This window comes from Rufibacter psychrotolerans, from assembly GCF_016924645.1.
GTDB lineage: Bacteria > Bacteroidota > Bacteroidia > Cytophagales > Hymenobacteraceae > Nibribacter > Nibribacter psychrotolerans.
In genome coordinates this window covers 229703-312272 of record NZ_JAFFJV010000004.1, presented here as the reverse complement: position 1 = coordinate 312272, position 82570 = coordinate 229703, and the positions used below count along the sequence as shown (strand labels likewise).

Genomic DNA, 82570 nt, shown 5'->3' with positions numbered 1-82570 from the left:
TTTAAACCCTTCGGGCTGTTTTTCCTGTTTTTTCAAAAAAAACCTTAAAAAACCGGCCGATCTGCTTTTCAGCTTTTCTATTCTTTATGCCGACATCGCTGCTTCGGTCACCGGTTCCGGCGCCAGGTCACGAAGGTCAACTGGAATTACGCGCGATACACCGGCCTCCAGCATGGTGATGCCGTAGATCACGTCAGTAGAAACCATGGTGCGTTTGTTGTGCGTCACCACAATGAACTGTGAGTCGCCGGAGAATTTCTTCACGATGTTGTTGAACTTGTCAATGTTGGCATCATCCAGCGGCGCATCCACCTCGTCAAAAATACAGAACGGCGCGGGCTTGAGCAGGTAAATGGCGAACAGCAACGAAATAGCCGTCAACGTCTTCTCACCCCCGGACAGCTGGTTGATGGTCAACGGGCGCTTGCCTTTAGGGCGGGCCATGATCTCAATCTTAGACTCCAGCGGGTTGCTTGGGTCCGCAATGTACAGGTCGCAGGTATCTTCCTCGGTAAAGAGCGAGCGGAACACGCGCATGAAGTTCTCCTTGATCTGCTCAAAGGCGCTCAGGTATTTCTCCTTGGCCACCGTGTCAATCTCCGCGATGGTGTCCAGCAATTGGTTCTTGGCATCCAGCAAGTCATTCTTCTGGGTGAGGATGAACTGGTTGCGGGTGTCAATTTCCTGGTAAGCTTCGGCAGCCATGGGGTTCACAGGACCTATGTTATCCAGCTTCTGCTTCACGGCCTGCACCTGTTGGCTCAGTTCCTCGTTGCTGATGTCCAAGGATTCGGTAGGAGCCTCGGCCAGATCATCAGGGTTCATGTTGAACTCCGCCGAAAGTCGCTCAATCACAGATACTAACTTGATGCGGGTATCGGTGATGGCCTGGTTCATGGACTGGAACACCTCATCGGTGTTCTGCTTTTTGCGCTGCAGTTCCCTGATGCTTTTCTCTTTCTCGTCAATCTCGCCGCGCAGAGAGAAGTAGGCTTTCTCCATCTCGTCCAGTTCGCGGGCCAATTCTTTGCGGGCCACCATGCCTTCTTCCACCAGTTGGCTTTGGTCATCCACAAACTGGTCCAGGGCCACTGTTTCGTCTTCGGCGCGGCTCAGTTCATCCTGCAGTTGCACCAGACGCTCCTGGTGGTTGAGCACGGCTTTCTGTTTATAGGCCAGTTCCTGCTGAATGCTCTGTAAACGGTTCTTGAGCTGGTGGAACTTGATGTTCTCCTGGTTGAAGATGCCGCTGATCTCAGAGATGATTTCGTTCTGTTTTTCCAAAACCTGCGCCAAACTGTGCAACTCTTGCTCATAGCTTTTCAGGGCCATGTTCTTGCTCTCGGCATCCGGCATCAGGTCGGCCAGTTTGTCGCCCAGCTCCTGGATCTTCTCGAAGAGCTCGTCTTTCTTGCTGGCCTGGTTCTGCTGGTTCAACAGGAACTGCTCGTAGCGCACTTTGTGGCTCACCAGCTCCTGCTGCAGGTTGTTGATCTCGCGCTCCTGCAAACGGATCTGCTCCTGCTTGGTGGTTTCTTTCTGGTTCTGCAGCTTCTGCTGCTGCGTACTGATCTTGATTTTAAGGCGCTCCTGGTCTTCCTCAATGGTTTCCAGTTCTTCGGCCAGTTTCTCCAAATTCTGCTTGCGGCCCAACCGGTTGCCGTCAAACAAGCCCACCGATCCGCCGGATAAACTCAGCGGCTTCTTGATCACCGAGCCATCCGTCTGGATGTAGGTACGGCCATCGCTCAGGAATAACTCCGTATCAGTGCTCCTGGTGAGGTAGACCTCGTTGAGCATGTAGCAGAGCAGCGGGTGGTATTTCTCCTCGGCCTGCACCACTTCCAGCGCCGCCTTGTATTTGGGCGTGCTCACGGTAGCCGGAATCTCCATGTCTTCCACCTCCGAGAGGATGATGAAGTTTGCCCGGCCTTTGTTTTGTTCTTTCAGGAGCTCAATGGCTTCCACAGCCTCGGTGGCCGAGTCTACCACGAAGAAGTTCATGTACGGCTCCAGGTACGTCTCAATGAGGCTCTTGTACTCGGGGTCCGGCGAGATGATGTCTGACAGGAGAGGAGCCGGGCTTTGCCAGTTCTCAGAGGTATACAAAAACTTGATGGCCTCTGGGAAACCTTCCAGGTTGTCTACCAGCGATTTCATGAGGTGGTACTGGTTCTTTTTGGCGTCGGCCTCGCGGTTCAGGTCGATGAGCTGCTGGCGATAGTCCTGCAGGGTAGCCTCGGTTTGGGCAATCTCTACCTGCAGTTGCGCTTCGGCTTCCTGCAAATCGGCTAGTTTCTCCTGGGCTTCTTCCAGAAAACTCTTGGTTTCTGCCAGGGTTTCCTCGTGCTGCTGCAGGATCTCGCTTTCGTGTCCTTCCATTTCCTGCAGGCGCTCCAGTTCCAGGCGGTGGGCCTGCATCTGCACCTGCGTGATTTCGATGCTCTTGTTCACCGTGAAGGCCTCGTTCTGGATCTGGCGCTGCGCCACGGTCTTTTCCTGGAGCTGTCTCTGCAGATCGGCTTTCTGCTGGTTCACGTGCTCCAGCTCCTTTTTGGTAAGGCCCAGTTGCTCCTCAGAAATCAGCAAATCTTCCTGAATCTGCTCCAGGTCGTTCTGCAGCTGACCTAAGCTGCTCTCGGTTTGGGTGATGCTGGCGGTATCCAGGTTGATTTGCATGTGCAGGGTCTTCACCCGGTCCTGCAGGTACAGGTTGCGCTCACTTTTCAGCTTGATATCGTTTTCCAGTTGGCGCAGCTGAGCGGTATGCTCGTGCACTTCTTTCTGCTTGTTCTGCAGCTCCAGCTGGGTTCGGTCCAGAAGGACTTTCTGCTCCTGCAAAGCCTCCTCCAACTGGGTAAGTTCTTCAGAGTAGGAGCCTTTGCGTTCGGTTTCTTTCTGCAGTTCGTTCTCCAGACGCTCCAGCGCTTCCTGGTGCTGACCAATGTTGCGGCGGGCGTACTCCAGGCTCAGCTTTTTGTATTCGTTCTTCAGATTGATGTAGCGCTCGGCGGTCTTGGCCTGGCGCTCCAGACTCTTCAGGTTTTTCCCGATCTCGAACAACACGTCTTCCACACGCTCCAGGTCAGCATCGGTTTCCTCCAGTTTCTTAAGGGTCTGCTTTTTGCGCACCTTGAACTTAGAGATCCCGGCCGCTTCCTCAAACAGGTTGCGGCGGGAGTTGTCTTTGTCGGTAAGGATGTCGTCCACCATTTTCAACTCAATGATGGCGTAGGAATCAGACCCGATTCCGGTGTCCAGGAACAGGTCGTTGATGTCTTTGAGGCGGCAGGTGACGTTGTTGAGCAGGTACTCACTCTCGCCGGACCGGTAGTAGCGGCGGGTGATGGTCACCTGCGAGTACTCGGTGGGCAAGACGCCTTTGTTGTTGTTGAAGGTGAGGGATACCTCGGCCATCTGCTGCGGCTTCCGGTTCTTGGTACCGTTGAAAATTACGCTCTCCATCTTGTCAGAGCGCAGGTTTCTGGTTTTCTGCTCGCCCAGCACCCATCGGATGGCATCCACGATGTTGGACTTGCCGCAGCCGTTCGGCCCCACGATTCCGGTAATCCCGCTGTCAAAGTTAATGGTGACTTTGTCCCCGAAACTCTTGAAGCCCTTGATCTCTAATCTTGCTAATTCCATACACTTCCGGCCAGTACTCCTGACCCCAAACCCAAAAATACTAAAAAGAGTTTGACTAGGGGAAAGAAAGAGGCAGTTGTTTTAACCGGGTTTGTAGTAGATTTTTGGATGAAGCAGAAAGCAGAGGATACCGTTCCTTGCTCTTAGAGGATGCATTTCCCGCTGGTCTTTCGCTGGCGCGAGCTTGCAGCTCGTGTCCGCACGTTAGCAGATCATACAACATGCCCTAAAAAGCATTGTGTTAGGCTGTGTCTGAAAAATGCTCCCGGAGCTTTTTCATCCGATTTCCCTCGGCTGATCTCTGCCGCCATTGCCTATTGTAGGTCGGCTTTTTGGGGCTACTTTCCCAAAAGCAGCCCCAAAACGGTACTGCCCCGCCATTTTTCAGACACAGCCTAGGATAATATCAAAGGGTGCATCTTCAATTGTGTGGACACGAGCTGCAAGCTCGCGCCAGCAGTTGTTTTGTTTGAATTGGCCCGCATTGGGCTTATGAAAGGTTGTTGAGTGGAGCAGAGATTTCGAAAACTGTCTTTATAGATGAATTTACTCGCCTATGGCGCGGATTAACTTCCTAGCCAACAAATAAAAAAGGCACGGAAGTAAATCCGCGCCTTGCAAAATGATAATTCTGTGAAAGTAGATATCAAAAGTTCGTCAATGCATAGGCGATCAGGTTGGCGCCCATCCGGAGCGCGGCTTGGTGCTTTTCAATGGGGTCGTTGTGCACCGATTGATCTTCCCAGCCGTTGCCTAAATCGCACTCATAGGAGTAGAAGCACACCAACCGGCCTTGATAGATGATCCCAAAGCCTTGGGGTGGTTTGTTGTCGTGCTCGTGGATTTTGGGTAAGCCGCGGGGGAAATCGAATTTCTGGTGGTACACGGGGTGGTTAAACGGCAGTTCTATGAAATCCAGCTCCGGGAAGACTTTCTTCATCTCGCGGCGGGCGAACTTGTCCAAGCCGTAATTATCGTCTATGTGCAGGAAACCACCGCCGGTGAGGTATTTGCGCAGGTTCTGAACCTCGGCCTCGGTGAAGACCACGTTGCCGTGACCCGTCATGTGCACGAAGGGGTAGTCAAAGATCTCGGGACTGCCGGGCTCCACGCTTTCTTCCTGCGGGGCGATGTTGGCTTTGAGCTCGCGGTTGCAGAATTCAATGAGATTAGGCAAGGAGGTTTTATTGGCGTACCAATCACCGCCGCCGCCGTATTTCAGGCGGGCAATCCGGAAGCTGGGGCGCTGGGCGTATAAAGCGCTGGAGGCTAATAAGAAAAGAAGACTCCAGAGAAGAAACCGTTTTTGCATTGTTTTCGGGAAAAGAGGCTTAAAACCTTAAACGTCAAGTAGTACGTGAATGGTATGGCAGGCGGCTAAAGCAGCAGTCTCGGTCCTTAACCGGCTTTGACCCAACGTGACAGGTTTGTAGCCTGCTTCCAGCGCCTGTTCCACTTCCTCCGGACTGAAATCGCCTTCCGGGCCAATCAATATGGTGTACGTGTCCTGGCCGGAAATGCTTTTCGCTAAGGAGTGGCGTTCCTGGCCTTCCACCAAATGCGCGATGAATTTTTGCCCATCTACGGCTTGCTTGAGAAAATCTGTGTAGCGGGTGAGTTGGTTCAGAAGGGGCATGTACGCCTTCATAGACTGCTTCATGGCGCTGACGGCAATCTTCTCAATGCGGTCCAGGTTCAGGGCTTTTCGTTCGGAGCGGGCGCATTGCAGGAACGTGATCTCATCAATGCCCATCTCCACGGCCTTCTCCACGAACCACTCCATGCGGTCCATATTTTTGGTGGGCGCCACTGCCACATGGATTCGGTAGTCGCGCTTTCCGTAGTCTGCCTGATGGTGTAAGATGCTGAGTTTCGTCTTCTTAGGGTTCGCCTCCGCAATCTCTGCTTGATACAAACCACCCCGACCATCTACCAACGTGACCGTGTCTCCCTGACCTAAGCGCAGCACCCGAGCGCAGTGCTTTGACTCTTCCTCAGAGAGGGTGTAGGTTTTATCAGTGGATTGCAAATCTGGCGTAAAGAAGAGGTGCATGGAAATCTGTTTTAGAGCTGTTTTTCCAAAAATACACCAAATTCCCGCAGGGGAGCAACCTTCATAAAAAAAGCCTTCCATACAATGAAAGGCTTTAATAGGATGAAGGAAATAATTGAGTGCTACGCTTCGACCGCTACTTCAGGAGCACCGGCCAGTATCTCTTCGTTCGCGTAAGACGCGTACTTTTCAAAATTCTTAATAAAGGCTTTGGCCAGATCATGCGCTTTGTGGTCGTAAGCCTCTTTGTCGGACCAGGTGTTGCGTGGGTTCAGGATGTTAGCCGGCACGTTAGGGCAGGATTCCGGCACTTCCATGCCAAACACCGGGTGCTTGCTGAACGTGACCTCCTGCAACTCACCGGTAAGCGCCGCAGTGATCATGGCCCGGGTGTAGGCCAGTTTCATGCGAGAGCCCACACCGTACACGCCGCCTGTCCAGCCGGTGTTCACCAGCCACACATTTACGTTGTGCTCGGTCATTTTCTTGCCCAGCATCTCGGCGTAAGTGGTGGGGTGCAAGGGCAGGAAAGCCGCCCCAAAACAGGCCGAAAACGTGGTTTGCGGCTCGGTAACGCCTACCTCAGTACCGGCTACTTTGGCAGTATACCCCGAGATGAAGTGGTACATGGCCTGGCACTTGTTCAGGCGCGAGATAGGAGGCAACACCCCAAAGGCATCAGCGGTCAGGAAGAAGATGTTCTTGGGAATACCGGCTCTGGACGGTTCCACCGCATTGTCAATGTGGTTTATGGGATAGGCCGTACGGGTATTCTCCGTCACTGATTTATTGGTGTAATCTACTTCACGGGTGCCCGGTTTAAAGCGTGTATTTTCAACAATGGCCCCAAACCGGATGGCATCCCAGATCTGCGGTTCTTTTTCGCGGGTGAGGTCAATCACCTTAGCATAGCAGCCTCCTTCAAAGTTAAAGACGCTGTCCTCGGTCCAGCCGTGCTCGTCGTCACCAATCAGGCCGCGGTTCGGGTCGGCGGAAAGGGTGGTTTTGCCCGTGCCAGATAACCCGAAAAAGATAGCGGTGTCGCCGTCCTGGCCTACGTTAGCCGAACAGTGCATGGAGAGCGTGTTGCGGGTATGCGGCAACAGGTAGTTTAATACTGAGAAAATGCCTTTCTTCATCTCGCCGGCGTATCCGGTGCCACCTATCAGGATCATCTTGCGGGAGAAGTTGATGATGGCAAAGTTAGGCTGGCGGGTGCCGTCCACGGCCGGATCAGCCACAAACTCAGGGGCGTTGATGATGGTAAACTCCGGGGTGTGGTGCTCAAGTTCTTCCTCGCTCAGTCGCAGGAACATGTTATGGCAAAACAGGTTATGCCAGGCTAAGGTGTTCACAACGCGCAGGTTCAGGCGGTAGTCTGGGTGGGCTCCCGCGTAAGCATCGCGTACGTAGAGTTTGCGGCCCTTCAGGTGCGCCAGCATCTTCTGGTACAACGCCTCGAACTTGGCAGGATCATAGGCGATGTTGATATCGCCCCACCATACAGATTCTTCCGTTTCGGTATCCCGCACCACATAGCGGTCTTTGGGAGAGCGACCCGTGAAGGCGCCGGTATCGCACATGAGGGCTCCGGTATCCGTCAGGTAGCCTTCCCCGTTCCTGAGGGCCTCTTCCACCAGCTCTGCCGGAGAGAGGTTCCAGAGAACCTCTTTCGCTTCTGCAATTCCAATTCCTGTTAAATCCATGGTGACAGATCTTTTGCCAATTTCTTTCATAAAGGAAGATTTATTTTTTAAAATTTCAAAATAGAAATGGAGAGAAGAATTTTGATTCCCAAATTTATAAAAAAACTAACGTATGTTATCCTATGCGGGCAAAGTTTCTTTTTGGCCCCCAAACCGGCACTGTGTTTGCCGGTCTGCCGGTATTATGATATATTTACCAATTGTAGTAACATCAGACGTTATACAAACAACAACTTAAACCCTTTTTTATGTCTCAAAGAGTTCATCCGCTTAATGACCAAGTCAGTAAGCATAACATTCCGTACGGAGACAACGAAACCGATCTGAAAGGAGGGCACCCCCCGGGGCTGTTTGTGCTCTTCTTTACCGAGATGTGGGAGCGTTTCAGCTACTATGGAATGCGGGCGCTGTTTGTGCTCTTCTTAACTTCCACCATTGCGAACGGGGGCTGGGCCTGGGAACGGGACGAAGCCCTGAGATTATATGGTATCTACACCGGTTTGGTGTACCTGACCCCCATTGTGGGAGGCTACATTGCCGATAAATTTTTGGGCTACCGTACGTCCATCATTTTAGGGGCGCTCCTCATGACCCTGGGGCACGCGAGCATGGCGCTGGAAACGGTGGTGTTCTTTTACATTGGCCTTGGTTTGATAATTCTGGGCAACGGCTTGTTCAAACCCAATATCTCTTCCATGGTGGGCCAGCTGTACGCTAAGAACCAAGACAAGAAAGATGCGGCGTACACCATCTTCTACATGGGCATTAACTCCGGCGCGTTCTTGGGTATCCTGCTGTGCGGGTACATTGGGGAGAAAGTAGGCTGGAGCTGGGGCTTCGGGCTGGCGGGTATCTTCATGCTGTTTGGCATGCTGCAGTTTGCCTTCTCCAAGAACCTGTTCGGCAAGATAGGGCTGTCGCCCAAGCAGGAAACGGCTGCTGATGCGGCGGTAACGGCTGCGGCCAAAGCGCAGGAAGAGCCTTCGCACGTGGTAAGGGACCGGATCATTGTGATCTCAGTACTGGCTTTCTTCACCATCTTCTTCTGGATGGCCTTTGAGCAGGCCGGCGGCTCCATGACCATCTTTGCGGTAGACTACACCAACCGCCTGCTGGAGGGCGGCACGGCCACGGTCTTCAAGTGGGTGAATGCCATCCTGGTGGTAGTGCCCATGATTATCCTGACGGTGGTGCTTGGCAACCTGTTCCGGCAGACGTTCAAGCATATACCTTTCTCCAACCTGTTCCTGGGCACCAGCTTTGTCATTATCTGGGGCATTATCATCTGGATGCTGCAGCGTGAATTCGCGGCCGATGCCACCGAGGTGCCTGCTTCCTGGTTCCAGATCCTGAACTCATTCTTCATCATCTCCTGCGCGCCCATCTTCTCCAAGATCTGGGAGAGCCGGTTTAACCCATCGGGTCCGGTGAAGTTCGCCCTAGGCTTGTTCCTGCTGGGCATTGGCTTTGGTATTCTGGCCTACGGCGGGCTTTCTATTCCGCAGGGCGCCAAGACGGCCTCGGTGAGCATGGTGTGGTTAATCCTGGCGTACTTCTTCCATACCCTGGGTGAGCTTTGCGTGTCGCCGGTAGGGCTTTCTTACGTGAGCAAGCTTTCGCCGGCCCGCCTGGTAGGCTTGATGTTCGGGATCTGGTTCATTGCGAACTTCGTAGCCAATTACCTGGCTGGTTTGACCGGTTCCTTTATTGACAAAATCACCGAGCAGTACTCCATGTCGGCCTTCTTCCTGATCTTTACCGCGCTGCCTATCCTGGCCGGTTTGGTCATGCTGGCCCTGAACGGAACGCTTAAAAAGAAAATGCACGGCGTACACTAATTCGGGTACGGCCTAATCCAAAAGCCTCTGTCGCGCTGGTGCGGCAGAGGCTTTTTTTTGGGCGGGGATGGTCAGAAAAGATTTGGTAAATTTGTAAAGACAGAGAAGGAGCGCCGCGCACCGCCCGCCCCCAGTAGGAGAATGAAGAACAAAAACCAGCCCCTCGCCCCCCGTAAACGCCCCACCAGAACGGCTTCCCGCAAGAAGTCCGCCACTGCCTCTGCGGGTACCTGGTGGAAGCCGCTCACGCTGGGCATCGCGGGCTTTCTGGTGCTGTGCCTTATTATTGAGTATTTCAAGGAAGGCGGTCGCCTGGCTTTTCTTCGGCACAAGGTGGAAGAGGCCACCCAAACCAATACGGCCGTGACCTTTTCGCCGGAGGGCTATGAGGTGACCGGGCTGGACATTTCGCACCACCAGCGCGAGATAGACTGGAAAGCCGTCAAGGCGCAGAAGATCAAGTTCACATTCATCAAGGCTACTGAGGGCATTACCCACCAGGACCGCTACTTTGCCCGGCATTGGCGCCAGGCCAAAAAACACGACGTGCTCAGGGGAGCCTACCATTTCTTCCTGCCCGCGCGCGACGCCGAGAAACAAGCCCGCAATTTCCTGAACCGGGTAAAACTGGAAGCGGGAGACCTGCCGCCCGTGCTGGACGTGGAGGTGACCAACCACCAGTCTGACGAGGAAATTAGGGCCGGCGTGCAACTGTGGCTGGACATGGTAGAGGAGGAGTACGGACTCAAGCCCATCATCTACACCAACTACGCGTTCTATGAAAAGCACCTGGCCGGGTATTTTGATGCCTACCCGCTGTGGGTGGCGCACTACAGCCCCGAGAAAAGCCACCGCCTGGCCAACCGTGACTGGGTCTTCTGGCAGCACACCGAAACCGGCCGCCTGGAAGGGGTAAAGGGCAACCTGGACCTGAACGTGTTCAACGGCACTATGGAAGATTTGTACAACATGTGCTATGAACCTGAGACGCTGTAAGCCTGCAGAGCTTTATAAAATTATAGTATGAATCTTATAGGAGTAAACCTGTAAGAGGTTTGTAACTATTTGAAGTCGTGGAAAGGGTAAATACCTTTGGGAATAGTTTACCAAAGGCCTATGAAGCACTTTTTACGCAACCTAACGTTCTTTACCGCCCTCTCTTTTGTTGTACTATCCTGTAATCCTGTGGAGGAGGGGGTACAGCCCATCATCCCTGCCTCAGCGGAGGAGGAAGTCACCTTTGTCATCAGAACAGGTGACCATGAAACCACCAATCCTTTCAAGGGTTTGGTCACTAGTCGCCTTGCGTTTCAGGTCACGTTTGACTCCACCGCCATTTACCAGACCAAGGACCCCCAGAACCAGGCCGACATCAACAAGCTCTTCGGCATGGCCGACTGCGGTTCTTTCCACCACCAGAATAGTGCCCGCTTTGGCTGGCGCTGGTACAACAATAGGTTAGAATTGCTGGCCTATTCTTATGTGGCGGGCAAGAACACCTCTACCTTTATCACGGCGGTTGACCTGAAAAAGCCTACCGTCTGTGAACTTAGGTTAGAGGACAACAAGTACGTTTTTAAGGTGGGTGACAAGAAAGTGGAGCAAACCAGGGGCTGCACCGGAGAGGGGAAGGGCTACCAACTGTACCCGTACTTCGGGGGAGATGAAACCGCGCCGCACCAGATTAACATCAAACTGAAACCACTAAAGTAGCGCTGCTTTTTAGCTGTTTTCCTGAAAACAGGCCCAAAACAGAAAAGCGGTAAAAGAAAAAGCCCCGGTTGAAGAACCGGGGCTTTTTGTATATTCAGCGTGGGCTGAGGGCCGATTACATCATGCCACCCATGCCGCCCATTCCGCCTGGCATTCCGCCACCGGCGGCAGCACCAGCTTCCTCTGGCTCATCGGCGATCACGCACTCCGTAGTCAGCAACAGAGAGGCCACAGAAGCAGCGTTCTCCAGGGCAAGGCGGGTTACTTTGGTGGGGTCAATGATACCAGCCGCGAACATGTTCTCGAACTTGTCGTCGCGGGCGTTGTACCCATAGTCGGCTTTACCGGCACGTACTTCGTTCACAATCACAGAACCTTCGCCACCGGCGTTGGCCACGATGGTTCTCAACGGAGCCTCCAGGGCAGTGCGGATGATCTGCACACCTGTTTTCTCGTCTTCGTTGCGAGTTTCTACGCTCTCCAAGGCATCCAGGGCACGGATCAGGGCCACGCCACCACCGGCCACGATACCTTCTTCCACGGCCGCTCTTGTAGCGTGCAGGGCATCGTCTACGCGGTCTTTCTTCTCTTTCATCTCTACTTCAGTTGAAGCACCGATGTAAAGGATAGCCACGCCGCCAGACAGTTTCGCCAGACGCTCCTGCAGTTTCTCGCGGTCGTAGTCTGAAGTGGTTTTCTCAATCTGCGCTTTGATCTCGTTTACTCGGGCCACGATACCGTCTTTGGTACCTTTTCCGTTCACGATGGTAGTGTTGTCTTTGTCAATGATCACGCGCTCGGCCTGACCTAAGTACTCCAGGGTAGCGTTGTCCAGTTTGTAACCACGCTCCTCAGAGATCACGGTACCACCGGTCAGGATGGCGATGTCTTCCAACATGGCTTTACGGCGGTCACCGAAACCAGGGGCTTTCACCGCCGCGATTTTCAGGGAACCACGCAGTTTGTTTACTACCAGGGTAGCCAGGGCTTCGCCGTCTACATCTTCAGAGATGATCACCAGCGGCTTGCCAGTTTGTACCACTTGCTCCAATACCGGAAGCAATTCTTTCATGGTAGAAACTTTCTTGTCGTAGATCAGGATGTACGGGTTGTCAAACTCCGCTTCCATCTTCTCTGGGTTTGTCACGAAGTAAGGAGACAGGTACCCGCGGTCAAACTGCATACCTTCCACGGTTTTCACCTCGGTCTCAGTACCTTTGGCCTCTTCCACGGTGATCACACCGTCTTTGCCCACTTTGTCCATCGCATCGGCAATCATTTGTCCGATCTCGGTGTCGTTGTTGGCAGAGATGGTACCCACCTGGGCAATCTCAGAAGAGTTCTCAATTTTCTTAGACTGGGCCTTCAGGTTCTCCACCACTTTAGCCACGGCCTTGTCAATACCGCGCTTCAGGTCCATTGGGTTGGCACCAGCGGCTACGTTCTTAGAACCGGCCGTATAGATGGCCTGGGCCAATACAGTGGCAGTAGTAGTACCGTCACCGGCCATGTCAGCGGTTTTGGAAGCAACTTCTTTCACCAGCTGCGCGCCCATGTTCTCCACGGCGTCTTTCAGTTCAATTTCTTTGGCAACGGTCACGCCATCTTTGGTGATGCTAGGGGCACCAAATTTCTTGTCGATGATCACGTTGCGGCCTTTAGGGCCTAAGGTTACTTTCACGGCATTCGCCAGCGTGTCCACCCCTTTTTTAATCTTATTGCGGGCGTCAATGTCGAAAGTGATGTTTTTTGATGCCATAGTTTCTATTGTAGATTATGGTTGATGATAGGAATGATGATTAAAGAACGGCCAGGATGTCAGACTCGCGCATGATCAGGTAGTCAGCGCCATCCAGGGAGATCTCAGTGCCGGCGTATTTGCCGTACAATACTTGATCGCCAACTTTCAACTGTGACTTTACTAAAACACCTTGATCGGAGATTTTGCCTTCTCCTACGGCAACTACCTCGCCGCGTTGTGGTTTTTCTTTGGCAGTATCCGGGATGATGATACCAGACTTGGTTTTTTCTTCAGCCGCAGCAGGTAACACAATTACTCTGTCTGCCAATGGTTTTAGATCTAAGGCCATAGGTTTGTTATAAGATTAGATTAAGTTAACGATTTAGCCCGGCAGCAAGCCTGCGCGGGACGGTAAGCCTATTAGCGATTCCTGTGCCAAAGCCTGAATACTGCCAAACTTGCCACATTTTGTCAGGTTTGGGGCTGTCAGGTTTTCGCCGGTACTGACAAGCCCTTATGCAGCGACTTTAATTTTGTCAGCTTCCAGGAAGTTGTTCCGGCGTTTCAGGTTCATTTTCACAGAAACGGCCCCAAAACAGAGGGTAAAAAAGAAGAGTCCGAACCGGTAAGGCTCGGACTCTGAATAAAGGGTGTCTCAGTATCGGTTTTAATTACTGCTGGGCAGAGTCGCCGGCTGCGGGAGCCGGAGTTGCCGCCGGGGCCGGAGCAGCTGCGCCAGGCGCTGCGTTTTGCTGAGGGGCCGCTGGGGCAGGAGCGGGGGCCGCCTGGCCTGCGCGCTGCTCGTTGATGGTGCGGTTGTCAGCGCCGGTTCCGTCAGACACAATGGTATGGGAAGCCAGGGTTAGTACAATGATCCCGATCGCGAAGCCCCAGGTCAGTTTCTCAAGAAGGTCACCGGTGCGCTTCACGCCCATTAACTGGCTGGTGCCGCCGCCGCCAAACTGGCTGGACAATCCGCCGCCTTTGGAGTTCTGGGACAATACCACCAAAACCAACAGCACGCAGAGGAAAAGAATAACGCTGATCAGAGCAATGTACATAATTGGACTATTCGTTTCTTAATTTTTCAATTTGTTCAGCAAAGTAACTCTTTTTTTCGGGAAACTTCACTATAAGTTGTTCATAAATTTTGATGGCCTTTTTGCCTTTTCCCTGCTTAACGTAGATATGGGCAAGGTTTTCAGACACAATGCTTTTCTTGATCTTGGAGCTCTTCGCCGACAAATCCTCCTGCGGTTCGGTGGTCAGTTGGGCCATGGCCAGCGATTTGCGCTTGGGTGCCGAGGTCAGGAACTGGTTGATGATGTCCAGCTGCAGGTCTAGTTTGGCCGCCGGGGTGGGCTCAGGCGCGGGAGCGGGGGTGCTCTTCTCCTTCACGTGCTCCAGGATCAGCTCTGGCTGGAAATAGAACGGCGTGGCCGAGGTAAGCTCGTCTTTCAATTGAATGCTTTCGCCCAGACGGCTGGAGCCCATCCAATAGGCCAGGTTGTTCTGGTAGAAGATAGACAGGTACGGGTCCTGCGACTCTGGGGAGGCTGTACCGGCCTGGTCAGGCTCCGGCAGTTGCAGCATGGGGAACTCGTACCCCGAGGTGTCGTAGAGTGAGTCCAGTTCAGAGATCTCCAGGTACGCGCTGGGGGCAGCCGCAGAAGTGGCTTCTACCGCCACATCCTGGCTTGATTCTTCCTCTAAAGCTTCAGCACCGGTGCTGGCATCTGCGGTGATTTCTTCCTGAGGCTGCTCCTGGCTGGGAACGGGAGCCACAAAAGAGGTCAGGCTACTGATCTGGATCAGCTCCAGGAGTTCATCCAGGTTGTCTTCTTCCTCAGAAAGCTCCACAGTAAAGTCCAGTTCTTCGTCCATCTCCTCCAGGGTTGAAAGAGGCGCTTCCACTTCCGGTGCTACCTTGGAAATTTCCGCTTCAGGAGTTTCAGGGAGAGGGGTGTCTTCTACCTCAACTGTCTGGAAGGCTGCATCGTGCGCTGATTCTTCGGCAGAAAGCGTGTCCTCTGGGGTAGCAATTTCACCTTCTGAGATTGGCTCTTGCCCAAGTTCAACTGCGGAAAGGGAAGGGTCTTCCTCCTGCTGAACGGCTGGTTCTATGGTGCTAAAGGCACTGGCCTCAGGCTCAGCAAAGGCATCTGCTTCTTCCTGCTCCTGAGCAATCGTAACTTCCTCTTCTGTGTAAAGCGCTTCCGGCTCTGGGATAGTTTCTTCTACAACCGGAGAAGAAACTTCGTATTGAGCCTGATTTTCAGAAATTGGCTCTAAAACAGGAGCGGTAGCTTCAACCGGGGCAGCTTCCTTCTCTATAGTTTCAGCCGGCTCATTGTAGTAAGGAGAGGCATATACCAGTTGTTTCAGCAGTTGGCGGTTAGAAACGTGGGCGGCGGCTCTTCTGAGCTTTTGCGTGGAAAGCATGCTGCCGCGGTCATGGGCCGCTTTGGCTAACAGAACATGGGCGGTCTGGCAGTACGGAAAAGACACCACCAATTTCTCCAGGTCATCAACCTCCTGGTCCTGGATGGGGGCAACTTGCCGAACAATATTTAAAAACGCCGCTTTGTTCATGGAACTCCTTCTCTCTCTTTGCCGGGGGTGGCAAAAGCAATGTACTAGTGACTTAGGTTTTAGAAGATAAAGGCACTGAAATGTCTTTTTTCAGTGCCTGATCTGGTCTGCAAAGATACTTACCAATTCGCAACCGTTTTGGTAAAAACGCTATAAATAATGCGTTCGGTGATTTGCCTGATCTGCGCCTGGCTTATCTGGTTGATATCCAGGGTAGGTGGAAAATCGGCGAAGCCGGAGAAGCTTTGGTCAAAGTTGTTGGTGGGGTTCTTGGTGTCTGTATAGTTGATCTGCACCACAATGGTGAGGCGGTTGGCCCCGGCCTGGTCCAGCCCCACGTTACTGCCAGTGGGTACATCGCTACGTTGAATAGCCGCCGGACTAAACGTGTAGCTCATGATCTGTCCCTCAATCTGCAGATCGCCACCCTGGGGAAGAATACGTAAAGTGGTATTTCGCTGAAAGTAATCCTTGAAATCTTCGGTTACAAACTGCTGTAAGTTAGCGGGGCCCTGGCCCGAGGCATTGTTGAAGTTGGTGATGGAGATGGTTTTGATCTCTGGGGAAATGTTGGTTCCGGTGAAAGAGTAGCACCCGCCCAGCAGGATTGTGAGGCTGAGCAGGAGCAAGCTGGTAAAAAGATTATAAGTCTTCAAGGTCGTATTGTTTTAATTTGCGGTAAAGGGTACGTTCTGAGATGCCCAGGTCTTTGGCGGCGTATTTGCGCTTGTTCCCGTGCTTCTTCAACGCTTTCAGGATCATTTCCTTTTCCTTCTGCTCCAAAGAAAGACTCTCTTCTTCGGTTTCGTGCGAGATGTCCTCTACCTTTTCCTCCTCTTCGTAGTCCTCGGTGTCGTCCATGGACAGCACGTAGCCGTCGCGGCGGTCTGGGGCCCGGTACACCGGCTGCTGCTCATAGGGGCGCATCTCCTCAAACAAATGCCGGTTGGCCTTGAGAAGTTCCGCATCGCCCTGCTGGTGCGACAAAAGATCAAACACCACCTGTTTCAGGTCATTCATGTCTTTGCGCATGTCAAAGAGCACTTTGTAGAGCAGGTCCCGCTCAGAGATGCCGGCATTGTCTGAAGAGGAATGGGTGCTGAACAAGGCAGGCAACTGGTTTTGCTGCTCCTGGGGCAGGTATTTGCGCAGGGTAGCGGCGTTGATCTCACGCTCATACTCCAGCACCGAGATCTGCTCCACAATGTTCTTGAGCTGCCGGATGTTGCCCGGAAAGCGGTAGCGGAGCAGTTCCTGGACGGCCTCGGGCTGCAGGGTGATGGGCTTCACGTGGTACCGCTCGGCAAAATCAGAGGCGAACTTGCGGAAGAGCAGGTGCGTGTCCTCGCCGCGTTCGCGCAGGGGCGGTACCGTAATGGGCACGGTGTTGAGGCGATAGTAGAGGTCCTCGCGGAACTGCCCGCGCTCCACGGCCTGCATCAGGTTCACGTTGGTGGCCGCCACTACGCGCACATCGGTCTTCTGTACTTTGGAGGAGCCCACTTTGATGAACTCGCCGTTCTCCAGCACGCGCAGCAGGCGGGCCTGGGTGCCCAGGGGCATCTCGCCAATCTCGTCCAGGAAAATGGTACCGCCGTTGGTCACCTCAAAATAGCCTTTGCGGGCCTCGGCCGCGCCGGTGAAGGCCCCTTTCTCATGCCCGAACAGCTCTGAGTCAATGGTGCCCTCTGGGATGGCGCCGCAGTTGATGGCGATGAACTGACCGTGCTTGCGCGGACTCAGGTGGTGGATGATCTTGGAGAACGATTCCTTGCCGCTACCGCTTTCGCCTGTAATGAGCACGGTCATGTCCGTGGGGGCCACCTGTACCGCCACCTGGATGGCGTAGTTCAGCAAAGGCGAGTTCCCGATGATGCCAAACCGCTGCTTCACCGACTGTATTTCTATATCGCGCATGCGTTAATGTGCTAATGGTTGAATGTGCTGATGTGCTAATTCATTTTTTGAGAAATAGCACATTAAAAAATTAAAAATTAGCACATTATAAAACGGGTTCCCCGAACAAGGTGCCTACGGAGCAGTCGGTGATGCGCACGTCTACATAGTCACCTTTCTGGAAGTGCATTTTGGGGAAGATGACCACTTTGTTCTGGTCATTGCGGCCGCTGAGCATCTCGTCTGAGCGCTTGGAGAAACTTTCTACCAGCACGCGTTGCACCTGGCCCACGGCCAGTTGGTTGCGCACGTGCGAGTAATGGCGTTGCTTGTCAATGATTTCCTGCAGGCGGCGCTTCTTGGTCTCCAGCGGAACATCGTCCTTCAGCTTGCGGGCGGCCAGGGTGCCCGGGCGCTCTGAGTAGAAGAACATGTAGGCGTAGTCATACTGCACGTAGTCAATCAAGGACAAGGTGTCCTGGTGCTCTTCCTCGGTCTCAGAGCAGAAGCCGGCGATTATGTCCGTGGAGATGCCGCAGTCATGGCCCAGGATTCTTCTGATGGCGTCTACGCGCTCCATGTACCAGGCCCGGTCATAGGTGCGGTTCATGAGCTCCAGCACGCGGGAGTTGCCGCTCTGGGCCGGCAGGTGGATGTATTTGCAGATGTTGTCGTACTTCTTCATGGTGTACAACACCTCATCGGTGATGTCTTTGGGGTGGGAGGTAGAGAACCGCACCCGCAGGTCTGGGCTCACCAGGGCCACCCGCTCCAGCAACTGGGCGAAGTTCACGCGCTCGGTGCCGCCTTCTGAAGCCCACTTGTACGAGTCAACGTTCTGGCCCAGCAGGGTTACTTCTTTGTAGCCCTGGTTCACCAGTTCCTGCGCTTCGCGCACAATAGAGTGGGCGTCACGGGAGCGCTCGCGGCCCCGGGTGAACGGCACCACGCAGAAAGAGCACATGTTGTCACACCCTCGCATAATGGAAACAAAGGCGCTCACGCCGTTGCTGTTCAGGCGGATGGGGTTGATGTCGGCGTAGGTTTCCTCGCGGGAGAGCAGCACGTTCACGGCTTTCTGGCCTTCGTCTACGTTGCTGATGAGGGAGGGAAGGTCGCGGTACGCGTCTGGGCCCACCACCAGGTCCACCATTTTCTCTTCTTCCAGCAGGTTCTTCTTCAGGCGCTCGGCCATACAGCCCAGCACGCCCACCACCAAACCGGGTCTCTTCTTCTTGAGGTGCTGCAACTGGGTGAGCCGGTGGCGTACCGTCTGCTCGGCTTTCTCCCGGATGGAGCAGGTGTTCAGCAAGACCAGGTCAGCGTTGGTGACTTCTGAGGTGGTGTCAAAGCCGGCATCAAAGAGGATGGAGGAAACAATCTCACTGTCAGAGAAATTCATCTGACAGCCGTAGCTCTCAATGTAGAGTTTGCGCTGACGACCGGTGTTGGTGTCTTCGGTCACTTTGGTATCACACGCGGCGGCTTGCTCCGGTGTGCGGTTGTCTATGAAATCTAAGTCCAGGATGGGTGCGTGCATAAGCGGCAATTTAAAACACAAAGATAGGAATCTTAGAGCTTCTATGACAGAATGTCAGCTGATTTTTTAAGCCGGTGTTAGATAGAAGGTGTCGTGCGGATGGAGTAGCGAGGTGAATCACGGGCAAGGTGAAGCGCTGCACCTGTTAGTGCGGGCGCAATCTCCCAATTGATGTACTGCTCCTGTTACAGCTTCAGGTGGTATGGTCGGCAGGGTCTGCTTCTATCATAGACAGGCTCCTTTTGGGCAGCAAGGGTGTTTTGGGGCGGTTTTCCCTAAAACAGCGCTAAAACTCAGATACAGATTATCTATCAGCTGGTCCCTGAAGTACCTTATTGATGGCGGCTGCTTTTAATAGACACTCCTGGTATTCCTGCTCAGGATCTGAGTCATAGGTGATGGCGCTGCCCACCTCAAAGGAGAGGTAGCCTGTCTGGGTGTAGTACTGAATGCTGCGAATGACCACATTGAAGTCAAAGTCACCGTTGGGCAGGAAGTACCCGAAGGAGCCGGAGTATAGCCCCCGTTTGGTTTTCTCGTACTGCTCAATCAGTTCAAGGGCCCTCAGTTTGGGGGCACCCGTCATGCTGCCCATGGGGAACGCCGCTTTGATAGCCTCCACTGAACTTACGTTTGACGGAAGCTGGCCAGTTACCGTGGAGATCATCTGCCAGACGTACCGGAAGCCATACAAGCCAAACAGCTCCTCTACCTGCACGGTACCGGTGGCGGCCACGCGGTTGAGGTCGTTGCGGACCAGGTCCACAATCATCATGTTTTCAGCCTGTTCTTTCTCGCTGGAGGCCAGCAGCTGGCGCTGCCGTTCGTCCTCGGCCGGGGTGCCGCCACGCCTGATGGTGCCTTTGATGGGTTGCGTAATGAGCAGGGATTTCTCTTTTTTGAGAAACCGCTCGGGGCTGGCACACAGTAAGTAGCGGTCCTGTACCTTAAGAAACCCTGCAAATGGAGTAGGGGAGGTCTGCGTCAGTTCCCAGAAGAGCGGCAAAGGATTTACCGTCACATTCTCGGCGTAGAATTCCTGGCAGTAGTTCACCTCATACACATCGCCCTCCAGAATATGGTGCCGCAGGTGCTCCACCGCCTGCACGTATTCGGCCTTAGAAACGCGGGCCTGCGTTTTCACGGGATTTTCAGGAAAATGGCCTGAAAACGGGGTGTTCAGGATCTCCTCGGCCACGGGGACCAGGTCTGCTGAAAGGGAGTGGAGGACCACCGCCTCTTCGCCCCACTCCAACCAGACCTCGGGCTCAAAGAAGTACAGTTCCGGAAAACCGATAAAGTCAGGATGCCTGCTCTGGAGGTTCTCCAGGCTGTTTTTCAGGTCATAGGTGAAATAGCCCAGCAACGGGGTTTGTGGGTTAGCTTGCAGCCTTTGCTCCAGGTCCTGCCAGGTTAAAAGTGCACGACCGCTGCTTTCTTTTTGGACCCCCAGCAGGTTCCGGAAAGCGCCATGCCGGTAGGCGATGTGGTTAGAATCATAGTAGGCCACTACCTCATGCCACTGGGTGGCCCAGGCCAGGGCCTGTTGTTTCCATTGGTGGGCAGGGACAGAAAGGGAGGCGTAGGGCAGCGTGAGCTGGGGCATAAGGGTACTAAGCAAACCGGTAAAAAGCCACTGCGGTGGGTAAAGTCGCCCGGCTACCTGTTGTTTTACGGTTGTTTTCTTAAAAATAGGGCCAAATCAGGGGCAGTCTCTAAGGCTTGCCTGCTTGTACCCGGGCCAAAAGGACACAAAAAAAGGATGGTCCTCACCATCCTTTTTTCATTATCTAGAAGCTAATGCGGCTTAGGCAATTGTTTTCTGCTCCACATCGGCCAGGATACGACCGCAGTGCTCGCACACGGTGATTTTCTTCTTGGCCGCGATGTCTGACTGGCGCTGGGGCGGAACGGTGTTGAAGCATCCGCCGCAGGCGTCGCGCTTCACGGTCACCACGGCCAGGCCGTTACGTACGTTCTTGCGGATGCGGTTGTAGGCGAACAGCAGGCGCTCTTCAATGTGCTTCTGCGCTTCTTCCTTCTCCTCGTTCAGCTTGCGCTCGTCTTCCTCGCTCTCGCTCACCATTACCTGCAGTTCGGCATTCTTAGTGTTGAGGTCTTTCTGGCGCTCTTCCAGACGGTTTCTGGTTTCCTGGATTTCCTGATTCTTTTGCTCTATCTGGAAGTTGGCCTCCCGGATTTTCTTCTCGTTGATCTGGATTTCCAGCTTCTGCAGTTCAATCTCTTTGGTGATGGCGTCAAACTCGCGGTTGTTGCGCACATTCTCCTGCTGCTCTTCGTATTTCTTGATCAGCTTCTCAGCGTCTTTGATGCCTTGTTTGCGGTTGGCAATCTGCTGCTGCAGCTCGGCAATCTCCTCATCAAATTTGCTTACGCGTACTTGGTAGCCGGCAATCTCATCTTCCAGGTCACGAACCTCTTCGGGAAGATCGCCTCTAATTTGTAGAATTTTGTCCAATTGAGAATCTAAGCTCTGAAGTCTTAGAAGTGCATCTAACTTACTTGCTACAGTACTTTCCATGTATTATTTAGCTGTGTCTAACGGGATTTGTATGGGTAGAGGACAAATCAACCGCAAAATTAGCAAAAGATTTGGTAAGTATATCATAAAAAAGCTCCTTAGTATAAACTTCACTTTCATAGTGACCCACGTCTACCAGGGCCATGTGCTCCGTGGACTCAAAGAACTCATGGTACTTGAGGTCGGCGGTGAGGAACACGTCGGCCCCGGCGGCTTTGGCCTGCCTGATCAGGAAGCTGCCCGCCCCGCCGCACACGGCCACCCGTTTAATGGGCTTCTGGGGCCAGGCGGTATGCCGAAACGTGCTGATCTGCAGGCTGTCTTTCACGTGTTGCACAAAGGCCTCGGTTTCTAACGGTTCTTCCAGTTCGCCCACCATGCCGGCGCCCACTTCCTGGTTCTCGTTCTGCAGACTCACCAGGTAATGGGCCACTTCCTCATACGGGTGGGTCTGCTGCAGGGCCCGCATGATCTGGTTTTGTTTGAACGCCGGAAAGATCACCTCCAGCTTGTTTTCAATGGTTTCCTCGGTTTGGCAGGGCTCCCCAATGTGCGGGCTGGCTTGCGTCGAAGGGGTGAAGCGGCCGGTCCCGGTCACCCGGAAACTGCAGTCTGAGTATTCGCCAATCTGGCCGGCCCCGGCCTGGTGCAGGGCGGTGAGCACTTTCTCAGTGTCTTCCAGCGGTACGTAGGTTTCCAGTTTGGTCAGGAGCTGGGTTTTGGGCGCCAGAATGCGGGTATTGGCGAGGCCCAGTTTCTGGCTGAGTTTGGCGTTGACGCCGTTGTGCACGTGGTCCAGGTTGGTGTGGCAGGCAAAGATGGCAATCTGGTGCTGCAGGGCTTTCAGGATCACCCGCTCCACCGGGGTTTTTCCCGTGAGGCTTTTCAGGGGCTTGAAGATCACCGGGTGGTGGGCCACGATGAGGTTGCAGCCTCGGTCTATGGCCTCCTGCACCACGTCCAAGGTGCAGTCCAGCGTCACCAACACCTTGGTAACTATCGCGTTTGGGTCGCCTACCTGAAGCAAAGCATTATCATACGATTCCTGATAGGCAGGCGGGGCGTATTGCTCCAGCACCTGCACCACTTCTTTTATCTTGGTCATTTTATTGGATTAAAGCCATGGAAGGCAAAGAAAGGTAATTTTCATGTACTTTTGCAGGTAATGCCCGCTATGCTGCCTGTCGTTCGGTTCCTGTTGTTCCCGTTTGCGCTCCTGTACGGGGGCATTGTGCGTTTGCGCAATTACTTATACGACTGCGAGGTTTTCAGCGTCTACCGGGCTCCCGTGCCGGTGATCTGCGTGGGCAACCTGAGCGTGGGCGGCACCGGCAAAACTCCGCAGGTAGAGTACCTGGCCCGCCTGCTGCAACCCAGAAGAATTGCCATCCTGAGCCGGGGCTACAAGCGCGCCACCAAGGGGTTTGTGCTAGCCGATGAACGCCCCTCGGCCACCTCGCTGGGCGACGAGCCGTTCCAATACACGCAGAGCCTGCCGGGGGTGGTGGTGGCCGTTTGCGAAAAACGGGCCGAGGGAATCCAGCGGCTGCTCCGGCTTTTCCCGGACCTGGAGGTCATCTTACTGGACGATGCCTTTCAGCACCGGGCGGTCAAAGCCTCGGCTTACCTGCTGCTCACCGACTATTCCCGACCTTTCACCAAAGACTACCTGTTGCCCCTGGGCCGCCTGCGGGAACCCAAGACCGGAGCCCGCCGGGCCCAGGCCGTGGTGGTGACCAAATGCCCAAATATTTCCAAGGAAGAACAACAGAGCATCCGGGCGGAGATAAGGCGGTATGCCGGCCCCACTACCCCGGTGTTTTTCTCGCAGGTGGTGTATGCCCCGCCTGTACCAATTGGGCGCGGTAACACGTTAGGGAAAAAGCTGATTTTGGTAACCGGCATTGCCAACGCCACGCCCCTGGTGCGGCACCTGCAACACGCCGGGCATGAGCTGCTGTGCCATTTTGAGTGGGAAGACCATGCCGCCGTCACGCCAGAAAAGATCAACGAAGTGGTGGCGCAGTACCAGGCGTACCAGGATAGGGCCATCAGCATTGTTATGACGCAGAAAGACGCGGTGAAATGGCAGGATTCTGCCCTGGAGCCGCTCTGGAACCAGTTGCCGGTCTTTTTCCTGCCCATCACCAATGCCTTTGCCCCGCAGGAACCCAGCTTTGATGCCATCCTTAAGGGCTGGGTACTTCCGCCCGGTTCAGATTTTATTCATTAATTTTGATCGTGAATTACAAGAAACTCCTTGCCGCGGCTTTCCTGATCTGGGTGGGAACTCTCTCCCAGGCCCACGCGCAAATCCTGAACGACTCCACCAAGGCCATCTATGGCTCGGCCACCACCATGGTGATCCGGGAGGCAGACATTTTCAAGGGCAACCTGACGCCCACGCGCATTGACACCTCGCTCACCAACCTGCCTACTTACCGCCATTGGTACTATGACACCACCCTGCAGCAAGACCTGGGCAACGTGGGCACGGCCTCTCAGCCGCTGTTCTGGCGCATGCCTACCGTGCTGGGAAACAGACTAGGCCGCAACGCCTTCGACCCCTACGCCGTTAACCCGGCTACCCTGGAGTACTATGACACAAAATCGCCTTTCACGTTCCTTAATTACGTGCAAGGGGCGCTGGGCGAGCAAATCTTCCGGGCCAAGCATACCCGCAACGTGTCGCCCAACTGGAACGTGGGCATTGGCTACGAACGAGTGGGCGCTGAGCGGCAGATTGGGAGCATCAGTTCCCGGCTAGACGGGCTGGTAAGCCACTACGGCATCCAGGCCTTCACCCACTATTTCAGCAAGAACGAGCGCTACCGCCTGATGGCGAACTACAACCAGACCAGCCATGAGCAGATAGAACTGGGCGGCGTTCGGCCCGAAGCAGGGGACACCTATGATAGCCTCTTTGACTATAAAAGGGAATCTATCTGGCTGCAAAAAGCGGCGTCTGAAGAAAAACGCAACAACCTGCATGCCACGCAGTGGTACAAACTGCTAGGACCGGGGCTGCAGCTTTACCATACCCTGGATGCCGGCACCCAGAACAATGCGTTCTCAGATCAGCAACTGCCTTATGAGACCGTTGGCACCGGCAACACCGCCCGCCAGGTGTTGAAGTTCTACCCCCAGGCGCGGCTAGACGCCTCCCGCACCTATGACGACTCTTACTTCAAGCAGGTGGAAAACACTTTCGGGGTAATGGGCAGCACCAAGTATTTTGTGTACCGGGCCTACGCCAAGCGCCGCGACGGCTCCTACGAAGTGACCGCCGAGGGAGTAGATATTCAGCAGCGGGCTGGCCAGGAAGACACCCTGGTTTATTATGTAGACCGCCAGAAAAGAACCATCGCTGATAATTTCCTGGGCGGTGAGGCGCAGTTCAGGCTCAAGAACGACATTTACGTCACCACCGATGGCGAGTTCCAGATTGGCGGCGGTGATTACCGCCTCAACGCCCAGGCCCGCTTCAAGTACCTCACGCTGCGGCAAACCAGAATTTCTTACTCGCCCACCTTGCTGCAGCGTTTGTTCATTAGTAACCACTATGAGTGGCTCAATGATTTTGAGAACACCCAGGCCAACCAGACCGCTGCCGGCATTGAGGTAGGATTCAAGAACCATTACCTGAACGGGCAGGTCCAGTTTACCAACCTGCGCAACCACGTCTACTACCAGGATTCGGTCGCCAACAACCGGGCAGTTTGGGGCACCCCAGCCCAGGAAACTGGGACTACTAACCTGCTGCAGGCGAACCTCAGGTACCGGTTCAACGTCAAGTCCTTCGTGTTGGACAATACCGTGTACTACAACCAAGTTACCGGCGAAGACGTGATCCGGATGCCGGAGTGGTACGTGAACTCCCGGGCCTACGTGCAGGGGCCACTCTTCAAGAGAGCCATCTTTGTGCAGGCCGGGGTAGAGATGACCTGGCACTCTGAGTACTACGCCGATGGTTACATGCCGGTCACCCAGCAGTTCCACCTGCAGAACCGCTTCCTGGTGCGCCGCTATCCTACCTTAGACGTTTTCCTGAACACCGACATCAAAACCGTGAACCTGTTCCTGAAACTGAGCAACGTGAATACCGTGACCAGGAGCTGGGAACCAGGGTACTTTACCACTCCTTACTACGTCGCCAACCCGTTCAGCTTTGTCTTCGGGCTGGAGTGGAACTTCTATGATTAAGTTTTTTAAGATTTGGAGATGTGAGGATTTGAAGATTTGCAGATGTGAGGATTTGAAGATTTGCAGATGTGGGGATTTGATATGACAGGGGCCATTAGCTGAAAGAACCGCTTGGTTTTTGAGCAGTTTTCAGGAAAATGACCCTTAAACAGCTCCCATACTGCTCAGTGCCTGAACTTGGCTAACATCTCAAAATCTCCACATCTACAAATCCCCACATCTCCAAATTTCCTCGTCTTCAAATCCCCAAATATACCCATCTTCAAATCTTAAACCCGTGGCCAAGTCAATTCTTAAACTACAGCTGCCCACTGATCCGCGGTGGGTGAACATTGCGGAGATGAACATCCGCGACATTCTGGTGGACCATGCCTTCTGTGAGCAGAAAGCGGCTACCTCGGGCATTTCGCTCATCGTCAAGTACCCCGACAAAACCAAGCTGGTGGAGGAAATGACCGCCCTGGTGGCTGAGGAATGGAGCCACTTTGAACGGGTGCTGGACGAACTAAAAAAGCGCGGCTTTGAACTGGGCCGCAATCGCCCCGATGAATACGTTGTGCAACTCAGCAAACACATCCGGAAAGGCGACAAACGGGAGCGCCAGCTCATGGACCACCTGCTGGTGAACGCCCTCATTGAAGCCCGTAGCTGCGAACGTTTTAAGCTGCTCTGGAAGAACCTCAAAGACGAAGACCTGCAAAAGTTCTACTATGAACTCATGGTGTCAGAGGCCGGGCATTACGTGAGCTTCGTGAAGCTGGCCAAAGAATACATGCCCAAGGAAGTGGTAGACGCCCGTCTGCAGGAACTCCTGCAAATTGAAGCCGAGATCATTGCCAACTTAGAATACCGCCCAGACCGGATTCACTAACCTTCGATTTGGAGATTGGGAGATTTGGAGATTTGAAGATTTGAGGATGTGATGATTAGATAATGTGGAAATGAAATGATGCGTCAGAAGGAGCTTAACTGAGTAAGATTAGGCAAGCAGTTAGGTTTGGGCAGGCCGTAAGGTCAACTTATGGACTTTCTTCTCCCATTTTTCTTTTGTCATCCTGAAAGGATCTTGTGAGCGAACAGTAGAAGCGTTGCTTCAAAGCTACTCCCTAAGGCCACTCGCACAGAACAAGGGCCTGCTGGTAAAAAGTAGAGGGGTTTCGGGGCTGTTTTTGTGAAAACAGCCCCGAAACCCCTCTACTTTTCAAACCTCCAAATCCTCAATTCTTCACATCACCCCATCTCCAAATCTTCAACTCTTCACATCTACAAATCTTCAAATCTTCAAATCTTCAAATCTCTATATCTCCCCATCTTCAAATCAATAAATCAAGTCTTCTGCTTTTTCTTCTTGGCGGCCGGGAACAGGATGTTGTTTAAAATAAGCCGGTAACCCGGCGAGTTGGGGTACAAGGATAAATCAGTGGGTTCTTCTTCCACGAAGTGCTGGTAGTCCTCGGGGTCGTGGCCGCCAAAGAAGGTCCAGGTGCCCTTGCCGAAGGTGCCGTGAATGTAGCGGGCCTCGTCAATAGACTTGGTTTCGCCCATGACCACCACCTCAGATTTAATCAGTCTTTTCTTGAAACCCGTGGTGAGGCCCATGAAGCCTTTGATGGTTTTCTCGTGGTTCTGGGTGAGCATGGTAGGGATGGGGTCCCACTTGGCCGAGTAGGTGAACAGCTGGAAATAGTCGTTGTTCTCGCGCAGCCCGCGTTCCAGCTGCGAGTTGTCAATGTTGGAGAACTCGGGGTGGAACGGGTCGCGGATCAACGTAAAGTCCTTGAAGGCGAAGGTGTTGTCATAGTTGAGCTTCTGCTGCGCCTGAGGGTCTGAGGGGTCGCCGTCAAACATCGACTCGGTGATGTCCAGTCCCACGGCAGCCAGGGCAATGTCATAGGTGTCGGTGGCCGAGCACATGGCGAACATAAAGCCGCCGCCAGCGCAGAAATCCCGAATGCGCTGGGTCACGGCGCTCTTCAGCTGGGTCACCTTGCTGAACCCGAACCGCTTGGCAATGGCCTCTGATTCGCGCTTCTGGTCCAGGTACCAGGGCGCGTTGCGGAAGGCGGCGTAGAACTTGCCGTACTGGCCGGTGAAATCCTCGTGGTGCAGGTGCAGCCAATCGTACTTGGGCAGCTTGTCTTCCAGGATGTCGGGGTCATACACCACATCGTAGGGAATCTCGGCGTAGGTGAGCACCAGGGTCACGGCATCGTCCCAGGGTTGTTTGGACTTGGGCGAGTACACGGCAATCTTGGGGGCCTTCTCCAGCTTCATCACGTCCATGTTGGACTCGGGGGCGGCAATCTCGGCCAGGACCTGGCTGTACTGCGCATCAGAAATGGTCTGGTAGCTGATGCCCCGCACCACCAGTTCGTTCTCCAGTTCCTGGGCGTACTTCATGCCAAAGGCGCCGCCCTTGTAGTTCAGGAGCCAGTCTACCTCGGTTTGCCGCTGCAGGGCCCAGTACGCCAGCCCGTAGGCCTTGAGGTGGTTCTTCTGGCTCTGGTCCATGGGCAGGAGCAGATAAGAAGCCCAGCTGGCCGGGCCCCACAGCAGCAGGGCCAGCAGCAGGATACAAAAACGGGGTAAAGTCTTCATCTGGAACGGTTTAGAACGAATGTAAGAAAAACGGGCAATAAACGGGAAAACCTGTACTTTTATACGGTAAGAAAACGCTCTTTTGTACGACAGATAAGCTGTTCTGGTACTGGTTCACGCGAAAACATGAATTTCATAGAAAACACCAAGGAGGGGTTCAGGTCCATTAAGGGCAACCTGCTCCGCACCGTGCTTACCGCCCTCATCATCTCCATCGGGATTATGTCGTTGGTAGGTATTCTAACGGCCATTGAGGGAATCAAGTATTCGGTTTCCAACACCTTTTCTACGCTGGGGGCCAATTCCTTTGACATTGAGAAGAAACAGGACCAGGGTCGCCAGAGCGGGGGGCGGCAGGGCAAAGTGTACCCCGACATTACTGAGTTCCAGGCCAAGCAGTACAAGGAGCTCATGCAAGACAAGGCCCGCGTGAGTTTGTCTACGTACGTGAGCGGCGCCACCTCCGTGAAGGCCGGTAACATCAAAACCAACCCCAACGTGAGTGTGATTGGCGGCGACGAGAACTACCTGGTCAACGAGAACTATGACATTGAGATTGGCCGGCCGTTCTCTTCAATGGAGTACGAGAGCGGGGCCCCGGTGGCTATCATTGGCGAGGAGATCGCCGAAAAACTGTTCCCCAAGCAAAGCCCCGAGGGCAAGCACCTGGTCATGCTGGGCCGTCGGTTTAAGGTGGTGGGCAAGATCAAGAACGAGGGCGGCGGCCTGGGCGGCGGCGGCAGCAACCGCCAGATCATTATTCCGCTGGAAACGGCCACCCAGATTCCCACGCCAACTCCTCTGACGTTCAGCATCAAATCAGCCATTCTGAACGAGACCAGCCTGGCCTACGCCATGGAGGAAGCCACCGGCATCATGCGCAAGGTGCGGCAAGACCGCCTGGGGCAGGAAGACTCCTTTGAGATTACCCGCAGCGACTCGGTGGAGCAAACCCTAAACAAGATCACCGGCTACCTGAAAACGGGCGGTTTCCTGGTGGGCTTCATCACGCTGCTGGGCGCCTCTATTGGTCTCATGAACATTATGATGGTGAGCGTGACCGAGCGTACCCGCGAAATCGGCATCCGCAAGGCCCTGGGCGCGACCATCCACCAGATTAGGCAGCAGTTCCTGATTGAGGCCATTGTGATCTGCGTGCTGGGCGGCATTGCCGGCATTATCCTGGGCGTTCTCATGGGCAACGGCATCGCCATGCTGATTGGGCAGGGCGAGTTCTTCGTGCCCTGGCTCTGGATGCTGGTGGGCATGGTGATCTGTATTTCCGTGGGATTAGCCTCCGGCTTTTACCCCGCCTACAAGGCCTCCAAGCTTGACCCCATAGAATCATTGCGGTATGAATAAAGGAGGGGATGATGCGAGTACCAAAAAAAGGCTGCCTATCACCGGGCAGCCTTTTTCGTGCGTTTTCAGAAAAACAGTCCATTTTCCTGAAAAGTAGCTCGGGGTTAGGGTTCTTTAGTTTCCTGATTAGTAGAGTAGCCTTGGCTTGCGAGGGCATCTGCCTGTGCCTACGTGCCGAACGTAACCGCGTAAGGGTGAGCGAGCTCCTCAGGTGCCATGCCTTAGGGCTTTCACCCAGCGCATAAAAAAAGCCTGACGTGGGTCAGGCTTTTGGGTGATTTGACATGTATCAAGAAAGTTTATTTCTTGGTGTTTTTGCTGGTCTTGTATTCTTCGTTGAGGGCTTTTACCGCATCATTGGTAATGTCAAGGCTGGCGTCTCCGTAGAGGATGGCACTGTTGCCGCGGGTGTAGGTCAAGACCATTTTATAGCCTTTTTCCTGGCTGATTTTCTTGAGCTGGGCTTCTACTTTCTCGTAGATTTTGCGCATCTCATCGCTCTCATCTTTGGCCAGTTGGTTGCCAGATGATTGCTGCTGGGCGGCTAGTTGCTGCTCTTTCTGCGCTAACCGCTGCTCGGTGGCGGCGCGTTGCTCCTGGCCCATGCCGGCGGCAGCCTGTCTGTACTGCTCTACCTCGCGCTGGAAGCTGTTGGCTTTTGTGCGCAGGTCGGTTTCCATTCGTTTGCCTTTGGCTTCCAGCCTGGCTTTCACATCTTTAAAGTACTGGTAGTTGTTCAGTAAGGTGTCTGAGTTCACGAACACAATCTCGGGAGCCTGGGCAGCAGCCGGGGCGTCCTCGTCATCGGCCGCAGTAGCGGCTGCCGGAGTGGTTTCGGTCTTGGCCGCCGTTTTTTGGTTGGAAGCCTGGTCGTTTGTACAGGCGGCAAAAGAAGCTGATAGAACAGCCAGGAAAAGAAGCTTTTTAGATACGCTCACAATCAATAATTAAGGAGTTGGAATGATGGGGAACAGGGGCCGCGAACCAAGATTCACGGCCCCTGTTCCAATGTAAGGCACCAATTTAAGAAAATAAATTGTAAGCGTAAGAGGAGGCCCCGGGGAAGATTAATTTCCGCCGGCCCGGTTCACCTCGTCCAGGCTGGCGTTGCGGCGCTTCATCTCAAATTTTTCGCCTTTGTTGAAGCGGTACCGCACGTTTATCCTTACGCTGCGCTGGTAGTGGTACATGTCAATGGCGTTGGTGTTGCCGTCCACGTTAGACATGCCGCGCATTTTGCGGGTCCGCAGCAGGTCGGTGCCGGTGAGGGTTACATCTAATTGGTCATTCAGGAAAGAGCGCTTAAGGCCCAGGTCTACCCAGTAGCTGGGTTTGGTCTGGTACACGTTGAACACGCCTGCGCCCTGATACCCGCCGGTTACCTCCAGTTTAAAGTTCTTGGGCAGGATCACGTTGTGGTTGGTCTGGGCCATGAACATCACCTGGTCGTTCTGGATCACCTTGCCTTTTACCGGGGTTCTGTAGTTCTGGTACGCCACGGTCACGTTGTTGTTGAAGTTCCACTTAGAAGTCACGTTCACCGGGGCCACCAGGGTGGCGTTCATGCTCTCGCTTTCCACGTTCTGCTGCTGGAACACAATCTCGTTGGTCTCCGTGTTGGGGGTGGGCACCTCAGACATGGTGTCTTTGCTCTTTGAGTAGCCAATGATGAGGTTGTAGGTCTTCCGGAAGGTTTGGGTAAACTGGAACGAGTTGGTGTATTGCGGCCGCAGGTACGGGTTGCCCTGGGCGTAAGTGTTGGCATCAATCAGGAAGATAAAGGGGTTCAGGTTCTCATAACGGGGGCGATTGATGCGGCGGCTGTAGTTGTAGCTCACGGTGTAGTTCTCAGAGATGCGCTGCTGCAGGAACACGCTGGGGAAGAAATCAAGGTAATGGCGGTTGGTGGTGGTGTGGGTGTACACCGAGCGGCCTTTGGAGTCGGTGTACTCGGCGCGCGCCCCCGCCTGCAGGGTCCACTTGCTGCCCAGGGCCGTGCTGAAGTTCACGTAACCGGCGTAGATAGCCTCGTCAAAGATAAAGTGGTCGGTGCGTTGGGGGTCAAGGATTCTCTGACTTCCTTCCACTTCGTAGAAGTCTATCTGGTTGTCTGAGCGCACGTGGCTGCCTTTGGCCCCCAGTTCCAGCTTGCCCTTGAGCGAAGGCAGTGGCCGCGAGTAGTCTACCTTGGCAGAGTAGATCTGGTAGCTGGTGGGATTGTCGTTTTCCAGCAGGCTGTCGTTGGTGAGCAGGCCGCTCTTGTAGGTGAGGCTGCGGAAACTTCCGTCGCCGGTGTCCTTGATCCGGACCACGTCCACATCGGCACTGATGGTAGAACCTATAGTGTCTAACTTGCCCAGGTAGTGAAGGTTAAGCGAGGCATTGGTGAACCGGCCGTTGTCCAGGTTGGTGCTGTTGTTCAACTGGTGGGGGGCTTTGCTGCCGGTGGTGTTGGTGATCACGCTGTTCTGGTTCTGCGAATGCGAGAGGTTAAGGGTGCCGCCTACGCTGTGCTTGGCAGAGAAATCATAGTCGGTACCCAGGCGCAGGGAGGGGGAGAACTGGCGCCCGTCTTCCTTGCCGGCCAGGTGCAGCGTGGACACGGTGCCCTCATGCTGGAAGCGGCGCTCCATGGTAAACTCGCGGCCTCTGGGGCGGCTGGCCAGGTCCAGGTTGGCGAAAGAGCTCCACTTGCCCTGTTTCAGGTTAAGGTTACCGCCGCCGTTCACGCCATGCTCGCGGTTAAACTGGTAGCCGGCGTACACGCTGCCGTTCAGGCCGGCCAAAGTGTTTTTCTTCAGGTTCAGGTTGATGATGCCCGAGGTGCCTTCGGCGTCAAACTTGGCCGAGGGGTTGGCGATGATCTCCAGATTCTTCAGGTTTTCGGCAGGCATGCCCTGCAACATGGTTTGTAGTTGTTTGCCATTCAGGTAGGTTAATTTTCCGTCAATCATCACGCGCACGCCCTCTTTCCCGTTCAGCTGAATGTTTCCGTCCTGGTCTACCCACACGCCCGGCGACTTGGTGAGCACCTCGTAGGCGGTGGCCCCGGCGGCCATGGCGGTGCCTTCCACGCTCACCACCATCTTGTCGGCCTGCAGGTCCACGGTGGGTCTGAGGCCCTGCACGGTCACTTCCTTGAGCACCTTGGCATCCTGTTTCAGGGTTATTTTCCCGAAATCGCGCGAAAAACCGGTGCCGGTCACCTCAAAGGCCGCCAGGTCCTGGGTTGCGAAGCCCATGGCGCTGATGCGCAGCAGGTATTTGCCGGGAGCCGGGGTTTTCAGCTTGAAGGTACCGTCCAATTCCACGGCGGTGCCGGTGAGCAGCGCGGCGTCTGCTGCCTTCAGGAGCGCCACGGTGCCGTAGCTCAGCGGTTCACCTTTCTCATCTACCACCAGCCCGCTCAGCGTGGCAGGGGTCTGACCAAAGGCCGCCTGGGTAAGGAACGCCAGCGCCGCCATTAACAGGAGGATGTTATAAAACTTTTTCATGACGAGTAGAATTATAGGGTTTGGATTTCTTGATAGTACTATGTAATGCAAGGTACACTGACAAAAAAAAAGCTTTAGCCAGGGAGGGAGCCAGAAGCCGGAAGAGCCTTGTTGAACTTAGAGCTTTTGTGGGCAGCCGTGAGCGCCACGTAGGCGAACACCCCTCCGGTGAAAGAGGCCAGCAGGAGGAGCACTTGCAAAAGCAGCTGGAGGTAGGTAGTAGTTTCCATAGCAGTAAACGAAGGTGTGATTATCTCTTTCGTTGAGCCAAATGTAGTATAAGGTACTATGTAAAGCAAGGTACTGTTACAAAATATTTCAGAAAATTTTTCAAAAGGCCTTTTCTGCCGTAAAAAGGCAGAATTGGTACAAGCGGGAAGGTAGGAAGCGTCCTTAGTAACGAGTGAAGAAATACCCTTAAAAGTTACATCAGCAGCAAACCGGGTAGGGTGAAAGCGACCGCTGGGCACAGGAAAGACCGTTCCGTTAGCCGGGCAGGTCCAGCGGTTCTGTTTTTCTGGAGGCGTACTGCTGCCCACTTGTTACCTTTGGCTGCGTAAAGCAGTTTCGGGGCCTTTTTCCGGAAATGGGCCCCAAAACGGAAGCGCCTACCGGCCAGGTAAAATCCATTGTACCTTATAACACTACAACGCTTTGGAGATAGAAAAGAAAGGAGTGGGGCTGGTGCCCGTTAAAGAGAAAATCAGCACGTTCAGGAAGCGCTTGGGCCTGGACAATTTCCTGCTTTTCCTGCTGGTCATGATTTTGCTGGCTTACCTCTGGCCGCACCTAGGCGAAGAAAACGGCCCTTTGCCGCTGGAGGAAGTAACCACCTACGGGGTAGCGCTTATTTTCTTTTTTTATGGTCTGCGCCTGAGCCCAGCCAAACTCAAAGCCGGCCTGAGCGACTGGCGCCTGCACCTGGTGGTGCAGCTGAGTACTTTTCTCCTATTCCCATTGTTGGTGTGGGCGGCGCACCTGACAGCGGGCCGGGAGGACAACCAACTGCTGTGGCTGGGGGCTTTCTACGTGGCGGCCCTGCCTTCCACGGTTTCCTCGTCGGTGGTGATGGTGTCCATTGCGGGCGGCAACATTCCTTCGGCCATCTTCAATGCCAGCATCTCCAGCCTGGTAGGGGTGTTTCTTACGCCGCTCTGGATGGGGCTGTTCACCAGCACCAGTTCGGCCGCGGAGATGGACCTGACCAGCGTTATCTTAAAACTGATGTTGCAGGTCATGCTGCCGGTGGCCTTGGGGGTAGCCCTGCACAAGCGATTCGGGGACTTTGCCGAAGCCCAGAAAAGCCGCCTCCGCCTGTTTGACCAAACCATCATCCTGCTCATTGTGTACTCTTCCTTCTGCGATTCTTTTGCCCGGGACATGTTCGCGGGGTTCAGCGCCACCGATTTGCTCCTGCTGGGGGCGGCCATGGTGGGCTTGTTCCTGCTGGTGACGGTACTAATTTACTGGTTGAGCAAAGGGCTGGGCTTCTCGCGGGAAAACCAGATCACGGCTATTTTCTGCGGTTCCAAGAAGTCGCTGGTGCACGGCACGGTCATGTCTAAGGTGCTCTTTCCGGGGGCCAACGCCGTGGGGATTGTGCTGCTGCCCCTCATGCTGTACCACGCCCTGCAGTTGATTGTTGCCAGCATCATCGCGCAGCGCATGGCCCCGCCGCAGACTCCGCCTTCCGTTGTCAAGGCCTAACTCTGTATTTTTAGGCCGGTTTCTAAAAATCAGGGCCAAAATCGGCGATGGGCTGCTGTTGCCTTAATTTGAAACCTGGCGAAAAGTGAAAAAAGGACCGCAGCAGCCCCATTGCAAAAAAGCCTGCTGCGGTCACCTGGGGTTAATCTGTTTCGTCCAGCTCAAAGAGGTCTTCTACCTTCTTACTGAGTACCTGGGCTACCTTTAGCGCCAGCACCGTGGAGGGAATGTACTTGTTGCTTTCCATGGCGTTGATGGTCTGCCGGCTCACCCCAATCTTTTTGGCCAGATCTTCCTGGGTCATTTTGAGGGCCGTCCGTTCCAGGCGCACGTTATTCTTCATAGGCCGGGGCTTTGGTGGCGCGGTACAGCACCAGGTGGAACCTGCCCAGAAACAGCACCAGCAGGGTAAACAGGTGAAACACCAGGGCGTTGTAGAACCCCAACCCGTAAAAGAAGAACACGCAGAAGAGGAGCAGCCCGGCGTTGACGTACAGGGCCCACAGCAAAGACTCCAACCGAAGTTTCCCGATGTATTCGTCTTCTTCCTTTACCTCTGAGCAGGCCACCAGCAGGGTACCCACAATCAGGAAACAGGAGACTACCTCATCGGCAATGTTGTTCTCAATGAACCGCAGCGAACCGCCGTCGCCCAGGACCTTGGGGTTGTAGAGGGCGAACACTTTCACGTCCAGCCAGGGCAATTCCAGCAGGCCCGCGAAGAGGAGCAAACCTAGCACCAATGAGGGCAGGAACAGGACCCATCCTAGTTTCTTAAACCGGTGCGGGAAAAGATACCGTGTTTTCATAATGTAAAGTTTACTTGACAAATGTAAAGTTTGTTTTACAAAAGTCAAGTAAACTTTACATTATTTTTCTGGAGGCATGAACCGGCCTGAAAAACAGAAGCCTGAACTGTCTACCAGCTCAGGCTTCTGTTAAGGTGCGGGGCAGGTGGGGCTTAATGCGCCAGCAACTCAGCGAAAGTTTCCTCGGCTTCCATCAGGCCGGTGGCGGTAAGGCCGGTGAGGCGCACGTGTTTCTCCTCGTTCACCAGCACAGGATCATATTTGGCCACCACGCGCACGTAGTTCTCGGTAAAGCCTTCCATCTGGCCATCGGTGATGTCGGCTTCAAACAAGACTTTGCCCTCGTAGCCAATCTGACTTTCGTAGAATGCGCGTTTCTTTTTCTCCGAGAGGATACGCAGCATATCGGCGCGGCGGTTGCGGTCTTTCTGCGGTACTACGCCCGGCAGGTCAATAGCCAGGGTGTTAGCTCTTTCAGAGTAGGGGAACACGTGCAGGTAGCTGATGTCCAACTCGTTCAGGAAATTGTAGGTCTCCAGGAAATCTTCTTCGGTCTCGCCGGGGAAGCCCACAATCACGTCCACGCCAATGCATGCGTGCGGCATAGCGGCTTTGATCCAGGCCACGCGCTGGGCGTACAGCTCGCGTAAGTACCGGCGACGCATCAGCTTCAGGATCTTGTTGCTGCCCGACTGCAGCGGCACGTGGAAGTGCGGCATAAAACGCTGAGAACCCGCTACAAAATTGATAATCTCCTCACTTAACAGATTAGGTTCAATGGACGAGATGCGGAAGCGACTCACGTTCTCCACTTTGTCCAGTTCCTGGATGAGCTGGTAGAAGTTCTCTTTGCGTACGCCTTCCTGCAACCCGAAATCGCCGGTGTTCACGCCGGTCAGGACAATCTCCTTTACGCCGGATTCCCCGATGCTGCGGGCCTCAGCGACTACTTTCTCAATGGTGTTGCTGCGGCTCTTGCCCCGGGCCTGCGGAATGGTGCAGAAGGTGCAGGAATAATCGCAGCCGTCCTGTACTTTGAGAAAAGTGCGGGTACGGTCGCCAAACGAGTAGGCGTTCACGAAGGTATTGGCCTCCGAAACCGGGCTGGCGTGCACCTGGGGCGCTTCTTTCTTCTCAAAGCCGTCCAGAATGTCTACCAGCTGGAATTTCTCGGCGGCACCCAGCACCGCGTCCACCCCAGGGATTTCTGAGATCTCCTTCGGTTTCAACTGCGCGTAGCAGCCTACAATGGTAATGAACGCGTTGGGCGAGTGTTTCAGGGCTTCTTTCACCACTTTGCGGCATTTCTTGTCCGCATTGTCGGTGACCGAGCAGGTATTGATGACGTAGATATCGGGCGTGTCAGTGAACTCCACTTTCTGGTACCCGCGCTCCTGGAAGATCCGGGAGAGGGTAGAGGTCTCAGAAAAGTTGAGCTTACAGCCTAACGTATAAAATGCTACCTTTTTCATAATCAGGGGGCAAAGGTACGGAGAATAGGGAAATAGTTGATAGTTGTTGGTTGTTAGTTGTCAGTTGGAGAGTGTTTTGGGGCTGTTTTTAAGGAATAAAGCTCAAAACACAGAAGCCGGTGAGTGGCAAGAAGTGGGTTCCGCCTCCCGTCCATCAGTCTGCCTCCTTCTATCAACCACAAAGTCCTCCGTAAGGTGCCCCAACCCATCTTTCCCGCTTACCAGATTTTCCAGTAGGAGCTTGTTTCTGACTTTATTTTAAGAAATCCCCTAACAACCAACAACCAACAACCAACAACCAACAACTGACAACTGACAACTAGCAACTAACCACGCTACTTCTTCAGGAAATCTCCGAAACTGATTTGCATGTAGGCTTTTCCCTGGTCCAGCTGCTTGTCGGGGACGCCGGGCTCCCGCAGGATGGGGCGCTGGGCCACGTTGTCAAACGTCACCGCACCCTGGGGCGTGACCATCCCGAACCCATCGTTGAAGACATAGAAGGCGAACGGCGTGGCCTTGGCATCCAAGAGGTTTTTGCTCCAGGCAAACTGGTGGGTGGGCTGGCCCAGTTGCTGCAGAAGGGTGGGCACAATGTCGGTCTGGGAGCCGATGTTGGTGACCACGGTATCTTGCACGGCCAGGGCCCCGCCGGTGAGCAGCAGCGGTATCCGGAACTTGGAGGGCGCGTCGTTCTGGTCGCGGCCGGGAAAGTGGTGCCCGTGGTCGGCTACCAGCACCACCAGGGTGTTCTGCCACCAGGGCATTTTCTTAGCTTCGGAAATAAACCTGCCCAGGGCCCAGTCGGTGTAGTGGAAGGAGTTCTTGAACCGGGTTTCCTCGTCGGTGCCGGGGAATTTAGGTTGGGTGGGAATGTCGTAGGGCTCATGGCTGCTGAGGGTGTACACGGTGGTGAAGAAAGGCTGCGCGGGGTTGCGGTGCTCGGCCAAGACCTTGTCAAACAGAATATGGTCGTGCACGCCCCACTTAGAGTTGTAGTGCTCCCGCCCGAAGTCAGATTTCTCCACCAACTGGTCGTACTGTCCGTTGAGCAGGTACGATTTTATGTTGGCAAAAGCCAGCTCGCCACCGTAGTAGTAGCTGGTGCGGTAGCCCAGCCGTTTCAGCTCAGCGGCCAGTTGGGGCAGACGCTCGGTCTTCTTCGGCGTTTTAATAATGGAGGTGGTGGTCTGTACCGGGTAGCCGCTGAGCAAGGCCACCATGCCTTTCTCGCTGCGGTCGCCGGCAGCATAGATATTGTTGAACAGGACGCCTTCTTTGGCTAAGGCATTGAAGGTAGGCGTCACCTCCGGCGGACCACCCAACGCCCCGATGAACTTTGCCGTGTAGCTTTCTAGGATGATAAACAGGATGTTAGGCCGCTCTACCTTGAGCAAAGTAGGAACAGCATCGCTCTTGGGTTGGTAAAGTTCCTGCACCAGTGCCTGGGCTTGTTTCTCGTCCAGGTACTGGTAGGGGTTCTCCATGTTGTGGTTCTTCTTGAGCACCGAGTGCATCACGTTCCAGGGCACGTTCACCCCGGCGTGGTTGGCGAACATGTTCTGCGAGAAGTACACGTCGCTCTGGTTGAGGGGAATCTGTTGCCAACCGCCCCGGATGGGAAGCACCAGGAGCGCCAGCAGGAACAAGCTCAGCAGAAGTTCGGACGCCAGGTGTTTTGCGCCTCTTTTGGGCGAAACTTCCCAAAAACGTTTGATCCACCCAAAGCCCAGCACGCCCAGCACCAGCAAGACCAGGTACAGGAGGGCCAAGAGCCAAACCGGGGCCGAGGCCGTGGAGGCCAGCATCTCGGCGGGCGTGTTCAGGTACTGCAGCGGGGTAGAGTCCAGCCGGAAGCCCCAGGCGGAGTATAGTTCCAGGTCTATGACCACCAGCAGCGTGACCAGGGGCAGCAAAACATAGGTAAAGACGGCCACGCCCTTCAGGAAGGCTTTTTTCGCGAAGGCCACCTCGTTCAGGAAAAGCAAAAACGGCAAAACGCTCAGGTACGCCGCAAAGGAAAGGTCCATGCGCAACCCGTACCAGAATACCCTGGCGATCTCGGCCCCGGTCAGCGCCGCGGATTTGGGGTGCTGGTAGAGTAAAAAGGCGGCCCGGCAGATCTCAAAAAAGAGGGTCCAGAAGAAAAAGTAGCTGAGGGTTCTGGTTAGTATTCGTTTCACGCCGCAAATATACCGCCCTGTAGGGCTTGGCGGTAGAAAGCCTATAAAATTTAATGACCCTTAAAAATGAGGGGGTGTTTACAGGAAAGTAGGGTGAAGTTGTTAAAATAGGTCTTTAAATGAGGGTGGTTCCGGGAGAATTGAGGATATTTTCAGAAAAATACCCTAAAAAAAAGAGGGGAGGTGCTTGCAAGTCAGTTTTCTTGCGCTACTTTTGGGACCAGATCAACTAATCTTTTAAAAGTTCATGGCAGTTCTTCGTTTTAAGGCGCTTGAGTTGGTAAACCAACGCCCCCCAGTAGAGGTGAAGCTACCTTCTGACAAAATCTCTGATTATTATGGGTCAAACGTGTTCGGGCTGGAGGCCATGCGGTCTACCTTGTCCGGCGACTATTTCAAGCGCCTGCAGTTTGCCGTAAAGACCGGCAGCAAGGTGGACCGTTCCCTGGCCGAGGCCGTGGCGGCAGCCATGAAAACCTGGGCCCTGAGCCGCGGCGCTACGCACTACACGCACTGGTTTCAGCCCCTAACCGGTGAAACGGCCGAAAAACACGATTCTTTCTTTGACCTGAGCTCAGACGGACGTGCCATTGAGAACTTCAAGGGCAGCGCCCTGGTGCAGCAGGAGCCAGATGCCTCCTCGTTCCCCAGCGGTGGAATCCGGAACACGTTTGAGGCCCGCGGCTATACCGCCTGGGACCCTACCTCGCCGGCCTTTATCATTGAGAACGCGGGTACCAAAACCCTTTGTATCCCTACCATCTTCGTGTCCTACACCGGCGAGGCCCTGGACTACAAAGCCCCTCTGCTCAAAAGCCTTGACCTGGTAGAGAAAGCCGCCGTGGAGGTTTGCCAGTATTTTGACAAAGACGTTACCAAAGTGACCACCACCCTGGGCGTGGAGCAGGAGTACTTTCTGGTAGACCGCGCCCTGTACGATGCCCGCCCTGACCTGGTGATGGCCGGCCGTACCGTGTTCGGGCACGAGCCTGCCAAAGGCCAGCAGCTGGAAGACCACTACTTCGGTGCTATTCCGTCAAGGGTGCACGCCTTCATGGTAGAGTTTGAGGTAGAGGCCCACAAGCTGGGGATTCCGCTGCGCACCCGCCACAACGAGGTGGCGCCTAACCAGTTTGAGTGCGCCCCCACCTTTGAGGAAGCTAACCTGGCCGTAGACCATAACCAGCTGTTAATGGACGTGTTAGAGCGGGCCGCCGAGAAGCATCACTTTAAGGTGCTCCTGCACGAAAAACCTTTTAAAGGCGTAAACGGAAGCGGCAAGCACAACAACTGGGCCCTTAGCACCAACACCGGCGTGAACCTGCTGGCCCCGGGCCGTCGGCCCAAGGAGAACCTGCAGTTCCTGACCTTCTTTATCACCACCATCAAGGCGGTGCACAAGTACGCCGATCTGCTGCGCGCCAGCATCGCCTCGGCCAGCAACGACCATCGCCTGGGCGCCAACGAGGCCCCGCCGGCTATTATGTCGGTGTTCATCGGTAAGAAATTGACCGAGGTGCTGGACGAGCTGGAGCGTACCGCCAAGTTGCCCCTGGACAAAGGTGACAACGTGTACCTGAAACTGGGCATCGACAAGATCCCTGAAATCCTGCTGGACAACACCGACCGTAACCGCACCTCGCCGTTTGCCTTTACCGGTAACAAGTTTGAGTTCCGCGCGGTAGGTTCTTCGGCCAACTGCTCCAATGCCATGATCACGCTCAACACCATTGTGGCGGCGCAACTCCTGGAGTTCAAGAAGAGCGTAGACGAGCAGCTGGAGCAAGGCAAGAAGAAAGAAGTGGCCATCATTGACGTGCTGCGCGAGTACGTGATCTCTTCCAAAGCCATCCGGTTTGAGGGGAACGGGTACTCCAAAGAGTGGGAAGAGGAAGCCGAGCGCCGTGGCCTGAGCAACATCCGCAAGACCCCACAGGCCCTGGACAAACTGGTAGACGAGACCGCCACCGAACTGTTCACCCAGCATAACATCTTCAACTCGCGCGAGTTACATGCCCGCCACGACATTCTGCTGGAAGACTACATCAAGCGCGTGCAGATTGAGGCCCGCGTGATGGGAGACCTGGCCATGAACCACATCATCCCCACGGCGGTGGCTTACCAAACAAGACTGGTGGAGAACATCAAAGGCATGCGCGACATCGGGCTGCAGGATGATGAGTACACCCACACCACCCTGGAAACCATCAAGACCATTTCGCGCCACCTCACCACCATCAAGACCAACGTAGATGCCATGATTGAGAAGCGCAAGGTGGCCAACAAGATTGAAGACACCCGCGAGCGTGCCATCATGTACTCCGATGAGGTGCTGTCGTTCTTTGACACCATCCGCTACAGCGTAGACAAGCTGGAGCTGATTGTGGACGATGAGCAATGGCCCCTGGTGAAATACCGTGAAATGATGTTCCGTCATTAAGGGGATTCATCTCAAAACAAGAAAGCCTCTGCTGGTAGCAGGGGCTTTCTTGTTTTTGGGCCTTTTTCAGGAAAATAGCCCCAAAATGGGGCGCTAGCAGAAAAATACCTGCAAATCGGCCGGGCCAATACCTGATAGTTCTGGAGTTTCCTCTTGAAAAGGAGTATTTGTGGCAGTTTACAGGTGTACCGCCTGTTATCCTAAACCCGTTCCTGGAGATGGAAGCTAGCCGAAAGGAAACTCTCCTAGGCGCGTTTGGTTCTTTGGCGGTTAGGCTTGAGGGTTTGGCCCACGTCCAGCAGTTTCGCTTTTACTTTCTCCACGGTGGGCACGCGCTGCCGCCATTCCTGTTCCCGCCACCAGGCCTGCATCTTGGGGTTTTGCCGGGCCAGGTCGTAGACGCGTTTCAGGACGAAGGGCAGGAGCAGGGTGGCAATGTTGGTGGCCAGGGCGCCTTTGATGCCCAGCCGCAGCATGAGCTTGAGCAAGAGCATGTCCTTCAGCTTGTCGAACAGGAGTTGGGGGGCTTTGTCGGTGATCTGGCCCTTGAGCACCTGCAGCACCTGCTGGGCGTTGCCGCGGTCCAGTTCCCGCTGCAGCCATCCCTCCACCGTTTCCCGGGCTACCTGTACGGCTTCCGGAATCTGGTGAACGGTTAATCCTGCCCGGTGCAACAACTGGGCGCAAAACACGTGGCTTCTCTGCAAAAAAGGAACTGGCATGACAAAAGGGTTTAATAAGGTGGCTACGTACCCTGGGGCAGAAAGGTTTTGGGGCAGCCATAACCCCGCGCCGGCCGGGCCGTATTGCCTTAAAAAGCCGTTGCCCGGCACCCCGCCCATGGACTTTGACATTCCCCAATTCAAGAAACGCCTGGAGCAGGAACGCCTGCTAGGCAGTGAGCCGGCTCACCTCATTCAGCAGGAAATCAGGCTGGCCGAGGAGGTGAAAGAAGGCCTCTCGGAGGAAAATGACCGCGCCTCTGCGTTTGTGTCAGAGGCCATCAACCGCATAGATACCTACATTTTCCAGCTGCACGAGCTGGCCCGGGAGCTGAACCCCTCAGATTTTGCACTGGACCAACGCACGTACCTCAAAGACGAGCAGATCCATGACCGCATTGCCGACCGCATTGACCGCCTGAAGGAGCAGGGCGAGGCCAACGCCCCCACGGAAGACCCGCTGCTCAGGAAGACGGACCCAGAAAAAGAATAAGGCCAGAGGAATACCCTGGCCTGCGGGGCGCGGAAGGCTGGGTTTTAGTCCCGTTTTCCGCAAAACGACCCAGAAACGGGCTTAAGCAAACGCCGAATTGTCTGGGGCAGAGTTGCCGGTGATGCTCTGGCCCACGTTTCTGAACCGGTTTCTGAGGTCCTCGCGGGAAGGGAAGTGGCGGCGCAGGTTCAGGTTTTCCCACCAGGTATTGAACTGGGGATTTTGCTGCAGGTGCTCCACCGACCTTTTCATCACGTAGGGCAGTACAATGGAGGCCGCGCTTCGGGCCAGGTGGTAGTCAAAGTTCAGCCGAACGATGAACTTGGCCACCAGCAGGTCCCGCAGTTCTTCCATCAGCAAGTGGGCGCTGCTCTCCGGAAACTTGTTTTTCACCATTTCAATCACCAGGGGCAGGTTTCCCTGCTCAATTTCCTGGTGCAGCCAGGTTTCGGCGGTCTGGCGGGCAAGTTGAATGGTCTGGGGCAGTTGCGGGGCGGGCACTCCCTCTTTGCGGAGTAAGCTGGCCGCCTGGCGCTGGCTTTGGGATGTGAACAGTAGTGGCATGGCTAGTACATTGTTAACATAATAGGTGTACGCAAGGAGGAGTGCTGTGTTTCTGCATCTGTTTAAACTGCAATTCAGGATTTGGCCCCAGAATTGCTCCAATCTATGCTTACAGGCTATGCCTCTGTAGTTTAGCTTGGGCTGGAAGCGGAAGCCCCGCCCGCAGAAAGCCTCCACCGTTACAGACGCCAGGGAGGGCGCCAGCTGGCTTTTGCTCAAGATAAAGCCGCAAGGCTTCAGGCAGCCCGAAAAATATAGTATTTTTACAAAAATTAGGCTGAACAAACCGGTTTGGCCCACGGTTAACCAACTATGGAGACCCCTTTTCCCATGAATACAACCTCTGGAAAGCTGGAGGGTATTTACTGCCCCAGCCTGACAAACTATACCCGTCGCCTCAGCCGCGAAGTCCGCATTGGCGACATCGCCCTGGGTGGCACCAATCCCATCAGGGTGCAATCCATGACCACTGTAGACACCATGGATACCTTGGGTTCTGTGGAGCAGGTGATTAGAATGGTGGAGGCCGGTTGTGAGTACGTGCGCATTACGGCTCCCAGCGTAAAAGAGGCTGAAAACCTGGGCAACATTAAAAAGGAGCTTCGGGCCCGAGGCTACCACGTACCCCTGATCGCCGATATTCACTTCACGCCCAACGCCGCCGAACTGGCCGCCCGCCTGGTGGAGAAGGTGCGCGTGAACCCCGGCAATTACGCCGATAAAAAGAGATTCCAGACCATAGAATACACCGATGCCACCTACCAGGCCGAGCTGGACCGCATCCGCGAACGGTTCACACCTTTGGTGAACATCTGTAAAGAGTACGGCACGGCCATGCGCATTGGCACCAATCACGGGTCCTTGTCTGACCGCATTTTGAGCCGCTACGGCGACACCCCGCTGGGCATGGTAGAAAGCGCCCTGGAGTTCCTGCGCATCTGTGAAGACCTGAACTACTATGACGTAGTGCTTTCCATGAAAGCCTCTAACACGCAGGTGATGGTGCAGGCCTACCGTTTGCTGGTGCAGAAGCTGGAGGAAGAAGGATTACAGCCGTATCCCTTGCACCTGGGCGTGACCGAAGCCGGCGAAGGCGAGGACGGTCGCGTGAAATCGGCCGTTGGGATTGGTACGCTGCTGGAAGACGGACTGGGCGATACGGTGCGGGTTTCCCTCACCGAGGCGCCTGAACTGGAAGCACCGGTGGCCAAAATGCTGATTGATCGGTATGCCACCCGGGCCGGACATACGCCTATCAAGCCTATCTGCCACCTGCCGTACAACCCGTTCCAGTACCACCGCCGCGAAACCCGCGAGGTGCTGAACCTGGGCGGGCACAACGTACCCAGGGTAGTGGCCGATCTGAGCCGCCTGGAGCAGATCACGTATGAAGACCTCCGCCCGGTAGGGCACATTTATTCGCCTTCGCTGGATAAATTCCACATGACCGATCAGGGCGCTGACTACGTGTACACCGGCAGCACCCCAATCCCGTTCATGTTGCCCAACGGCTTGAAGGAAATAGTAGATTATACCGATTGGCTGGAAGCGGAGAAACGGGAGGAGCGTTATCCTCTGTACACCACCGTGCAGTTTGAAACCGCCGATACCTGGCACCCGCAGCTTAACTTTGTGCAGGTGTCATTGGGGCAGTTAACCAATGATTTCATAGAAACACTGCATAACCGGCCGGACGTGGTTCTGATTCTGGAAACGGAGAACGAGCACGCCATGCCGGAGCAACGCAAAGCCTTTATCCGGCTCATGAACCAGGAACAACCGGTGCCGGTTATCATCAAGCGCTCGTACGAAGACCTCACCGATGAGCAGCTCTACGCCGCCACCGACGTGGGAGGACTGCTCATTGACGGATTCGGCGATGGCGTTTTGCTCAGCACCCAGGACCTGAGTTACCGCACCAAAGAGGAGTGGGGCTACACCCTGGAAGGTCTGAACAAACTGGCCTTCGGGATTCTGCAGGCCGCCCGCACGCGCATGAGCAAAACCGAGTACATCAGTTGCCCAAGCTGCGGCCGTACGTTATTTGACCTGCAGGAAACCACCGCCATGATCCGCAAGCGCACCGACCATCTGAAAGGCGTGAAGATTGGCATCATGGGTTGTATTGTGAACGGACCCGGCGAAATGGCCGATGCCGATTATGGCTACGTGGGCGTAGGAAAGGGTAAAATCGCGCTGTACCGCGGGCAACAGGTGATCAAAAAATCGGTGCCCGAAGAGCGTGCCGTAGATGAATTGATTGAGCTGATCAGGGAAGACGGAAACTGGATTGAGCCGGTTGGAGTGGGAGAATAAGCCTAAATTATTCTGATAAACGTAAATCTTTCTCCCTCTAACTCTGTTACATAGATAAGCAGACGAAACTAACCGCTGATAAATCCAAACATGAAAGGTCTTTTTGATTTCTCCGAAGTGGCAACGTACTTCTTCCGTAAGAAGGACCCTAACCGCAAAACTAATTTCAACTTGCGCACCATGCACACCATCAACAAAATCTCTATGCTGATGTTCCTGTGCGGCCTGGTGTACCTGATCATTAAACTGATGCTTCGCTAAGAGGCACTGTCCATAGTTATACTTAAAGCCTGTCCGTTTGGGCAGGCTTTTCTTTTTCTATACCTTGGCAGCCATGAACATAGAAGAATTCAGAGACTACTGCCTGTCCAAACCCCACGTGGAGGAAACCACGCCTTTTGGCGAAGATAATCTGGTCTACAAGGTGGCCGGAAAGATGTTCGCCATGTGCAGCTTAAACAACTATGCTGAGGGCGTGAACCTGAAATGTGACCCTGAGCGGGCGGTGGAGCTTCGGGAGCAATACCCGGCCATCCAACCAGGCTACCACATGAACAAAAAGCACTGGAACACTATTTATCCAGAGGCATTCCTGCCCATGGGGTTATTGCCTGAACTCATTGACCATTCCTATGACTTGGTGGTAGCGGGATTGCCGAAGAAGCAAAGGGTAGAACTGGGTTTCAGTTGAAGAGTCAGGGTTAGCTTACCCGGGATACTTTCTTCCGACTTTTACCTACTACCCCAAGTAGCACCAGGCCAATTCCCAGGGTGGCAATACCGGCCGTAAGGCCTGCTTCATAGTTGAAATTCCATTCCACCCTCCATTTTTCTTTCGTCTCCAGGTTCTGGTAAACTGCCTCGGAAATTTCTTCCCCGGTAGTGATATGAAAATATCTGTTCTGATTGAAGAAGTAGCCAGTGCCCACCGCTATCAGCAAAGCAAGCCCTAACAGGATATCATAGCGTTTGTTCATAGAGGGAATATACGTAAAACAACTTTAAATTGTGCAAAGCCCCTAAAAGCAGCAGCCCGGCTCTAGAGGAACCGGGCTGCTGCTTTTAGGGGCTTTTTAGGCTGTTTTCTGCAAAACAGGCCTGAAACGCTATACTACTACGTTCACAATTTTACCTGGCACCACAATCACCTTTTTCACCGGTTTGCCTTCCAGCAATTTCTGAACGGCTTCAGACGCCAGTACTTCTTTCTCCACGTCTTCTTTAGAGGCTTTCAGGTCAAAGGTGAGTTTGGTCTTCACCTTACCATTTACCGAGATAGGGTAGTCAAACGTGCTCTCGGTTAGAAATTCCTCTTTCCATTCTGGGTAAGCGGCGTACGTGATGCTCTCACTGTGACCTAATCTGCTCCACAGTTCCTCGGTGATGTGCGGTGCGAAAGAGGCTAGTACCACGGTCAAAGGCTCCAGAATGGCACGCTTCTTCGTTTTCAGGGCCGTAAGTTCGTTCACGCAGATCATGAACTGGCTCACGCTGGTCCCGAAGGAGAAGCGCTCAATGTCTTCCTCCACTTTCTTGATGGTCTTGTGCAACGACTTCAGCTCGGCCGGGGTGGGTTGCTCGTCCGTCACCGCGAAGTTGCCTTGCTCATCAAAGAATAGTTTCCAGAAACGGCGCAGGAACTTGTACACGCCGTCCATGCCGTTGGTATTCCAGGGCTTGAACTGCTCCAAAGGACCCAGGAACATTTCGTACATGCGCAGGGTATCGGCGCCGTATTCCTCTACCAGCACATCGGGGTTCACCACGTTGTGCTTGGATTTGGACATCTTCTCAATCTCTACGCCCACCACGTATTTGCCGTCTTCCAGAATGAACTCGGCATCCGCAAAGTCTGGTCTCCAGGCTTTGAATTTCTCCAGATCCAGTATGTCGTTCTCTACAATATTTACATCTACGTGGAGAATACTAAATGGAATCTCACCTCCAATTTTGATTCCGTTCTCTAATAAATAGTTGTCCCCGAGATGATCAGTAATTATTTTTTCTACTTCAGAAGGCTTGTAAAGACCTTTTCTGATGTCGTTCCAAATATTAAATGAAACAAAAATGTTTGATCCCACTAATCGGTACACAAAGTTAGAACGTCCTTGGATCATGCCCTGGTTGATTAGCTTCTTGAACGGCTCGTCCTGGTTTACCAGACCCAGGTCAAAGAGGAACTTGTTCCAGAAGCGGGAGTAGAGGAGGTGACCGGTGGCGTGCTCAGAGCCCCCGATGTACAGGTCCACGTTCTGCCAGTAGTCAATGGCTTCTTTGCTGGCGAATTCCTGGTCGTTCTGAGGGTCCATGTAGCGGTACCAATACCAGCTGGAGCCGGCCCAACCAGGCATGGTGCTTAGTTCATACTCATACTCGCCGCGATATTTCCAATCCTGAGCGCGGCCCAAAGGCGGTTCTCCGGTTTCAGTAGGCAGGTAGGCATCCACCTCCGGCAGTACCAACGGGAGTTCGCTTTCTTCCAATAGGGCAGGGATTCCGTCTTTGTAATACACCGGCACCGGCTCGCCCCAATAGCGCTGACGACCGAACACGGCATCACGCATGCGGTAGTTGATGCGGGCTTTCCCAACTCCTAGTTCCTCGGCCCGTTGAATACCGGCTTTGATGGCCTCTTTCACGTCCAGGCCGTTCAGGAAATCAGAGTTGATGATTTTCCCTTCTTTGGCGGCAAAGGCTTCCTTGCTCAGATCACCACCGGCTACCACTTCCGGAATAGGCAGGTTGAACTTCTTCGCGAAGGCGTAATCGCGGGTATCATGTCCCGGAACGGCCATTACCGCACCGGTACCATACCCGGCCAGCACGTAGTCGGCAATCCAGACCGGTATTTTCTCCCCGGAGATTGGGTTTACGGCGTAAGCCCCGGTGAACACCCCGGTAACGGTTTTCACGTCAGACATGCGGTCGCGCTCAGAGCGGTTCTTGGCCCAGGACACGTATTCGTCTACTTCGGCGCGTTGCTCTGCAGAGGTGATTTCCTCCACGTACTCGTGCTCAGGTGCCAGTACCACAAAGCTTACCCCATAGATGGTGTCAATGCGGGTGGTGAATACGGTGATGTGTTTGTGCTCGTGGCCGTCCAGCGGGAAGTGCAGTTCAGCACCCACCGATTTCGCGATCCAGTTGCGCTGCATTTCCTTCACTGGTTCAGGCCAGTCAATGGTATCCAGGCCCTGCAACAGACGCTCGGCATACGCCGTGATGCGCATCATCCATTGCTTCATGAGTTTGCGCTCCACCGGGTAACCTCCCCGTTCAGAAACGCCGCCAATTACCTCGTCATTCGCCAGAACGGTTCCTAATTGCGGGCACCAGTTCACCACAGCTTCAGATAAGAAGGTCAGGCGATATTTCAGCAACAAATCCTGCTGTTCTTTTTCAGAAAGTCTTGCCCAGGCATCGGCGGTAAAATGTGGGGTGTCCTCATCGCAGGCGGCGTTCACGTGCGTGTTGCCGCGCATTTTGAACTCGGCCACCAGCGTTTCAATAGGCTCGGCTTTGTCAGTTTCGTAGTTGTACCAGCTGTTGAACAACTGCATGAAAATCCACTGGGTCCACTTGTAGTAGCTGGGGTCTGAGGTGCGTACCTCGCGGTCCCAGTCAAAAGAGAAGCCCAGGTTATTCAGCTGCTCAATGTAGCGCTCAATGTTCTGCTTGGTGGTCACGGCCGGGTGCTGCCCCGTCTGAATGGCGTACTGCTCAGCGGGCAAGCCAAACGAGTCGAAGCCCATTGGGTGCAGCACGTTGAAGCCTTTGAGGCGCTTGTACCGGCTCACGATGTCAGAGGCGATGTAGCCCAGCGGGTGCCCTACGTGCAGACCGGCCCCGGATGGATACGGGAACATGTCCAGCGAGTAAAACTTGGGTTTGCTTAGGTTGATATCGGTCTTGAACGTCTTGTTCTCACTCCAGAAGCGCTGCCACTTCTGCTCAATGGATCGGTAATCGTACTCTGACATCAGTTTTTATAGTTATATGCTGTATGAGCAGGGTTTAGGTACACTGTTTTCTTTGCCACAGGGGCTATCTGCAAAAGTAAGGATTTTCTCTTTAGCCCACTTCATGCGTTTAAGCGCAGTTCTTTTGAAATTAGCTCTAAAGAGGACAGGGGAGAGGAAGTTGGCGGAGACACTCGTAGGAGCTGCGCGCAGTACGAGGTCAATTGGTAGTCCTGAGTCTTGAATGCTGAATCTTGAGTGGGTAAAAGAGGGCTGGAACGTGGTTGAACCCACCCCCTGCCCCTCCGAGGAGGGGAGTTTTCGGCTACTGTAAGATGAAAGCGAATTCTAAATAACCTCTATCCCTTATAATTCCTATTGCATATGATCTCTATTCCTTAGATTCAGATTTTGGAGGTCTTGGCTGTAGAGCAATAGAGTTGTTATTTCCCACTTAGTAAAACATCCTTTCCCGTTTTACTCCTGTATTTGGCCAAACAAGCCCAAACCGGAATAGCTCAATTCCCCTCCTGGGAGGGGTAGGGGTGGGTTCAACGGTATTCCAGCCCTTTTTTCCCCCACTCAGCACTCAGCACTCAAGACTCAGCACTCCCAATTGACCTCGTAGTGTCCGCAGTTCCTACGAGTGTCTCCTCATTGGCACTACACCAACACCTGCAATGGATCTACGCCATTCCAGGTGCCTGCACTTTGCAGTGGGGTGAACCGGGCAAACAGTTCCTCAGAGTACCAGCCACGCGCACGCGTATTTTTGATGACCTCGCGGTGGGCAGCCATGCGGTAGGCGTATTCTTTCATGCTGGCTTCGTCTTTCCAGAGGCTGAAGGTGGCTTGCCTGATAAAAGGAGCTTCACCTAACCCGATGGAGGCCAACAACCCTTGGGCATGATCTAAACTGGCACTGGCCTGGGGCACGTGGCGCCAGAAATCAATGGCTTTGGTGAGCCGGATAGAGGCGCGGGTTAAGACGGCAATAGGGGCATTGGCGGGGGCCGGTATGGTTTGGGTGGTAAACGGATTCTGGCCGCTCCAGAGTCCGTGGGCCTGCAAAGGCCGCAAGGCCAGGGTGTACTGTTCAACCGTGTGCTTTCGGTATTCTTCTAACAGCGGGTGCGCTTGGAAAAAGTCTTCGGCGGCGGCGGGGGAGGACCAGGTGGCCATGAGGCCGTAGCGGTACCAGTTTGGTTTCAGGCTGAAGCCCCGGCCTTGTCCGCTGCCTAGCAGCTTAAAGAAATTCAGACCCTTTACTTTCTGCAGCGGCCGTACCGAGGTGCCCATCTGAGCCAATCCCCAGCGCCAATGCCCAGGTTTAATGCCGAATAAGGTGAGGGTGGTATGCGCGGGAGCAGTAGTAGCGTTCAGTGCCAAGGTCTGGAAACGATAAAGGATTTTAAGCCTGTTTTCTTAAAAGTAGCCTAAAAGCAGGTCTTGTACAAGCCGCAAAAAGGCATGAAAAAAGGGAGCCGAAACTCCCTTTCTGAATAACTATAAATTGATCTTTTTGTTTTCGCCGGGCCGGGCGGGTTCGCCGGTAATGGCGGCTTTCACCATGCCGTATAAGTGAACTACGGCGCTGCTGGGTGAATCCCAGTACTCGGCCTGGTCAATGGTTACCTTCAGCAACCCGATATTCGGATCATCCTTGCCTTCGGGGAACCAGGCTTTCATGGCCGGGTTCCAGAGTTCGTCTATTTTCTGTTGGTCACGCAGCACCTGCGCCCGGCCCGATACCGACACGTACAGCTGGTCGCCCGGTTTAGAATAGCTCAGGTTCACGTGGCTGTCGTTCTTGATCTCGTGGGTCTTGGCCGAATGGTGGGCGTTGAAGAACCAGATCACACCATTATCATCTACCTGCATGTGGCGCATGGGCCGGGAGCGGATGGTTCCGTCGGGCTCCACGGTGCTCAGCATGGCCGTGTCAATGTCTTTGATTTTTTCAATGAGGGCTTTCAGATCGCCCTGTTGGTTATTTTGTGCGTTTTCCATAGTTACGTTTGGGACTTGTACTTATAGGAAGAATACGCACAACCGGGGCCAGGGTTCCTGTCCCTAAAACTGGTCCGGCAAAGCGCCAGAATCCGTACCTTTGGGCGTAAACATACTGCCTTGAACTACCTGGCCCATTTATTTCTTTCCGGCGATGATGAAGACCTGCGCCTGGGCAACTTCATCGCCGACAGCGTGCGGGGCGCGCAGATCCTGCAGTTCCCGCTGCAGGTGCAGCAAGGCATCAAACTGCACCGCCTCATTGACGCCTTCACCGACCAGCACCCGGTGGTAGCCGAAACCAAACAGCGCCTGCGCCCTAAATTCAGGAAATACGCCGGGGTAGTGGCCGACGTATTTTATGACCATTTCCTGGCTTCGCACTTCCCTACCTACAGTCCGCAGCCCCTGGCCGAGTTTGCCCACACCGCCTACACCCAGGTACAAGCCCGCCCTGAGCTATTACCCGAGAAAGTCCGGCACTTCCTGCCCCACATGATCCGGCATAACTGGCTGGTTTCCTACGCCCAGGTGGAAGGCATCACCCGCGCCCTGCAAGGCCTCAGCTCCCGCGCCACCTTCGCCTCCGGCATGGAAACGGCAGGAGAGGAGCTGCTGGAAAACTACACCTTCTACCAACAGGAATTTCACCGCTTCTTCCCCCAACTGCAAGCCTACGCCGCACAACAAATCCTTTTAATTAGGAATTAGGCTGTTCCTGGCCGTTAAATCTATGGCGCGAGTCTCTGACTCGTGACTTGAGATGGCGGGTAGTCTCTGACTACCCTCGCTGTGCAGCAGCGACAATGATGCTGGTGCAACCGTATTTCTGCGCATGGTTCCTATTTCTGGTCATGGTTCCCGGCGAGTCTGGAGCGTTCGCATCATCCCAAGTCACGAGACTGGAGTCTCGCGCCAGAAATGCCTTTGGGAGAATGGTTTGATGCCTTTCTTAAAGAAATCGGCTCAAAAACGGAGTCATTAATTTGTTGGAATGGCCATCCAGGAATTCTTTGCTCTAAAAAAGCTCTACCGAAGAGTAAACAAACTAAAGCCCACCCCACCACCGCCCCCTCGCTCGCCTCAGGCGAGTGTGAGCTATTGGGCGGCGTCCCGCAGCTAGGTGCACTCCACATTATATCCCCACATCGGCCAGAGGCCGATCAATCACGCACACTCGCCAGAGGCGAGCGAGGGGAAGGTGTTGCAGACGGCCAACTGTAATTATAAAAGTTAAGCAGAACGGAAAGCAGCTCCATTTTCACCCTGTTTTCTGCTAAAACGGCTCAAAACAAAAAGGCCAATCCCACAGATTGGCCTTCTAAAATTTCCCTTCATAAGGGTATACTTAAAGAGAATCAAGCACCGGGTACATTCCCAATTTCTAATTCTCAGTTTCTACTTCTTAATTAGATTAATGGTGGTGTCCGCCGGGGCCGTGAACGTGGCCGTGCGCGATTTCTTCCTTGGTGGCTTCGCGCACGTCAATCACTTTGCCTTCAAAGTGCATGTCCATGCCGGCCAGGGGGTGGTTGAAGTCCATTAACACGTGGTCGGCCTCTACGCTCACAATGCGGCCCTGCATGTGGTTGCCCTCGTTGTCTGACATGGGGATGTAGTTGCCCACCTGCACCATTTCCTCGTCTATCTTTCCGTCAATCTCAAATACGTTCTTGGGTACCGGCACAATGGCTGACTCATCTAAATCGCCGTAGCCTTCCTCAGAGGAAACGGTGAATTTGAACGTATCACCCGCCGATTTGCCTTCCAGTTCCTGCTCGAATTTCTCGGGCAGGCCGCTCACACCATACAAAAAGACCATTGGGTTTTCTTCGTCGGCGGTCTCCACCAGAGTGTCTTCGCCTTCTTCGTCTGTTACGCGCAGCTCGTAGGTGAGCGATACCACTTTGTTCTCTTCTATTTTCATCTGGTGTTGGGTTTTTTAGGGTTGTATTTGTAAAGATATATATTCGCGGGAAATAACCTGCCTTCTCTGTTAGATACTGTTTTGGTTCAATGCCTGGTAAGCGGGTAACGGCCAACTAGCGAAAGAGGCAACAAAGGAGGCCTGGTAAAGCCGCCTTCATTGCCTCTAACGCAAATTAATCTTTAAAGGATTTACTCGGTCTCAGTGCCCATGAGCTCCCAGGCGCTGCGGTACGCACCCAGGTTTTCGGCGTACTGCAAAAACTCCTGGTAGAACGGATGCTGCCCCAGGGTGGCGCTGTCGCCCACAATCACCATTTTCTTCTTGGCGCGGGTCATGGCCACGTTCATGCGCCGAATGTCGGCCAGGAACCCAATCTCGCCCTCCGGGTTGCTGCGCACCAGGCTGATGTACATGATGTCACGCTCCTGCCCCTGAAACGAGTCTACCGTACCCACCGACAGTTGCTTGCGCGCGTGCAGGTCGGCCAGCTTGGGCTGGTGCTCCACCTGGTCGTTGAGGTAATTGATCTGCGCCCGGTAAGGCGAGATGACCCCAATGCGGAGCGGTTGCTCTGGTTCCTGGTCCTTGCCCGCGGGCTCATACGGCATGAGCAGGTTCACCAGGTGCTTGATCAGGATGTCGGCTTCCTCGGGGTTGGCGGTGCTGCTGCCTTCTCCCATGGTCTGCTCGTTAAAGCCGCAGCCAGCGGTGTCAATGAACTCCACAATGAGGCCGGGCTCAAACACGGGGTGCACGTCGGGCAGGGTAGCGGTGCGCACGCTTTCGTGGGCCTGCAGCTCGCCACGGTAGAACTGGCCGTTGGAGAAGCCCATGATGTGCTCGTGCATGCGGTACTGGGTGGTGAGCATCACGGCCGTTTCGGGCTGGCGCTCCACGCACTTCTCAAACAAGGTACGGGCCAGGCCGCCGCGCTCCGCCGCCATGGATTTCACCGTGGGCGGCAGCTGGTGGTGGTCGCCGGCCAGTACCACGCGGTTGGCGCGGGTAATGGGAATCCAGCAGGCGGGTTCCAGGGCCTGGGCCGCTTCGTCAATGAACACGGTGTCGTACTGCAGGTGCCGGATGGTGCGGTTGGCCGAGCCCACCAGGGTACAGGTGATCACCTGCACGCGGTCCAGCAGGTCCTCGGTGATATAGTCTTCTATGTCATTGGCCTGGTCCAGGATGCGCTTGCTTTCCTCTTTGAGGAACTTGCGCTGCTGGCGTTCTTCGTGCCCGAAGTTGCGCTTGTACTGGCCGGCCATGGCCTTGTATTCCTGGGCAGACTTGCGGAGCTTCTTGAGCTGTTTGTAGTCGCGGTGGTGCATGATCTGGGCGTCAAGGGTATGCTCCAGCAGCACCTCAGACACCCTGGACGGATTGCCGATGCGGATGACGTTCACGCCCTGCAGCGCCAGTTTTTCGGTGAGCAGATCCACGGCCGTGTTGCTGGGCGCGGTGACCAGCAGCTTCTGTTCGCCGGCCTCCAGGGTCTGCAGGATGGCCTGCACCAGGGTGGTGGTTTTGCCGGTGCCCGGCGGCCCATGGATGATGGCCACGTCCTTGGCCTGCACAATGTTACGCACGGCCTCGTTTTGTGAATCGTTGAGCGAGGCGATGGGGGTGAATGGCCGCTCACGGCGGAACACGGCCGGCTGGGTCCCCAGTAAAATGTCGCGGAGCTGGGCCAGGCGGCTTTTCTCGGCCTCCATCACCTTCATGAGGGCAATTTCCATCTCGCGGTAGCTGACCTCGTCAAAAGTGAGTTCCACGCCCAGGCGGGCGCCGCCCTCCAGCCAGTCGGGGAGGTCTTCCTTGGAAGTGGCCAGGCGCAGCTTGTTGCGCTTTACCTCCAGCACCACGCCGCTGAGCGCGCCGCCTTCGCCGTTGGTGAACAGCGCCGCCGAGGAGCCGGCCTGGAACATGTGGAGTTGGTCGCGGCCCGAGGTACGCTCCAGCTCCACCACCATCTTGTTCCCGAAACCCACTTCCTGTTTGATCACCTGCACCGGGTACCAGCAAATGCCCAGGCGCTTGCGCTCGGTGATGCTGGTCTGGGCGTTCTTAAGTTGGTATTGCTTGCGGTCTTCGTCCTGCTCCAGCTTGAGCAGGGCCCGCACGTCTAGTAGTTCGTTTAAAATCTTATCCATTCTAATTGGGTATCGCGTAGCGCGTATCAGGTATCACGGGTTTACGTGTAGCCAGTAACCTGGTCCTGGTACGTGCTACCTGATACGTGATACCAACGTTTTTACGCAAAAAATGAGTGGCCGCAGTCGTGGCATTTGAACACGGTGGTGCCAGCATAGATAACCTTTTTCCACCAGGATAAATTCCGTTCGGGCCACACATACACAGAACCGCAGCTGGGGCACAACTGCGGTTCTACGCTGATTTGGGCTTGTTTTTGGGAAAACTCGGCTAAAACGGGCTGGGCGGCCTCCAGGTGTTTTTCCTGCACCTGCAGCTGGTAGTACAGCCCATCGCCGAAGGGCAGGCTGGGCGGCCCGCACGACTTTACCAGCGCCACCACGCCTACCTGCTCCAGGGCATGGTAGAGGCCGATGGCCTCGGTGTAAGTGAGGTATTTGGCGGCGGGCACCAGGCGTTCACTCATGCTTTCACCTTCTTCTGGGTGTAGTTGGCCAGCTTGCCCCTGAGCCGCAAAATGTAGCCGCCCAGCAGCACGCACAGCATGGCGAAGAAGGCGGCAATGGCGTCGTGCTCAAATTTCTGGTCTTTGGAGGTTTGCAGCTGCTCTTCCAGGTCTTTGATCTGGCGGTCTTTGCGCTTGAGCAGGTTCTGGGCGTTGGTCACCGAGCTTTTCAGGTCGTAGATGTTATCGGTGATCACGCGTTTGTCGCCCTGCACCTGGCTGTTGAGCTTCTTGGCCTCGGCTTCCAGCTCGGCGGCGCGACGGGCCACGTTGCGGCGGGTCTCCAGGTTGGCCTGCTCCACGGCGTGGATGATCTGCTCGTCTTTGCGCAGGATGTCTTTGAGGGCATCAATCACGGCAATCATGTCTTCCTTGGAGGCCCTGCCCCAGAAGTTGTTTTCCTGCGTCTTGAGGTAATCATACTTGAGCACCAACTGCTCCCGCTCAGTAATGAGCCGGTCTACCTTAGACTGGGGCCGGGGTGCGGGCCGGGAAGTACTGTCCTGGGCGGCTGCCTGTGAGGCCGCCTGCGGCTTAGCCACGGCGGTGCTGGCGGGCTTGGCAGCCGGGGCCGGCGTGGTGGGCGTCTGCTTCTTGATGATGGCGTTGATCTTAGCGCCCAGTTTAGAATCCTGCTGCTTATTAGAAGGGGCCGGAGCCTTACTGGTGGCCGGAGGCGTGGCCAGGGTCTGCGCCACTGCGGCCTCCCCCGTGCACAACAAACTGAACGCGACTACTGCAGAATAAACAATCTTCATAGAATTGGTGCGCTAAATAATAAACTCTCGCGGCAGTAAGCCGCCCATAAGGGGCCATCTGCGTGAAATTCTAGTAAAAATACGCTAAAAACAGCAGATACCAGTATAACGGCAGGTATGTTCTGCTGTAAATGAGGAGCCACTGGGGGGCTGAAGGCGGGGGACCCGGGAAAGCGGGGGAGTAAGCCTAACCTTGGCCGAACCTCTTCCGGGAGATCTTCCCTGTTCCATACCTGAAAAGTGCTATAAAAGTTATCTTTTACCAGTTGGGGCTTGTTTCAGGGCCGTTTTCAGGAAAACGCCGCTGAAACATGCCAATCAGTGGGTAGCGCCACGGCAGGACCTGAGAGACCGGGCAAATCCAACGCCGCCCTTAGGTTTTGGGCCTGTTTCTACCAAATGGGCCCTAAAACAGAACGCCTGCGGCGAGAGGGCGGCAGGCGTTCTGGGGTGGTTACAGAAAGGGAAGAGGGGGAAGTTTACTGCTTCTGTTGTTTGGCCCAGGCGTCCATCTTCTTTTCTACCAGGCTCAGCGGCATGGTGCCGTCTTTGAGGAACTCATCATGGAAAGCGGCTAGTTTAAACTGCTCACCCAAATCTTTCTGGTACTTGTCGCGCAGTTCCCTGATTTTCAGCTGGCCAATCTTGTAAGAAAGGGCCTGGCCCGGAATGGCCATGTAGCGCTCAATCTCGGCAATGGCGCCTTCCTCAGAAATGGCCATGTTGGCCAGCATGTACTGGATGGCCTCCTCGCGGGTCATGCCCTTGGTGTGCATGCCCACGTCTACCACCAGGCGCACGGCGCGGTGCATCTCATCGCCCAGGGCGCCCATGTACTGGTACGGATCGGTGTAGAGGCCCAGCTCCTTGCCCAGCGACTCGGTGTAGAGGGCCCAGCCTTCGCCGTAGGCCCCGTACCAGCTGAACCGGCGGAACTTGGGCAGTTGCTCATTTTCCTGCTGCAGCGAGATCTGGTAGTGGTGGCCCGGAATGGCCTCGTGCAGGAACAGCGACTCCATGCCCGAGGTGGTGGCAAATTGGGTGGCGTCTAAGATGGGCACGTAGAAAATGCCGGGGCGGCTGCCGTCGGGCGAGCCCTGGTTGTACTCCGCCGAGGCGGAGGCGGCCCGGAAGGCTTCGGTCTGCCTGATCTCAAAAGGTGTTTTGGGCGTACGGCCGAACATTTTGGCCAGGTTAGGCTCTATTTTGGCCTGGATGGACCGGAACGCATTCAGCACTTCCTCGGGGGTTTTGAAGGGCGTGAACCGGGGGTTGTTGCGCAGGTAGGTGAAGAACTGCTCCATGTTGCCCTTGAAGCCCACCTGCTCCTTTACTTTCAGCATTTCGCCCTGGATGCGCTTTACCTCCTGCTGGCCGGTTTTGTAGATGTCGTTGGGCGATTGGTTGGTGGTGGTCCAGTACTTCACGTAGTAGGTGTACAGGTCCTTGCCTCCCGGCACTTCAGAAATGCCGGTAGAGGTGCGGGCTTTGGGCAGGTACTCCTGCTGCAGGAACTGGGCCAGTTTCTGATAGGTGGGCACCAGTTGGGTAGCGATGGCCTGCCGGTAGGCCTCCGTCAGGCGCTGGCGGTCGGCGGCGGGTACCTCGGCCGGGAAGTTCTGGATGGGGCCGTAGAACAGGCTCTGGGTAGGGTCTGTGACCACCATGCTCTGCATCTGCGGGATCATTTTCACCACCAGCGGCTTGGGGAGCACCACGCCGGTTTGCAGGCCTTTCCGGAAGTTGGCGATGGCACTGTCGGCCCAGACGGTGAAGCCCTGTACCCGGCCCAGCCAGTTCTCATAGTCCTGGGTGGTCTTGAACGGCTGGTTGCCGGTGCCCGAGCCCAGTTGGCCCATGGTGAGCGGCAGCCCCCAGAATTGCTGGAACGGGATCATCCAGGTATTCAGCTTCAGGCCTTCCAGGCGGGTTTCCATCTCGTACTCAAAAATGTCATAGCTGATCTGGTCGTTGGCGTTCAGGTCCTGGCGCTCAAAGTGGTGCAGCTGGTCCAGGTACTGCTGGTAGTACTGCTGCAGGCTGTCGCGGAACGCCCGGGTGTTGTCGTTGGGCAGGAGGTGGTTGTAGCGGTTGTCGCCCTGGGCAGTGGCCTCCAGGGGGAAAAAGCGCGCGTTCTGGTCCCAGTACTGGTCAAAGAGGGTGGCAAGCTGCTGGTTGTTGGCTACGTTGGCCGGGGCAGACTCGGGCGCTCCCTTTTTCTGGCAAGACAGCAAGGCTCCGGCGACCAGCGCCATCCACAGGTATTTTTTCATAGGTCAGGTTTGGCTAGTGAAAAGGTGCGCCAATATAAATAATTCGGCAATGGCAGCACCCACAGCTCCTTAGCAACGCGCCGGGAAAAAAACTGTTGAAGTTTAAATACTGTTTTTCTGGGCTTTCGCCATAAACCCTCTGCGCCCGCGGCAGGAAAACCCGACAAAGACCCGCCCCAGCCGGAAGCCCGCGCTCCGGTTTATTCATCCAAGCCGCAGGCAGCAAGGAGCGGGCTGTTTGTTGGCGCTAGAACATTCTTAGGAGCGCAGCAAGGAAAAGGTTCTGGGAAGGTCGGACCTGGGTTCTCAACCCTTTCGCCCGCATCGGCCAGAGGCCCGAACTTCCTGGGAAGATGGGCGTACAAAGAAGCCGGCCTGGAGCAAGCCCTGCTAGGTGCCCTTGGAGGCTGCGGGAGACTTCCCCGGCACCACATAGCATACCCGGGCATAAGGGTCCTGCCTGCCACTTGCAAAAGGTTTTAAGCGATGAAACACAAGATCAACCCCGATTACGCGACCATAGATTGGAAGAAGATGGACGATATTTTCGCCAAAGTAGGCTGGTCTGAGCGAGAGCCCCAGGACATAAAGGCCTCTTTTGAGAAAAGCTCCTATTCCATCTTTATCTATGATGAGGCCGACGAGGTAGTAGCCTTCGGCCGGACGGTAGACGACGGGAAGTACTACGCCATGCTGGCCGACGTGGTGGTAGATCCTGACTTTCAGGGCGAGGGAGTGGGTTCGTTCATCGTGGAAACGCTGCGGGAGAAACTGCAGGACTATCATTTCATCACGCTCACCGCTGCCCCGGGCAAGGGAGACTTCTACAAAGCCATCGGTTGGAAAAAACAGTCCACCGCCTACATCTGGCCCCTGAGTGAAAAGCAGGAAAGGCAGCACACGGAGGAGAATGAATAACTGGGAATTAAGTATTAGAGATCATGGTGATGGCTCTGGAAGCCTCTGCCCCTGTGCAGGTGCTGTAGAAGGAACTTTCTCTGATTCACTAAAGTCCAGCACGCATTTCGTCCCCCTTTGAAAGGGGGTAGGGGGATGTTGGTGCATAAGCGAGCTTAACCCTTGCACTTACACAGTCCACAAAAAGCCGCCTCAGCATTTTACCACCGCATCACCTTTGTCATTCTGCAAGTCTCTACAAAGTGAGAGAAACCGCTTTCCCTGTTTTGTAGCAGCAGAGGGTAGGGGAGCACCAATCCAGTTCCTGTGTCTTTTATCCGCTTGCCCTTCGTTTCAGGCTTGGTTTGGCGAAAACAGGCTAAAAACAGCGGCACTAAAATTTCCCGCTGGTAAAGGGGGAGCCCGTCAATTCCTTTTTTCCTATCTTCAAGCCCACAATGGATTCACCCAATTCTAATTTCTAATTCATAATTTCTAATTATAATCATGCAGGCTTACTTAGACTTGATGCGCCACATTCTGGACCATGGCGTGAAGAAAGAAGACCGTACCGGCACCGGTACGCTCAGTGTGTTTGGCTACCAGATGCGGTTTAACCTGCAGGAGGGCTTCCCGCTGGTGACCACCAAGAAAGTGCACCTTAAGTCTATCATCTACGAGCTGCTTTGGTTTCTGCGCGGCGAGACCAACGTGAAGTGGCTGCAGGAGCGGGGGGTGACCATCTGGGACGAGTGGGCCGATGCCAACGGCGACCTGGGTCCGGTGTACGGCTCGCAGTGGCGCTCCTGGCCTACGCCCGACGGCGGCCACATAGACCAGATTGCCCAGGTCATTGACCAGATCAAACGCAACCCCGACTCAAGACGCCTGATTGTGAGCGCCTGGAACGTGGCCGAGGTCAACAACATGAAACTGCCGCCCTGCCACGCGTTCTTCCAGTTCTACGTGGCCGAGGGCAAGCTAAGCTGCCAGCTCTACCAACGCTCCGCCGACGTGTTCCTGGGCGTGCCCTTCAACATTGCCTCCTACGCGCTGCTCACCATGATGGTGGCCCAGGTCTGCGACCTGCAACCCGGCGAGTTCATCTGGACCGGTGGCGACACGCACCTCTACAGCAACCACCTGGAGCAAACCCAACTGCAACTCACCCGCGAGCCGCGCCCTTTGCCCAAAATGAAACTGAACCCCGACGTGAAAGACATCTTCGGGTTTGCCTATGAGGATTTTACGCTAGAAGAGTATGAACCGTGGCCGGGGATTAAAGCACCGGTGGCGGTATAAATAGATGTCTTACTTTTTGTTTGGTTAACAATAATCTAACTGAAACTATATGGCTAATAAGCCGAACACATTCGGTTTATCCAAAGACATTTGGTTGGATAAACCGAATGTGTTCGGTTTATCTAGTAGTTAGCGGTAAGCTTAAAAATAAAATGATACAGGATTCTATAATTGTCAAGCAAAGACACGAACGATTCATCAAGAAAATTTGCGAAACAGAAATCGTAATTGGACTTGAAAGTGAAGAAGGATTCGCTACTTCAAGTTCAAACAACTACGAAGACGAGGACGATAATCCTATACAGATGATTTGTTTCTGGTCAGAAAGAGCATTGGCAAAGGCATGCGCCAAGGACGGATGGGCAAACTATACACCGACTGAAATACCTCTCTCAGAGTTTTTGGAGAATTGGTGTGTAGGCATGAACAATGACGGACTTCTGATAGGGACTAATTTCGACCAGAACATGTTCGGCCATGAAGTTGAGCCATTCGACCTAATACTTGAAATAATTGCAGAATTGAAAAGCTCTGGCAAAAAACTCTACTTGCAAAAGTTTGAAGATATAAATGACTTAGAGTCGCAAGTCAAAGAATTGTAAAAAAAGCCTACCGCTAACAAGGTATAAACGTCATCTCGGCCGACGGCCTTCGCCGTCGTTTATACAAGCCGTTAGCCAAAAGTGCAATTCATGAATAAAATTGCTAATAAAATAAAACTAAATAATAACCTGTGGTTTACGATCCTTGGGAATAAATTGGTATTTGGAAATTCATTTCTAAGTAAAGGGTTTCATTATACATTTTCGTTTGGAAACAGATCAGGAATTTTCGATCTGCATTTAACTAATAGTAAGGGTGAGCATTACACAGTTTTAGAAATTTCTCACCAAAATATCTATGAAATTCTACCACATCTGTTGGTTAAGATTAAAAAAACAGTTTTTGACTTATCTAATTTTGAGGAATCTAAATGTAATAAAGAAAATCTTGTAATTTATAAAATTGAACAATTTAGCGTCGTTGCAAGTGAATTGGGGAATTTGACTAGAAAGAATAAAGTCATTATTGATAAAGATTCCTTGGAGTTCAAATGCTTTACTGAAAAACTCACAGAGACACAAACTACAAGAATTATTGATATATCTGACATCAAAAACGAATCTCAGTTTTTAGGAATCGTAAAGTCTAAAACAGAGAGCTATTTTATAATGAAAAGTCCTTTTCTAGAAGACCAAATATTTAGAATAAACAATATATATTTAGACATCAATTCAGTCTTTGAGAAAATCCTGGGTAAGGAAGTTTATGAAACTATATTGAACAGAATTAATGACGGTATATTACATCTAAAAGAATAAGAAAACACCAGTGGCTAACAAAAGCTATAGCAAATGGCTGCGTGAATCTAGGCTTTTAGCGCACCGAATCCTATAGCTATCATTGTCATGGTCGGCAAGAACTTGCTCTGAAAATCGCCACTTGCCATAGTCCAACCGTTAAGTGTCATTGAAAATTAAAGAATGAGAAAATTAAAATTATCAATCCTACTTCTTGTATTAACAATCTTATTTGCAGGTTGCACCTTTCTAGGTAATTCATTGGAGTATAAAGACACCGCGAAAAACTTTGTAGGTGCTGTTCTTAAAGAAAATTATGACAAGGCTGTTTCCTTGATGGCTATGGAGCATGAAACAGCAAAAGGGACAGACATTCAAAACCTAAAAAGCGGTCTTAGCTCTTTGAGAGAACTGGTGGTTAATAATTTTGGACAAGAGCTTGAATACACCTTTATAAAAACAGTGAAAACCTTCACTTCAGGGGAAAATAAGCAGTTGCCTAACACAACTATTTTATACCTGCAACTTGAAAACGAAAAAGAGTTCGGCTACTTCCAAATACTATTTGATGACCAGTCAGGCAAAATACTCAATATCCAATTACAGGAAGTGAAGCAACCCATCCCAAACTTAACCACTTTTTGGATTTTTGGACTATTAGCCCTTTCTGTATTTGCCTTTAATATCTATATGATAATTAAAGTGCGGAAGAGCAACCTAAGGAAGAAATGGCAGAAGTACTTAGCCATCATTCTATTGAATGTACCCACTATTGGCTGGTCAGCAGTAGGTGGACTTTTTTTCAAGTTGCTCAACTTTCAAATCATGCTTGGTATAAGCTTTTCCATGGTGGGCTACTTGAATACAGCTTGGGCTTTCGGAATTCCTCTGGGTTCACTTTATGTTTTCTGGAAATTAAAGAACGGGCTCTACGAAACCTCTGAAGAAGAAACAGAGGCTGTAGAGTATAACACAGGTGAATCTTTCAGTTAAGAGTAGCTAAAACAAAGTCACTTAACAACACCTAAACGCCAGTCTTCGGCCGACGGCCTTGCCCGCCGTTTAGCCTAGACGTTGTACGCTAGTTTAAATATAAAATTAATTAGATGAAGCACCTTTACATATTTATACTCCTTTTACTTATGAGTTGCAGTAAAGGCAGTCAGACACCTAAAAACGAGAAATTAGTACTAGCATTAAATAACCCAGACCTGGCAATTAGAGGCACTCTTGTTGAAATTAGTCCTAATGAGTACCGGCTTGACTATTACGATGTCCATGAAAAAGATAGCCACTTGGCTTTTTTAAGTAAAAAAGGATATCAAGGAGGCGGACCAACCTGGCTTGGAATTATTTATGGAGCAATCCAATTGTCAGACCCAGCTATAGAAGCTAAAATTCGGTTTGACGATGAAGCAGAGGGATTAGCTATCTGGAGTTCCGACAAGGAAAGCCTAGAAAAAATAGGAAGGTTGATCTCGGTAGTCAAGTCAGATGAGAGTGTAATGGCTCAAGCTATACAAGTTGCAGAACAAGCTGGTGAAATGGAATAGAAAAACCAGCTTATAACAACACCCAAACGCCAGGCTTTGACCGATGGCCTTGCACGCCTCATGCACTAGTACGCCAGGCGTCATTGTACAGCGACACACTACAAACAGACAATACATTAAAAATCCTCGACTACTAAAAACTTTTGGACACGAGGGTGAAGAAGTAGATTAACTACAAAATTTAATTTCAATAACAATTAAAATTATGGCAAGTATCAATCCACACATTAATTTCAACGGCAATGCAGAAGAAGCATTCAATTTTTACAAAGCAGTATTTGGCGGGGAGTTCGCAGCTATAGTGCGTTTCAAAGATTTAGCAAGTGCTGAATTTCCAGTAGCAGAACATGAAGCGAATACAATAATGCACATCGCTTTACCAATTGGTAAAAGCATTTTGATGGCGAATGATGTACCTGAAGTACTGGGGCGAACAAACGAAAATGAGAACAGAAGCAAAATTGTAATAACGGCGGAAAGCAAAGAAGAAGCTGACAAGTTATTCAATGGGCTTTCGGCAGGAGGGCAAATTGAAATGCCTATTTCTGACAGTCCTTGGGGTTCCTACTTTGGTATGTTCAGAGATAAATATGGAATTGAATGGATGGTAGATTTTGACCCGAATCATAAGGAACAAGTATAGCCGGGCAAATTAACAAACGCCGAATATGATATTGTCAAAAGCGGGGCTTAACAGCTTCCATTGGGCATTGGCACAAGGTTCAACCTTCGTTCTTCGATAGAACCTTTTGTGCTACATATCCCCGCCTACTGCCATACCCGTACCGATTGGGGCAAAATATAGAACAGATGAAATGGAGTAAGCTTAGAAAAGAACTTCATGATAGACTTGCCGATACCATAAAGCACCGGCTGGACTATCATCTAACCACCTATGAGCACTCGATAGGCTATCTGGGAAGAGCATGGGTAACCTTTGACGGAAAAGAACTGGTGAATTTTTCTAATCAGGATACCTGGGTAGAGTTCAAGAGTTACTCCAACGCGCTTGCTGATACTGGTTACATCTCCCACGAACCACTCAACGACTCTAACCGGACCGAAGGGAAAATCATGGAACGAGGTGAATTCTCCAAGTATGATTTTGCTGAATCAGCCTGGAGATTCATCCACCTTGACATTGACTCTGCCCTCACCAGCCACAATCCCATTCTTCGCGCATTAGCAGTTGTGGACCGGCGGGTTGGCAAAAGAAGGTTAGAAATGATAAAAGGGATTGAAAAACACCCGCTGGTGCGAAAGCTCCTTGAGCTAAGAAAAGAAAGTAATACTTTGCCCATCAACGGTTCCTGCTGTACAAGGGACAATTTGCGCCAGACATTACCATCCTGTTCTTGAAAACCAATCCGCCCGCAAAACACATTCTCCCCACCATTGTCCTGGCCCAGTTTGCCTGCACCGCTTTATGGTTCGCGGGCAATGCGGTGTTGCCTGAGTTGATTCCGCAGTTTCACTTAGAGGCCAGTGCGCTCAGCCATCTCACGTCGGCGGTGCAGTTGGGGTTTATCCTGGGTACGCTGGTGTTTGCCGTGTTCACCGTTTTAGACCGGTTCTCGCCCTCCAGGGTGTTTTTGGTGTGCGCCCTGGCGGGGGCGGGGTGTAACCTGAGTTTGCTGGGGGCCGAAGGGCTTTCTTCCTTGCTGCTGTCCCGGTTTCTCACGGGCTTCTGTCTGGCGGGCATTTACCCGGTGGGCATGAAAATAGCCGCCGACTACCACCAGAAAGGCCTGGGCAAGGCGCTGGGCTTTCTGGTAGGAGCCCTGGTGCTGGGCACGGCCTTTCCGCACCTGCTCAAAAGCCTTACCGAAGGGCTGCCGTGGCGATACGTGATCTGGGCTACCTCGGGCCTGGCGGTGCTGGGCGGGCTGGGGTTGTGCTGGCTGGTGCCAGACGGACCTTACCGCAGCCGCAGCACCCAACCCGATTTCAGGGCCTTTTTCCAGATTTTCAGGCAAAAAGAATTCAGGGCCGCCGCGTTTGGGTACTTCGGGCACATGTGGGAGCTGTACACTTTCTGGGCCTTTGTGCCCGTGATTTTGGCCCTGTACGCCCAGACGCATCCCCAGACTCCGCTTAACAATCCCTTGCTGTCGTTTACCATTATTGCGGTGGGGGCGGTGGCCTGCGTGGCCGGCGGCTATCTTTCCGGCAAGATCGGGAGCGGCAAGACGGCGGGGTGGGCCCTGGCTGTTTCGCTGGGGTGTTGCCTGCTGTCGCCGTGGCTGTATGACCTGCCTTTGGGGTGGTTCCTGGGGTTGCTGCTGGTGTGGGGCCTGGCCGTGGTCATGGACTCGCCGCAATTCTCCACGCTGGTAGCTCAGAATGCCCCGGCCCATGCCAAAGGAACCGCGCTCACCATTGTCAATTCCCTGGGCTTTGCCATCACCATTGTGAGCATCCAGTTCCTGCGCAGTGTGCAGGAAGCGGTGGCGCCCACTTACTGGTTTCTGTTCCTGGCCCTAGGGCCCTTGCTGGGTCTGCTGGCCATGCGGCGGCTGTGGCAGAAGTAATGCTCGCCCCGTGGTGCAAAAACGGCCCGCTGCCCGGCCAGACTGTCTGCCCGTTTTAAGGACGATTTCCTGAAAAAAGCCCTGAAACAGCCTGGCAGGAACAGCCTTAGCCAATAGCTGAAATCCATCAAAGGACTGCCTTTCCTTAGCCAAACCGGAGGATGAAGGCCGTGCCCACCCCCTGGATGGACTGTACCTGTATGGTGCCCCGGTGCAGCAGCACAATCTGTTTGCAGAGGCTCAGGCCAATGCCGCTGCCCTGTTTCTTGGTGCTGAAGAACGGGATAAAGATCTTCTCCTGCACTTCCTCGGGCATGCCCTGGCCATTGTCGGTTACTTTGATCACCAGCTTGCCGTCGGGGGCCTGGTAGGCCGAGAGCGTTATCTTGGGGGCGGGGCGGTCTTTCACGGCATCCATGGCGTTCACCAACAGGTTGATCAGGACCTGGTCCAGCAGGTTGGCATCGGCTTGTAGGCTCAGGTCGGGGTCTTTCTGGTGAATCTCCAGCGTGATGTTTTTCTGGGCCAGCGAGGGCTGCATGAGGCGCTGCAGGCTCATGAACTGGTCAATGATAAAGACCTCCTCCAGGTGCAGCTGCGTGATCTTGCTTAGGTTGCGGTAGGTCTGGGCGAATTTGAGCAGGCCCTCGCTGCGGCGCCGGATGGTGCCAATGCCCACCTCCAGCTCTTCCAGGTCTACCGCCGAGGGGCCCTCTGGACCGGTTTCCTGCAGGCGGGTTTTCAGGGTATCGGCCAGGGACGAGATGGGCGCGATGGAGTTCATGATCTCGTGCGTCATCACGTTGAGGAGCTTCTGCCAGGCCTGCGACTCGGTCTCGTCCAGGGCCTCGTTCACGTTCTGGAAAGCGATCAGCTTGTACGTGTTGCCCTCGTTCTGGAAAGCCGTGGCCGACAGCAGCACCTTATAGGAATCGCGTTCCAGGTGCACGGGGTGCACGGTGGTGATTTTGGGTTCGCCCGGCTGCAAGCGCAGCACCACCTCAAAGAGCGCCGGATCGCGCTTGCCCAGCGCGTGAATGCTTTTCAGGAAGGGCACCTGCAGCAGCTTTTTAAGGGCCTCGTTCATCAGGACCACCTCGCCCGAGTCCAGGTTGTACGACAGGATGCCCGTGTCTACCAGCTCCAGGATCTTCTGCAGGTGCTGGTGCTCGGTTTCGCGCTCCTTGTTGAGGCTCTTAAACGTGTCATTAATCTGGTTGAAGCCCCGCCGTAGGTGGAGCAGCTGCGCCGAGGTGCCTTTCTCACTGAAATACCGGGAGAAGTCGCGGTACTGGATGGCCTCCAGAAACAGGTTCAGTTCTTCCTGGGCCTGCCGCACAAAGCCAAAAAACTCATACAGCTGGTAGAGCACCAGCGGCACCAGAAAGACCAGCACCTCGGCCCAGCCTTGCTGGATCATCCAGGCCGGCAGGCTCAGGGTAACCAGCAGCAGGCCCATCCGGAGGAGGAGCTTGCCCTCAAAATGCTTAAAGTTCATACTTGCCCAGTCTTCGGTACAGCGCCGTGCGGGTAATGCCCAGCTCCTTGGCCGCTTTGGTGAGCACGCCGTTGTGTTTCTCCAGCACCCTGATGATGGTGGCCTTCTCCAGTTCTTCCAGGTTGGTGACCGGCGTCAGGGTTTCGGGGGTGGGGGCGGTTTCCAGGGGCGAGAAGATAATGTCGGGGGCATCCAGGGCGGTGCCATCGGCCATGATCACGGCGCGCTCCATGGCGTACTGCAGTTCGCGCACGTTTCCCGGAAAAGGGTAGCTTTTGAGCTTCTCCACGGCCCGGCGGGTAAGTTCCAGCGTGGGCTTGAGGTATTTGCCGGCGTACTGCCGCATAAAGTGCTGGGCCAGCAAAATCACGTCCTGGCCCCGCTGGCGCAGGGGCGGCACCACAATCTCCACGGTGTTGATGCGGTAGATCAGGTCTTTGCGGAAACGGGCTTCGCTGGCCAGCTCGGCCAGGGGCACGTTGGTGGCGCACAGCAGCCGCACGTCTATGGGCACGGGTTCATTGGAGCCCAGCCGCAGCACCTGCCGGTTCTGCAGCACGCTCAGCAGCTTGGCCTGCTGCGCGAGCGAGATGTTGCCAATCTCATCCAGGAAAATGGTGCCCCGGTGCGCGGCCTCAAACCGGCCGGTGCGGTCTTCGCGGGCATCGGTGAAGGCGCCTTTCCGGTGCCCGAACAGTTCGCTCTCAAACAAAGACTCAGTGAGGGCGCCCACGTCTACCTTCACAAAGGGTTTGTCGGCCCGCAGGGAGTGCTGGTGAATGGCCTGCGCGATGAGCTCCTTGCCGGTGCCGTTCTCGCCCAGAATGAGGATGTTGGCATCAGTGGGGGCCACTTTCCTGATCTTGTAGAAAATCTCCTGCATGGCCTCTGACTCGCCCAGCAGCTCTACGCCCGGCCCGCTTTTAGGGGCCTGCATGGCGGCCGCCGCCGCGCCTTTGGCCTTTCCGCTGATGGCCTCCTGCAGGGTGTCCAGCAGTTTCTGGTTGTGCCAGGGTTTCACCACAAAGTCAAAGGCGCCTTCCTTAAGCGAGCGGATGGCCAGGTCAATGTCGGCGTAGGCGGTGATCATGACCACGGCGGCCTCTGACCCCAGGCTCCTGATCTTCTTGAGCCAGTAAATGCCCTCGTTGCCCGTGTTAATGGAGGAAACAAAGTTCATGTCCAGCAAGATGAGGTCAAAGGCCTGGTGCCGCAGCAGCGTTGGCAGCTGCTCGGGGTTTTTCTCGGTCACAATCTCCTTCACCAGCGGGCGCAGGAGCAACCGCACCGCGGTGAGCACGTCGGGGTCGTCGTCAATGACAAGAACCGTGGCTTTCTTTAGTTGCATGGGTAAAACGTAATAGGGTGTACAGGCTAGCCTGGGCCGTAAGCGGCGGTGGTGCTTGCCTGGGGCGCCAGGCTGGCTGTTTGGGGGCTGTTTTCTGAAAAAGACCCTCAAAACCGCCACCGCCGCCCGCACCGCAGGCTTGCATCTTGCCCCGGCGGGGGAGCAGGGCCGATTTACCTAAAAAGGTACTAGGATTGTGCCAGTTTCGCAAAAGCTTCATCCCCAACGTTTTTGCGGCCCCAGGTCCAGCACGGGCGTGCGAAAACGCACACTGCAAGCGCGATTCTGCACGCTGGCCCGGGGCGTTTCAGGGGTAAATAGCTGAAAATAAGCCAAAAACAGCTTTGGCACAAGGTGTGCGCTGGCAGTACCAGACCCAAAGACCAGACTTTCTTCCTGAGGTCAACTTCTCCCGGCTTCGTCCTTCCTGCGAATGCTGAGCGGACCGCTCAATACTTTCTGAGCGGGGGCGGCAGGGAGCAATTACTACCAACGCAAACAGAGACCTAGTTTTACCTGTACCGCCATGTTCAAGAATTACTTCAAAGTAGCCTACCGCAACCTGCTCCGGCACAAAGCCTTCAGCTTTATCAATATTGCCGGTTTGGCGCTGGGCCTGACCGCCTGCCTGCTCATTGGCCTGTTTGTCTATGATGAGTTGCAGTACGACAAGTTCATCCCGCAAGGGGAGCGCGTGTACCGCGTGTACAACAACACGGTGACCGACGAGGCCACCGCTCAGATGGCGAGCGTGCCGCCCATGTTCGGGACCACGCTGCAGGAGAGCTTTCCGGAGGTAGAGACCACCACGCGCATTCTCATGCAGCAATGGACCGAGCAGATCCTGGTGGAGGCCGGCGGCAAACGGATCTACCAAACCGGCGGCATGGGAGCCGACCCCACGTTTTTTGAGGTTTTTCCCCTGCGGTTCATTCACGGCTCGCCCGAGAAAGCCCTGGCCGATCCTACCTCGGTGGTAGTCTCTGACAAGTTCGCGCAGCGGTTTTTTGGGGAGGCAGACCCCGTGGGCCAGAAGGTGACCATCAACAAGACGCCGCTCCTGGTGAAGGGCGTGTTTGAGAGCAATCCTAAGTTCCACCTGCCGGTCAATTTCGTCTACCCCATGGCCGCCTACAATTTCCCCGCCCAGCGCATGCAGAGCTGGGGATGGCAGCAGTTCTACACCTACGTGAAGCTGAAAGAAGGCACCGACCCGGCCTTTGTGCTCTCCAAGTTCAGGGGCATGGTGAAAAAGCAGCTGGACCCCGAGACCAACAAACCCTTTGAGTACCTGCCGTTCTTCCAGCCGCTGCACCAGGTGCACCTGTACTCGGCCAGCTTTAAGTATGACCAGGCGCTGCGGGGCAACATCACCTACGTAAAGGCGCTCAGCATTATTGCGGGGTTTATCTTGCTCATTGCGTGCTTCAACTTTGTAAACCTGGCCACGGCCAAGTCGCTGCAGCGGGCCAAGGAGGTGGGCGTGCGCAAGACCGTTGGGGCCAGCCAGCACCAGCTCATGCTGCAGTTCCTGGGCGAGACCCTGCTGCTCACCGGCATTAGCGTGGTATTTGCGGCGGCGCTCACTTCCCTGGCTTTGCCCTCGCTCAACACCTTCACCGAGAAGGAAATGGCGTTCAACGTGTTCACCAGCCCGGGTTTGTTGCTCCTGCTGCTGGCCCTGGTGCTGGTGGTGGGGCTGCTGGCGGGGCTGTACCCGGCCCTGGTGCTGGCCAACTTTAAGCCCGTGAGCGTGCTCAAAGGGGCGGTGGTGAACGGCGGAAAACCGGGCAGAACGCCCTGGCTGCGGCACGGACTCATTGTGGTGCAGTTTGCCCTCTCCATCTTCCTTATTGTCTGCGCGCTGGTGGTGTACCGGCAGGTGAGTTTCCTGCACCACAAAGACCTGGGTTTTAACCGCGACCAGATCCTGTTCTTCCCCATGCGGGGCGATCATATGTTCCAGAACTACGAGACCTTTAAAACCGAGCTGGCCAAATCGCCCGGCGTGGCCAGCGTTTCCATCGGGTACGGGTTCCCCGGGGACGCCACCGCCGGTGAAAGCATTGATGTGCTCAAAGACGGGCAGCGGGTGCATCATGGGGTGACCACCCTCATGGTAGACCATGATTATATCAAAACTTTAGGGCTGAAGATGGTAGCCGGCCGGGCCTTTTCCAAAGACCGGCCCACCGATAAAGACGCCGCCTTTATGCTCAACGAGACCGCCGTGCGCGAACTGGGCTTCGGCACGCCTGAACAGGCCCTGGGGCAAAAAATGGAATGGAAAGCCTGGACCGATGACGGCTCTGATTCCATTAAGTCCGGCCAGGTAATTGGCGTGGTGAAAGACTTCCACTTCAAGAGCCTCTTTGACAAGGTAGAGCCAGCCGTGCTGCAGATCTTCCCGGGGGCCAACTGGAAAGTGGCCGTAAAACTGAAGGGCGAAAACGTGGCGGCGGCGCTGGCGCACGTGAAAGAAGTCTGGAACACCTTCTCGCCCGAGTACCCCATTGAGTACAAGTTCATGGACCAGAACTTTGAGGCCATGTACAAAGCCGAGGATAAGCTTAAAACGCTGCTCTGGATCTTTACCGCCATGGCTATTTTTGTGGGCTGCCTGGGGCTGTACGGGCTGGCCGCCTACGCCGCCGAGCGCCGCAAAAAGGAAATCGGCATCCGGAAGATCATGGGTGCCGAGACTTCCAGCATTGTGGGGCTGCTGGCCAGGGATTTTCTGGTGCTGGTGCTCATTGCCGCGGTCATCGCCTTCCCGCTGGCCTGGTACGCCATGCGCCTCTGGCTGCAGGACTTTGCCTACCGCATTGACATGCCGGTATGGGCGTTCCTGGTCTCCGGCGTAGTGGCTGCCGCCGTAGCTTTCCTGACCGTCAGTTACCAGGCCATCAAAGCCGCCACCATCAACCCGGTCCTGAACCTCAGGATGGATTGAGGCTGTGATGTCAGCATAGGCCTACTATTTAACGCCCCGCTTGTTTCGGGCCTTTTTTCCTAAAAAAGAGCCTAAAACAAGCGGGGCGTTCCTGTGGCTGCCTCAGGCGTTGGGTCGTATTGTAGTCATTCCTTACTTTTTTGCGTAGTACTGCAAGTGGCCGTTTGGGGGTTTGCCCCTGGGCTACCCTTCGCACCCTCTTCCCGAAAACCGCACCAGAAAATTGGTGTTTGCGGCGGGGGAGTGAGAGCGAGAAAAACCAGGAGTAATCACCTTAGCACAACCAGGAACAATGGCAAAAGAAAGCAGAATCTTAAAGGCGATGTATGCCGTGGTAAAAGACCAGGAAACCAAGACCACCTGGCCCATTGATGCGGCGGCCATTTCAGCAAATACCCCGGGCCTCTCGCTGGGCGAGATTGAACAGGAAATCAGGGACCTGCACTACAAGAACCTGGTAGAGCTGGACCACGCCCCCGAAGGGACCCTCTTTTGCCGCCTTACCCCGGAGGGCCTCGCCCAGGCCGAGATAGCCTACAACCGCTAAGCGCAACTGCGAAAAAGCAGCACAAACGGCACCCACGTTTTCAGGTCATTTATCATAAAATAGCCCCAAAACGGAAGGGGGTGGCGTAAAGGGGCGATTTAAAGAAAGTTCTGGAGGGGCAGTTCCAGCTCCTGGCCGGTCATGACAAAGAAGAAGTTCTGCAGTTGGTGCACGTATTCTACCGGGGCACTGGTGGCAATGTAGCCGCCGTTGAACACAATCTCTTTGTACTCGGGGTCCAGCGCCCACTGGCTCAGCTGCGGAAACATGTACTCATGCTCCAGGGCGTTGTAGGAGGCTCCGGTGAGCCACTGCTCGGTGAGGGGAATGGGGGCAAAATCGGCATCGGCTTCAGATAAGAGCGCGATGAGTTTGCGCTGGTCCAGCGCCACAGGTTTCCCTGCCTCATACACCAAATTCCCTAGCCGTACTTCTTGTGCAAACATGTCGCAATATAACCAAAAACCAACACCAAGGTGCTGAAAGTTGGGCCGCTTCGGGGACGGTACAGCGGCAGCGCCTTTGGACCAGCGGCGCCCTCCCGCTTATCACGGGAGGGCGCTGCTGGTGTAGGAGGAAGGTAAGCACCAGGCTTAGGTGCGGTTTACCTATCTCCATCTTCAGCAAAAGTGGTCCACTTAAGTTCGTGCGCACCAGGCTTAGGTACGGTTTACCTCGTCCAGGGTGTTGTTGCGGCGTTTGGGGTCAAACTTATCGCCGCGGCTGAAGTTGTAGCGCAAGCTCACGCCCACGCTGCGGGCCCTGAAGTACTGGTCAAACTCGTGCACGTTGCGGCCCACGGTGGAGATCTTCACCCGCATGCCCTTGAAGAGGTCATTGGCGTTCACAGACACGTCCAGCTTGTCTTCCAGAAAGCTTTTCTTCACGCCCACGTTCAGCCACCACTGGCTGTCTACCCGGTAAATGCCGTAGGCGCCCGGTCCGCGGTAGCCGGCGTTCACCTCCAGCTTTACCTTGTGGGGCAGCAGAATGTTGTTGCTGGTCTGGGCCATGTAGTGTACCTGGTCATTGGTGGCCATTTCGCCGTTGAGCTGGACCTTGTACTTGTTGTACGAGACCAGGACGGTGTTCTGGGTGTCCCAGTTCTTCATGATCTTGATGGGCGCATTGGCCGTCAGGCTCAGGTTGTAGGCGTTGTCTACGTTGCCGATGGTGTAGATGGTGGTCACGCGCTCGGCATCCAGGAGGGCCAGTTCGGCCATGTTGTCCCTGATGAGCTGGTAGGTGAGCGCCAGGCTGTACTCTTTCTTGTAGGTCTGGGTCACCCCGAAGGCGTGGGTGTACTGGGGCCGCAGGAACGGGTTACCGCGCCAGTAGGTGTAGGGGTCGCGGTAGGCCAGGAAAGGGTTGAGGCTGCCGTAGTTGGGGCGCTGCAGGCGTCTGCTGTAGCTGTAGTTGACCTGGTAGTTCTCGCTCACCTTCTGCTGCACAAACACGCTGGGGAACAGGCTGAAGTAGTTGCGGTCGGTTTTCTGGCCCGTGGTGAGCGACTCGCCCGTGGAAAGGGTATGCTCGGCCCGCAGGCCCGCCTGCAGGGAGTACTTCTCGCCCAGTTTCCCGCTCCAGTTCACGTAGCCGGCGTAAATAGCCTCGTCATACAAGAAGTGGTTGGTCCTTCTGGGGTCCAGCACCAGCGCCTCGGCGTTGTTGAAGTAAAACCGGGAATCGCTGTCAGAGGCCACCCGGCTGGCTTTCACGCCCAACTCTATTTTCTTGCCTTTGGCGTACGGATGGCTGAAGTCTACCTTGGCCGCGAAGATGTCAAAATCGCTGGGCGTCTGGGTAAAGAGAAAGTCCAGCGAGTCTGGCCGGACGCCGGTGAGGTCCACAAAGTTGTTGTAGAAGTTGGCGTGCCCCCGGTTGGTGATCTTTACCAGGTCAATATCGGCCGAGAGGGTGGTGCCCGCGGTGTCCAGCTTGCCCTGGTAGTGCAGGTTGCCGGTTAGGTTGGTGAACCGGTTGGTGTTGAAGTTGTTGGCGTCAATGTACCGGTTGGGGGATTGCGGGCCGTCGCCGGTGTAGGTGTCGGTCAGGAAATCGCCGTGCAGCTTGTTGGTCACAAAGTAGCCCATCACGCCAATGCTGTGCCGGTCGGTGAGGCTGTAGTCGGTGCCGGCCCGCACCGAGGGCGGACCCTGCACCACGGTATTCCCGAAGGCCACCTGGTCAAAGTAGGTGGTACTTTGCTCGCCGTAGAACACCCGGGTAAAGGTGGCCTGCCGGCCCCAGGTGCGCCGGGCCTGGTCCAGGTTCAGGAAGGAGTTCCACTTGCCCGCCTTGTAGTTGAGGGCCGTGCCCGAGGAGTAGGCGTGCTGGTACCCGTTGTAGGTATAGCCGGCGTACACGCTGCCGTTCATGCCCCTGATCTCGTTCTTCTTCAGGTTGATGTTCAGGATTCCCGAGGCGCCCTCGGCGTCAAACTTGGCCGACGGGTTGGTGATGATCTCAATGTTCTTGAGGTTCTCGGCGGGCATGCCCTCCAGCAGGTTGCGCAGGTCCCGCGCCGAAAGGTAGGTGAGCTTGCCGTCCAGCATGATGGTGACGCCCGAGCGACCGTTCAGCTGGATGTTGCCTTCCTGGTCTATGAACACCCCCGGCGAGCGCGCCAGCACGTCGTAGGCCGTTCTGCCCGCCGCCAGGGCGGTGCCTTCCACGCTCACCACCATTTTATCGGCTTCCTGCGTGATGGTGGGCCGGAGCGCCTCTACGGTTACTTCCTTCAGTTTGGTGGCCACCATGGACAGCCTGATGGTGCCCACCTGCGCCTCGGGATTCTGGGCGGTGACGGTGACCCGGGGCAGGGCTTTGGTATGGTACCCAATAAAGCTGATGGACAGGCTGTATTCCCCGGCGGGCACGCCCGTGAGGGTGAACTGGCCCTGGGCATTGGTGAGGGTGCCGTCCAATGATTTTTTGGAGACCCGGTCCAGCAGGGCCACGGTGGCGTACTCAATGGGCTTGGCGGTGAGGGAGTCCAGCAGCACGCCCGAGATCTTTCCGGGGGCTTTAGGAGGCTGCGCGGCGGGGGCCGTACCGGTGGTTTGGGCCCAGGCCTGCGTGATAACGCAAAGGCAAAGGCATAGCGGTCCCACCAAAAAGAGGGTAGTTCTTTTTTTCATAGAAGGAGTATGATTTAAGTAAGCGTTGGTAGTGGCAGCGGGTACAATCTAAAGACTAGTCCCCGCGGCTACCGTTGCACCAAGGGCCCATATTTTTTAGCTAATTCTGGCATTTCGGCCCAAAACAGAAACAGACCGTTTTAGAGTGGGGCTCCCCCAGAGTTGGCGGGTAGAAAAATTGCAGGAAAAACCCGCCCACTTGTGGGGCGAGCCCCGGATTTATGCCCGCGATGTAGCCGTAAAAATGCCATCTGCCCTGAGTGTTCAGGGCAGATGGGCCGCCATGGGGCCGGTTTAGTACCATCTTACCCGGTTTTTGTTGGCCCGGGGCGGGGAAGCCTGCATTTTCTCTGTTCCTATCCAAACATATTTCTCTAAGTTTGCAGGCGCAGAAAAGCCCCAGGCCCCGCAAAAAGGGCGGGGCGAATTCCAAAAAAGCAGAGATGATTAGAAGCTTCTACAGTAAGGGCGGCGAGGTGCATTGGGAGAAAAACCCGGAGAGCTTCCACGACGAAGAGAAGGGCCGGATTGTGTGGGTAGACCTGCAGTCGCCCACCGACCATGAGCAGCGGCGGGTGGAGGAGGAGTTTGGGATTGAGTTCTTCACCCAGCAGGAGGCCGCCGAGATAGAGAGCAGCTCGCGCTACTTTGAAGACGATTCTATCTTTGAGGCCAACAGTGCCTTTGTCATGCACCAGGAAGGCTCCTACATCACGCGCCAGGTTTCCTTCATCCTGAAGAACGGCATTCTGTTCACGCTGCGCCGCACCGAGATGAAGTCGTTTGGGGAGGCGGTACGGAAGATGAAGACGCTCCGCAGCTCGGCCACCAAAGCCATCCAGATCTGGCTGCTCCTGCTGGAAACCCAGATTGACCACGATGCCGATTTCATTGAGCTCCTGTCCCGCACCACCAACGTGGTGAGCAAGCGCCTGGTGAAGGAGCAGTCCATTGAAGAGGAGGTGCTCCTGCGCATCACCGAGCTCCAGGAAAACTCCATCCTGATCAGGGAAAGCATCGTGGACAAGCAGCGCCTGGTTTCCTCCCTTTTGCGCAGCTACTCCATTGAGGAACCCGAGAAAGAGCGCCTCCGCATCATCATCAAAGATATCAACTCGCTCCTGCAGCACACCCAGTTCAGCTTTGAGCGCCTGGAGTACCTGCAGAACACCTTCATGGGTCTGGTGAACATTGAGCAAAACCAAGTCATCAAGATCTTCACGGTAATGACGGTGGTGTTCATGCCCCCCACGCTCATCGCCAGCATCTACGGGATGAACTTTGACGTAATGCCCGAACTCCGCTGGATTGCCGGCTACCCCTTTGCCCTGGGCATGATGCTCCTGTCTTCCCTGTCATTCCTCTGGTATTTCAAGCGAAAGAAGTGGCTGTAGTCGGGGTGAGTTGGTTAGGTGTCGTACGTTGCGCGTTTGAGGGCTGTTAAGGCTGTACAGTTGATTGTTGTTCTGTTCTTTGCCAATAGCCTTTTTTGGGTTGCTTTCTAGTGGCTCCCTTCAGGGATCGTTCTGCAGGGGTAAGAACATGATCTTTCCCCAACTCTTCCCCTCGCTCGCCTCCGGCGAGTGTGAGAAATCAGGCGGCGTCTCGCCGCCGTGCCGGTAATTACGTTTGGCTGACTGGCTTCTGCTTCAAGACGCACATTACCTGTTTCAAATCACTTTCTGCAAAAACAGGCCTAAAACGCGTAAACTCCCGCATTGCGGACAGATGTCCCGATAGCGCCCCGCTTTACTTTTGGCTTGACATTTATCGCTTCCTGGAATTTTCTAAATCAGACGAAGTGCTATCCGTTACCCAACTCTTCCCTCGCTCGCCTCCGGCGAGTGTGAGAAATTGCGCGGCGTCTCGCCGCTGGGAACTTGACCAGATATCTTTCTAGCAACGCGGCCAGGGGCCGCCCGATAGCGCACACTCGCCGGAGGCGAGCGAGGGATAACAACTAAACTGTTACTGTATCACTGCCTCCGCTACCACTCCCCAGGATAGAAATCCTCCGTCTCTTCCTCGTCTTCAGAAAAGGCCTCTGAAAGGTCTTCTAAAGGAGCATGGGGCGGGACCAGAGTTTCTACCAGGGAGTGGTGCTGGGGTTCGTAGATGAGTTCGCCTCGCTGCAGGAAGCGGTTCACGTCCATGAGTACCTCGTAGATGGGCGTGTGCACGTGTTTGGGGATCTTGTAGAGGCGCGGATCGCGCTTGTCAAAAGGGGTGGGCACTTTGGAGTCGTACAGGAAGGGGAGCAGGGTTTTGGAGCAGCTCAGGGCAATGCGGTGCACCTCGTGTTCCAGAAAGTAGTCCTGCAGGCGCCCGTTGATGTTCTCAAAGAATTCGGCCGTTTCGCCCAGCCGCACCCGCGAGCCTGCCCGTGACTTGCCTTTGGTCTTGAGGTACTTGACCTGGCTTTTGCCCTGTTTCTTGCGCACCATGTACGACCGGTACACTTTGTGGTCCAGGTTGATCCCGTTTTCAAAGTAGCCCAGGGCGCAGTTCCCCGCCTGAATCAGCAGGATCACGTAATGGACCGGTGGCACCACGGGAGCTGCCAGGGCCGGCACGGGCGGCAGGGTAAGGGGCAACCGAAGATGCACCAGGTCGTTTCCCTGGGCATCTTGCAGCAGGAGGCGGTGCTTGTCATACTCGTACGTGGCGGGCAGGGCCTCTTCCCTGATCTTTTGGAGCAGCTGCAGCGTGATGTTGTACGGGATAAACCGGTTCATAGCAAGGTTCGGGGGTTCGGGGCGTTTTGAATATCAAAGGTACGCAGATCACCCGTGAATGAAAGAGCGGTTCTCCCGGGGGCTGGCAGCAGGCAGAATCTCAGGCCCAAAGGCACCGCTGGGGAAGTACGCCTGAACGTATGGCAAAGACCCGTTTCAAGCCCATTTTTACTAAAAGGGGCCTTAAACGGGTTGTACAACTTATTTGGGCATCCACTGGGGTGCGTAGCAAAGGCTGCCCGGCCCAAGGTTAGCCCAGCGTCACCTGCGGACCGTGGAAGGTAAGCGGAACCGCCAGCACCGCCCTGAACTCCTTGTACCCCGCCTTGCCGGGGAAATACGCGTGTAAGATTAACTGGGGCTTGCCGTCCGGGCCGGTGACCACCGAGGGATGACCGGGTGCCCACCACTCGGCCGTGGTTTGCAGGATGGGCGAGGGGCTCTTGTGGTAGGGGCCCAGCAGGTGATCGGCGTGGGCCACGCCAATGCCGTACTGGTCGGTGGAGAAGTCGTTTCCGGCGTAGAAGAGGTAGAACCTATCGGCCTGCCGCGTCACCCACATGCCCTCCACCAGGTGCGCTTCCCAGGCCAGGTCGTTCTCAATGATCTGGGTGCGCTCGCCCACCAGGGTAGTGCCGTCGGCCGAAAGCTGCTGGGCAAACAGGGGCGTTTTCATGTATCGCTGCACTTCCCTTATCTGCTGCTGCACCGCCATCGGTTGGTCTCCCCAAAGGTGACTCAACTGGTCATAGAACGCCAAGTACTGCGAAGTAACCGCCTCAATAAAAACCTGCATCACCTGAAACCGTTCCATGGGCTCCAGGCTCCGGGCCCAGGCCCAGAGCGCCAGAATGAAAGAGGCGGTCCGTTGGTCGGCTTCCGCCTTAAACAGCGCGGCAACCAAGCCGGGTTGGTGAGTGAGCAGGTCCAGCAACCGTTGGGGCCACACGTCGTTGTTGTCTTCTTTCCAGAACAGGTACGTCACCTGGTCGTCCTGCACGTAGAGGTGCGGGTCAATCACGTTGCCGCTCAGGACCGGGGCCGGGTCGGCCCGGTAAGGTCCCTCCGGTGATGCGGCCCGGGCCAGCCCGATGCACAGCTCGCGCGTGTGTTGGTCGCGGGCGACAAAATACACCCGGTATTCCGGCCCTACGCGGTGCAGTTCGGGGGCCCAGTAGTCACTCACCAGCAGACCATCGGCAGCCCACAGGGGCTTCTGCCCCTCCGGAAACACGAAGCCCACCCACTCCCACGCCTCCAGGTCGGGGGAGCGCAGGATGGGAAAAGAGGCCGGCGCGTCATTGGAGGTGGCCAGCAGGTAGTAGCGACCTCCTTCGCCGGAGGAACCCTCCACCCTGAGCACCGCCGGATCTCCGTAACCATACAAGATCTGGGGGTGCAGGGGCTGGGTGAGCAGTACCCGGTACGGTACCTGGCCCACCGGCTTGGGGGCGGATGCCTGGAGGTTAAGCGGTACCCGCAGGCCAAACTCCTGCGCCAGGCGGGCAAACAGCGCCAGGTAGGAGGCATGGTCCCGCAGGGGCAGGCGGTACTGCGTGGTCAGATCCCTACCCGTGAATGGGGAAGGACCGGTCACTTCCAGGTCCAGGGTATCCGGTTGGCGTTCCTGCCGAAGGGTGACGGCAAACTGAAAAGGCGTGCCGGTGGGGGAGACAAGGGGCGGCACGGGGGCGAAAGGGGGCTGGTTTTCCTGCATCGGCTTCTGGGGAAACATTCTGGTTGGCGAAAGTCTGCCTACTCTGCATACGTGAATCATGGAAAATGGGAGCCGGGCAAACGCCGCGGCCAGGAAGTAGTCTTATGCTCAGAATACCATGAATAGCAGGAGTACTATTGAATCAAGAAAAAGAACAAAGTTGAGCTGACTACCACCACCAGCCTTCCTGAGTGTGGTTAAAAAAAGATGATAGTAGATTTGTACTAAAATACCAAGGCAGCGCGAGCCGACTGGGGATGCTGAAAAGAGGTCGCCGTTTTAGCGGTATTTCCTGAAAAATACACTTAAAACCCCTTTTTAATGGCTTATAGATAGTTTATAAATAAAAATATTTATAGCCGGAACCTTGAAAACCATCTAAATGTCATGGGGGTTTCCTTAACTTTATCGGAAGGAGTTGTTTGAAAACTCCAAATTAACAACCAACCATCTTACTAACACCCATGAATCAAAGCTTTAAACTTGGCAAGGTTGCCGCTGCGGCAGCCCTTGTTTCTGTGTCCCTGTTGACTGCCTGTAGCACAGAGCAGTTGGTGGAAAATGAAGAAGTGGCGGTGACGGGGCAAGCCGATGCCCGTTCTGTCAACGGACGGCCCGTGGTGCCCAACGAAGTGCTGGTGAAATTCAAGGCCGGGGCGGCCGAGGAAGCCCGGGCGGCGGTACTGGCCCGCATTGGCGGCAAGGTGAAGGAAAAAATCCTGACCAAGACCATGCAGCGCCTGGGCGACCAGGAGGGCCTGGTGCTGGTGCACACCCCCATGGCCGCAGTGGAAGCCCTGAGCAAAATCCACGGTGCCGACCTGATTGAGTACGCCGAGCCTAATTACGAATATACCCACCAGGCCACTACCACAGAGCCTTACTTCACCAACAACTCCCTCTGGGGCCTGTACGGCGATGCCACTTCGCCCAAGAACCAGTACGGCAGCCAGGCCGCCGAAGCCTGGGCCGCCAACCACGTGGGCTCTGCCTCGGTGTACGTGGGCATTGTGGACGAAGGCGTGCAGTACACCCACCCAGACCTGCAGGGACAGATCTGGACCAACCCGTTCGACCCCAAAGACGGCCGCGACAACGACGGCAACGGCTACATTGACGACGTGAACGGCTGGGACTTCAACGCCAACAACAACAGCGTGTATGACGGCGGCACCTCGGGCGGACAGGACGACCACGGCACCCACGTGGCCGGTACCATTGGCGCCAAAAACAACAAAGCCGGCGTGGTGGGCGTGAACTGGAACGTGAAGATGATTGTCTGCAAGTTCCTGGGCAGCACCGGGGGCAACACCGCCAACGCCGTGAAGGCCATTGACTACCTCACCGACCTGAAGAACCGCCACGGCATCAACATTGTGGCCAGCAACAATTCCTGGGGCGGGGGTGGCTACTCCAAAGCCATGTATGATGCCATTAACCGGGCCAATGCCAAGAACATCCTGTTCATTGCCGCGGCCGGTAACGGCGGCAGCGACGGCGTGGGCGACAACAATGACGCCGTGGCCAACTATCCGTCTAACTACAACCTGCCCAACGTGATTGCGGTAGCGGCCATTACTTCTAACGGGGGCCGTTCTTCGTTCTCCAACTACGGCGCCAAGACGGTACACATTGGGGCACCAGGTTCGGGCATTCTGTCCACCACGGCCTACAACTCATACTCCAACTACAGCGGTACTTCCATGGCTACGCCGCACGTGACCGGAGCCGCCGCCCTGTACGCGGCCTCGCACCCCGGCGCCACGGCAGCGGCCATCAAGAACGCCATCCTGA

General features: G+C 54.6%; 66 protein-coding genes (1 of these 66 only partly in view). 27 read left to right on the top strand and 39 right to left on the bottom strand.

Annotated features, from left to right (window positions below; genetic code table 11):
* Nucleotides 1-84: 84 nt before the first annotated feature.
* The 4 genes from smc to pckA form a co-directional block, all read right to left on the bottom strand.
* The gene (gene smc, locus JT718_RS05805; RefSeq protein ID WP_205500936.1) at nucleotides 85-3645 is read right to left on the bottom strand and encodes a chromosome segregation protein SMC; all 3561 of its coding nucleotides are present in this window, start codon (nucleotides 3643-3645) and stop codon (nucleotides 85-87) included.
* A 646-nt stretch (nucleotides 3646-4291) separates the two neighbouring features.
* Nucleotides 4292-4957 carry a DUF4159 domain-containing protein gene (locus JT718_RS05800; protein ID WP_205500927.1) on the bottom strand — a complete coding sequence of 222 codons (666 nt, stop codon included), beginning with the start codon at nucleotides 4955-4957 and terminating at the stop codon, nucleotides 4292-4294.
* 27 nt (nucleotides 4958-4984) lie between these two features.
* Nucleotides 4985-5698: a 16S rRNA (uracil(1498)-N(3))-methyltransferase gene (locus tag JT718_RS05795; RefSeq protein ID WP_205500925.1), complete on the bottom strand. Its 714-nt coding sequence runs from the start codon at nucleotides 5696-5698 to the stop codon at nucleotides 4985-4987.
* 122 nt (nucleotides 5699-5820) lie between these two features.
* A complete protein-coding gene (gene pckA, locus JT718_RS05790) occupies nucleotides 5821-7404 on the bottom strand; it encodes a phosphoenolpyruvate carboxykinase (ATP) (protein ID WP_374729154.1) in 1584 nt (527 codons plus the stop codon).
* A gap of 248 nt (nucleotides 7405-7652) precedes the next feature.
* On the opposite strand from pckA, the gene JT718_RS05785 reads away from it, so the two are divergent.
* The 3 genes from JT718_RS05785 to JT718_RS05775 all read left to right on the top strand — a co-directional run bounded on the left by JT718_RS05785 (nucleotide 7653) and on the right by JT718_RS05775 (nucleotide 10955).
* Nucleotides 7653-9242, top strand: coding sequence for a peptide MFS transporter (locus JT718_RS05785; RefSeq protein WP_205500922.1), 1590 nt, complete (start codon nucleotides 7653-7655; stop codon nucleotides 9240-9242).
* A 141-nt stretch (nucleotides 9243-9383) separates the two neighbouring features.
* Nucleotides 9384-10238 (top strand): glycoside hydrolase family 25 protein, encoded by an 855-nt coding sequence (locus JT718_RS05780; protein ID WP_205500921.1) that lies wholly within the window; start codon nucleotides 9384-9386, stop codon nucleotides 10236-10238.
* A 120-nt stretch (nucleotides 10239-10358) separates the two neighbouring features.
* Nucleotides 10359-10955, top strand: a complete 597-nt coding sequence (locus JT718_RS05775; RefSeq protein WP_205500920.1) for a hypothetical protein — start codon at nucleotides 10359-10361, stop codon at nucleotides 10953-10955.
* A gap of 115 nt (nucleotides 10956-11070) precedes the next feature.
* Here the strand turns inward: JT718_RS05775 and groL are convergent, their stop codons facing one another.
* The 10 genes from groL to JT718_RS05725 all read right to left on the bottom strand — a co-directional run bounded on the left by groL (nucleotide 11071) and on the right by JT718_RS05725 (nucleotide 22371).
* Nucleotides 11071-12714, bottom strand: coding sequence for a chaperonin GroEL (groL, locus tag JT718_RS05770; RefSeq protein WP_205500919.1), 1644 nt, complete (start codon nucleotides 12712-12714; stop codon nucleotides 11071-11073).
* A 40-nt stretch (nucleotides 12715-12754) separates the two neighbouring features.
* Nucleotides 12755-13045: a co-chaperone GroES gene (gene groES / locus JT718_RS05765; RefSeq protein ID WP_062546033.1), complete on the bottom strand. Its 291-nt coding sequence runs from the start codon at nucleotides 13043-13045 to the stop codon at nucleotides 12755-12757.
* A gap of 322 nt (nucleotides 13046-13367) precedes the next feature.
* Nucleotides 13368-13757, bottom strand: coding sequence for a preprotein translocase subunit SecG (gene secG / locus JT718_RS05760; protein WP_205500918.1), 390 nt, complete (start codon nucleotides 13755-13757; stop codon nucleotides 13368-13370).
* 7 nt (nucleotides 13758-13764) lie between these two features.
* Nucleotides 13765-15288 carry a DUF8458 domain-containing protein gene (locus JT718_RS05755; RefSeq protein WP_205500917.1) on the bottom strand — a complete coding sequence of 508 codons (1524 nt, stop codon included), beginning with the start codon at nucleotides 15286-15288 and terminating at the stop codon, nucleotides 13765-13767.
* A gap of 119 nt (nucleotides 15289-15407) precedes the next feature.
* Entirely contained in the window at nucleotides 15408-15944 is a 537-nt protein-coding gene (gene lptE / locus JT718_RS05750; protein ID WP_240336942.1) for an LPS assembly lipoprotein LptE, read from the bottom strand.
* A complete protein-coding gene (locus JT718_RS05745) occupies nucleotides 15931-17205 on the bottom strand; it encodes a sigma-54 interaction domain-containing protein (protein ID WP_205500916.1) in 1275 nt (424 codons plus the stop codon). Before JT718_RS05745 ends, lptE begins: the two co-directional genes overlap by 14 nt.
* Nucleotides 17206-17290: 85 nt before the next feature.
* Entirely contained in the window at nucleotides 17291-18724 is a 1434-nt protein-coding gene (miaB, locus tag JT718_RS05740) for a tRNA (N6-isopentenyl adenosine(37)-C2)-methylthiotransferase MiaB (RefSeq protein WP_205500914.1), read from the bottom strand.
* 304 nt (nucleotides 18725-19028) lie between these two features.
* Nucleotides 19029-20330, bottom strand: a complete 1302-nt coding sequence (locus JT718_RS05735) for an anthranilate synthase component I family protein (RefSeq protein ID WP_205500912.1) — start codon at nucleotides 20328-20330, stop codon at nucleotides 19029-19031.
* A 201-nt stretch (nucleotides 20331-20531) separates the two neighbouring features.
* Nucleotides 20532-21266 (bottom strand): zinc ribbon domain-containing protein, encoded by a 735-nt coding sequence (locus JT718_RS05730; RefSeq protein ID WP_205500910.1) that lies wholly within the window; start codon nucleotides 21264-21266, stop codon nucleotides 20532-20534.
* 7 nt (nucleotides 21267-21273) lie between these two features.
* Nucleotides 21274-22371 carry a Nif3-like dinuclear metal center hexameric protein gene (locus tag JT718_RS05725; RefSeq protein ID WP_205500909.1) on the bottom strand — a complete coding sequence of 366 codons (1098 nt, stop codon included), beginning with the start codon at nucleotides 22369-22371 and terminating at the stop codon, nucleotides 21274-21276.
* Between the two features lie 69 nt (nucleotides 22372-22440).
* On the opposite strand from JT718_RS05725, the gene lpxK reads away from it, so the two are divergent.
* The 3 genes from lpxK (at nucleotide 22441) to JT718_RS05710 (ending at nucleotide 26340) form a co-directional block, all read left to right on the top strand.
* Nucleotides 22441-23499: a tetraacyldisaccharide 4'-kinase gene (gene lpxK, locus JT718_RS05720; RefSeq protein WP_240336941.1), complete on the top strand. Its 1059-nt coding sequence runs from the start codon at nucleotides 22441-22443 to the stop codon at nucleotides 23497-23499.
* 8 nt (nucleotides 23500-23507) lie between these two features.
* Complete coding sequence (locus tag JT718_RS05715) at nucleotides 23508-25469, top strand: putative porin (RefSeq protein ID WP_205500908.1); 1962 nt, start codon at nucleotides 23508-23510, stop codon at nucleotides 25467-25469.
* A gap of 277 nt (nucleotides 25470-25746) precedes the next feature.
* A complete protein-coding gene (locus JT718_RS05710) occupies nucleotides 25747-26340 on the top strand; it encodes a MiaE family protein (protein ID WP_317195484.1) in 594 nt (197 codons plus the stop codon).
* 455 nt (nucleotides 26341-26795) lie between these two features.
* Here JT718_RS05710 and JT718_RS05705 read toward each other — a convergent pair whose 3' ends face one another.
* The gene (locus tag JT718_RS05705; RefSeq protein ID WP_205500907.1) at nucleotides 26796-28067 is read right to left on the bottom strand and encodes an asparagine synthetase B; all 1272 of its coding nucleotides are present in this window, start codon (nucleotides 28065-28067) and stop codon (nucleotides 26796-26798) included.
* Nucleotides 28068-28193: 126 nt separating this feature from the next.
* Here JT718_RS05705 and JT718_RS05700 point away from each other — a divergent pair, with 126 nt between their 5' ends.
* Nucleotides 28194-29429 (top strand): ABC transporter permease, encoded by a 1236-nt coding sequence (locus JT718_RS05700; RefSeq protein WP_205500906.1) that lies wholly within the window; start codon nucleotides 28194-28196, stop codon nucleotides 29427-29429.
* A gap of 299 nt (nucleotides 29430-29728) precedes the next feature.
* Here JT718_RS05700 and JT718_RS05695 read toward each other — a convergent pair whose 3' ends face one another.
* The 3 genes from JT718_RS05695 to JT718_RS05685 all read right to left on the bottom strand — a co-directional run bounded on the left by JT718_RS05695 (nucleotide 29729) and on the right by JT718_RS05685 (nucleotide 33153).
* Nucleotides 29729-30367: an OmpH/Skp family outer membrane protein gene (locus JT718_RS05695; RefSeq protein WP_317195483.1), complete on the bottom strand. Its 639-nt coding sequence runs from the start codon at nucleotides 30365-30367 to the stop codon at nucleotides 29729-29731.
* A 129-nt stretch (nucleotides 30368-30496) separates the two neighbouring features.
* Nucleotides 30497-32923, bottom strand: a complete 2427-nt coding sequence (locus tag JT718_RS05690) for an outer membrane beta-barrel family protein (protein WP_205500905.1) — start codon at nucleotides 32921-32923, stop codon at nucleotides 30497-30499.
* Between the two features lie 74 nt (nucleotides 32924-32997).
* On the bottom strand, nucleotides 32998-33153 hold the full coding sequence (locus JT718_RS05685) for a hypothetical protein (RefSeq protein WP_205500904.1): 156 nt from the start codon (nucleotides 33151-33153) through the stop codon (nucleotides 32998-33000).
* A gap of 430 nt (nucleotides 33154-33583) precedes the next feature.
* Between JT718_RS05685 and JT718_RS05680 the strand changes: the two genes are divergently transcribed.
* Nucleotides 33584-34630 (top strand): bile acid:sodium symporter family protein, encoded by a 1047-nt coding sequence (locus tag JT718_RS05680; RefSeq protein ID WP_317195485.1) that lies wholly within the window; start codon nucleotides 33584-33586, stop codon nucleotides 34628-34630.
* A gap of 142 nt (nucleotides 34631-34772) precedes the next feature.
* On the opposite strand, the gene JT718_RS05675 is transcribed toward JT718_RS05680, so the two are convergent.
* The 4 genes from JT718_RS05675 to JT718_RS20705 form a co-directional block, all read right to left on the bottom strand.
* On the bottom strand, nucleotides 34773-34973 hold the full coding sequence (locus tag JT718_RS05675) for a helix-turn-helix transcriptional regulator (RefSeq protein ID WP_205500903.1): 201 nt from the start codon (nucleotides 34971-34973) through the stop codon (nucleotides 34773-34775).
* The gene (locus JT718_RS05670; protein ID WP_240336940.1) at nucleotides 34963-35439 is read right to left on the bottom strand and encodes a hypothetical protein; all 477 of its coding nucleotides are present in this window, start codon (nucleotides 35437-35439) and stop codon (nucleotides 34963-34965) included. The genes JT718_RS05675 and JT718_RS05670 overlap by 11 nt, the downstream gene beginning before the upstream one ends.
* Before the next feature lie 152 nt (nucleotides 35440-35591).
* The gene (gene mtaB / locus JT718_RS05665; protein WP_205500902.1) at nucleotides 35592-36911 is read right to left on the bottom strand and encodes a tRNA (N(6)-L-threonylcarbamoyladenosine(37)-C(2))-methylthiotransferase MtaB; all 1320 of its coding nucleotides are present in this window, start codon (nucleotides 36909-36911) and stop codon (nucleotides 35592-35594) included.
* Nucleotides 36912-37246: 335 nt separating this feature from the next.
* Nucleotides 37247-39094, bottom strand: a complete 1848-nt coding sequence (locus tag JT718_RS20705; protein WP_205500901.1) for an LTA synthase family protein — start codon at nucleotides 39092-39094, stop codon at nucleotides 37247-37249.
* Between the two features lie 247 nt (nucleotides 39095-39341).
* On the opposite strand from JT718_RS20705, the gene JT718_RS05655 reads away from it, so the two are divergent.
* Entirely contained in the window at nucleotides 39342-41534 is a 2193-nt protein-coding gene (locus JT718_RS05655) for a glutamine synthetase III family protein (protein WP_205500900.1), read from the top strand.
* Between the two features lie 245 nt (nucleotides 41535-41779).
* Here JT718_RS05655 and JT718_RS05650 read toward each other — a convergent pair whose 3' ends face one another.
* Nucleotides 41780-42256 (bottom strand): hypothetical protein, encoded by a 477-nt coding sequence (locus JT718_RS05650; RefSeq protein ID WP_205500899.1) that lies wholly within the window; start codon nucleotides 42254-42256, stop codon nucleotides 41780-41782.
* On the opposite strand from JT718_RS05650, the gene JT718_RS05645 reads away from it, so the two are divergent.
* Nucleotides 42255-42749, top strand: a complete 495-nt coding sequence (locus JT718_RS05645) for a hypothetical protein (protein WP_205500898.1) — start codon at nucleotides 42255-42257, stop codon at nucleotides 42747-42749. The two genes, JT718_RS05650 and JT718_RS05645, sit on opposite strands and share 2 nt — an antisense overlap.
* A gap of 81 nt (nucleotides 42750-42830) precedes the next feature.
* On the opposite strand, the gene JT718_RS05640 is transcribed toward JT718_RS05645, so the two are convergent.
* The gene (locus JT718_RS05640) at nucleotides 42831-43313 is read right to left on the bottom strand and encodes a hypothetical protein (protein ID WP_205500897.1); all 483 of its coding nucleotides are present in this window, start codon (nucleotides 43311-43313) and stop codon (nucleotides 42831-42833) included.
* Between the two features lie 330 nt (nucleotides 43314-43643).
* On the opposite strand from JT718_RS05640, the gene ispG reads away from it, so the two are divergent.
* From ispG to JT718_RS05625, 3 genes are all read left to right on the top strand, one after another.
* Nucleotides 43644-45629 (top strand): (E)-4-hydroxy-3-methylbut-2-enyl-diphosphate synthase, encoded by a 1986-nt coding sequence (ispG, locus tag JT718_RS05635; RefSeq protein ID WP_205500896.1) that lies wholly within the window; start codon nucleotides 43644-43646, stop codon nucleotides 45627-45629.
* A gap of 90 nt (nucleotides 45630-45719) precedes the next feature.
* The gene (locus JT718_RS05630) at nucleotides 45720-45890 is read left to right on the top strand and encodes a DUF6728 family protein (RefSeq protein ID WP_205500895.1); all 171 of its coding nucleotides are present in this window, start codon (nucleotides 45720-45722) and stop codon (nucleotides 45888-45890) included.
* A gap of 73 nt (nucleotides 45891-45963) precedes the next feature.
* Nucleotides 45964-46320, top strand: coding sequence for an MmcQ/YjbR family DNA-binding protein (locus tag JT718_RS05625; RefSeq protein ID WP_205500894.1), 357 nt, complete (start codon nucleotides 45964-45966; stop codon nucleotides 46318-46320).
* Nucleotides 46321-46330: 10 nt separating this feature from the next.
* Here the strand turns inward: JT718_RS05625 and JT718_RS05620 are convergent, their stop codons facing one another.
* From JT718_RS05620 to JT718_RS05605, 4 genes are all read right to left on the bottom strand, one after another.
* On the bottom strand, nucleotides 46331-46606 hold the full coding sequence (locus JT718_RS05620; protein WP_205500893.1) for a hypothetical protein: 276 nt from the start codon (nucleotides 46604-46606) through the stop codon (nucleotides 46331-46333).
* 129 nt (nucleotides 46607-46735) lie between these two features.
* Nucleotides 46736-49609 carry a leucine--tRNA ligase gene (locus JT718_RS05615; protein ID WP_205500892.1) on the bottom strand — a complete coding sequence of 958 codons (2874 nt, stop codon included), beginning with the start codon at nucleotides 49607-49609 and terminating at the stop codon, nucleotides 46736-46738.
* Nucleotides 49610-50251: 642 nt separating this feature from the next.
* Complete coding sequence (locus tag JT718_RS05610) at nucleotides 50252-50977, bottom strand: spheroidene monooxygenase (RefSeq protein WP_205500891.1); 726 nt, start codon at nucleotides 50975-50977, stop codon at nucleotides 50252-50254.
* A gap of 117 nt (nucleotides 50978-51094) precedes the next feature.
* The gene (locus tag JT718_RS05605) at nucleotides 51095-51598 is read right to left on the bottom strand and encodes a pyridoxamine 5'-phosphate oxidase family protein (protein WP_205500890.1); all 504 of its coding nucleotides are present in this window, start codon (nucleotides 51596-51598) and stop codon (nucleotides 51095-51097) included.
* Nucleotides 51599-51718: 120 nt separating this feature from the next.
* On the opposite strand from JT718_RS05605, the gene JT718_RS05600 reads away from it, so the two are divergent.
* The gene (locus JT718_RS05600) at nucleotides 51719-52309 is read left to right on the top strand and encodes an acyl carrier protein phosphodiesterase (RefSeq protein ID WP_205500889.1); all 591 of its coding nucleotides are present in this window, start codon (nucleotides 51719-51721) and stop codon (nucleotides 52307-52309) included.
* A gap of 703 nt (nucleotides 52310-53012) precedes the next feature.
* On the opposite strand, the gene JT718_RS05595 is transcribed toward JT718_RS05600, so the two are convergent.
* The 5 genes from JT718_RS05595 to JT718_RS05575 form a co-directional block, all read right to left on the bottom strand.
* Nucleotides 53013-53525, bottom strand: a complete 513-nt coding sequence (locus JT718_RS05595; protein WP_205500888.1) for an FKBP-type peptidyl-prolyl cis-trans isomerase — start codon at nucleotides 53523-53525, stop codon at nucleotides 53013-53015.
* A gap of 191 nt (nucleotides 53526-53716) precedes the next feature.
* Nucleotides 53717-55678 (bottom strand): AAA domain-containing protein, encoded by a 1962-nt coding sequence (locus JT718_RS05590; RefSeq protein ID WP_205500887.1) that lies wholly within the window; start codon nucleotides 55676-55678, stop codon nucleotides 53717-53719.
* A gap of 101 nt (nucleotides 55679-55779) precedes the next feature.
* The gene (locus JT718_RS05585; protein WP_205500886.1) at nucleotides 55780-56145 is read right to left on the bottom strand and encodes a hypothetical protein; all 366 of its coding nucleotides are present in this window, start codon (nucleotides 56143-56145) and stop codon (nucleotides 55780-55782) included.
* A complete protein-coding gene (locus JT718_RS05580; RefSeq protein ID WP_205500885.1) occupies nucleotides 56142-56942 on the bottom strand; it encodes a hypothetical protein in 801 nt (266 codons plus the stop codon). The genes JT718_RS05585 and JT718_RS05580 overlap by 4 nt, the downstream gene beginning before the upstream one ends.
* Nucleotides 56943-57421: 479 nt before the next feature.
* Nucleotides 57422-59215, bottom strand: a complete 1794-nt coding sequence (locus tag JT718_RS05575; RefSeq protein ID WP_205500884.1) for a DUF885 domain-containing protein — start codon at nucleotides 59213-59215, stop codon at nucleotides 57422-57424.
* Nucleotides 59216-59701: 486 nt separating this feature from the next.
* Between JT718_RS05575 and JT718_RS05570 the strand changes: the two genes are divergently transcribed.
* From JT718_RS05570 to JT718_RS05530, 9 genes are all read left to right on the top strand, one after another.
* Nucleotides 59702-60133: a GNAT family N-acetyltransferase gene (locus JT718_RS05570; RefSeq protein WP_205500883.1), complete on the top strand. Its 432-nt coding sequence runs from the start codon at nucleotides 59702-59704 to the stop codon at nucleotides 60131-60133.
* A 486-nt stretch (nucleotides 60134-60619) separates the two neighbouring features.
* Nucleotides 60620-61414: a thymidylate synthase gene (locus JT718_RS05565; RefSeq protein ID WP_205500882.1), complete on the top strand. Its 795-nt coding sequence runs from the start codon at nucleotides 60620-60622 to the stop codon at nucleotides 61412-61414.
* 152 nt (nucleotides 61415-61566) lie between these two features.
* Nucleotides 61567-62016, top strand: coding sequence for a DUF2750 domain-containing protein (locus JT718_RS05560; protein WP_205500881.1), 450 nt, complete (start codon nucleotides 61567-61569; stop codon nucleotides 62014-62016).
* 90 nt (nucleotides 62017-62106) lie between these two features.
* On the top strand, nucleotides 62107-62775 hold the full coding sequence (locus JT718_RS05555) for a hypothetical protein (protein ID WP_205500880.1): 669 nt from the start codon (nucleotides 62107-62109) through the stop codon (nucleotides 62773-62775).
* Between the two features lie 162 nt (nucleotides 62776-62937).
* Nucleotides 62938-63747: a hypothetical protein gene (locus JT718_RS05550; RefSeq protein WP_205500879.1), complete on the top strand. Its 810-nt coding sequence runs from the start codon at nucleotides 62938-62940 to the stop codon at nucleotides 63745-63747.
* A 113-nt stretch (nucleotides 63748-63860) separates the two neighbouring features.
* On the top strand, nucleotides 63861-64307 hold the full coding sequence (locus JT718_RS05545) for an Imm51 family immunity protein (RefSeq protein ID WP_205500878.1): 447 nt from the start codon (nucleotides 63861-63863) through the stop codon (nucleotides 64305-64307).
* 205 nt (nucleotides 64308-64512) lie between these two features.
* On the top strand, nucleotides 64513-64950 hold the full coding sequence (locus tag JT718_RS05540; protein WP_205500877.1) for a VOC family protein: 438 nt from the start codon (nucleotides 64513-64515) through the stop codon (nucleotides 64948-64950).
* 167 nt (nucleotides 64951-65117) lie between these two features.
* Nucleotides 65118-65666, top strand: a complete 549-nt coding sequence (locus JT718_RS05535; protein ID WP_205500876.1) for an SF0329 family protein — start codon at nucleotides 65118-65120, stop codon at nucleotides 65664-65666.
* Nucleotides 65663-66838, top strand: coding sequence for an MFS transporter (locus JT718_RS05530; protein WP_205500875.1), 1176 nt, complete (start codon nucleotides 65663-65665; stop codon nucleotides 66836-66838). Before JT718_RS05535 ends, JT718_RS05530 begins: the two co-directional genes overlap by 4 nt.
* Nucleotides 66839-66983: 145 nt before the next feature.
* On the opposite strand, the gene JT718_RS05525 is transcribed toward JT718_RS05530, so the two are convergent.
* Both JT718_RS05525 and JT718_RS05520 read right to left on the bottom strand, forming a co-directional pair.
* Nucleotides 66984-68336: a sensor histidine kinase gene (locus JT718_RS05525; protein ID WP_205500874.1), complete on the bottom strand. Its 1353-nt coding sequence runs from the start codon at nucleotides 68334-68336 to the stop codon at nucleotides 66984-66986.
* The gene (locus JT718_RS05520; protein WP_205500873.1) at nucleotides 68326-69684 is read right to left on the bottom strand and encodes a sigma-54-dependent transcriptional regulator; all 1359 of its coding nucleotides are present in this window, start codon (nucleotides 69682-69684) and stop codon (nucleotides 68326-68328) included. Before JT718_RS05520 ends, JT718_RS05525 begins: the two co-directional genes overlap by 11 nt.
* A 526-nt stretch (nucleotides 69685-70210) precedes the next feature.
* On the opposite strand from JT718_RS05520, the gene JT718_RS05515 reads away from it, so the two are divergent.
* The gene (locus tag JT718_RS05515) at nucleotides 70211-72637 is read left to right on the top strand and encodes an ABC transporter permease (RefSeq protein WP_205500872.1); all 2427 of its coding nucleotides are present in this window, start codon (nucleotides 70211-70213) and stop codon (nucleotides 72635-72637) included.
* A gap of 292 nt (nucleotides 72638-72929) precedes the next feature.
* Nucleotides 72930-73184, top strand: a complete 255-nt coding sequence (locus tag JT718_RS05510) for a hypothetical protein (RefSeq protein WP_205500871.1) — start codon at nucleotides 72930-72932, stop codon at nucleotides 73182-73184.
* Nucleotides 73185-73282: 98 nt separating this feature from the next.
* Here JT718_RS05510 and JT718_RS05505 read toward each other — a convergent pair whose 3' ends face one another.
* Nucleotides 73283-73630, bottom strand: a complete 348-nt coding sequence (locus JT718_RS05505; RefSeq protein WP_205500870.1) for a hypothetical protein — start codon at nucleotides 73628-73630, stop codon at nucleotides 73283-73285.
* A gap of 213 nt (nucleotides 73631-73843) precedes the next feature.
* Nucleotides 73844-76324, bottom strand: a complete 2481-nt coding sequence (locus JT718_RS05500; protein WP_205500869.1) for a TonB-dependent receptor — start codon at nucleotides 76322-76324, stop codon at nucleotides 73844-73846.
* A gap of 443 nt (nucleotides 76325-76767) precedes the next feature.
* Between JT718_RS05500 and corA the strand changes: the two genes are divergently transcribed.
* A complete protein-coding gene (corA, locus tag JT718_RS05495) occupies nucleotides 76768-77718 on the top strand; it encodes a magnesium/cobalt transporter CorA (protein ID WP_205500868.1) in 951 nt (316 codons plus the stop codon).
* 594 nt (nucleotides 77719-78312) lie between these two features.
* Here the strand turns inward: corA and JT718_RS05490 are convergent.
* Together JT718_RS05490 and JT718_RS05485 are read right to left on the bottom strand one after the other, a co-directional pair.
* Nucleotides 78313-79059: a VLRF1 family release factor gene (locus tag JT718_RS05490; protein WP_205500867.1), complete on the bottom strand. Its 747-nt coding sequence runs from the start codon at nucleotides 79057-79059 to the stop codon at nucleotides 78313-78315.
* Nucleotides 79060-79309: 250 nt separating this feature from the next.
* The gene (locus JT718_RS05485) at nucleotides 79310-80794 is read right to left on the bottom strand and encodes a family 43 glycosylhydrolase (protein WP_205500866.1); all 1485 of its coding nucleotides are present in this window, start codon (nucleotides 80792-80794) and stop codon (nucleotides 79310-79312) included.
* 446 nt (nucleotides 80795-81240) lie between these two features.
* On the opposite strand from JT718_RS05485, the gene JT718_RS05480 reads away from it, so the two are divergent.
* Nucleotides 81241-82570, top strand: the 5' portion of a protein-coding gene (locus JT718_RS05480) for a S8 family peptidase (protein ID WP_205500865.1). Its footprint extends 74 nt past the window's final position; only the first 1330 of its 1404 coding nucleotides appear in the window; the start codon lies at nucleotides 81241-81243; its stop codon lies off the right edge, out of view.

Excerpts from the sequence above, each read along its gene's own strand:
- JT718_RS05565 (WP_205500882.1), top strand. The coding sequence starts at position 60,620 with ATGCAGGCTTACTTAGACTTGATGCGCCACATTCTGGACCATGGCGTG.
- lpxK (WP_240336941.1), top strand. The coding sequence starts at position 22,441 with ATGCTGCCTGTCGTTCGGTTCCTGTTGTTCCCGTTTGCGCTCCTGTAC.
- JT718_RS05725 (WP_205500909.1), bottom strand. The coding sequence starts at position 22,371 with ATGACCAAGATAAAAGAAGTGGTGCAGGTGCTGGAGCAATACGCCCCG.
- JT718_RS05490 (WP_205500867.1), bottom strand. The coding sequence starts at position 79,059 with ATGAACCGGTTTATCCCGTACAACATCACGCTGCAGCTGCTCCAAAAG.
- JT718_RS05510 (WP_205500871.1), top strand. The coding sequence starts at position 72,930 with ATGGCAAAAGAAAGCAGAATCTTAAAGGCGATGTATGCCGTGGTAAAA.
- JT718_RS05755 (WP_205500917.1), bottom strand. The coding sequence starts at position 15,288 with ATGAACAAAGCGGCGTTTTTAAATATTGTTCGGCAAGTTGCCCCCATC.
- JT718_RS05615 (WP_205500892.1), bottom strand. The coding sequence starts at position 49,609 with ATGTCAGAGTACGATTACCGATCCATTGAGCAGAAGTGGCAGCGCTTC.
- secG (WP_205500918.1), bottom strand. The coding sequence starts at position 13,757 with ATGTACATTGCTCTGATCAGCGTTATTCTTTTCCTCTGCGTGCTGTTG.
- smc (WP_205500936.1), bottom strand. The coding sequence starts at position 3,645 with ATGGAATTAGCAAGATTAGAGATCAAGGGCTTCAAGAGTTTCGGGGAC.
- JT718_RS05670 (WP_240336940.1), bottom strand. The coding sequence starts at position 35,439 with ATGAAAACACGGTATCTTTTCCCGCACCGGTTTAAGAAACTAGGATGG.
- JT718_RS05550 (WP_205500879.1), top strand. The coding sequence starts at position 62,938 with ATGAGAAAATTAAAATTATCAATCCTACTTCTTGTATTAACAATCTTA.
- JT718_RS05700 (WP_205500906.1), top strand. The coding sequence starts at position 28,194 with ATGAATTTCATAGAAAACACCAAGGAGGGGTTCAGGTCCATTAAGGGC.
- JT718_RS05515 (WP_205500872.1), top strand. The coding sequence starts at position 70,211 with ATGTTCAAGAATTACTTCAAAGTAGCCTACCGCAACCTGCTCCGGCAC.
- JT718_RS05580 (WP_205500885.1), bottom strand. The coding sequence starts at position 56,942 with ATGAAGATTGTTTATTCTGCAGTAGTCGCGTTCAGTTTGTTGTGCACG.
- JT718_RS05595 (WP_205500888.1), bottom strand. The coding sequence starts at position 53,525 with ATGAAAATAGAAGAGAACAAAGTGGTATCGCTCACCTACGAGCTGCGC.
- groL (WP_205500919.1), bottom strand. The coding sequence starts at position 12,714 with ATGGCATCAAAAAACATCACTTTCGACATTGACGCCCGCAATAAGATT.
- JT718_RS05650 (WP_205500899.1), bottom strand. The coding sequence starts at position 42,256 with ATGCCAGTTCCTTTTTTGCAGAGAAGCCACGTGTTTTGCGCCCAGTTG.
- mtaB (WP_205500902.1), bottom strand. The coding sequence starts at position 36,911 with ATGAAAAAGGTAGCATTTTATACGTTAGGCTGTAAGCTCAACTTTTCT.
- corA (WP_205500868.1), top strand. The coding sequence starts at position 76,768 with ATGATTAGAAGCTTCTACAGTAAGGGCGGCGAGGTGCATTGGGAGAAA.
- JT718_RS05525 (WP_205500874.1), bottom strand. The coding sequence starts at position 68,336 with ATGAACTTTAAGCATTTTGAGGGCAAGCTCCTCCTCCGGATGGGCCTG.
- JT718_RS05795 (WP_205500925.1), bottom strand. The coding sequence starts at position 5,698 with ATGCACCTCTTCTTTACGCCAGATTTGCAATCCACTGATAAAACCTAC.
- JT718_RS05555 (WP_205500880.1), top strand. The coding sequence starts at position 62,107 with ATGAATAAAATTGCTAATAAAATAAAACTAAATAATAACCTGTGGTTT.
- groES (WP_062546033.1), bottom strand. The coding sequence starts at position 13,045 with ATGGCCTTAGATCTAAAACCATTGGCAGACAGAGTAATTGTGTTACCT.
- JT718_RS05585 (WP_205500886.1), bottom strand. The coding sequence starts at position 56,145 with ATGAGTGAACGCCTGGTGCCCGCCGCCAAATACCTCACTTACACCGAG.
- JT718_RS05775 (WP_205500920.1), top strand. The coding sequence starts at position 10,359 with ATGAAGCACTTTTTACGCAACCTAACGTTCTTTACCGCCCTCTCTTTT.
- JT718_RS05620 (WP_205500893.1), bottom strand. The coding sequence starts at position 46,606 with ATGAACAAACGCTATGATATCCTGTTAGGGCTTGCTTTGCTGATAGCG.
- JT718_RS05535 (WP_205500876.1), top strand. The coding sequence starts at position 65,118 with ATGAAATGGAGTAAGCTTAGAAAAGAACTTCATGATAGACTTGCCGAT.
- JT718_RS05655 (WP_205500900.1), top strand. The coding sequence starts at position 39,342 with ATGGCAGTTCTTCGTTTTAAGGCGCTTGAGTTGGTAAACCAACGCCCC.
- JT718_RS05485 (WP_205500866.1), bottom strand. The coding sequence starts at position 80,794 with ATGTTTCCCCAGAAGCCGATGCAGGAAAACCAGCCCCCTTTCGCCCCC.
- JT718_RS05690 (WP_205500905.1), bottom strand. The coding sequence starts at position 32,923 with ATGAAAAAGTTTTATAACATCCTCCTGTTAATGGCGGCGCTGGCGTTC.
- JT718_RS05520 (WP_205500873.1), bottom strand. The coding sequence starts at position 69,684 with ATGCAACTAAAGAAAGCCACGGTTCTTGTCATTGACGACGACCCCGAC.
- JT718_RS05560 (WP_205500881.1), top strand. The coding sequence starts at position 61,567 with ATGATACAGGATTCTATAATTGTCAAGCAAAGACACGAACGATTCATC.
- JT718_RS05500 (WP_205500869.1), bottom strand. The coding sequence starts at position 76,324 with ATGAAAAAAAGAACTACCCTCTTTTTGGTGGGACCGCTATGCCTTTGC.
- JT718_RS05625 (WP_205500894.1), top strand. The coding sequence starts at position 45,964 with ATGAACATAGAAGAATTCAGAGACTACTGCCTGTCCAAACCCCACGTG.
- JT718_RS05630 (WP_205500895.1), top strand. The coding sequence starts at position 45,720 with ATGAAAGGTCTTTTTGATTTCTCCGAAGTGGCAACGTACTTCTTCCGT.
- JT718_RS05640 (WP_205500897.1), bottom strand. The coding sequence starts at position 43,313 with ATGCCACTACTGTTCACATCCCAAAGCCAGCGCCAGGCGGCCAGCTTA.
- JT718_RS05570 (WP_205500883.1), top strand. The coding sequence starts at position 59,702 with ATGAAACACAAGATCAACCCCGATTACGCGACCATAGATTGGAAGAAG.
- JT718_RS05645 (WP_205500898.1), top strand. The coding sequence starts at position 42,255 with ATGACAAAAGGGTTTAATAAGGTGGCTACGTACCCTGGGGCAGAAAGG.
- JT718_RS05540 (WP_205500877.1), top strand. The coding sequence starts at position 64,513 with ATGGCAAGTATCAATCCACACATTAATTTCAACGGCAATGCAGAAGAA.
- JT718_RS05785 (WP_205500922.1), top strand. The coding sequence starts at position 7,653 with ATGTCTCAAAGAGTTCATCCGCTTAATGACCAAGTCAGTAAGCATAAC.
- miaB (WP_205500914.1), bottom strand. The coding sequence starts at position 18,724 with ATGCACGCACCCATCCTGGACTTAGATTTCATAGACAACCGCACACCG.
- JT718_RS05605 (WP_205500890.1), bottom strand. The coding sequence starts at position 51,598 with ATGGAAAACGCACAAAATAACCAACAGGGCGATCTGAAAGCCCTCATT.
- JT718_RS05780 (WP_205500921.1), top strand. The coding sequence starts at position 9,384 with ATGAAGAACAAAAACCAGCCCCTCGCCCCCCGTAAACGCCCCACCAGA.
- JT718_RS05705 (WP_205500907.1), bottom strand. The coding sequence starts at position 28,067 with ATGAAGACTTTACCCCGTTTTTGTATCCTGCTGCTGGCCCTGCTGCTG.
- JT718_RS05505 (WP_205500870.1), bottom strand. The coding sequence starts at position 73,630 with ATGTTTGCACAAGAAGTACGGCTAGGGAATTTGGTGTATGAGGCAGGG.
- JT718_RS05575 (WP_205500884.1), bottom strand. The coding sequence starts at position 59,215 with ATGAAAAAATACCTGTGGATGGCGCTGGTCGCCGGAGCCTTGCTGTCT.
- ispG (WP_205500896.1), top strand. The coding sequence starts at position 43,644 with ATGAATACAACCTCTGGAAAGCTGGAGGGTATTTACTGCCCCAGCCTG.
- JT718_RS05800 (WP_205500927.1), bottom strand. The coding sequence starts at position 4,957 with ATGCAAAAACGGTTTCTTCTCTGGAGTCTTCTTTTCTTATTAGCCTCC.
- pckA (WP_374729154.1), bottom strand. The coding sequence starts at position 7,404 with ATGGATTTAACAGGAATTGGAATTGCAGAAGCGAAAGAGGTTCTCTGG.
- JT718_RS05730 (WP_205500910.1), bottom strand. The coding sequence starts at position 21,266 with ATGGAAAGTACTGTAGCAAGTAAGTTAGATGCACTTCTAAGACTTCAG.
- JT718_RS05675 (WP_205500903.1), bottom strand. The coding sequence starts at position 34,973 with ATGAAGAATAACGTGCGCCTGGAACGGACGGCCCTCAAAATGACCCAG.
- JT718_RS05685 (WP_205500904.1), bottom strand. The coding sequence starts at position 33,153 with ATGGAAACTACTACCTACCTCCAGCTGCTTTTGCAAGTGCTCCTCCTG.
- JT718_RS05545 (WP_205500878.1), top strand. The coding sequence starts at position 63,861 with ATGAAGCACCTTTACATATTTATACTCCTTTTACTTATGAGTTGCAGT.
- JT718_RS05745 (WP_205500916.1), bottom strand. The coding sequence starts at position 17,205 with ATGCGCGATATAGAAATACAGTCGGTGAAGCAGCGGTTTGGCATCATC.
- JT718_RS05735 (WP_205500912.1), bottom strand. The coding sequence starts at position 20,330 with ATGCCCCAGCTCACGCTGCCCTACGCCTCCCTTTCTGTCCCTGCCCAC.
- JT718_RS05590 (WP_205500887.1), bottom strand. The coding sequence starts at position 55,678 with ATGGATAAGATTTTAAACGAACTACTAGACGTGCGGGCCCTGCTCAAG.